The following is a 115343-nucleotide window of genomic DNA, read 5'->3' on the forward strand; positions in this document are numbered from 1 at the left end:
TTTCTTTTGTCTTTACTCTTTGTTCCTTGCTCCTTAATCCTTTTTCTAATCTCCGCAATCCCATCAATCAAATAAATCACAGTTCAGACAATTTAGTTGTCAGTTATCAGTTATCAGGCTGGCGACATCTGTTATCGGTGGCTGAGGTTCTCGAAGCCAAGCTCTCCAAGCCATTTATTAACCTCAAGGATAGAGTTATCAGCTTTTGTCCTTGCTCTTTGCTCCTTACTCTTTGTTCCTTATTCCTTTTCCAAAAAAAAGAGCAAGAAAAAAAGACGGATTTTCCATCAATTTTTCTTGCTCTTAAATTATTTAGCTTTGGGTGTTAGTTCCTTCTGCGTCTTTCGCCGCTTCCGCCTTCACGGCGACCGCCACTACCAGCATTAGCACTTCCGGCACGATCTTCACGGCGCTTTCCAGAAAAATCACGGAAACCGCCACCGCTACCACCTTCACGACCACCTTCACGACGTCCGCCACCGCTTCCGCCACGGTATCCACCGCCACCACCTTCACGGCGTCCACCACCACTTCCGCCACGGTAACCACCGCCGCCTCCACGATATGAACCTCCACGATCGCCACCACCGCCTTCACGGTCGCCAGCTAATTCAATTCTTACATCTCTACCCTGGAAATCAACAGATTTAAATCCTTCAATAACCTGATTTACAGCCGATTCTTCAACTTCAAAGAAAGTAAATACTCCCTTAAGGTCGATTTTACCTACACTCTTTCCGCTGATTTTAGTATTGTTGCAGATAAATCCTAACATATCTCCACGAGTGAAATCATCAACTGATCCTAGATTCATGAATAGGCGGGTATAACCCGGACTAGTACTTGATCTGAAAGCACGATCACCACGCTCTGGACGATCACCACGCTCAAATCCGCGGTCATCACCTGAGATGTTTAAATCTGGTGATTTTGAATAATATTCAAGGAAACGATTAAATTCTAATGAAGCAAATCTTTTGATGATTGTTTCCTTATCCATGTCCTTAAACTCATCCATGATGCGCGGAATGTATTGCTCAATCTGCTCCTCATTCACTTCAACATTATGAACCTTATGAATCATCGCAAATAATTGCTTCTCACAAACATCAAAACCACTTGGAATTTCAGCTTTTGTGAACTGCTTACCAATGGTGCGCTCAATATGACGAATCTTACCTAATTCTTTCGAATTAATAATGGCAATTGAAATACCTGTTTTTCCTGCACGACCTGTACGGCCACTTCGGTGAGTATAGTTTTCAATCTCATCCGGTAATGAATAGTTAATAACGTGAGTTACATCATTTACGTCGATACCTCTTGCAGCAACATCTGTTGCAATTAATAATTGAAGACTACGATCACGATAGCGTTTCATTACTTTGTCACGCTGCTGCTGCGATAAATCGCCATGCAATGCATCAGCATTATAGCCGTCTTTCATTAATGATTCTGCAATTTCTTGCGTCTCAATCTTAGTACGACAGAAAACAATACCAAAAATCTCTGGATTGAAATCTACAATTCGCTTAAAAGCGGCGTATTTGTCACGCGCTTTAACTATGTAATATTCATGTTCGATGTTAACATTTCCGGTATTTTTGGTACCCATGGTCAGCTCGAACGGATCTGTCATGTATTTTTTTGCAATTCTGCGGACTTCAGATGGCATAGTTGCCGAGAATAACCAAGTTTTTTTATCATCCGGTGTGGTTGATAAAATACTGTCGATGTCTTCTTGGAAGCCCATGTTTAACATCTCATCAGCTTCATCTAGAACAACGTATTGTACCTGACTGAAATCAATCGCTTTACGATTAATAATGTCAAGCATACGGCCTGGAGTGGCTACAACAATCTGCACACCACGTTTAATTTGGCGTAACTGATCTGAAATGTTTGCACCGCCATAAACAGCAACAACGTTAACGTTCTTCATGTTTTTGGCGTAATTTTTTATGTCGCTTGCGATCTGTAAACAGAGTTCGCGTGTGGGACAAAGAATTAACGCTTGTGGATAATTTTCTTCAAAATCCAATAATTCTAATAGGGGGAGGCCAAAGGATGCGGTTTTACCGGTTCCTGTTTGAGCTAATCCGACAAAATCGTTGCTGCCTGAAAGTAATACCGGGATAGCTTGTTCCTGGATTGGTGTGGGATTTTCGAATCCCAGTTCAGTGATGGCATTAACAATATCATGACGGATACCCAAGGTACTAAATGGGTTCATGATAATTTATAAGTGCATCCAGCCTTATTGCTGAAAGCGCCGCAAAGATACGGTTTTTTAATGATATTATCAATATGTTCCGGATTTATTGAATTTGCATCGCAAATGTTTTAAATGCGCGCCTAGCCTATCTCATTGTGTTAATCTTTTATTTTCCAAGTATTTAAAAATCTTTGGATTTCTTTTTCCGCCTGACTAATGCATCAATTATTGTTAAATTTCCCACCGAATTAATCGTATGTGTTCCAATAATATCTTTTCCCCATTCTGGTAAAATAGAATCCACTAATTTTTCCTCATAATTGCTTTCCGTCATTTCAATCACTTGGTTAATTGCTATGCCATACCCGTAACACTTTAAACCGTTCTGCGCCGGTCTGTAGATTTTATCTTTGTATTTAAATATTTTACCAGCTGGCCTCGATCTTTTAAAGTCGCTCACAATCGGATTTTCAGGATGTGCTATCCATTCATCACTCACTAATTTATCTGAATAAAAAAGATGTAGCTCATCTTGAGCAAATGGTTCCTCACTATTTGTAATGCTGCAAAAAAGCCAATATTTATTATCCTGAAATAAAATGCTTGAATCAACTGCTTTAATATTTTTCATTAAAATTTTCTCTAAGTCCCATTTTAATGGAAATTGAGTGCACCTGTATAATTCTATCGTATTGTTCTGCTTTGATTCTGGAATCATGTATAACTCATTGTTTTCTTCTATCAAAAATGGATAGGAGAGATGGTAGTTTTTCTCTAAAATTTTAACAGGGTCTGAATAATTACCATGCTCATCCATCTCAATTAAACAGATATAACCTTTGTTATCTCGATAAATTAATTCTTCAAAAAAAATATAATAGATATCTCCCCTTTTTAAAACATGGGGGTCGGCCCAAAAACGATCTCTTGGGGGAATGATTTTTTGAAATTTTGATAGGTCTGTCGAGATTTCCTCTGTCTTGCAAATTCTAAAAAGTAATATCCATTGATGAAAATTAAATGTTAAATCATACTTGTTTTTTATTTTGGATAACATCAATCGTGGAGCATCGAAAAGCATTTTTATATTGGATGGCACTGGCCATGTATTTCTAGATTTAAATATTGGTTGATCATTGATCTCCTTTATTTTTTCGAAAAATAATATTTCACCTAGTTTACTTAACTCTTCAATTTTCGATGAAATAATGGATGAAGCTTTCCAATAAAATATGTTTCTATTTCTACTGATGCTTAATAAATCACTTGAAAAGCTTGTTTTGTAGAATAAAATTGATTTTTTACAGCCTTCAAAAGTTGCATATAATGTAATTTCGGTCTCAGCGATTCCTTCAAATACTTCTCTAAACCCTGCTAAATATCTTTCATCTCCATTAGATTCTAATGGGTGCAATGACCAAATTCCAAATTGTGATACTTTTGATAGTTCGGCTTTGCAAGGCTTATTCGTTATTTTTATGAGGACATCAAGCTCAAATTTTTTTAATTCATTTAGAACATGCTTTTCAATTTTATCTCCTTCTAAATTAATATCAATGAAAGTTGAATTTACTGATAAAAGATCTTTTAAATTCTTCGTTTCAAAGGCATTAGGAGTGCTTTTATTGATTTTTTTATCTAATAAATTATAGGTATTAAAAAATAACTCTTTCCAGTTTTTAAGAAAATCTTGCTTTATTAATTTCTTCTTTGGTTTAACTCTCAAAGCTAAAATAAGTTCCGAACCCGCCTCGTTTTTTACCCTTTCAATCATTCTATACGACCAATGGGGTATCATTGAATCATCGACTAAAATTCCGATTCTGAGTTTTTTCTTTTCTTTTTCCATATAAATCGGATAGATTCTTTGACAGATTACTACTGTTTTATTGATTATTTGGTATATTTAGGTGGATATTATTGTGGGAAATAGTAAAAATCATACCTATTTAAGATGATTAACAAAATGTGAGTAAATCTGTTTTAGGAAGAAAAGTTAATCTAGATTTTATGGTCGATTGTTTGTGATTTGTTAAAACTGGCCAATTGTAAATTTTGATTGTTTACTTCCAGAGTTTTAATTATCCTATAAATATTACGTGTATTATTTGGAAAATTGATAAAAAGTCAAGATTATGCAGTATAATTTTACTGAGTGTCCATAAAAAAGAAAATTCGATAAAAAATGAAGATCTATTCAAAATTTTTACCTGAAACTAAATTACGTGCAAAATTGATTGCATTTTTAGGATTAGCCTTTTTAGTTACTATCAGTTTTATGAATTCTGGAGGTAAAAGTGGTTTGCCTCAGGGGGATTCTGATAATGGCGGACTAGCCTTGCCTGGTGATTTTGAGGCAGTAGTGGTGGTTGATTCTATCGGCCGTGCACGCCATTTGGCCGTAAATAGCAATGGTGATATTTACGTAAAATTAAGAGTGCCAGATGCTCAAAATAGAGGTAGCGTTGCTTTACGCGATAATAATAATGATGGTAAGGCCGATATTATTGAATATTTTGGGGATTATCCTGATACCGGAAATTATGGTACAGCAATGCGTATTCATAAAGGATATCTTTATTTCAGTACTGCTGGAGAGGTTTTAAGAACTAAACTTACTCCTGGGAAATTAGTCCCGGAAGGTAAAACAGAAACAATTGTAGTTGATAATTATAAAAGAGGCAAATACTCTCATATTGCTAAGCCAATCACATTCGACTTGAAAGGTAATTTGTATGTGCCTTTTGGATCTCCAAGTGATGTTTGTCAGGTAGCCGACAGACAACCAGGTTCTCCAGGTCAATTTCCTTGTCCCGAGTTGAAAGAATTTGGTGGAGTATGGAAGTTTAGTGCCACGAAGCAAAACCAGAAGCAGAGTGAGGGAACCCTATACGCTACAGGAATTCGTAGTATTGTGGGTATGGAGTGGAATAAATTAGATAATTCTCTTTATGCTATGCAACATGGTCGTGATGATTTAACCAGATCTTGGTCTCAATTTTTCTCTCCTTGGGATAGTGCCTTATTGCCTTCTGAAGAATTTTTAAAAGTTCCTGAAGGTTCTGATTCTGGATGGCCATATGCATACTATGATTTTATGAAGGGTAAAAAACTTTATAATCCTGAATATGGTGGCGAAGGCAAGAAAGAAGTTGAAAAAGGTAAGTTTAATATGCCAATCATCGGTTTCCCAGGTCATTTTGCGCCAAACGATTTATTGTTTTATACTGGCGACCAATTTCCAGAGCGTTATAAAAATGGTGCTTTCGTTGCATTCCATGGCTCTACTATTCGTGCTCCTTATCCGCAAGGTGGCTATTGCGTAGCATTCGTTCCTTTTGTTAACGGTAAGTTTTCATCCGAATGGGAATTGTTTGCTGATGGTTTTGGAGGTGTAGATACCATTGTAAATACTTCTGATGCTAAATATCGCCCTATGGGTATCGCTCAAGGTCCCGATGGTTCTCTATACTTAAATGATAGTGAAAAGGGTAAAATTTGGAGAGTGATGTACAAAGGTGATAAAAAGAATTTTGGTAGCAAGCAATTAGCAGGAATGGCCGCCCGTAAATTGACTTCTCCAAACGTTAAAAATCCAGATCCTGAAAAGGATAATTTAATGCGTGGCCAATTAGCTGCAGGCTCTAAACTTTATAATACCTATTGTGCTTCTTGTCACCAACAGAATGGAAAAGGTGACGGGACTCGTTTCCCACCAGTAGCTGAATCTGAATGGGTAAATGGAGATAAGAAAACCTTAATTGAGTTAGTGTTAAATGGTTTATCTGGTCCAATAACTGTAAAAGGTGTTGGCTATAATGAGGCTATGCCACCACATTCTTATCTTAAAGACTCTGAAATAGCACAAATATTAACTTACTTGAGATCAAGCTTTGGCAATAATGCAAGCATAATCAATGCTAATGAAGTCTCTAGATACCGCAAAAAATAAAAAAACATGAATTTCATTTCATACATCTTATTTATTTCTCTGCCTTTCTTTATGAATGGCAGAGAAGTTTTTACTTTGAATAAAAGTGCATCAGTTAATGTAAAAGTTGGTGACCTAAAGCCAAGCGATAAGGAATATTTAGTTGCCAAATTGAAAAAACCTTTAAAAATTGATGCTAACTGGGATAAAGCTCAATGGAAGAAAATTGAAACCATAAAAATTGAAAATTATATGGGGACAGTCTCTGCATTTAAACCCACGGTAGAAGCAAAAATGATGTATGATGCTGAAAATGTTTATTTGATTTTCAGAGTGCAAGATAAGTTTGTAAAAAGTACAGTAACTAATATTAATGGCTGTGTTTCATGCGATTCATGCGTAGAATTTTTCTTCTCGCCAGATAAGGATGAACCTTTAAAATATTTTAATATTGAGATAAACGCTGGCGGAACCCCTCTTTTACAGTATGCCACTCAACCAAGAAAAAAATACTTGGCACTTGAGAATGATGAAATAAAGCAGATTGAAATTGCTCACTCTTTACCCGCAGTAGTTGATCCAGAAATTGCTGAGCCTGTAACATGGACCATTGAATATAGACTTCCGCTCTCAGTTTTAAGAAAATATTCAAATGTGACTAATCCGGCACCTGGCGTGATTTGGAAGGCTAATTTTTATAAAACAGGTAGCAAAACATCCAATCCTAATTATATAACTTGGAATTTTGTGGATAATCCGAAGCCGGATTTTCATCTGCCTCAGTTTTTTGGAGTGATTAAGTTTCAATAAATTTTATTCCTTCATTGTTTTTTTTTGAATTAGTTTAATTTTATTAGCTATCATCGTTCAATTTTATATTTGGTTTTTCCTTTAAAAAACAAATACTTTTCAATATTAATCGTTAAAGATATTAAGGATATGACTTTATGCTTCCGCATAATATTTTCTATTTAAGTCTTTGTAATCATCATAATTTCTCTCAAATTGCGGCATAATTAATGAATATGGATACTGGGAAGCTTTTGGAAAGCATTTTGCCAAAAGAAAGAATTAAATGCCGCTTAATTGACCTTGTTGCTTATGCTTCTGATGCTGGTTTTTATTACCTGCGTCCAAAGGCTGTTGTACAGCCAATTAATGAGCATGAGATTATCTCCTTGCTTTCTTTTTCACATCAGCATAAAATTCCTATCACTTTCCGTACGGGCGGGACAAGCCTATCGGGTCAGTCCATTACCGATGGTATTCTCGTAGATTTAAGTCAATACTGGAATAAATTAGAAATTGAAGAGGATGGTGATTTAGTAAGGGTGCAACCGGGAATTACCGGATCCATGGTCAATAATTACCTTAAAAAACATCGAAAGAAAATAGGCCCCGATCCATCTAGTATTGATGCGGCAATGATGGGAGGGATACTCTCCAATAATTCAAGCGGTATGTGCTGTGGGGTTAGTTTAAACTCTTACCATACCACAAAACATATTCGTTTTATTCTTCCTTCGGGCAAGTCTTTCTCAACTGAAAAACAATCTGATTACGCTCGTTTTGAAGAGGAATGTTCAGATATTTATAAGTCGATTTTAAGTTTAAAGCATCAAATTGAGGCTAATTCAGGACTTTCTGAGCGTATTCGTACCAAGTACCTAACTAAAAACACGGTTGGATATTCTTTGAATGCATTCATCGATTATTCTCATCCTCTTGATATTTTTTCTCATTTACTCATTGGCGCCGAGGGGACTTTAGGTTTTATCGCGGAAGCGGTGATGGAAACAGTTTCTGATTATCCTTACAAATCAACTGCTTTCCTATATTTTGAAAATATTTATTCTGCTTGTCAGGCTATTGAACCACATAGGCTTACTGGTGCTGAGGCAGTTGAATTAATGGATAGGGCTTCTTTGCGATCCATTGATAGTGTTAAAGGTGTCCCAAGTATTTTAAAAACACTTCCTGATGGTGCTGCAGCACTTTTAGTGGAATATCAAGCAAATAGTCCGGAGGATTTACAGTCGAAAATTGATAGCCTAAGCCCTTATGCTTCAAAATTTCATTTGCTTGAATCTATCAGTTTTACCACTGATCCTGCAACTCAAGCTTTTTATTGGAAGTTACGTAAAGGGATGTTCCCAGCCGTTGGTGCTGTGCGCGCTAGTGGTACAACCGTAATTCTTGAAGATGTCGCCTTCCCTGTCGCTAAACTTGGGGATGCCATTCTTGATCTGCATGTGCTTTTTGAGAAATATAAGTATGATAATGCCATTATTTTTGGTCATGCTAAGGATGGAAATATTCATTTTGTTGTTACTCAGTCTTTTAACTCCTCAAGTGAAGTCGACCGCTACGACCGCTTTTTAAGAGAGGTTGTTGAATTGGTTGTGAAAAAATATGACGGGACTTTAAAAGCGGAGCATGGTACGGGTAGAAATATGGCTCCTTTTGTTGAAACAGAATGGGGTTCTGAAGCCTACCAGATCATGAAAAGCCTTAAAAAGGTGATTGATCCTGAAAATTTATTGAATCCTGGCGTTATTATCAACGAAAGTAAAAACGCTCACCTTCAAGATCTTAAATCATTGCCAAGTGTTGAACAAGAGGTTGATAAATGTATTGAATGTGGCTATTGCGAACATAAATGCCCAAGTAGAAATATAACACTTACCCCTCGTCAAAGAATTGTGGTGAGACGTGAGTTGGCTCTTTTAAAAACGGCTGGTAAACATGATCAATACGCTGAGCTTGTTCAACAATATCAGTACGATGGCTTGGATACTTGTGCCGTAGATGGTCTTTGTGCCACTAGTTGCCCCGTAGATATCAATACAGGCGATTTAGTGAAGCGCCTCCGTAGAGAAAGCCATTCTTCATTTTCAAATAAAGTTGCTCTTGCCGTTTCTAAGAATTTTAAGCTAGTTTTCGTTCTTGTAAATTTTGCCTTAGAAGTGGGTGCTTTCATGAACTCTCTTTTTGGGAAAAATACCATGAAAGGCATCACTAAGACAATTAAAAAAGTCATTCCGCAATTTCCTCTATGGAGTGATCAGCTCATTACAAGTGGTTCTATTTCAGGTAAATATGTAAAAAAAATCAATCAAAATACGCCTAATGGTCCGGCTGTAGTTTATTTCCCAACATGTATTTCACGTGTGATGGGAGGTGCAAATGATAAGAAAAATATACCAGATACCTTTTTAAGTGTTTCCGAAAAATCAGGTATTCAAGTGATTATTCCGGAGGGTATTGGGGCACTTTGCTGCGGACAATTATTCTCTTCAAAAGGTTATAATTTGGCTTATGCAGATAAGTGCAATCAAACCATTGAGCAATTATGGATTGCAACAAATGAAGGTATGTTGCCGATTATTTTGGATGTTACTTCTTGCTCACATACGCTTCAACAATGCCGACCAATTTTAAATGAAGCTAATAAACAAAAATTCGACCGCTTGACTATTTTAGATAGCATTGATTATTTACATGACTATGTGATGCCTGCTTGTGGGCCTGTAGAGAAGAAGGGAACGGTTGTGGTGCATCCTGTCTGCTCTCTGCAGAAAATGGGTCTGGAAAGAAAATTCGTCGCTGTTGCCTCTCATTTTAGTGAAAAAACAGATGTTCCAATTCATTCTGGTTGTTGCGGAATGGCAGGTGACCGTGGTTTTATATTTCCAGAACTAACTGCTTCAGCCACGAATCCTGAAGCTTCAGAAGTGCAAAAAAATAATTACGAAGGTTATTATTCCTCTGGGAAAACCTGTGAAATTGCCCTTTCTGATGCGGTTGGAAAGAATTATGAATCAGTGCTTTATTTGGCGGATGAGTGTATAAAACGGAAAGATTAATTTTATTAGTTACTGAAGGCAAAAAAGAGTTGTTGGTTATCTTTATCTGTTGTCTTTATCAGGCTAGCGACATCTGTAATCCGGTGGCTGAGGTACTCGAAGCCAGGTACTCGAAGCCCGATACTTTTTGTTTCCATTAATCCTCTCCGCAATCATATCAATCAAAAAAATCATAGTTCAGACAATTTAGTTGTCTTTATCAGAAAAACGACATTAGTTATCCGGTGGCTGAGGTTCTCGAAGCCATTTCTTGAAGACGCTAATGTGCAACGATGATGTCCGCCACCAACAAAATATAATATCCTGAATTACACTTTTCTAATCACTACCGGTTTGCAGCTACCCGAAGGTGGCGATTTCGAAGCACTTCACTGTCAACCAAGCACAAACTTTGATTGAAGCACAAAGCTTGATTTAATCACTGAAGCGCCAATTTCGGGTAGGTGCTGTTATTGGTTGGTTTTATTTTAGTCTTTTTTCTAACTCATACTCAGCATATTTGAGGGCATTATCAGCTGAATTAAATAACTTAGGTACATTAAACTCATCTTTAAATAATTCACCTATTATCATCGGAGTAGGTTCTGTAAGTTTGAAATAGCACAAAAACTCTTCGGGACTTTCAATTCTCAATCTATTATTAGAATAAAATCTCAGTTGGTCAATTGTAATCCAAACTGAAAAATTATTTATTGTTAAGTTTCTTATTATCATGTTGATAGTTTAATTTTCATTCAATAATTTATTTAGAAAGATGTATCTTGAGTTATCTTTTTTGTTTTCAGAATTTGCACCAATAAAACTAAGGTATTGAGATTCTTTGAAAACATCACTTTTATCATTGTTGCAAAAGTAACAGCACAATACACAATTGTCCACTGAATATTCGCCTTTAGGGTTTTTTCTATCAACTTCGAAAGACTTTCCTCTTGTTCCAAATTTTTCTACTCCTCTTTTACTTTTATAATCATATGTAAAAAATCGGTTTGAGTTGAGTTTACCACTTTTAATAAGTCGGATTTGAGTTTCAATTTCTAAACCACAATAGTAGCAACCTAAATCTAAGTTTGTAAAATACCATTTTAAAAACTCTTTTTTTGAAAATTGTCTATCACCTCTTTGTTTAAAACTATAATAAAGGTTTGTTAAACGTTTTAATTCATTAATTTCCATTCTTATCTAATACCCTTAGTATTCTTATTAATTTTATAAAGCTGATAAGCTTGAATTCCAGTCAATAAATTATTTGTATTTATTGATGATTCTACTTCTCTTAATTGATTTGTCACAGAAATATTTAAATCCTCAAAAGATGCTTGGGTAACATAACTTAAATGACTCAACTCACTCACAATATTTTGTTCCATATTGTAAATGGATTCCATTAAATCATCTAGTTTGTCTCCAATATTTGTTAGTTTTTCAGAAACCTCATTTTCCCAATTTGAATTAAACATTCCTAGTTTGTCAAAAGATTCATAAATCTCATAGAACGTGATTAGATCTTCTGAAATCAATGCACCAATCATATTTATTGAATGAAATACCAAAAGCTCGTATGAATGGATTTGGTTTTTCAAGAGATTTACCCTTTCTTCTAATTCTTCTTGCGTACTTGTATCGCGTATTGATTCGAAAATCTTTTGTGTATTTTCCTTTTTTGTTTTTATGAAATTTGAAACTTTCACAAACTGATGGATGTAGTTTTTATCGATATCCATAACTCGTTTCTGATTTTTTGAAAACAACTTATTAAAGTCATTTTCTATTATATCAACATTGCCATCACTGTTTTTATCAAGTGTTAATAAAATAGATAATTGATTTTGTTTAAGCTTTTCAATCCTGAGAGCCTCATTTTTCTTTTGAATTTCGATTTGCTCAAGTCTTAATAGTTCTTCTTCTTCTAATTTGTTTTCTCCTGATTTTTCTTTAATAATGTTTAACGCATTTTCATACTCATCAGAGTTAAATGTTTCAATTTCCTTGAATAATAATCTAAATTTAGTCTTTTCAATTTCTTGATTAATATTATACTTATGAAAGACTTCATCCTGACTTTCAGATAGTTTTCTAAATTCTTCATTGCCTGAGAACATTAATTGGAAAGCTGATATTTTAACTTTATCCTTTTCTGTTTGAAGCCTAAGTAGTTTTTGGAGATCTTCAAATGTAAATCGTTTCAATTCTAGAATTCTTATTATTTCATTCATATTTTATTATTTTTTTTAGATCAAATAAAACTTGCCAATACCTACTACCTACTACCTCAACCTATCAGCAGATTTAATCAGTTTTTCATCCTTTCTTATGCCTCTCAAAGCTAGAACTATAAAAAATACGCTCAATGAAGGAAGTATAACTCCTAAACCATAATTTTCTGATTGTAAAGTTATTGGACCTAAAACTTTCTTAGCAGTTTGAACTAACCAAAAGCTAAAGCCTAAAACGGCAGCAATGCTGAGATAGCATAATTTGATTTGTAGTTTCCTGTTTTTAAATAAAAAGATGGTGATTAGTGGAATTAATGCAACAATTACAGTAATAATTGTTAAGGCCAAGAAAGTTTCACTCTGCACAATTTGTCCGCCCACACTCTCCTGAACCCCAGTAATCTTAACTGCTCTAAATGAACCATCTGGATTATAAACTTGTAAATAGGGAAATAGAAATAAGCAAAAAATAGCAGCGGATGCAAGAAATAGCCAAATAGTTTGTACTCGTTGTAGCATAATCAATTATGTTTTGCGCAAATATATTAATTTAATATTTCTATGAATCTCTATTCATTAATCATAATATACTAAAAAAAATTAAAATTAGCAAATGCTCTCTGCTCTTTGCCTTTTCCGTATTACCTTTGCAGCTTGAATACTTTGCAAAGATATTTTATAGAAATTGCCTATAACGGAACGGCTTATCATGGCTGGCAGATACAGAAAAATGCTGTTTCTGTTCAGGAATTGATCAATAAGTCGCTTTCAACTTTATGCAGGCAGGAAATTGAAACGCTCGGATGCGGACGTACCGATACCGGTGTGCATGCCAAACAACTTTTTGCACATGTTGATATACCCGAAGAAATTGATGTTTTAAGTTCGCAATTTTTACAAAGATCTAATTCTCTGCTGCCTTATGATATTGTAATTAAGCGTTTTATCAAGGTTAAAGCCGATGCACACGCCCGTTTTGATGCTACCTTACGCTCTTATGAATATCATATTCATTTTTCTAAAGATCCCTTTCTACACAATTTATCTTGGCAATTACGTGATAAACCAAATGTTGAACTTATGAATCAGGCAGCTCAAATTCTTATGGAATACCGTGATTTTAGTTGTTTTAGTAAATCAAATACTAAAACTTTAACCAATAACTGCTTGATTAAAAGAGCAGAATGGCTTCCCACAGAAAATGGAATTGTATTTCATGTTTCTGCCGATCGGTTTTTAAGAAATATGGTCAGAGCTATTGTTGGGACGCTTATTCGAGTAGGTAAACACGAAATGGAAGTGGAAGATATTAGAGCAGTAATTGACAGTAAAAATAGATCAAATGCCGGTGAGTCTGTTCCTGCATGTGGATTATATCTAACAGAAGTAATTTATCCTGATTTATTCTAGAATTAAATAAAGAAATCAATGTCCAAAGTAAGTGGTAATGCGGTTGATGTCAGTCTCTTAAGGAGGGTCTTTCGCTATGCTTATCCTTACCGTAGGATGTTTATCTGGTCAATCATCCTGACCATTTTATTAGCCATTTTAGCACCTCTACGTCCTTGGTTAATTCAATATACTTTAGATAAATACATCCTTTTTGGAGATAGCAGCGGACTCCTAAAAATGAGTTTAGTGATGTTGGCTTTATTGCTCATCCAAACTGCTGTTCAATATTTCCATACTTTTTTTACCAATATTTTAGGTCAGTCGGTAATTAAAGACCTACGAGTGAGCGTTTTTAATCATATCAGCAGCCTAAAACTTAAATATTTTGATAGAACTCCTCTAGGTCAGTTAATTACTCGGACTGTTTCAGATTTGGAGACAATTGCTGATATATTTTCTGAGGGATTGATCGTCATAATCGGCGATGTGTTACAAGTTTTAGCCATCATCGCAGTCATGCTTTATACAGATTGGGAGCTAACAGTCATCATTTTAATTCCAATGCCATTTTTGATTGTTGCTTCTTATGTTTTTAAAGAAGCTATAAAATCGGCTTTTCAGGATGTTAGAACACAAATTTCTAACCTCAATACCTTTCTGCAAGAACATATTTCAGGAATTCGGATCATACAATATTTTGCTCGTGAAGACCAGGAGATGCGGAAATTTAAGGAAATCAATGCTAAGCATCGAGATGCACACATTCGCTCAAATTGGTATTATTCGATTTTCTTTCCTGTGGTGGAGATAATTTCTGCTATCTCCATTGGTTTATTGGTTTGGTACGGATCTAAATCAATTATTTCTAATGAGATTTCGCCTGGAGTGGTGGTTTCATTTATCATGTACATCAACATGCTATTCAGACCTATCCGTGAACTTGCCGATAAATTTAATACCCTCCAAATGGGAATGGTGGGCGCAGAGCGAATTTTCAATGTCTTGGATACCGATGAGCGCACCGAAAACAAGGGTACACTTAAGCCAGCACAGGTGGCGGGCGACATACAATTTAAGAATGTTTGGTTCGCTTATAATGATGAAAACTGGGTTTTGAAGGACATTTCATTTCATGTTAAACCTGGCGAAACCTTGGCATTGGTGGGAGCAACAGGAGCCGGAAAATCGTCGACTATCAATATTTTAAATCGTTTTTATGAGATAAATAAAGGCAGCATCTTGCTCGATGGGAAAAATATCCGCGATTATGAATTGAATTATTTGCGCTCAACTATAGCTACGGTTTTACAGGATGTATTTCTCTTTTCGGACTCTATCGCAAATAATATCAACCTTAATAACCAAGAGATAAGTCGTGAGGAAATCATAAAGGCCGCCAAAGATGTGGGCGCCCTCGACTTTATCAATAGACTTCCTGGTGGTTTTGACTATGATGTGATGGAAAGAGGTGCCACGCTCTCAGCTGGGCAGGCACAATTGATCTCTTTTATCCGTGCACTTGTTTACAATCCGCAAATTTTAGTTTTAGATGAAGCAACCGCCTCAGTAGATACTGAAACAGAGGAGCTTATTCAACATGCTATCAATAAACTGATGGAAGGTCGAACTTCGATTGTAATTGCCCATCGTTTATCAACTATCCAAAATGCAGATCGGATTATTGTTCTTGATCAAGGTGAAATCAAAGAAATTGGCTCCCATCAGGAGCTATTGAAGCTAAATGGTTTTTACAAGCAACTTTATGATTTGCAGTTTAATTCAGAAGGAATTGCTAAAAACTAAAATATCCCCAAAATAAATTACCTTAGAATCTTAATTTTTAATTCTTTTTATGAAGCGTGTTGTATCTCACCTAACATTTCAGGTGTTAGTTGCTATAGTTTTAGGAGTTTTGGTTGGGATTAATTTCCCAGGATTTGCACCTACAGCAAAGTTAATAAGTCAGACCTTCATCAATATGATTAGCATGTTGATTGCTCCAATCATATTTTTTACCATCGTTTTGGGAATTGCACAAATGGGAGATCTCAAAAAAGTGGGTCGGGTAGGAGGAAAGGCGCTTCTCTATTTTGAGATTATTACAACCATTGCTATCGTTATAGGATTACTCGTAGCCAATGTTTTTAAACCGGGTAAGGGGGTGGTTTTGGATGCGATAAATGCGGATACGTCAAAGGTACAAGCTTACCAAGACTCGGCATCTGAGATGAATTGGCTTGAATTTTTCTCTCATATTGTTCCCAAAAATATCTTTGAATCGTTTGCAAAGGGCGATATTCTCCAAATTTTATTCTTTGCGATTCTGTTTGGTTTTGCCCTAAGCCGTATGGGCTCTACAGGAACATCACTAATCAACACTTTTGAAAAGCTCTCCAAAGTAATCTTTAATATCATGAAAATGATTATGGTATTAGCACCTTTTGGGGCTTTTGGTGGGATGGCGTATACGATCGGGACTTACGGTTTGGAAACGCTTTATCCTTTGGGTAAATTGATGATTGCCGTTTATATGACCATGATTTTATTCATTTTCGGCGTTCTCAATGCCGTTTGTTACTTCTATAAAATAAGTCTTTGGCAATTGTTAAAGTACATCAGACAAGAAATTGTAATTGTTTTAGGTACCTCTTCTTCCGAATCGGTATTGCCAAGCATGATTTTGAAGATGGAAAAATTTGGTTGTTCTAAATCGGTTGTAGGTTTAGTGATTCCAACTGGCTATTCTTTCAATTTAGATGGCACCTCCATTTATTTATCGATGGCTGTTATTTTCTTATCTCAAGTTTTTAATGTAAATCTCACCATTGCTCAACAACTTACCATCATTGGTGTTTTAATGATCACTTCAAAAGGTGCTGCAGGGGTTACAGGAAGTGGTTTTATAGTCCTTGCCTCTACCTTAACAGCACTTAAAGTTGTTCCAATTGAGAGTATTGCTATTTTATTGGGTGTAGATCGTTTCATGTCGGAAGCCCGTGCAATAACCAATCTTATTGGAAATGCTGTAGCCTCTGTGGTGATTGCAAAAAGTGAAAAAGAGTTTGATCAAAAGGCTTATAAACGAGCAATTGATCCAAATGCTCCTGAAGAGGTGATCGTAATTTAAAAAATCTAACATTCATTCAATTCTTTTTATCATAACCTTTTGAGATTCTGCTTGATTCTGTTAGCTTTGCTGTACAAAAATATATTCAATGAGTGTACTGGTAAATAAAGATTCAAAAGTAATAGTTCAGGGTTTCACTGGCAATGAAGGCACTTATCATGCCTCACAGATGATTGAGTACGGAACGCAGGTTGTAGGTGGTGTAACGCCGGGTAAAGGCGGACAAAGTCATCTTGATCGTCCGGTGTTTAACACAGTAAAAGATGCTGTTGTTAAAACAGGAGCAGATGTTTCCATCATTTTTGTTCCGCCAGCTTTTGCTGCTGATGCAATTATGGAAGCTGCTGAAGCAGGAATTAAAGTTATAGTTTGTATCACTGAAGGTATCCCAACAAAGGATATGATCTTAGTGAAAGAATATATTGCAGATAAAGATTGCCGTTTAATCGGACCAAACTGCCCAGGTATTATTACTGCTGACGAAGCTAAAATTGGTATTATGCCAGGCTTTATCTTCAAAAAAGGTGGTGTAGGAATCGTTTCTAAATCAGGAACGCTTACTTATGAAGCTGTTGATCAGGTAGTTAAGGCTGGTTTAGGTATTACTACAGCAATCGGTATCGGTGGTGATCCTATTATTGGTACTCCAACTAAAGAAGCTGTAATGTTATTGATGAACGATCCTGAAACTAAAGGTATTGTGATGATCGGTGAGATTGGTGGTGGAATGGAAGCAGAAGCAGCTTACTGGATTAAAGAAAATGGTACGAAGCCTGTAGTTGGTTTTATTGCTGGACAGACAGCGCCTCCAGGACGTCGTATGGGACATGCAGGAGCAATTGTAGGTGGTGCTGATGATACAGCAGCCGCTAAAATGAAAATTATGAGAGAATGTGGTATTCGTGTAGTTGAATCGCCAGCAGAAATCGGTGCAGCAATGGCCGAAGAGCTTGCAAAATTATAATTTGACTCCTTAATTATCAAAATATAAAACCGGCTAAATGCCGGTTTTTTTATGCCTTTTTTATGCCAAATTAGGCTTACTTTTCCGTTTTTCGGGCTCTAAATTTCCTTTTTTGCTTTGGAATAGCGATATTTGTATTATTAATTAAAAATGAATCAGATGAAAACATTAATTAATACATTATTCTTCTGCTTTATTTTAGTAATCTCTGCTTCAGCTCAACAAGCAGATATTCCCAAAGATACTTTAGCCAAAGATACTTTAAATAGGGATTCTCTAACTCTAGATAGTTTAAAAGCAGATAGTTTACTAATTGATAGTCTTTTTTCAAAAGGTGTTCGTACGGTAAGGGGTAAAGCGACCTATTATGCGAGTAAATTTCATGGGCGTAGGACCAGTAATGGTGAGATTTTTAGTAATAATAAAATGACAGCCGCCCACCTCAGACTTCCATTCGGTACGATGGTAAAAGTTACAAATATTGCTAATGGGCGCACGGTAGTTGTTAAAGTAAATGATCGTGGCCCCCATAGCAAAGTATTTATCATAGATCTTTCGCAAGCGGCCGCTAAAAAGCTCGGATTTTTCACCAAGGGAGTCGCTAACGTAGAAATTACCTACAAAATTCCGGGTAGTTAGTCATTCCCTTTTGATTGTTTGTGGGATGTAAAATATGTTCCTAATCAGAAAAACTGCCTTTTTGCTAACTATCTTTGTATAAATGGCATACAATAAATTATCTCCCGAAGAAGAGTATATTATCCTGCACAAGGGTACCGAGCGACCGTTTACAGGCGAATATCTAGACAACAAACTAGCTGGAACTTATGTTTGCAGGCAATGTGATGCTCCTCTTTATCGCTCTGAAGATAAATTTGACTCGCATTGTGGATGGCCAAGCTTTGATGATGAAATTGAGGGTGCAATCAAGAAATTGACGGATAGAGATGGTCGCAGGACAGAAATTTTATGCGCAAATTGTGGCGGACACTTAGGCCATGTATTTGTAGGTGAGAAACTTACACAGAAAAATACACGTCATTGTGTAAACTCCATTTCAATGAAGTTTTTTCCCTCTGAATCTTAAATCTTAATTTTTTTTTGCCCAGCAAACAGCCCACATTAAGTATTTTGAGAGTAGGTCAACCTCTTTAAAGCCTGCATTTTTCAAATTATCGAGATGCCAGCCTACAGGGCTATGAAAATCATGCGCATCCTGATGTTCCATCCACATCTTCCAATTTTCTTCTGTAGAGCCGAGTTTGAAAGCTTCCTCCTTCCAGCAAGCAATATTTTTAAAATAAATATCATCTGTAATCCCACGAGTTTGATCTGCGAAAATGAAAATTCCACCCCCTTTCAGTGATTGATATACATTTTTGTACAATTCAAACTTGAATGGATCTTCCACATGGTGAATGGCAATGCTCGACATCACTAAATCATATTCAGCAGTCGGCAAATGCATCGTTTTGAAATCGGCTTGTAGGTAGTTTATATTTGATTTATGGGCAAAACGTTTCTTGCATTCTTCTAAAATATCTTCCGAAAGATCTAAGACATCAATCTGAGCATCAGGAAATTGTTCAATAATTTTTTGAGTCAGATTACCAGTCCCGCAACCTAAATCTAATATCCGTAAAGGCTTAAAATCACCCTTTAAGTATAAAAACATGTTGTTTAATAACTCATCATAGCGAGGTACACATTTCCTGATTAGGTCTGAATAGCTGCTACTTAATTGATCATAAAACTCTTCAACATTTTCCATAAATTGCTTTATGCGATAATTTGTATGATATTTTTAATAAAAACCCTAATTTCACAGTTTTAATATTCATTATGAAATTACTCGAAGGAAAAGTAGCATTAATAACTGGTGCATCAAAAGGTATCGGTAGAAAAATCGCTGAAAAATTTGCCGAACATGGTGCAGATGTGGCGTTTACCTATTTATCATCTGTTGAAAAAGGTGAGGCGCTTCAACAAGAATTGCAAAGTTTTGGTACTAAAGTGAAGGGTTATCGCTCAGATGCCTCTAATTTTGATGATGCCGAAAAGCTAATCAATGATATTGTTGCTGATTTCGGTACAATCGATATCGTGGTTAATAATGCAGGAATAACCAAAGATGGCTTATTGATGCGTATGACCGAAGAAAATTGGGATGATGTGCTAAACATCAATTTGAAATCTATTTTTAACGTGACTAAAGCTGCATCAAAAGTAATGATGAAAAACCGTAAGGGTGTTTTCATCAATATGAGCTCTGTAGTTGGTGTTCAGGGAAATGCTGGTCAGGCTAATTATGCTGCTTCTAAAGCAGGAATTATTGGATTTTCGAAATCAGTAGCTAAAGAATTAGGCTCCAGAAATATTCGTACCAATGTGGTGGCACCAGGTTTTATCCGTACAGAAATGACTGATGTACTTGATCCTAAGGTAGTTGAAGGTTGGGCACAAGCAATTCCTTTGAAACGTGCCGGCGAAACAGATGATGTTGCCAATTTATGTGTTTTCCTTGGCTCGGATATGAGTGGATATATCACCGGACAGGTTATTCCTGTTGATGGGGGCATGCTTTAGATAGATGTGAGATATGAGATTATAGATGTGAGACGATAATTTTTCTCACATCTCATATCTCCCATCTCATATCTCAAGTCTCATATCTCAAGTCTCATATCTCACGTCTCATATCTCACGTCTCATATCTCATATCTCAAGTCTCATATCTCAAGTCTCCCATCTAAATCATAACATGCCTTTTTTGTTACAAATACAATTTACAACGCATTCATTTTTTTGGCTCCTTGGGTGTTTAGGGCTGGGAATTGCTTATGCTTTTGTTTTGTATGGGAATCCGGTAAACTTTAAAAACTCACTTAAAGGGCTTCTTTTCGCTACTCGCGCTATCTTAATTACATTGATTGCTTTTTTGTTAGTGGCTCCAATGGTAAAAACTACTCAAGAGCGACTCGAAAAGCCTTTGATTATCTTGGCTTTAGATAATTCGTCTTCGATTTTAAATTCAAAAGCTTCAAATTTTGATCCGAAAAGCTATGTGAGTCAGATTAAAAATCTTGAAAAAGATCTTTCTGCTGACTATGACTTAAGGACTTTTTATTTTGATTCTGAAATAAAAGAAGGTCTGAAAACAACTTTTGATGGTAATCAGACAGATATTTCTAAGCTTTTTAAGCAAGTAAATGATCAATTCTCTAATCGGAATATTGGTGCCATTATTTTAGCGAGTGATGGTATTTACAATCGGGGAGGGAATCCTCAATATGAAAGTCAGAAAATCCCTGCACCAATTTATACCATCGCTCTTGGCGATACCATTGCCAAACGTGACTTATTGATTTCTAACATCAATTATAATGAAATAGCTTATCTAGGCAATGATTTTGAGATAGAAATCAATCTGGAGGCTTTTCAAGCTAAGGGTAGCACCTCAATTTTAACTGTTTCATCGCCCAGCGGCATTGTTTATTCTAAGTCCATTTCTATTAGTTCGAATGAATTTAGACAAAGTTTCAAAGCAATACTACCTGCTAGTCGTTTAGGTTTACAATCTTTTAAGATTCAAGTCTCAAAACTCAACAATGAATGGTCGCTTGAAAATAATTCCCAATCTATTTTTGTGGAGGTTATCAATGGCAAAAAGCAGGTTTTAATTCTTGCAAGTGCCCCACATCCTGACCTTACTGCCCTAAAACAATCTCTTGAGAACAATAAAAATTATGCAGTTAAAGTGCTTTTAGCAAGCGATTTTAAAATTTCTGATAGTCGCGATGCGGATTTAATAATTTTACATCAAATCCCCTCAAAGTCAAACAAGGCTTTGGATATTATACGTCAGACGAGTAATAAATCTCGTTTATTTATTTTGGGTGCCCAAAGTGATATCCCAGCTTTTAACTCCGCTCAATCAATTTTGGGAATTAGCAGTCCCGGAATGATGCAAGAAGCTTTAGCAAACATAAAAACTGATTTTTATGCTTTTACCTTGTCGGAAGCCAATAAACTTAAAATCCGCAATTTTAGTCCTCTGCTGACCCCTTTTGGCACTTATACCCTCAAAGGCCCTTCTACCGCTCTCATGACCCAGCAAATAGGTCAAACAGCAACTGACCGACCTTTATTAGTTTTTGCAGAAGAAAATGGCTTAAGAACAGGTATTTTAACTGGGGAGGGTTTTTGGAGATGGCGTTTAGAAGATTTCCAGGAGAATTCGAATCATGATGCTAGCAATGAATTGCTGCAGAAAACTGTTCAATATTTGGTGAGTAGTGATGATAAAAGAAAATTTAGGGTTTATACTTCAAAGAATACATTTGATGAAAATGAAGCGCTTATACTTAATGCGGAGCTTTATAATGATGCTTTTGACTTAGTAAATACATCAGATGTGAATATTAGTCTAAAAAATAATTCAGGTAAGACTTTTTCATATTTATTTTCTAAAACATCGAATGCTTACCAGCTTAAGGCAGGTATTTTACCTTCTGGGACATATACTTATCAGGCGAAAACTAGTCTTGGGAAGAATAATTATCAAGCTGAGGGACAATTTATCATCAATGCACACCAACTTGAGTTAAAGCAGAGTGTGGCCAATCATCAATTATTGTACCTGATGGCGAGTCAAAATGGCGGTAAAATGCTGTTTCCCAATGAAATAAGTTCCATTCCTGATTTAATAAAAGCTAATGAAACTGTTAAAACGATTTCCTTTGAGGATCGTACTTATGAGGAATTAATCAGTCTAAAAGCATTGTTCTTTTTAATCTTATCCCTTCTTACATTGGAGTGGTTTGTTAGGAAAAGAAATGCGGAGTTGAGATAGGGGAATAGGAAAGACTTGGCTGGTACAATGACCACACCGACCAGAGGAGTGATGTTTCCAGCTGATCCCAAACCCTGATTTAAAATATATTACAAATAGTATTTTTTAAGTTAATTTATTATCTTTAAACAAAGATTAGATGTTTTCAATAGAATATGAAAATCTTTTAAAGTGAAAGTGTCAATATAAAATCCAAATAAAAATGAATTCATTAAATTTTAAGGGAATCTTAACTAAGATTATGAATATAAAATTATTGTTTTTTGTAGGGAATATTTGCTTCATTAGCGGTTTAGTATTGAAAATTATGCATTTAAGCCCTATTCTTGCTGATTTTTTAATCGGATTCTCCCTATCGACAGTTATTTTATTAATCTACGTTGTTTTTAGAAAACTTGAATCTAAATGATGTTTCCCATACTGTCCATAGAGTTTTCATCGATTTCAAAAATTGATTTTTCATTATAATAGAAAGGCTGTTGTGCGGTTTTAGCGCGGCGCCTCTACGGATTATCAAATAAATGGAGTCACATTTGATAAAAATAATTTCTTTTTAATTAAATATATTTTATATTTATTAATAAATATAGATTATTGTTTAATAGCGTATTATGAAAAAGAAAACCTATTTAGTAGTTTTATTTATCATTGGGATTTTAATGGTGAGTGCTTGGGTTGTAAAAGAGGGAATAAAAGACGGAAGAAAAGTAAAAGTTAGTAGTCAAAACTAATTTTTGCTTTTATACTGTCTTCATTGTTATTTTTTATGTAGATAGTCAATTGGGGCCTATGCTCCAGACTGATTAATAGTAAATATTTAAATTTTGTTATTGATAATATGAAAAAGAAAATTAAAACCTATTTAATAGTTGTAATAATCATTGGGATTGTAATTGCCTCGAACTGGGAACCTATCAAAGCTGGTGCAATTGATGGTTGGAATGGTTCCTATAATAACATTTATTAATTTATAGGGGGTTAAAAGTCTTTATAAAAAAGTTCCCTCACTTCGTTCGGGATGACAGGTGCATGGCGTTTTAAAAACGATGTCATCCCGAAACCTGCCCTTCAGCAGGTGAGGGACCTTCGCTAAGTACAAAAAACGTGCATTTATAAAAAATTACTCTCATTATTTCCCTCAAACATTCGGGATGACAGGTGCATAGCGTTCAAAAAACGATGTCATACCGAAACCTGCCCTTCCGCAGGTGAGGGACCTTCGTTAAAGATTTTTCAATGTCGGGAGTCTCCAGACTCCTCTTCAAATAAACAATGAAATCTTTAGTGCTGTTTGAAACCTTGCTGGATTAACTTATTTCCCAAAAAAAGAACTTTCTTCTTCCTTCGGTGCTTCCTCAATGATTACAAAGACATCTTCATTCTCTTTTTTCATGAGGTATTTTTCACGAGCAAATTTTTCAAGCTTACCTTGGTTGGTAGTAAGTTCGTTTAGATCTTTGACCACTTTAGCAGTTTCTTGGGTGTAGAATTCTTTTTCTGCTTTTAACTTATTTACCTGAGTGCGGTATTCATATTGCGACATCAGATCATTACGATCAAAAAATAACATCCAAGCAAGAAATGCAACACTTGCAATCAGATACTTGTTTCGAATTATATTTAAAAGTCTGGTCATCAATACAAATATAAAACAAAAACATCCTAAGATTTATAATCTTAGGATGTTTTATTGATAAACATTCTTAAAAAAGAATATTTATTATTGAATATATTTAAAGCTCTTACCTAAAAAGCGTGCATTGCTGCCTAATTCTTCTTCGATACGGAGCAATTGATTGTATTTTGCTATCCTGTCTGAACGTGATGCAGAACCAGTCTTAATTTGTCCGCAATTTAATGCCACCGCAAGATCCGCAATGGTATAATCTTCAGTCTCGCCAGAACGGTGACTCATTACCGAGGTATAGCCATTATTTTGAGCTAAAGAAACCGCGTTGATGGTTTCGGTAAGGGTACCAATCTGATTTACTTTAACCAAAATTGAATTAGCTGTCTCGTTATCGATACCCTGTTGTAATCTTTTTACATTGGTAACGAACAAATCATCACCTACTAATTGAACTTTAGATCCAATTTTTTCAGTTAATAATTTCCAACCTGCCCAATCATCCTCAGCCATACCATCTTCAATTGAAATGATAGGATATTTAGCCGCTAATTGAGCTAAGTATTCAGCTTGTTCAGCGCTAGTTCTGATTGCACCTTTCTCACCTTCAAATTTTGTATAATCGTATTTTCCATCTTTGTAAAACTCAGATGCAGCACAGTCGAAGGCCAAGAAAATATCTTTTCCAGCTTTATAACCCGCTTTTTCAATTGCTTGAAGGATAGTTTCCACACCATCTTCAGTGCCTTCAAATTTAGGAGCAAAACCACCTTCATCACCAACAGCAGTTGATAATCCACGATCATGTAAAATCTTTTTCAAAGTATGGAAAACCTCTGTTCCCCAGCGTAATGCTTCAGAGAATGAAGAAGCGCCAGCAGGCATAATCATAAATTCTTGGAATGCGATAGGGGCATCAGAGTGCGATCCACCATTCACGATATTCATCATTGGAATAGGTAGGGTATTAGCATTTACACCACCAATGTAGCGGTATAATGGCTGGCGACTCTCCTGAGCGGCAGCTTTTGCTACAGCTAATGAAACACCAAGAATTGCGTTGGCACCTAAATTTCCTTTGTTTTCTGTCCCGTCAATCTCAAGAAGCAATTTATCAATACTATTTTGTTCAAATACATCAATTCCTACTAATTCCTGAGCGATTTTTTCATTTACATTGGCAACAGCTTTTAAAACACCTTTACCCAGGTAAACAGATTTATCATTATCACGAAGCTCAACAGCCTCATGAATACCAGTTGAAGCACCTGAAGGTACCGCTGCACGGCCAATTATGCCATTTTCGGTGGTTACATCTACTTCGATAGTTGGATTTCCGCGTGAATCCAGAATTTGTCTTGCGTGTACGTCGAGGATTATACTCATCTTATTTTTTCTTTATTGATACTATTTTTTTACTAAGTGTACAATGTACACTAATTAATTGAGCATTGCTACAAAATCGTCAAAAAGATATCTTGAATCATGTGGGCCCGGTGAAGATTCTGGGTGATATTGTACAGAAAAGGCTTTTTTACCCTTCACACGGATACCTTCAATAGATTGATCATTTAGATTGATATGGGTAATTTCTACCTTATCTGATTGCCTAACATCATCAGGAATCACTCCGAAACCATGATTTTGAGAGGTTACTTCGCAATGATTGATAATTACATTTTTTACCGGATGATTTAATCCCCTATGGCCATTAAACATCTTCATGGTGCGAATATCATTAGCAAGAGCTAAAAGCTGATGTCCTAAACAAATTCCAAACAATGGTTTCTCTGCTGCTAAAATTGCTTTTACTGTCTCAATAGCGTAGGGCATCGCTGATGGGTCGCCAGGGCCGTTGGAAATGAAGTATCCATCTGGATTCCATTTTTCCATTTCCGCAAATGTTGTTTTTGCTGGAAATACTTTTGATAAAACCCCTCTGCTATCGAAGTTTCTAAGGATATTTTTCTTTACACCTAAGTCAAGAACTGCTACACGCTTGGCTGCGTTTTTATCGCCGTACTCATAGGATTCTTTTGTGGATACTTGGGAAGATAATTCCAATCCATCCATCGAAGGTACAGCAGCTAATTTCTTCTTCAACTCCTCGATATCCAGAATTTCTGAAGAAATAATAGCATTCATAGCTCCCTTAGCACGAATATGACGTACTAATGAGCGGGTATCCACGTCCGAAATACCTACGATATGCTCGTCCTGAAAATAATCTTGAATAGAAGTATCAGCTTGTTTTCTACTGTAAGTGATATTAAAGTTCTTACAAACTAGTCCGGCAATTTTAATATTGTCTGACTCAACTTCGTCTTTATGAATTCCGTAATTCCCAATATGTGAATTGGTTGTTACCATGATCTGTCCGAAATAAGAAGGATCTGTAAAGATCTCCTGATAACCGGTCATCCCTGTGTTGAAACAAATTTCACCTGTGGTAGTACCAATTTTTCCTGCTGCTTTTCCATGGTATATTGTTCCATCTTCCAGGAGCAAAATTGCCGGCAATTTGATGTAAGTATTCATTGAATAAAATTTGAAAAGAGATTTAAAATCGATTGAAAAGCAATGATTTCGGAAGATTTTCCGCAGTGTAGAGGGAAGTATTTTACTTCATATTTCACGTTTACAAATTTAGGTAATTATTACGAAATCTGAAAGTGTTTGATGAAGGAATTGTAAATTTGTTTTAAATGCATGATTTTGAAAGATTTTGACTGTGTATTCTTTCTATTAATCCTAACTTTGATTTTTATTAAAAACCCTGCTACATGTCTGTACATAAAGAGGTAAAGCGGATCACCACGAATACGATCCTTGAAATGAAGCAAAAGGGCGAGAAAATCGCCATGCTGACTTCTTACGATTATTCTATGGCTACCATCGTTGATGAAGGTGGAATTGATGTGATTTTGGTTGGCGACTCGGCGTCAAACGTGATGGCGGGTCATGAAACTACTTTACCGATCACACTCGATCAGATGATTTATCATGCTGCATCGGTAGTTAGGGCTGTTAAGCGGGCTTTGGTGGTTGTCGACCTGCCCTTTGGTTCTTACCAGGGTAATTCAAAGGAAGCTCTTAATTCTGCTATTAGAATAATGAAAGAATCGGGTGCTCATGCTGTGAAGTTGGAAGGCGGACTTGAAATTAAGGAGTCGGTTGAGCGCATCATTAATGCAGGAATACCAGTTATGGGTCACTTGGGTTTAACACCTCAATCGATTTACAAATTTGGAACCTATACCGTTCGCGCAAAAGAAGAGGCTGAGGCAGCAAAATTGAAGAGTGATATTTTAGTCCTTCAAGAAGCAGGCTGTTTTTCGGTTGTGCTCGAGAAAATTCCTGCTCAATTGGCATTGGAGGTTACAAAATCGGTTAAAATTCCTACTATTGGCATTGGTGCTGGTTCTAATTGTGACGGACAAGTATTGGTAATTAATGACATGATAGGCCTTACAAAAGGTTTTAAGCCCCGTTTTTTAAGACAATACTTGAATCTTTTTGAGGAGATAAACGGTGCTGTTCAATCTTATGTGAAAGATGTTAAGGCGGGTGATTTTCCTAACGAAAAGGAACAATATTAAGATTAAGGTTGAATGGCTGTTCCTGAAAATAAAAAATCTAAATTTCCTGTACTTTCGCCAGATATCACTGATAAAGATATCTTGTTTGAGGATAATCATTTAATTGCTGTCAACAAGCGTGCTGGCGATATTGTGCAGGTTGATGATACTGGTGATGAATCGCTAGATGAAAAAGTTAAGCGATACATTGCTCAAAAATATAATAAACCTAATGGCGCATTTTTAGGTGTAGTACACCGCCTCGACCGCCCAGTTAGCGGGGTGATTTTATTTGCGAAAACTAGCAAAGCCCTTGATCGTATCAATAAAATGTTCAAAAACAGGGACATGCACAAGACTTATTGGGCGGTAGTTCGCAACAGACCAGCTATGGAGTCGGGAACGCTCATTCATTGGCTTGTAAAAAATCCTCAAAAAAATGTAACCAAAGCTTATGAAAAAGAAGTCCCTGGGAGTCAGCGTGCCGAACTTCATTATAAATTAATCGGTGAGCTGGGTGGTTATTATTTAATTGAAGTTGACCCAATTACTGGTCGCCCACATCAAATTAGAGTTCAATTATCAACCCTCGATTGCCCAATTGTGGGAGATAATAAATATGGTTATCCTCGCGGAAGTTTGAAGAAAAGTATTTGCCTACACGCTCGAAAACTGCAATTTTTACATCCTGTGAAGCAGGAGCCTGTCAATATTTTTGCCACTCTGCCTAAAGATGGTTTTTGGGAGCGTTTTGAAGATTTTTAAGCTAAATTTTTCTATTAATTTAATGGAAATCCAAAAATTGAATAAAATCCATTAAAAAAAGATAAAAAAATAGCCGCCATATTAAAATAGGGCGGCTATTTGCTTTTAAAGCTATTTAGAATTAAGCCAATTTCGCTTTTAAGTTCTGATCAATTGCATCAAGGAACTCCTCAGTATATAGGTAGTGGTCTCCGTGACTTACTTTATTACCGTGAATACAAACGGCAAGATCTTTAGTCATTTTTCCGCTTTCAACAGTCTCAATACAAACTTGCTCTAAAGCATGGCAGAAATTAATCAACTCTTGGTTATTATCTAATTTACCACGGAATTCTAAGCCTCTAGTCCATGCAAAAATAGATGCAATTGGATTGGTTGAAGTTGGCTTTCCAGCCTGATGATCACGGTAGTGACGTGTAACGGTACCGTGTGCTGCTTCTGCTTCCATTGTTCCTCCATCTGGAGTAATTAAAACTGAAGTCATCAACCCTAAAGAACCAAATCCTTGCGCTACTGTATCCGATTGAACATCACCATCATAATTCTTACAAGCCCAAACGAAATTACCATTCCATTTTAGAGCAGAAGCAACCATGTCATCAATTAAACGGTGCTCGTAAGTAATTCCTGCTGCATCAAATTTGGTCTTAAATTCATTTTGATAAACCTCTTCAAAAATATCTTTAAAGCGACCATCGTACTTTTTAAGAATTGTATTTTTTGTAGAAAGATAAAGTGGCCATTTTTTTGATAATGCCTGATTAAAACATGCACGAGCAAAGCCAAAAATACTTTCATCTGTATTGTACATAGCAAGAGCTACACCATCACCTTTGAAATTATACACTTCAAAAGATTGAGTTTCGCCACCATCCTCTGGAGTGAAGGTGATTGTTAATTTCCCTTTTCCTTTAGTTACAAAATCAGTAGCACGGTATTGATCACCAAAAGCATGACGACCGATACAAATTGGAGCAGTCCAGTTTGGAACCAAACGCGGAACATTATTCATTACGATAGGCTCACGGAAAACAGTACCATCAAGAATATTTCTGATTGTACCATTTGGCGACTTCCACATTTGCTTAAGCTTGAATTCTTGAACACGAGCTTCATCAGGAGTGATAGTGGCACATTTAATTCCCACACCATATTGTTTGATTGCATTTGCTGCATCAATGGTCACCTGATCATTCGTTTCATCACGATATTCCATTCCAAGATCGTAATATTTGATATCCAATTCAAGATAAGGAGTGATAAGTTTATCCTTAATAAACTTCCAGATAATTCTGGTCATTTCATCACCATCCAATTCAACTACCGGATTTGCAACTTTAATTTTCTGTACTGACATATAATAATAATGAGGTTTTTGCAATTTGTCCAAAGATAGGAATTTTGAATACACCTGAAAATTTGAAGGCTATGAAATTTGTTAATTTTTAATTCTTTTTTAAAAACTTATACAAATCCGACTTGTTTAATTATCAAAGATATAGAAGCAAAGAGATGGAAATTAAACGTAAAAAGGTGAAGGGGATTAAGCCAGATCGGACTGATAGAGATGAGGCCTTGAAGGAAGATTTACACATGGAAATTAATGTAGATGATTTAGCCTTCGATCAGGATAAAAATAGTTATGAGATGGATGTAATTGCAGACGATCCCGATTATATTCATCATAATCCTTATGATACTGCGGTTGAAAATGGGAGCGATGCACTCTCTGATTTTGATGAAGCTAATCCTACAGCAATAAAGGAATATGATAAAAATGCCAGTCTGGAGACAGATTTGGATGTTTTGGCGATGCATGTTCAGTCGGAAGAGGATAGCCTTGCAGATGAAGAAAGCTTTTCAGAAACTCCAGAAGATAATCGTGATGACCTTGATGCTGAAGGTTACCCTAAAAATGATCGTAAAATTAAATGATATTTGAGATAAGAATTAATAATCTAAATCCAGATTAAATTTTCGCTTAAATTCATCCAAATGCGGGTTCTTTTGAAGCATGTGCTCATACTTTTCAGATGAAGTATAAAGGCGTTTTTTTTGCGTTTGCTCTATCTGCTTGGTTTGCAGGTCGATACTGAAGTTTTTCAGTTGCACACGTAAAAAGTTCAATAAATCAACTTTTTCTGAGCTTAGCAAATCTTCTTGAATCTTATTTTCGATGGGTAGCTCAATGATGTAATTTTCAAGTAAAACAGGTGTGTAGGCTGTCATGATGGTGAAAATATTGATTTTTCCATCTTTTTTAATCTTCTCAGCATAACTATTCCAGAAATTGAGCATCATGTCGGAGTTAAACTCAATTTTACTGTCGCCGCTCAAATACTCTGGCTCAAGCTCCTCTTTTTTTGAGTAATTTGCCCCTAAATCATTTAAATTCGGTATCAAGCTACTATTTAATCCAACAGAAAGCTTGGGTATAACATTTGATTTTGGAATTTCTATTTTCGGAACTTCCTGTATGGGTGTAATTGCCTTATTTTCAACTACTTGTGTTGGTTTTTCGGGTTCTGGCGCACTTGCAACAAGGGGAGGAGCAGGGCTTGCAGTAGCCTTAATTGGCATTGCAGACTCAGAAACTACAGTTTCATCTACTGATTTAAGTTTTTTTTTTATTTGACCGTCCTGAATGGCCGGAATTCCTGCTGCTGAAAGATTTACGGCAGCGGGTATGTGGCAGAGTTTGATGAGAGTGAGCTCAACTTGTAACCTTTGATTTTTACTCGTTTTATAATTTAAATCGCATTGATTGCTGATGTTCAGTGCAGAAATTAAGAAGGAGAGAGATGAGGCTTGCGACTGACTATTATATTTTTGTCGAATACCTTCACTCACTTCAAGTAATTTTAAGGTTGAAGCATCTTTACAAACCAATAAATTCCTGAAATGGGAGGCTAATCCGGTGATGAAATGATTCCCATCGAAGCCATTTCCTAAAATTTCATCGAAAATCAGAAGTGAATTTGCTACATCTTCAGAAAGGATGGCATCAGTTAATTTAAAATAGTAATCATAATCTAGGATGTTAAGATTATCGATTACCGACTTATAATTGACGTTTTTACTTGAAAAACTGACAATTTGATCGAACATCGACAAGGCATCTCGGAGTCCGCCGTCTGCTTTTTGCGCAATTAAATGAAGTCCATCTTCATCATAAGCAATGCCTTCTTTTTGTGCAATTTCTGCCAAATGAAGGGCAATATCTTCTACCCTGATGCGATTAAAATCAAATATCTGACATCTAGATAATATGGTAGGCAATATTTTATGCTTTTCTGTAGTGGCCAGAATGAAAATAGCATAATTAGGAGGTTCCTCTAATGTTTTCAGAAAGGCATTAAAAGCCTGTTGTGAAAGCATGTGGACCTCATCAATGATATAAATCTTGTATTTCCCTGATTGAGGTGGGATACGAACTTGCTCAATTAAGCTTCTAATATCTTCAACAGAGTTGTTTGAGGCAGCATCTAGTTCATGAATACTAAAAGAGTTCCCATTTTGGAATGAGATACAGGAGTGGCATGTTCCGCAGGCTTCGGCATCGGGACTTAAATTCTCGCAGTTAATGGTTTTAGCGAGTATCCTTGCGCAGGTAGTTTTACCCACACCTCGCGGTCCGCAGAAAAGAAATGCCTGAGCAAGCTGATTATTTTTAATGGCATTTTTTAAGGTACCAGTTATATGTAGCTGACCTACAACGGTTTGGAACGTTGCTGGTCTGTACTTTCTCGCTGAAACTATAAAATTATCCATTGCTGCTAAATTAGAAAGAGGAATGGGTTAAACCAAACTAAATGGATTTTTTTTATCTACATTTTTATAATGGTATGATTAAGCATTTTATTCTTCTGAAATTTGATAAGATAAACGATTAACAGAGGCATTTTAGCTAGCTTTTTTCATATTGACGAACGATGTATGTTATGAAATTTGTGAGTTTAAAATGATTGAGAGAACAAAATCTGCCCAATTTGTGAGGAAATAATAGAGAAACATCTTGTGGATAAGGTGATTGATATCAATCTTTCCGAAAAACCCTTGATAAATAGAAAATTATATCTATTTTTGCATCCCGCTTTGTAGCCTGTTTAGGAGCATGGTGGATAAATAATTTATAAAAAAACAAAAAGCAACAATGCAACAGTACGAAACAGTGATCATTCTGACCCCGTTGTTATCTGAAGAAGCTGCGAAAGAGGTATTAACCAAATTCAACAAGCTTATGACTGATAACGGAGCCGAAATTGTCCATGAAGACAATTGGGGTTTGAAAAAACTAGCGTATCCGATTCAAAAGAAGACAACAGGATACTATCACCTAACTACATTCAAAGCTCCGGGTGAGTTTATTAACAAACTTGAAGTTGAATACAAACGCGATGAACGTGTTATGCGTTTTCTAACTGTATCATTGGATAAGCATGCACTTGCATTCAGTGAGAAGAAGCGTAGCGGAGCCTTCAACAAGAACAAGGAAACTAAAACTGAGGAGGTAGCAAAATAATGGCAAAAGATCAAATCCAATACGTAACTGCTCCGAAAGTAGACGAGAGCCGTAAAAAGTATTGCCGTTTTAGAAAAAACGGTATTAAATACATCGATTACAAAGACGCTAACTTTTTATTAAAGTTTATTAACGATCAAGGTAAAGTTTTACCACGTCGTTTAACAGGAACTTCATTAAAGTTTCAGCGTAAAGTGGCACAAGCTGTTAAGCGTGCTCGCCATATCGGTTTATTACCTTATGTTACAGATTCATTAAAATAAGAGGGAGATAAGCGAAATGGAACTAATTTTAAAACAAGACATCAAGAATCTCGGAGAGAAAGATGATGTAGTAAATGTGAAACCAGGTTATGGTCGTAACTTCCTTATTCCTAAGGGTTATGCTACACTTGCGACTGAATCTGCAAAGAAAGTTTTAGCTGAAAATTTAAAGCAAGCTGCTTTCAAGCAAGATAAAATCAAGAAAGACGCTGATGCTATTGCAGCTAGATTAGAAGGTGTTAAACTTTCTATCGGTGCTAAAGCTGGTGAAACTGGAAAGATTTTCGGTTCAGTAAACACTATTCAAATTGCTGACGCATTAAAGAAAGAAGGATTTGACGTTGATCGTCGCCGTATTACTTTTGATGTAGAGCCTAAATTTGTTGGTGAATACATTGCAAACCTAAACCTACACAAAGAAGTAAAAGTTAAAGTTACTTTTGAAGTAGTAGCAGAATAATTTCCATTTTCCGATTTTTTCGGTGTATAATTTGGAAATAAATTATAATTTTAATGCCTTCTACATTTGTAGAAGGCATTTTTTGTTTTAAAAATCATCAAACCTAATTCTAAGCATTTGAAAAAGCTCTGGAATATAATTCGTAAAGTAGCCTTATGGTTTTTTGCCATCACTTTTATTTGGGTGCTATTGCTCCGTTTTATTAATCCCCCGATTACCTATTTGATGCTACAGCGTGGTTTTGAGCGTAAAGCCGATGGCAAGGAGTGGAAAATTGAAAAGGATTGGCTTGACATTGAAGACCTCTCAAATAATTTAAAACGAGCTGCTCTTGCCGGTGAAGATGCTAATTTTTTAAATCATTGGGGTTTTGATTTTAAGGCAATGAGCAAGGCACTTGAGAAGAATCAAAAAGGTAAAAAGATACGTGGGGGAAGCACAATTAGTCAGCAGACAGCCAAAAACGTCTTTCTATGGCCTGGTAGATCCTATATCCGTAAGGCCTTTGAAGCCTATTTTACAGTTTTGATCGAATTGTTATGGGGTAAGGAACGTATTCTCGAGGTTTATTTAAATGTGATTGAAATGGGTGATGGAATTTATGGCGCCGAAGCTGCAACTCAAAAGTATTTTGGGAAATCAGCGCATAGCATGAGTAAATCGCAAGCTGCATTAATTATTGCGGTTTTGCCAAACCCGCTACGTTGGAACCCTTCAAGACCAACACGTTATATTTATTATAAACAAGGACTGATACTCCGAAATATGAGAAATCTGGAAAAGTTGCCTTTTTAATCGAAGGCTTAAATGCTAAAAACTCGAGCATGCCAGCTATCCTTTAAGGGGATTTCCCAGCTAGATTTTAATTCTTTTCTGGTCTGAATCAGATTATTGAATACTAGCGTATTCTCATTTACCTGACCACTTTTAATTAGTTCTTCAAAATCTTCTCTACCACAGCTCTTTAGCTCATCATTAAGTTTAAATGCGACTCTAAATCTATCGAATAGATCTATGTTAAACTTCTGTTCGATATCCTTCATTAAAGCCACTGATTTATCGATGCTGCATCCTGTTGCTCCTGCCACCTGTTCATCCACAGAAAGTACAATAAATTGATGGTGAATCACTTCTCCAAGTGCTGCTAAATCATGCCCATGTGCTTGCCAATTACTAGTGAAATTGTTTAGTATTTGTAGAATTGCCGACTCTTCTTCTTGATTAAGAATGCGGTTGGACTGGTAGATCCAGATTCTTGAATGTTCAGAAATTTGCATGTTCAAAAATACAGTATTTCTCTCGATTTTTGATTTCCGTTTATTATTTAAATTGCTTTTTTCTTAAATATTCTATAATCTAATAGATTTGAATTTTTATTGAGATATTCGTAATTTTAATGCTATTGGCTTTATAATTAGAATAAAAACCATTTTAAATTTTGCTTTAAATCAATTTTTTATATTTATTTTTTAATTTAAAATTAAATATTTTACTTTGTATGATTATTAATTTATAGAATGAAAAAAACTGGACTAACCTTTATTTTCCTACTGTTTGTGGGATTTTGTTTTGCTCAAGATATTGAACAGAACAATGAAAAACCAATTTCTAAAGACGGTAAAAATCTATTAAAGATTAACCTTTTGTCTCTTCCTTTAAAAAATTATTCTTTAGGATTTGAGCATAAACTTGGCAAAAAAATCACTGCCGGTATAGGTTATAGATTTATGCCTAATGGTCAGATGCCATTTTTGTCGAAGATTAAAACTTTTGTAGATGATCCCGATGTGGCAAAACAACTCAATGAGCTTTACGTTAGTAATACTGCTATTTCCCCTGAAATTAGATTTTATCTAGGTAAACAAGCTATGCGTGGATTTTACCTGGCACCATTTTCACGTATCAGTAATTATAAAATTGCTGTTCCTATTGAGTATGAAGAAAATAATATAAAAGAGAGTATTCCAATGAGTGGTGAATTGAAAACATTCACTGCTGGCTTGCAAATAGGTGCTCAGTGGAAATTGGGAGGTAGAGTTTACCTTGATTGGTGGATATTGGGTCCACAATACGGTAAAGCTAATGGTAGCTTGTCTGGTAAAAAAGCTTTAACTGCAAATGAACAAGCAGAAATTAGAAAAGAGCTTGAGGGACTTGATATTCCTTTCGTTACAACTACTACCACTGTTAATTCAAGTGGTGCTCGCTTGGATATTAAAGGTCCATGGGCAAGTATTAGAGCAGGTTTGAATCTTGGGTTTAGATTTTAATTTTCTTTAAGTTTTATGTTTATAAAGAGGGGCTTTTTTAAGGCCCCTTTTTTCTTTTGTAAGAATAAATTTTATTGATTGGGATATAGATAAAATTTATAAGCCGTTAGCCTTAACGGTAATCTCTGCAATATCCAAAACACTAACTTCTTTCTCCTGGTTAAAGTTTTTAACTCCGTCGCTGAGCATAGTCATGCAGAATGGGCACGAAGAAGCAACAATATTTGGTTTAAGGGCTAGCGCTTCGTCAATGCGTTCAATGTTGATATCCTTATTACCTTTTTCGGGTTCCTTAAACATTTGGGCACCACCAGCACCGCAGCAGAGTCCATTCGACTTACAGCGTTTCATTTCAACTAATTCTGCATCAAGTATTTCTAATGCCTTGCGAGGCGCTTCATAAACGCCATTGGCACGACCTAAATAACATGGATCATGGAAGGTGATTTTCTTTCCTTTGAAAGATTCGCCACCTTCAGCTTTAAGTTTGCCCTCATCAATTAATTGCTGTATTAATTGAGAATGGTGAATAACTTCATAATTACCACCTAATCCTGGGTATTCATTTTTTATGGTGTTAAAGCAATGTGGGCATCCTGTAACTATTTTTTTGATGTCATATCCATCCAATACTTGAATATTGGTCATGGCTTGCATTTGAAAGAGGAATTCATTTCCTGCACGCTTTGCGGGATCTCCTGTACAACTTTCTTCAGTGCCTAGAATAGCAAAATTCATCCCCACATGGTTTAGAATCTTACAGATATCGCGGGTAATTTTCTGAGCACGTTCATCAAAACTACCTGCGCAGCCTACCCAAAATAAGATATCTGGACTTTCACCTTTTGCCGCCATTTCGGCCATAGTAGGGATCTTGATAGTTTGTTCCATATTCGTTGTTTTGTCTTTTTGGTTTTCGTTTGTCTGGGGTTTTATTATGATATCTGAGGTCTGATGTCGGTTAGTTATCTGTTATCTGCTAACTGACAACTGCTAACTGACAACTGCTAACTGACAACTGTTAACTGCTAACTGATAACTGACAACATCACATCTTAGTCCAATTTGCTCGATCGGCGGGCGAATATTTCCAAGGGGCACCATTATTCTCAATATTTGAGAACATATTATTAAGGCTTGTTGGAGCTTGAGCTTCCTCCATAACCGAAAAACGTCTGAGTTCAACAATGATGGCTAGGGGATCGATATTTACCGGACAAGCATCGGTGCAGGCATTGCAGGAGGTGCAGGCCCAAATTTCTTCGCGACTGATATAATCATCAAGTAAAGATTTTCCATCTTGATGATCCTTGCCATGTTTATCTATATTATTTCCCACCTCAACTAAACGATCGCGGGTATCCATCATAATTTTACGAGGAGAGAGCAATTTGCCAGTCATGTTTGCCGGACAAACAGAGGTGCATCTACCACATTCTGTACAGGTATAGGCATCCATTAAATTTTTCCATGTTAAATCGCTAACATCCTTTGCTCCAAAACGAGTCCCTTCTGCTACGGGTTCTGGGACGAAACTCGGATCAAGCATGGCTTTAACCTCATTGCTAACGGATGCCATGTTTGACAGTTCGCCTTTAGGCTCCAAATTTGAATAATAAGTATTGGGGAATGCTAAAACAATGTGGAAGTGCTTAGAATAAGGCAAGTAGTTTAAAAATGCAAATATCCCTATAATGTGAAACCACCAGCAGAAGCGCTCAATGGCGATAAGTGCTGATTGCGAATCTGGTAGGATAGGTAAAAGGTAGCTACTTATAGGAAAAGTTCCCGCCTGAATATAATTGGATGCACCTGCTAATTGAAGTTTATAGTCGGCGGCATTCATAAGTAAGAAAGCCGACATTAAAAAGACCTCAACAATTAAAATGATATTAGCATCCGTCTTTGGCCAATTAGTCATTTCTACGCCTTTAAAACGCTTTAGATTGATAATATTTCTTCTTGCATAAAATACCACTACGGCAAGAAGAACTAAAGCTGCGAGTATCTCAAATGAAGCAATGAGCACATTGTATAATCCACCAAGAGGCGCTGCAAAAATTCGGTGTGTGCCTAAAAGTCCGTCGAGGATAATTTCAAGTACCTCCAAATTAATAATTACAAATCCTAAATATACAAAGAGATGCAAGATGGCGGCAATGGGTCTTTTCCCCATTTTAGACTGTCCGAAGGCTACCTTGAGCATGGTAATTAAGCGATCGAGTGGACGATCAGAACGATCTATATCTCTACCGAGATTGATATTTCGGATAATTTTGCGTATATTCTTTGTGAATAATGCTATTGAAGCCGCAGCAATAATTAGAAAAATGACTTGCAGAACCATATTGGTGTAGGTTTATGCTGTAAAAATATGGATTATCTCGGAAATCCAATTACTATGCATGCATAATATTTAAAATATTTTTTTTTAGATCTTCAAGAAAAAAATACAATAATTTTCAAATAATATTTTCATAAACGAAAAAAGACATTACATTTGCAGTCCCGAACAAAACGGGTATGGTCTGGTACCATAGCTCAGTTGGTAGAGCAAAGGACTGAAAATCCTTGTGTCGCTGGTTCGATTCCAGCTGGTACCACGAAAAAAGCCTCAGAGAAATCTGAGGCTTTTTTGATTTTAGGAATTTTATAAAATCGTTCTACTAAATCCTCAAACCATAATCCTCATTTGAAAGAATCAAAAATTTATAAGTGTTTATTGTGGCAGATGAATAATTAGTTTTATCTGTGATTGTAGTTACCTTAATTGTGTTTTTCTTACCTTGGTAAACTTTAATAATATCCCCGTTTTCTAATTCAGCTTTAATTAATCTATAACCTAAAGAAATTATTTTGGTTACATATTTAGAATAGGTTTCTTTTTGGCTAATGTGAATTGAAATTCTATTGGTTTTAGTGTCATTGCTTGATAAATACTCAATGGTAGATTTGGATGCTTTATTAGATAATCTAAAATAATCAGATGATTGTCCGTTAGCATCCAATCTAGCCTCGTTTGAATTTATCCATCCTTTGGGATTTAAATATTCTATAAACTTGGTCAAGTTTTTCTTTCTTAAATCAACAAGTTCATCTAAGCTTAGGCTTTGCCCAAATCCAGTATTTGTAAGAAGTATTAATAATAGGAATGTGATAAATTTGATAAAATATTTCATGCTTTTATTTTGTTAAATTATTGTTTTAGAAAACCATTTGGAATCGTCTATCTTATATTATCCTGAAATTCCTTTCATCAAAACTTAGTAATAGCTTTTCCAATCTTTGAATTTGCTTTATTCAATTCTATTTTAATTCTTACATTTTATATAAGTATTTTGCCTTGTTCGTGTGAAATGCCATAAATTAAATTATTCTTCATTATTTTGATTATATTTATAAATTATTAAATATTATTTAATAATAAAGCGTCTATGGATAAATAATATTTACCATAAATTTAATTTATTAAATTAATTTAATAAAAAAATTATTAAATTAATTACCTTCTGAATCATTTATTTTCTACTAAGCTATTATTAATCAACTACTTGATTGATTCTAATCAATATTATTTATTTCAAATTGTCTAAATTTAAATTTAAATAATCTTAACAAAATGACTCTTCTAATCATTCTTGAGGCCCTTTATGATAAGGATGATGCCAGTTTAGTAGAAATGATTAATAATTCCGTTCCAGTTAAAACCTACTCTTTTAAGAATAAACTTTTTGTAATTCATTCTGGCTTTAGGTTTACGATAAATACTGGTAAGGCATTTGATTTGTTAATTGATCTATCAGATTTAAATGATCCTCAATTAATCCTAAGTCCAGTTTCAGAATTAACCTCATTCCCACTAATTCTTGGATTAGTAGTCTTTAAGAAAAATAAATATATCGATGCTTTCTCAAAGGTGATGATTGCTGGAATTTCTGAGGATAATGTTAAAATTTATCCCATAGAGTCTAAAGTTGAGGATATTGAGATTATGAACTTAAATCATTCTGAGTTTTATATTTTCCGAGCTGAAGACAATTCCATAATTAGACGTTTTCCCTTGTCGAGATTATATAATAAATCCCTTTTATTACGAGATGGAAAGTTTTATGAATATTGAAAATATGCTTATTGTTTGAATTCTAAATTCTTTATACCTGTATATTTTGATCTAAAAATCAAATCCTATTCTTGAAAAATTAGAAAGCTTAATTAATTTTATTTATACTTATGAAATAAAATTTGCTGTTGAGCTCTTATTAAATTTATTAGATATGATGAAGAGGATTGTCCCTAACCTAAATAATTTCTTCTGTTTATTTTTCATAATCATTTCATCTAGCTTATCTGCTCAGGACAAGAAAGCGTTGACATATCAGCCTATTACAGGCACAAAACCACGAAATATTATATTTATTCTCTCAGATGATCACCGTTATGATTTTATGGGATTTACTGGAGCTGTACCGGGTTTAAAAACGCCTAATTTAGATCGAATTGCCAATGAGGGGGCTCATTTTCAGAATGCTTTTGTGAGCACTGCACTTTGTTCACCAAGTAGAGCTTCTATTTTAACTGGTCAATATGCTCATACGCATACGGTGGTTGATAATCAGGCACCAGCACCAAAATCCTTGATTTATTTTCCTGAATATCTTCAAAAAGCGGGTTACCAAACATCGTTTTTTGGAAAATGGCACATGGGTGGGGGGAGTAGTGACCCGAGACCAGGTTTTGATCGTTGGGTGAGCTTTGCGGGGCAAGGTGTCTATTATAATCCACAATTAAATATTGATGGGAAGATGCTTGCTTATCGCGACAGCGCTTATATTACTGATGTATTAACCGATTTAACCTTAGAATGGTTAGAACAGCGAGATAAGAAAAAGCCATTTTTTGTTTATTTATCCCATAAGGCAGTACATGCCGAATTTAATCCCGCAAAAAGAGATAATGGAATTTATAGAGATATAAAAATTCAATATCCTGTATCTATGTTTTCTACTGCAAGGGCTAATAGTAAGAAATTCACCAAGGGTCATCAGGTAGATTCAAGTAGTTATAAAATTAATTATAAAGACATACCGTCCTGGGTGCGCGCCCAACGGGATAGCTGGCATGGAGTTGATTATATGTATGATGGTCAGACTGATTTTGATAGTTTTTATGTGGATTATCTAGAGACTTTAATGGGGATTGATTATAGTGTAGGGAGGGTGTTAAAATATCTTAAGGATAATAATCTAGACAAGGAAACTTTGGTGATTTACATGGGAGATAATGGTTTTTCATTTGGTGAACATGGCTTGATTGATAAGCGCCATGCTTATGAAGAGTCGATGCGAGTGCCGTTAATAGCCCGCTCACCTGATTTAATTAAAGCTGGGACAAAGGTGAAAGAAATGGTTTTAAACATTGATATCGCACCTACAATTCTGGAATTAGCTGGAGTGAAAAAGCCAGTCCAGGTGGAAGGAAATTCATTCGTTTCACTCATGAAAGGAATGCCTGAAGCTAACTGGAGGAAGGAAATATTTTATGAATATTATTGGGAAAACCCATTTCCGCAGACGCCCACACAATTTGCAATTCGCACGGATCAGTTTAAATTTATTCGTAGTCACGGGGTATGGGATATTAATCAGCTTTATGATTTAAAGAATGATCCTTATGAGCTAAATAACCTCATTAGGGATCCGAAATTTCAAACTATAGCGAAAGACTTAAATACGAAATTGTGGGATTGGTTGGATAAAACTGGCGGATTGTATATTCCTCTAAAAACAATAAATGAGCGCAAAAACGACCATATATTTAGATCTACTTGGTAAGAATATACGCATTTTTTTTCACATTATCAAATTTTTTATGTTGAAACGATTTAATTATCTCTTTTTAATTTTAATGCTTGGTCAAACTTTTAGCGCAGTTTCTATTGCGCAAACCAGGCCTAATATTGTAATTATTTACACGGATGATTTAGGTTTCGGAGATATTAGTGCTAATGGGGCCAAGAAAATAAAAACTCCTAATATTGACCGCATTGCTAAGGAGGGTTTAAGATTTACAAATGCTTATGCCACTTCAGCAACATGTACTCCATCTCGATTTTCATTACTTACAGGAAAATATGCCTGGCGAAAATCTGGGACTAATGTTGCTCCAGGAGATGCGGCTTTAATTATTCCTACAGATGTAGAAACGATGCCGGCAATGCTTCAAAAGGCAGGTTATAAGACCGCCGTAGTGGGGAAATGGCATTTGGGATTAGGTCCCGCAGGTGGACCCAACTGGAACGCCGACATTAAACCCGGACCTTTAGAAATAGGTTTTAACTATTCTTTTATCATGCCAGCTACTGGCGACCGTGTGCCTTGTGTTTATTTGGAAAACCATAGAATTGTAGATCTTGATCCTTCAGATCCGATTCGTGTTTCTTATAAAGAAAAAATAGGGAATGAGCCTACAGGAAAAGAAAATCCTGAACTTTTAAAAATGAATTATTCTCATGGGCATGATGCTACTATTATCAATGGTGTGAGCAGAATAGGATGGATGACTGGTGGGAAAAAGGCGCGTTGGATAGACGAAGAAATGGCCGATGTATTCACTAATAGGGCCATAAATTTTCTAGACGAAAATGCAAAAAATCCATTTTTCCTGTATTTCGCTACGCATGATATTCATGTGCCAAGGCTTCCACATTCTCGATTTGTAGGCAAAAGTGGCATGGGAGCACGTGGTGATGCTATTTTACAATTAGACTGGTCGGTGGGAGAGATTCTGAAAACTCTCGACCGCCTAAAAATTGCTGATGAGACCTTAATTATTTTTACTAGTGATAATGGGGCAGTGGTAGATGATGGATATGTGGATGAGGCGGTAGAAAAATTGAATGGACATACTCCATCAGGAATATTAAGAGGCGGAAAATACAGCGCTTTTGAGGGTGGAACTAAAGTCCCTATGTTGCTAAGATGGCCCTCAAAAATTAAGTCAGGAAGCGTGTCAAACGCCTTGTTTAGTCAGATAGATTTTTATGCTTCATTGGCTGCATTGACCGGAAGAAGCATAAACGCACCTGATAGTTTTAATAGTTTAAATACTTTGTTGGGTGCTAAAGAGAATCGCGAATTTATTATTCAGCAGGCCGTAAATAGTAGGTTGGGAATAATTCAAGGCGATTGGAAATATATTCCAGCTGGTCCGGGGGCAGCAATAAATAAGCAGGTAAATATTGAGCTTGGGAATGATTTAAAGCCTCAATTATATAATCTTAAGAAGGACGCAGGTGAGAAGAATAATTTGGCAGATCAACATCCTGAGATAGTAGAAAAATTAATGCAGAAGCTCAAAGAGCTCAAGGGAGAATAATATTAAATATTTTGATTTGGGTAAAAACATAGAATTACCCAAATCAAAATAATAATTGAATTTATTTTACTTTGCCTGCAAGGCGTTTATTTGCGCCTTCAATTTTCTGTAAATCATCACCTAGATCTGCTCTTGCCTCTTCTGCTAATGCTTTTAACTCTTTTACAATTTCCGGGAAGTATGATTTAACATCGTACTGTTCGCCTGGATCTCTACGAAGGTCATAAAGAGCTTCTGCCATCATGATATTTTCAGGCGCAGCTCCTGGAAATCCATCAACACCAGGTGCTTGATTTAAATAGGAGCGCGATGGGTGTTCGAATACAAGCTTCCAATTATCTCTTCTAACGGCTTCTAGTGCGTTTTTTCGGTAATAGTATAAAAAGTTTTTTCGAGGGGATAATTGCATATTACCTTTTAAGATTTCTCCCAAATCAATACCATCGATTTTTTTATTGGGAAGAGCTGTTCCCGTTAATTTGGCAATGGTTGGCAAAATATCGATAGTGGAGGCTAATTGATTTGCGACTAATCCGCCAGGTATTTTACCTTTCCATCTGATGATACAAGGAACCCGCTGACCACCCTCAAAGGAGCTTCCTTTTCCTTCTCTTAGTCCGCCAGTATTTCCTGCATGGTTACCAAAATTTAACCAAGGACCATTATCACTGGTAAAAATAATCATGGTATTATTTTCAAGACCTTCTTTTTTAAGAACTTCCATTATCTTACCCACATTATAATCGATTTCTTGAATCATATCGCCATATAAACCTTGCTTGCTTTTACCTCTAAATGCTGCTGATGCATTGATCGGTACATGTGGCATTGGATGCGGTATGTATGCGAAAAATGGCTTCTTTTTATTGCGACGAATGAAACTGATAGCTTCGTCGGTAAACTTGCTAGTAAGCATTGCCTGATCTTCTAAAGTGCTGATGGTGTCGATTGGGGCATGGTTTCTGATCAATGGAAGAGGTGGGAAACGATGTTTGTTTGTCCCAGCTAAGGCTGGTGCACCATCATAATTTACAGGCCACATATCATTTGAATAGGGTATTCCTAGGTATTCATCAAAGCCATGATTGAGAGGTAAAAACTCTGGAGCATCTCCAAGATGCCATTTCCCGAATATTCCTGTGGCATAATTTTTCTGTTTTAGGAGCTCGGCAATAGTAGTTTCCTCTTTGTTCAAACCTATTGGGGAAGCAGGAAAAAGAGCGCCTGTGATGCCAATTCGGTTAGAATAACAGCCTGTTAAAATTGCCGCACGTGAAGCACTACAAACTGCTTGAGCAGATAAAAAATTAGTAAAACGAATACCTTCTGAAGCTAATCGGTCGATATTTGGGGTGTTAATATCGAGTGCGCCATAAGATGATAAATCGCCATAGCCCATATCATCCATGAAAATTAAGATAATATTGGGACTATCAGATGCTGTGTTTTTAACTGGAGTGTTTGATTGATGAAGGGTAAGCAGTACTAGTGCTAAAACCAAAATCTTTATTTTTTTGAACATGAGATAACGATATTTATTATGCTCAAGATAAAATTTATATGGGATAAATAAAAAGATTAGATTTTTTGCCAGTCAATTTTTCAAATAATATTTTAATTCCGTTTTTTATCCCAATCTTTGTATGGATAAAATGAAAAAGCTTGTAATCACCATATTAGCAATTTTTTACCTAGGTGTTTCATCTGGCGCAAGCCTGCATGTTCACCATTGTATGGGTGAGCTTGTTGAATGGGGATTTTCTGATAATAGTGTAGATGATGAGGGCAAATGCACCAATTGTGGCATGAAGCAAGGCAATTCTGAGCTTTGTTGTAAAACTCAGAAACAAGAATTTAAGCTAAAAGATAGCTATAAAGCTCCCTTAAATGTCATTCATTTTCAGTCTTTTGCTTTATTAGCACAAACTTATCCTGAACATAAAATTTTAGCAAAAACTAAGGCTCCTGCTGATGATTTTGTGCAAATATCTGTCCCGCCCTCGGATAAAACCCCAACATTTATTCGGAATTGTAATTTCCGTATTTGATTTTTCTGTTTTGGACAATCCTCTGTCCTAAATTTTCTTTTTAAGTATTTAATGAAAATATTGATCAGTTTAATTGATCTAATTTTTTCATTTTCAAATACTTATATCAAAATTTAATTTCTCGTTTACTAGATTAATCAATAAAACATGAAAAATTTATTCAATATCTGCGCAATTTTGCTTGTATTTTCTTGGGCATCTTGTACAAGTTCAGAAAAGCCTGTTGAGGCAAGTACTGATACAGTCACACATCACCAATCACATGCAGTGTATACTTGTCCGATGCACCCAGAAGTCATAAGCGACAAACCAGGAATTTGCCCTGAATGTAAAATGGACCTAGTTGCAAAAGTCGATGGGCCATCAACAAGCGATTCTACTGTTAAAGCACATCACGATAAACACCAACACTAAGCACGATGGTTGAGAAAATCATTTCATTTTCACTGCGTAACCGCTTCATTGTACTGCTTTTTGCAGCTGCTATTTTTACTTGGGGAATATTCTCTATGAAATCTAGCAAGATTGATGCGATACCGGATTTGTCTGAAAATCAGGTTATTGTATTTACAGAATGGATGGGTAGGAGTCCTCAAATTATTGAAGACCAGATTACTTACCCTTTAGTTACAAATCTTCAGGGCTTACCTAAGGTTAAATATGTTCGAGCAAATTCCATGTTTGGAATGAGCTTCATTTACATCATTTTTGAGGATGATGTGGATGTATATTGGGCTCGTGCTAGAGTGCTTGAGCGGCTCAATACTGTGACTAATAGCCTTCCAGATGGTGTTAGTCCGACAATTGGCCCCGATGGCACTGGAGTAGGTCATGTACTGTGGTACACCCTTGATGCCCCTGGGATGGATTTAGGGGAGCAGCGTGCCGTGCAAGACTGGTACATCAAATTTGCTTTACAAAATGTACAGGGTGTAAGTGAAATTGCTTCCTTTGGCGGATTTCAAAAGCAGTATCAAATTAGTATTGATCCAGATAAGTTAAGTTATTATAAATTAACTATTCAGGATGTGATGCGGGCCGTAAAAAGTAATAATAATGAAGCTGGTGGTCGGAAATTTGAGATGAGTGGGATTGCTTACATCATCAAAACAACGGGTTATTTAAAGTCGCTTGATGAAATCGGTAATCTGCCAATAAGAACACAAAACTCCATCCCCATTAAGGTTAGTGATATTGGTACCGTTCAAATGGCTGGCGAAAGTCGCTTAGGTATTTTCGACTATAATGGTGAGGGTGAAGCAGTTGGTGGCATTGTGGTTTTACGTTATGGTGAAAATGCCAATGAAGTTATTAAGCGAGTAAAAACAAAGATGGATGAGGTGAGCAAGGGACTTCCTGAAGGAATGAAATTTACCATTGTTTACGATAGAGGAGAACTGATAGAAGAGTCGATTTCATCTATTAAAACAACATTAATTGAAGAAATGATAGTTGTTTCACTCATTGTTATGCTTTTTCTTTTACACTGGCGAAGTGCAATTAGCATTATTATTCAGATTCCTATTACGATTGCGGCAAGTTTCATTGTGCTAAATGCCTTTGATATTTCATCCAATATCATGTCCCTAACGGGGATAGCGCTTGCCATAGGGGTAATTGTTGATAATGGAATTATTATGGCCGAAAATTCATACAAAAACCTGGCTACAAGGCAAGCCGAACTTAATGAACAAAGAAAAGGAGGGAACTCACATGTGGTTTAAGAAGAAAAATTCTTTTTCTGGCAAGGACGATGATTATGTAAAGCTATCTAGTGAAGAGCGCTTGAGTATCATAGAGAAAGCCTGTAAACAGGTCTCAAGAGGTGTATTTTACTCCACCATCATAATTATTGCTTCATTTTTGCCGGTTTTTTTATTAACTGGTCAGGAAGGGAAATTGTTCCATCCTTTGGCTTATACCAAGACATTTATTTTGGTAATTGATGCCATTTTGGTACTCACTTTAGCCCCTGTAATTATTTCCTTTTTTATGAAGGGACGTTTCCGTCAGGAGCATGAAAACCCCATTAATAGGGGAATGGAGCGTGTTTATTTGCCAATTATCCGTACTTGTATCCGAAATAGAAAAACCACACTAGGCATCAATATCCTTGCTTTGATTGTTAGTGTGCCGATGTTAATGAGTTTGGGTCGTGAGTTTATGCCTCCTCTTGATGAGCAGTCGGTGCTTTTTATGCCGGTAACCTTACCCGATGTTTCCAATGGTGAGATTAAGCGTATTCTTCAAGTTCAAGATAAGCTTATAAAATCTGTCCCAGAGGTAGATCATGTACTTGGTAAGGCGGGGAGGGCAAGTACAGCCACAGATAATTCGCCAATTAGCATGATTGAAACGATTATCGCTTTAAAGCCTAAGAGTGAATGGCGGCCAGGCATCACCAAGAAGGATATTATCAATGAATTGGATGCTAAACTTCAAATTCCAGGTGTGGTTAATGGTTGGACGCAACCCATCATAAATCGTATAAATATGCTTTCTACCGGAATTAGAACGGATGTGGGATTGAAGGTTTACGGTCAAGATTTGAATCAGATCAATACTATTTCGCATGAGGTTCAACATATTTTGCAGGGTATTGATGGTGTAAAAGATCTCTATGTGGAGCCAGTTACGGGTGGCAAATACCTTGAAATTGATATCAAGCGCGATCAGCTAGAGCGTTACGGGTTAACTGTTGACGATGTGAATGCTACCGTTGAAACTGCTATCGGGGGTAGCCCTTTTGCTTCAACTATTGAAGGCAGAAAGCGTTTTAATGTCCAATTGCGCCTTGGTGAAGATTTTCGTAATAGCCTAGATAAACTGAAAAGGATTCCACTTGTTTCGCCAGATGCTGGAACTATTCCACTTTCTGCTGTTAGCGATATTCGATTTGTGGATGGTCCGCCTATGATAACCTCAGAAAATGCGATTTTACGAGGAGCAGTAATGTTTAATGTGCGTGATCGTGATCTTGGCAATACCGTGCAAGAGGCCATAGATAAGCTGAACAAAGATTTAAAGTTGCCAGGTGGCTATTTTGTGGAGTGGAGTGGTCAGTATGAGAATTTATTGCGTGGACAAAAAACTTTACTTTACATACTTCCAATAGTGTTATTTATCATTTTTCTTGCCCTTTATCTCGCATTTAAATCAATCAGAGAAGCATTCTTAAGCTTGGTGACTATACCCTTTGCCTTGATTGGGGGAGTGTTTTTAGTTTATTTCTGGGGAGTAAATCTTTCTGTTGCTGTGGCGGTAGGATTTATTGCACTCTTTGGTATCGCAGTTGAAACAGGGGTAGTGATGGTTATTTACTTGAATGATGCTATGAATCAGTTAATTGCATTGAAAGGAAACTCAAGTGAAACCATCAGCAAAGAAGACTTACGCGAGTATGTAATTATGGGTGCAGCTAAGAGGCTAAGGCCTAAAATTATGACTGTTTGTGTGGCTTTATTCGGTTTAATACCTGTGTTATGGTCGGGAGGAGTGGGTAGCGATGTGATGCAGCCCATTGTTTTACCTATGATTGGAGGGGTTTTAACCTCATCTACTCATATTTTATTGGTTACTCCACTCATATTTTTAATGACTAAGGAGTATGAATTAAGAAAATTTGGAAAATTGGAGGTTCATGATGTTAAACATTAAAAAAATAGGGTTAATTGTGCTTTTTATGAGCTCTCGACTTGCTATTGGGCAGGATAAAATGAGCTTGGAGCAGATATTTGAGGAGATAAAATCTAAAAACATCGGACTAAAATCTTATGCTAGTCGTATTCAAAGTAAGGATGCAAAAGTAGAAGGTGCAAGTGCTTGGATGGCACCTATGGTAGGAGCTGGTACATTTATGACACCTTACCCTTTTCAGGGGATGGCTGGAGAAAATGATCGTGGTGCTTTGATGCTTACCGCTGAACAAGAAATTCCAAATCCCGCGAAGGTAAAAGCTAAGAGGGAATACCTTCAAATTCAATCTAAGGGAGATATTTATGCTCAATCTGAGCTTTTTAACCAATTTAAAGCAAGAGCAAGGCAGCTTTATTTCGGTTTATTGATTGATTATAAAAGGATTTATTATCAAGAAGAGAATAAACGCATCATGGAAACCATGATGAAGCTTGCGGAGATCCGTTATCCTTTTAATCAGGGCGGGTTAAACCAGGTTTTTAAGGCTGAAGGACGTGCTTTTGAGTCGGAGAATATGATTTTAATGACTAAATCTAGTATTCGCTCTAAAAAAATCACACTCAATACCTTGATGAATCGGTCGGCCGAAATGGATCTACAAATAGATACTTCATTTCAAGTTAATTTTATTCCTAAGGCGGATTTAGATACTGCCTATTTTGCTAGTTCCAGAAGTGATATTTTAAATATGCAGCATGAAATTAATGTCATGAAAAAAAATATCAACCTGATGAAACAAGAAGCTAAGCCTGATTTTAGGTTACGCTTTGATCACATGTCGAACTATTCGGCAATGATGCCAAGGCAATTTACTGTGATGGGAATGCTCTCTATTCCGATTGTTCCTTGGTCTTCAAAAATGTATAAATCGGAAATAAAATCAATGAATTTTGAGCAGGAAGCGATGCGTCAGCAGAAGGCAGCAATGTTGACCGATATGTTAGGTATGACCCGCAGCATGGAAAGTGAACTTACATTGATGCAGAAGCAATTAGCTAATTATGAGCAAAGGATTGTGCCTTCTCTACAGAAATATTTGAAGGTTTCAATTTTGTCTTACCAAGAAAATAAATCGGATTTAAATACGGTAATTGATGCTTGGGAGGCTCTAAATATGGCACAAATGAATTATCTGAATCAATTAGAGAAATTTTATCAAATGATTGTTGATTATGAGAAAAATATTGAAAGGTAGTATCGGCTTTTTTCTTGTCTTGGGATTTATGCTTTCGGCTTGTAATCAAAACAAGGAAGCTACATCAACCATTATCTACACATGCCCAATGCATCCTGAAATTTTAAATGAAGGACCAGGCATTTGCCCAATTTGTAAAATGGATTTGGTACCAAGAGATGCTGGTGGATCACATGGTTCAGCTGATAAATCTCTAAATAGTTTAGTAAAGCCTAGTAATGAGTTAGTTATCTCAGGAATCAAGACTGTGAAAGCACAAAGTGGATTGCGGAATGTAGATTTAATCTTGAAAGGAGTAATAAATTACAATTCTAATCAGTGGAAAACCGTTTCTGCTCGAGTTAGTGGTCGCATAGAACGTTTATATGTAAAATATGGCTATGAACAGGTAAAAAAAGGACAGAAAATAATGGATATTTATAGTCCCGATTTGCTAAATGCTCAACAAGAACTACTTTTTCTTAAAAATAATTCAGAACCTGAATTATTAGAATCCGCCAAGAAAAAATTACTGTTTTTAGGCTTATCGCAACAGCAAATAAATCAAGTTTTGCGTAGCGGAATTATAAATCCTACCGTCTCCGTTTATAGTCCCTATTCTGGATATGTCGCCGAATTGGAACTAAATAATATGCCTGATTCTAGTCCCGCAGCTCAAACCGGAGGTACCAGAATAAGTACAAATAATGCTTCTGGAATGAATGGGATGGGTTCTGGGACTAACTCTGAAGCGATTCCGACGGTAAAATCAATTAGTACAGGACAAGCACTTCAGATTAGAGAGGGCCAATATGTGAATGCGGGACAGAAATTATTTAGTTTGATAAATACAGATCAAGTTTGGGTTGAATTTTTTGCAGATGCCAAGCAATTGCAGTCCTTTAAAAGTGGGACTAATATTAAAATTAATGCAATTGATGTTGCTGATCAGGAAATAGAAATTAAGGTTAGCCTTGTGCAGCCTTATTATCGTGAGGGTGTAAATTATTCATTAATTAAAGCCAATTTACCCAATGGGAGTCGTTTGTGGAAGGTTGGTCAACTCATTTCTGTTCATAAAGAAACTGAGTTAAATGGGAATTGGGTTCCAAAAACAGCTGTTTTGCAAATGGGAAAAAAACATATTGTCTTCTTGAATCGGGACTCTGCATTTGTTCCTGTTTATGTAGATGTAAAAGCAATGGCAAACGATTGGATTGATGTTGGAGATAGTTTAAAAGCAGATCAAAAAATAGCCATCAATGCATGGTTTTTAGTCGATACCGAAAGTTTTATTAAAGCAGAACGTTTATAATGAAAAGAAATATATTAATTGGTTTTTTCCTGCTTTTTGTAGGTTTTTTGCTATATTCATGCAAAGATACGAAAAAAGATAAACATGCTCATGCCGGCACTTATACCTGCCCCATGCATCCTCAAATCATTAATAATGCACCCGGTTCTTGTCCGATTTGCGGAATGGACCTTGTACCAGTAAATGCGGCTGGAAGTAAGAATGAATTGATGTTAAGCGACAGTCAGGTTCAGTTAGCTAATATTCGAACCATGTCAATTGCGACTTCCTCATTTAGTACTTCCAAGGTTTTAAATGGTCGATTAATCACTAATCCAGAACGTACTGCCACTGTATCTAGCCGTTACTCCGGATGGATTGAACGATTGTTTATAAAGGAAACTGGAATTAAGATTAGTAAAGGACAAGCTCTTTTTCAAATCTATAGTGAGCAAATACAAACCTTACAACAAGATTATTTACTTCAAATTAAGCAAGCCGCTGCATTTCCTAATGAAAAGATTTACAGCACGATGCGGAATGCGGCAAAAAACAAATTGCGCTTATTTGGAATGAGTGATTCGCAAATAAAATCTTTAGAAAATGGGACTAAAACATCCCCATTACTCACCGTTTTTTCAAGTGAATCTGGTACGGTTACAGAACTGAATATTTCTGAGGGGCAGTATGTTTCTGAGGGGACTCAAGTATTAAAATTAGAGAATTTTGATCAGTTGTGGCTAGAGATGGATGTCTATCCTTCTGAAATTTCTGACATTAAAATTGGGACTAAAGTTAAGGCATTAGTAAGTGGTTTAGGAAATGAAGAACAATCTCTTGTAATTGATTTTATATCTCCACAGATAGATCCATCAACTCAAATTTTGAAGGTACGTGCTCCAATTAAAAATTCAGGGAATTTACAGGCAGGAATGCAGGCGAGCGTCTTTTTGCCAGTTTCAGAGATTAGGGATGCGATGAGTTTACCGATGGATGCGCTTGTCCGCGATGAGCGAGGCTCACATGTTTGGGTTAAAGTCGGGAAAAACACCTTTTCTCCTCGAATTGTTAAAACTGGAGCAGAAAATGAGGATCAAATAATAATTCTTTCAGGATTGGAAGGTGTAAAAGAGGTTGTTATCAGTGGGGCATATTTATTATCGAGTGAGTTTTTATTAAAAAAGGGGATGGATCCAATGCTTAAAAAATAGAATTATTATCCTCTGACATGTTGTATTGAATTTTTCCGCTAATTTTTGATGAAAATCAAATAGCTTCTTGATTGGTATCGTTTTCATTGGCTCATGGATTCTGCAATTTTAAATGAGAAAAATGCTGAAGTATTGGCCAAATTAAAATTGATTATTTACCATTTAACAAAGAAATCATGAAACATTTAAAGTTAATTCTAATCCTAATTGTATTCACTACAGGCTTTGCCCTAAAGTCTGAGGCTCAAATTGTGCTTCCAGAGGTTAAAATAGAAGCAATAAATTATAAATATCTCAACTCTGTAGAAGCAGGTGCAGTAGCTCTTCCTGTGAAGCGCCTACAGCGCGAGGTTGCTGCATTTGATTTGAAAACCTCAGAATTTTATGAAGATGAGTATGACAGCTATTTTATTTCTTTTTACATCCCTGAAGGAGAAATTTTGGCGGCCTATGATAAAGATGGCAATTTATTGCGCACGGCAGAAAAGTATAAGAATGTGAAGTTGCCCACCGAAGTAGCCTCCACAGTTGCTCAAAAATACCCAGGATGGACTATTGCCAAGGATGTCTATTTAGTAAGTTATTATGAATCAAAGGGCATAACCAAAGTGTATAAATTGGTTCTTGAAAATGGGACTAAACGTATGCGTATCAAAACAAATGAATTTGGAGATATTATTTAGGTCCAATTTTATCAATCATATAAAAGCAGTCTCAATAGACTGCTTTTTTATTTATTACAAATTTAGCTCTTCAAATTCTTTTTTTTAAATAGCCTTTTTGGTTCTTTTTACCCATGATTCTAAATTTAATTTAGAAAATGAATCATTTTATTTTTACACTCTCAATAAAAATGTATAACTTAAACTTTAATAATAAATAGCTCATATATAGCTAGTTAAATTCGTTTTAGGAGTTTGCTTATGTGTTTCTCCTTGATATTTTAATTTTATTAAATCTTTGATATTAATGCAAGCAACAGAGTCTCTAAAGGATGATTTACCAGTTAATGGAAACATTGTTAACCCTACCTTACCTCCCAATAGAATTGCTTCTGTAGATGTTTATCGTGGTTTTGTGATGCTCCTCATGATGGCAGAGGTTCTTTCTCTTTCAGATGTTTCTAAAGCTTTGCCAGGAAATAAATTCTGGGAATTTTTGTCTTTCCAACAAAGTCATGTTCCATGGATATGGTTGAGTTTGCATGATATGATTCAGCCCTCATTTACTTTTTTGGTTGGTGTTGTTCTTCCTTATTCTATTGCAAGCCGGAAAAATAAAGGTGCTAGCGTACAAAATATACTCATACATACCATTAAACGTTCCTTTATTTTAATATTTCTAGGAATATTTTTGCGTTCCATGTACTCGAGCCAAACAAATTTTACATTTGAAGATACACTCACGCAAATAGGACTGGGTTATACCTTCCTGGTTTTAATCTCTTTTTATTCACAGCGAGTTCAGATTATTTCTCTGATTGTGATCCTGTTTTCTTATACCTTGGCGTTTGCACTTTATCCGCTGCCTGGGGCCTCCTTCGATTATGCCTCTGCAGGTGTAAGTGCCAATTGGGAGCATAATTTAACTGGCTTTGCTGCACATTGGAATAAGAATACCAATTTAGCCTGGGCTTTTGATCAGTGGTTTTTGAATTTATTTCCTAGAGAAAGTCCTTTTCTTTTTAATTCAGGAGGTTATTCTACGCTCAGTTTTATTCCTACTTTGGGAACAATGATTTTGGGGCTTCTAGCAGGAAATTACCTGAATTCATCTCAAAACGCCCGCAAAAAACTTAATTTCTTCCTTTTTTCGGGCTTAGCTCTCCTTGTTTTTGGTATTCTGCTTCATGTAAGTGGTTTAAATCCTATTGTAAAGCGCATCTGGACTCCTGCATGGACAATCTTTAGTGGAGGCATCTGTTTCTTGTTTTTAGCCTTATTTTATGGATTAATTGATATGAAAGGCAAGCATAAAGGTTCTTTCTTTTTGATGGTTATTGGTGTAAACTCAATTGCAGCTTATGTTATTGCAGATGGTGGGATGAAAAATCTTATCAACGACTCTCTATTTATTCATTTGGGCGAAAACTTTAATCAGGTATTTGGAACTGCTTATGCTACTTTAATTAGTGGCGGACTAGTCCTATTGTTTGAATGGTTGATTTTATATTGGATGTTTAAGAAAAAAATATTTATTAAGATTTAAGCTCATTAAAAAAACATTTTTATGAAAACGAAATTTCTTTATTTATGTATGATTGGCTCACTATTTTGTGGTGATGCTCAGTCTCAAATGAAACCCTCAAAAGCAAATAAATCTTCCACAAAGTTTTATACTTTGCAAGATTTTAAGTCGGTTGAGAAATATGATACCCACGTTCATATCAATACCTACGATACTGCTTTCATAAATTTAGCCAAAGCGGATAACTTTAAATTATTAACGGTAAATGTTAATCCTTCTACTTACCCTTCTGTTGATAATCAAGAAAATGTGTCATTAGAATTGATAAAAAGTTTCCCTGAGCAAGTGGCTTATGCTACCACTTTTACTGTAAAAGATTGGGGGACAGATCTTTGGCTTCCTCAAACTCTGGCTTATCTAAAAAATTCATTTAGCAAAGGTGCAATTGGGGTTAAAATCTGGAAGAATATAGGAATGGAACTTCGTGACAAAGATGGGAAGTTTGTGATGGTTAATGATGCTAGACTGGACCCGGTTTTTGATTTTATTGAAAAAAACAATGTTACTCTTATTGGGCATTTAGGTGAACCTAAAAATGCATGGCTCCCAGTTGATCAAATGACTGTCTCAGGGGATAAATCTTATTTTTCCAAGAACCCTAAATATCACATGTACCTTCACCCTGAATACCCCTCTTACCAAGATCAAATTGATGCACGTGATAAAATGCTTGAAAAGCATCCAACAATTCGTTTTGTTGGTGTTCACTTGGGTAGCCTTGAATGGGATGTAGATGAATTGGCAAAAAGACTCGATAAGTTCCCAAATATGGCAGTCGATATGGCCGAACGTATTTGTCACCTTCAATATCAAACTATAAATAACAGGCAAAAAGTATATGATTTCATGGTTAAATATCAAGATCGACTTATTTATGCTACCGATAATTCAGTGGGTAAAAGTTCAAATCCTATAGAATATAAGAAAAGGATTCATGAAAGAAGAATGAGCGATTGGAGATATTTTGTAAGCGATGATGAGATGAATGTGACTGATTTTCAGGAGAAAATCCAAGGTCTTAAATTGCCGAAAGAAGTAATTGATAAAATTTATAGAACAAATGCTGAGAAGTGGTTTCCAGGAATCTAAAACAATTAATTCCACCTTAAAACAAATAAATCATGAAAAATAACCGTAGAGATTTTTTGAAAAAAAGTAGCCTTGCCGGATTAGGTCTTGCGGGTGCAACAGTATTAAACGGATTCGCATCCGAAGAGAAGAAGGGTCCATGGATTGCAAAATCAAGCATCCAAACATTTAACATGAGTGGCTATGCTGCCCCAAAGCTCGAAACTGTTCGGGTTGGTTTTATTGGTTTAGGTCAACGTGGTCCTTCTCACCTTAACGCGATTTCTAAAATCGAGGGCACCGAAATTAAAGCTTTATGTGATTTACGCCCTGAAAGTGTAAATAAGGCTAAAAAAAGGCTAGAAGCTACGAGTCATAATCCTAAGCTTTATTCTGGGACTGAGGATGAATGGAAAAAACTTTGCGAACAAAAAGATATTGACCTGATTTATATTTGTACACCTTGGCATTTACATACACCTATGGCTTTGTACGCAATGGAGCAAGGTAAACACGTAGCGATTGAGGTTCCTGCAACTGTTTCATTAGAAGAATGCTGGAAGTTAGTAGAGACATCCGAGCGCACACGCAAACATTGCATGATGCTCGAAAATTGCTGCTACGATTTCTTTGAATTATTGACACTAAACATGGCAAGACAGGGCTATTTTGGTGAGATTATTCATACAGAAGGTGCTTATATTCATAACCTCATCGACCTTAATTTTAGTGATAAGGGTTATCAAAATATGTGGCGATTGAGAGAAAATGCGACAAGAGAGGGTAGTATTTATCCCACTCATGGATTAGGCCCAGTTTGTCAAGTATTAAATGTTAATCGTGGAGATAAAATGGATTATTTAGTTTCTATGTCATCCAATGATTTCCATATGGGTGAACGTGCTAAAGAAGAGGCAGCAAAGAATGATCTTTACAAAGAATTTGTTGGTAAGGATTTTAAAGGAAATATCAATACTACCACAATTCGTACAACTAAAGGTAAAACTATCATGATTCAACATGATGTAACTTCACCGCGTCCTTACTCTCGTATTCATTTAGTGAGTGGTACCAAAGGTACTGCGTTAAAATATCCAACACCACGGATTTCAAATGGCCATTCAGGTTGGTTAAAAGAAGATGATTTTAAAGCTCTTGAGGCTCAATTTACGCCTAATATTGTGAAGAAAGTAGGAGAGCTTGCTAAAAAAGTTGGTGGCCATGGTGGAATGGATTTCTTAATGAACTGGCGTTTAATTGATTGTCTTCGTAATGGCTTACCTCTTGATCAAGATGTTTATGATGCAGCAGCATGGAGCTCAATTTGGCCATTAAGCGAATGGTCTGTAAATAATCGTTCCAACTCAGTTGATGTTCCTGATTTTACTCGTGGAGCATGGAAAAAGAATCAGCCACATGATATTAACCTTGAAAAAGGTGGAGATACTAAGGTGAAAATCTAAATCTGATTTTTTAATATTTTTTAAGGGGCTTCAGGATTAATTAAAACATTGAGTTTTTCTTTATGTTTTAATTCTGAAGCCCTTTGTAATTCATAGTGATTCTTAATAATATTAGCCATAATTTTAAACATTAGTTGAGCAGTCATTTACATTTGCCTTCCGAGGCATTTTTTGTTCTTGAAATGATCCAATTGTTAATCTTAAAATTTAAATGGAAAATAAAAAATATAATAAAGCTACCGAAGCCGTTTGGGCGGGAGAGGATAATCCTTACTTTAAAGAAGCAGTTACCACACCAATTGTGAACAGTGTTGCTTTTGCCTACCATGATTTGGATAAATGGTATGATATATCTGTGGGTAAGCAAGATGGATTTATTTACAGTCGTAATACTAATCCAACGGTAGCTGCACTTGAAGAAAAAATTAGAGTGCTTGAAGGTGCTGAATCGGCAACAGCCTTTGCAACCGGGATGGCAGCCATTAGCAATACCTTGTTCACTTTTCTTAAGCCAGGAAAGCGTGTGGTGTCGATGAAGGATACTTATGGCGGGACAAGTAAATTATTTTTAGATTTTTTTCCTGAATACAAGGTTGATGTTAAACTCTGTGAAACGGGGAATCATGAAGAGATGGAATTGGAAATTGCTAAAGGTTGCGATTTAGTTTACCTTGAAACTCCTACCAATCCTACCCTTAAAATTGTTGACATCAAAAGAATGGCTCTTGCAGCTAAAAAGGTGGGTGCAATTGTAGTGGTAGATAATACCTTCGCTACGCCAATCAACCAAAATCCTTTGTCGCTTGGCGCTGACTTAGTCCTGCATAGCGCTACAAAATACCTTTGTGGTCATTCTGATGCCATGGGCGGATTATTGGCTGGCAACAAAGATCTAGTACAGAAGGTTTTCCACTTTAGGGAAATTAATGGTGCAAGCTTGCAGGCAGATCCTGCTTACATGATTGCTAGGGGAATGAAAACTCTTGAATTAAGGGTTTCAAGGCAAAATGAATCTGCACTTACCATCGCTAAATATTTAAAAGCTCATCCAAAAGTGAGTGATGTCTTTTATCCTGGCTTAGAAACTCATAAAGGTCATGAAATTGCAAAATCACAAATGCGTGGCTTTGGCGGAATGTTGAGTTTTGCTCTGAACGGTGGTTACGATTTAGTTGAAAAATTCCTTCCATCTTTAAAATTAGTCCATTTAGCAGCCAGCCTAGGCTCTGTGAGCACATTAGCCGGTCCGCCGCGCACCACAAGCCATGTTGAGCTTACCGAGGCACAGCGTGCCCATTTAGGCATTCCTGAGAGTTTAATTCGCTATTCTGTAGGAATCGAGTCGGTAGAGGATCTACTACAGGATCTTGAAGATGGATTAAAGAAAATTTAGTGTATTTGTATTTAAAGCCGGATAAATGACCTAATGTTCATCTATCCGGTTTTTTTATACAATTCTATTTTAGCTTGCATGAGTTTCATATCATGAGCTAAATCATGCTTTTCTTTGTTTTTGGTCATTTTATTTCAAGCCTTTTATTGATATCGTTGTATTATGAAAGAGATAAACATAAAACACGTTAGCAATTTGCATAGTGATGCACTCAGGGGACTAGAATTTTATGAGCAAGAATTAGCCATTTTACAAAAGCGACTTGAAGAAATTGCTGGGGATAATACTGGGCACGAGGTGTCGGTAAGTATCGAACATTTTCAGAATCAGTTTTTGATTCAGAACAACAATATTGATGAGCTAAAGCATAAAATAAAAGAAAATTTAAAGGCTATTGAGAGTCAGGTAATGAGTTCGGCTGGTTTTGTTGATCAAGATTCTATGAGCCTAAATGCGGATCTTTATGACCAGTATTTAACTCAAGAAAAGATTGTTAACGATATAAGACAAGAATTTAATCGATTTGCTTCTAAATGGATGTAGTTTAAAGCATCCATTTTTCTTATGCAAATGGATAGATGACAATAGATATAAAATCCATAGTTTAGCATGATTTTTTAATGTTGAAAATGGGTTATTTAAAGTTTTTGTTCATCCTTGTTTTGCTATTCCCTATTGTTTCGAGGGCGCAATCTTGTGCGGGCAACTTTGGCGACCCAGTAGTTAATATTACTTTCGGAAGTGGCTCAAGTCCAGGACCAATAGCTTCTACTAACTATAATTATACCACAGCAAGCTGTCCAATAGATGGTAGTTATACCATTGTAAATCGTACAAATGGCTGTTTTGGGAATAATTGGCATACTCTTTCAGAGGATCATACTCCCGGAGATAGTGATGGTTTTATGATGCTGGTAAATGCATCAAATGCTCCCGGCGAATTTTATAAAGAAACAATAACTAGTTTGTGCCCAGGTACAACTTACGAGTTTTCGGCCTATGTGGTGAATGTTTTAAAGTCTACTTCATCAGGAATAAAACCCAATTTAACTTTTTTTATTGAGTCTGTTTCAGGTTCAGTTTTAGGCAGCTATTCTACTGGAAGTATTCCAGAATCTTTGAATCCCGAATGGAAAAAATATGCTTTAGTTTTTACAACTCCTGTTGGGATAAGTTCTGTAGTTCTCAAAATAGTTAATACCGCCCCCGGAGGTAATGGAAATGACCTTGCTCTTGATGACATTACCTTTAGGGCTTGCGGGCCAACCATTAAGCCTAAGCTCAATGGTAGCTTGAGCCCCTTTAATGTTTGCGAAGGGCTTAGTCAGACGGTTACGCTCGATGCGGATTTAGGTCCCGGTTATACCAATCCCGCTTTTATTTGGCAAAAAAATATTGGGAATTCTGGATGGATTGATATTCCTGGTGCAAATACTAAAGAAAGCTCTATTGTCATTAATCCAAGCTCTTCAATATCTCAACAATATCGTCTTGCTAGTGCCGAATCTTATAATATCAGTTCCCCTGGCTGCCGGATAATATCTGATATAATCACTCTTAGCTATTTTGATAAACCTATCGCTGATGCTGGACCAGATAAAATAACCATTCAAGATAAGCCGGTTGCACTAACAGCTTCCGGAACAGGCCATATGCTCAGTTATAAATGGTCGCCAGCCACCTTTCTAAATGACCCATATATTTTAAATCCAATTTCAACTCCAGATCAAGACATTACCTATACTTTGGAGATTACAGATGCTTGTAATAGTGTTTCAACTGATCAAGTTTTTATTAAAGTGCTTAAAAATATTACCATACCTAATGCTTTTTCGCCTAATGGGGATGGCATAAACGATCTTTGGAATGTTGCTGGCTTAGATTCTTATCCCGACGCGGATGTTCTAATTTTCAATAGGAATGGGGCTATTATTTTTCAAAGTAAGGGCTATCAAGAACCATGGGATGGTAAATATCGTGCGACTGCTATTCCTAGAGGGACTTATTATTACTCTATTGATTTGAATAATGGTACAAAGCTTTATTCAGGAACAGTCTTTTTGATGGATTAGAATCGCATAAAGCGATTTATTCATTTTAACTTTGAATTCTGCTATTTTTTTTGTATCTTATGTATTTGTCTAACTCAACAGCCATAAATACAATACTTGATACAGCCAATGTGAGTGCCAATTCCTTCAGACTTAGTGCTTGTGTTTTGAATATTTTATTTAAAGCAGGCATGTAAATAATCATCATTTGTAGCAAAATAGTTAGTGAAATTGCAAACAGCATTCTTTTATTACTAAATAAGCAAATTTTGAAAAGAGATATTTTATTAGACCTTATGGCTAATACATGTCCAAGCTGACTGAAACATAAAACGGTAAAGGCCATGGTTAGTTCATTGCCGTTTCCGTATTTAATTGCCCAGGCTTGAATTGATAATGTCACTAAGCCTATCAAAAGACCTACCCAGAGGATATGCCATCCCATGTTTCCAGCAAAAATAGAATCAGAAGGTTTTCGCGGTTGATGCTTCATAATATTAGGTTCGGCTGCCTCAGAAGCAAGGGCAAGTCCTGGGAGCCCGTCTGTCACTAAATTAATCCATAAAATATGAATGGGAAGTAGTGGAATCGGGAGGCCTAAAAAAGGTGCTAATACGATGCACCAAATTTCTCCTGAATTACCGGTCATAATGTATTTTATGAATTTTAAGATATTATCAAAAATTTGGCGGCCATGTTGAATGGCTTTGACAATGCTCGAAAAATTATCATCAAGAAGAATCATATGCGCTGCTTCTTTAGATACTTCCGTTCCATTAATTCCCATAGCTATGCCAATATCTGCGTTTTTAAGTGCTGGAGCATCATTTACCCCATCGCCAGTCATGGCCACAAAATGTCCCTTGCTTTGCAGTGCATTCACAATTTTTAGTTTTTGTTCCGGATCAACACGGGCATATACTTTTACTTTTTCAACTAATTCATCGAATTGTTTATCATCTAATTCAGCAAGCTCAGCACCGCTAATTACCAAATCATCCTTATTATTGATGATACCTAAGGCCTTCGCAATAGCTGTGGCTGTTAGTTTATGATCGCCAGTAATCATTACTGGTGTAATTCCAGCGTCCTTGCATTGTGAAATTGCTTCCTTAACATCTTCTCGTGGAGGATCAATCATTGCGGCGAAACCTAGCATAGTTAGGGATGATTCTACATACTCTGGCGTTATTTCTTGTGGTAGTTCTTTCAATAGTTTATAGGCAAAACCTAAAACTCGATGTCCCGCCTCCGATAAATTATTCACCTGCTTTTCTAAATTGTCAATTTCTGAGCTATTTCTCAAATGGGATGTTTTTATCAGCATTTCTACTGCCCCTTTGCTAATTACTAAAATGCCTTCTTCTGTTTGATGTAAAGTACTCATACACTTTCTATTGGTATCAAAAGGTATTTCTGCAATTCTAGGGAATGACTTCTCTAAATCATGTTTGTTGTGATTATTTGCTAAGGCAAAATTTAGCAGTGAAAGTTCGGTAGATTCTCCAATCCAATCGCCTTTTTCATTTTTACTTACATCATTGCTCAAAGCCATAGCCATTAGCATTAAATTATTTGAAATACCAGGAAGTATTTTTGAATTTTCAATTTCAAAAACCTTTTCAACAGTCATTTTATTGATGGTAAGAGTCCCAGTCTTATCAGTACAAATAAAATTTACTGATCCTAGGGTCTCTACGGCATGGAGTTTTCGGACTAATACATGTTGATTAACTAGTTTTTTTGCTCCCATTGCTAAGGAGATGGTTACTAGAGCTGGTAGGGCCTCGGGTATGGCAGCAACAGCTAAAGAAATTGATAAAAGGAGCATGTCCATAAGGCTTTCACCTCGCAGCCATCCCGAAAGGAAAATAAAAACACAAATCGCTAAAATGATTATGGATAGGGTTTTACCAAAGCTATTTAGCCTTTTTTGCAATGGGGTAATCTGTTCGTTTTTTTGGATTAATTTAGCAATATGACCCAATTCTGTATTCATGCCCGTTTCCACTACATAGGCAGTGGCACGCCCACTGGTAACAAAGGTTCCTTTGTAAGACATATTTGTGCGATCGCCAATTGCTAAATTGGATTCCTTGAGCTCTGTGCTATTCTTCTCGATATTTTGAGATTCGCCAGTCAAGGCCGATTCATCAACCTTGAGGCTATAAGTGCTTATAAATCGAATGTCAGCTGGAATTATATCGCCAGAATTTAAGGTTACTACATCACCTGGGACTAATTCGCTAGAATCAATTTTTACTAATTGTTTGTTTCGGAAAACGTGCGCGCGACTCCTAGCCATATTTTTTAAGGACTCTAGGGCTTTTTCTGCTCTATATTCCTGAATAAACCCGACTAAAGCATTGATGAAAATTATGGAAAGGATAATGATGGTGTCGGTCAAATCAGACGCAAAACCTGAAATTATAGCAGCAATGATTAAAATAATAATCATGAAATCACTGAACTGATTCCACAAAATTCTCCAAATTTTATATTTGCTTCTATTGTCTATCAGTTCATTATTTCCGAATTTAACCAAGCGCACTTGTGCTTCTTCACTCGTTAGTCCCTCTGTATTGCTTTTTAATGCCTCTGCAACTTCTGAAGATGATAGCTTATGCCAATTCATGAAATATTTGGTGATTTTTTAACCTATTTCAGCTTTTTTATTTTTGAGAGAGTGCCTTTTAGGAGTTTTAAAACGCTTTTTTTCAGCGTGATTCATATTTTCTATCCCTTCAACAAGTGCATCTGGATTAAATGAAATACTGTCTATGCCTTCTTCAATTAGAAATTCGGCAAATTCAGGAATGTCGCTTGGCGCTTGCCCACAAAGCCCAACTTTAATTCCATTTTTCTTGGCAGCTTTTATCGTTCTCCGTATTAACTCTTTTACAGCAGGGTTTTCTTCATTAAACAAGTGATTTACCAAACTTGAGTCGCGATCAATACCCAAAGTGAGCTGAGTTAGGTCATTTGATCCAATAGAGAATCCATCAAAAAGCCTTGCAAATTCGTCGGCCAAAAGCACATTGCTTGGTATTTCAATCATTACATAGACTTTAAGTCCATTTACTCCTTTTTTCAAGCCATTTTTTGCCATTTCTTCCAATACTTTTTCACCCTCTTCAAGGGTTCTGCAGAAAGGAATCATAAGTTTGACGTTTTTTAGGCCCATTTCATCTCTCACTTTTTTCATGGCTCGGCATTCAAGTGCGAAAGCATCTCTGTAAAATTTGCTATAGTATCTTGATGCACCACGTAAGCCTATCATAGGATTTTCTTCACTTGGTTCAAAATAGGATCCTCCTAATAAATTGACATATTCATTGCTTTTAAAATCGCTAAATCTTACAATAACTTCTTTGGGATAAAAGGCCGCTGCAACCATCGAAACAGCCTCTGCAAGTTGGTCAACGAAGTATTCTTTGCCATCTTTATAGTTTCCAATAATTTCTTTGATTTTACCCCTAATCTCCTCGTCAATTGCTTTTTCAGGCTCGCAAAATACTAAAGGATGTATTTTTATACTCTTTGAAATGGTAAATTCAAGTCGCATAAGGCCAACCCCATGATTAGGATATTTGCTAAGTTCAAATGCTCTTTCTGGATCAGATAATATCAATAGGGCAGGGGTTTTGGGTAGTTTAACTTTACTAAAATCCTGCTCTTCAACTGTCCATTTTAATAATCCTTCATAAATATTTCCTGATTTGCCATCTGCGCAGGAAACGGTTATTTCATCTCCAGTTTCAATTACCTTGGTGGCATTCCCCGAACCTACAACAGCTAAAGTTCCCAGCTCGCGTGCTACTATGGCTGCGTGACTTGTTCTTCCGCCTTTATTGGTGATAATTGCCGCCGCTTTTTTTAAGATAGGATCCCAATCTGGATTAGTAATGTCGGTTACTAAAATTTCTCCTTCTTTTAATTGTTTACCCTCTTGCGGATTGTTAAGTATTCGAGCTTTTCCAGATCTAATTTTATCGCCTAAAGCGATTCCTGTAGCCAATAATTTTGATTTTTCGGCAAGCCAATAAATCTCATGAACTTGTTTTTTAGGTTTTGCATGTACAGTTTCTGGCCTAGCCTGAACAATGTATAGTTTATTGTTAATGCCATCTTTAGCCCACTCAATATCCATAGCTTTCCCATAATGCTTTTCAATAATAAGGCACCATTTTGCTAATTGTACAACTTCAGCATTGTTAAGGCAGAATTCTTTTTGTTTATCTATGCTTGTTTCTAAATTCAAAATGGTACTCTCACTGGTTTGCAAGTCAGATTTTTCGGCATAAACCATGGTGTATTCCTTTTTACCACAAACTTTTTTTATGATAGGTTTATACTGATCTTGATTGAGCGTTGGTTTAAAAACTATCCATTCATCTGGTATGGCCCTACCTTGGACAATATTTTCACCTAACCCCCAAATGCCATTTATAATTATTGTGTTCTTAAAACCGGTGTCGGGATCAATGGTAAATACTACCCCAGACGATGCTTTATCACTTCTAACCATTTGTTGAACCCCTACCGAAATGGCAATATCCTTTTCCATAAAGCCCATGTCATGGCGGTACTTAATAGCCCTATCCGTAAATAAGGATACATAACATTGCTTAATAGCATCCAATAATTGCTCTTCACCACTGATGTTTAAAAAGGATTCCATTCTGCCGGCAAAACTAGCAGTGGGCAAATCTTCGGCAGTAGCGCTACTGCGAACAGCCACATCTAGCACTTCTATACCTAGATTGTTGCAAAGTGAACTATAGGCTGTTTTTACTTGTTGTTCTATCTCCTCAGGAATTTTTGAATTAAGGATTAGGTTTCTTGCTTGCTCTCCAATAGTACTTAAATTGCTAAAACCCTGCTTATCGAGGGTAAGCAGTAGGTCTTTAAGCTCCTGCTCAATTTTATTCTCCTTTCTGAATAATCGATATGCTTCGGCAGTCAAGGCGAAGCCATCCGGAATATTTATGCCCTTACTATTCAATTGGTTGAACATTTCTCCTAATGATGAGTTTTTCCCACCCACGCGGGCAATGTCATCAATGTGAATCTCGCTGAAAGGGATCGTATATGATAATGCTTGCATTTATTAAGAATTTAATTAACCTATTATCGACTATGTTTTTAGAAGTATTTAAATGGTTGGGTTGGAAATTTTGGATAAATCTTTATTTTTTTAAATAAGTTTCATCCTTGAAAAAGCTAATATTGAAACAATGTATTAATGGTATTGTTTCAAATTCTTTGCGCTAGATTTTGATTTTTTCAGGTAAAATCATTTTTTATTTGGCTTCAAATCAGATTTAAATCATGGTTATTAGCTCAAATTTTGGATTGATAACAAAATCAGATTTTCTTTATTGCTAAAAAAAACGCTTTTAATGACTATTTAGAGCATTTTTTAACTAAAAGTTAATTAATAATAAAAAAATTATTCAAAAGCGCTTGTCAATACATCTAAATAAATTAGATTTGTTGAACCTTAAAAAAAAACAACAATGGATAAATTTTCAAAAATGAAAGAATTGTTTGCTTCAGTTGAAGTAGACGCTAACAAATTTTACAATTCAGGTAACAGTGCTGCAGGAACAAGAGTTCGTAAAGGCATGCAAGATTTGAAAAATTTAGCTCAGGAAATCAGAAATGAAGTGACTGAGAAGAAAAACAGTGCAAAATAATTTTAGCACTTTTTCAAATAATTAAAAAGGCTGGTTTATCCAGCCTTTTTAATTATTTCACTTCCTTTCTCATTAATTATTTCCTTGTTTTTCCCCAAAAGAAGTCCTAACAATTATTTCTCTCTTTTACTGTGATTTGTAAATCAATAATTCGGTCAATTATTTTAGATTTGTACCATAATTATGAAAGATTTCAAAAACTATTATCTCATACAGGCTAGTCCCGAAGAGGTTTACCTCGCCTTAACAAATCCACTTACTATTTCACTTTGGACAGGTGCAGAGGCTATTATGAGTACTGAACCAGGCTCAGAATTTTCTTTGTGGGATGACAGTATTGTGGGTAAGAACATCGAATTTGTTGAGAATAAAAAGATTGTTCAACAGTGGTATTTTGGTGATCAGCCTGAAGAATCAATAGTAACTTTTATTTTACATCCAGATAAAAACGGGACATCACTAGAGCTCCGCCATACTAATATTCCTGATTCTGATATTCAGGATATGATTGATGGCTGGAATTTGAATTACTTTGGTGCACTACAAGATTTTTATGATGAATAGTTTCATCGAAAAATTCTAAATTTTTATCTCGTCTTTAGAAAAGGAATACACTTAGCTTCTTTTGGACTAAAATCTAGGAGATTGTATCCTAATTGCTGTAAATATCCATCCCAAATAAATCGATAAAATTCATCAGATAGTGCTTGGATATAGAAAATTAAGCAAAATCTGATAAATACCTAGCTAGTTTAATTGCATTAAAATTAAGCCGACTAATATTCTTTTTTTTGAAATACTCAATAAAAATTATTGATTAAGAACTAATTAAATCACAAAATTAGACCTTTCTGTTAAAATATAGCCCACAAGGGATTTGAAAACCATTAATTACCAGGTTTATTTAGGCATTAATAAAATTTAGCTTATTTTGTAAAATATGCAAAAGCGCACATTTACAGATCAAATGGGGAGGCTTATTTCCTTTAATTTTCCGCCCAAGCGGATTATTTCTCTGGTGCCTTCCCAAACGGAGCTTCTTTTCGATTTAGGTTTGGATGAGGAGCTTATTGGGATTACCAAGTTTTGCATCCATCCTCATGATAAATTTAAGACTAAAACGAAGATTGGTGGCACCAAAAAACTCGATTTAGATAAAATTAGGGCATTAAATCCGGATCTTATCATTGGGAATAAGGAGGAAAATGATCAGGCACAAATTAAAGAATTGATGCTTGAATTCCCTGTTTGGATGAGTGATATCACTCTTTTTGAAGATGCGATAGAGATGATTGGGCAAATTGCTGAGCTCACAGGAAAAAAGGAAAATGGACTTCAAATCACTTCAAGCATCGAAATGAGCTTTGCAGAAATTCCCCAAAATCAAGCTTGCCGAAAAAGTGTGGCTTATTTTATTTGGAAAGATCCTTATATGTTGGCAGGAAAAGATACTTTTATTGATACTATTCTGGAAAAGGCTGGTTTTGATAATGTAATAGCTATGAGTCGATACCCCGCAATGTCACTTTCAGATATAAGAGAACTTAATCCTGAGCATATTTTTTTATCATCCGAACCCTATCCATTTAAGAATGAGCATGTTGTAGAGATGGGGGCTATTTTTCCTGATTCTACGGTACGGATAGTGGATGGCGAGTTGTTTTCTTGGTATGGGAGTAGGTTGCGGTTTACGTCGGATTACCTATTACAGCTTTTGCAAAAAATTAATTGTCATTCTTAAATAATAAGAAGAATAGATTTTGTAATTATCTAGAAATTCCTTATTTTTGCAGACCGAAATGCTTAAGGTTATGCTTTATTTAAAAAAGCTTTAAAAATCTCAGGTTTTTCTAAAATAATCCTAATGATGCGGATGTGGCGTAATTGGTAGCCGCACCAGACTTAGGATCTGGCGCTTCACGGCGTGGGGGTTCGAGTCCCTTCATCCGCACATATTAATTCCTCGGCTACAAACCGGGGAATTTTTGTATAAACTAAAACGACATAAAACTCAGAAAATGAACATTACACAGGACAAAATAGACAATCTGAATTCTGTACTTACTGTAAAGATTAATCCTGAAGATTACAAAGAGCGTGTAGAAAAGGCAGTTAAAGCTCAAGCTAAAAAGGCAAAATTACCAGGATTCCGTCCCGGAATGGTGCCTGCAGCCCACATTAAAAAGATGTATGGCAAAAGTATTCTAGTTGATGAGGTTAATAACATCTTAAACGATACTTTAAGCAACTATATTAGCGAGAATAAATTAGAAGTTTTGGGTCAGCCGCTACCTAAAATCGATGATTCTAAAGACTATAACTGGGATTACAATGATAATTTCGAGTTTGTATATGAATTAGGTCTTGCACCTGAGTTTAATTTAGAATTTAGTTCTAAAGATAAACTGACTTATTATCAAGTAAAAGTAGATCCTGAAACTTTAGCTTCTCGTATTACTAATTTGAGAAAAAGCTATGGCAAAATGTCAAATCCTGACGTATCGGCAGATGATGATGTATTGTATTCTGATTTGAAGCAATTAGCTGCAGATGGTTCTATTTTTGAAGGTGGAATTACTGCAACTTCTGCTATTCGCTTAGATCAAGTTACTGATTCTAAAATCAAGAAGTCGCTAATTGGTTTAAAGAAGGAAGATGTATTAGAAATAGATATTCAGAAGGCTTTTGATTCTAATGTAACAATCATTTCTAAAGTATTAAATATCGAGGAAGAAGATGCTCAAGACTTGAAATCTAAATTCCAATTAACGGTAAAAAATATCAACCGTTTAGAAGAAGGTGATTTAAATCAAGAGTTCTTCGATAAACTTTTCGGTGCAGATGTTGTTAAATCTGAAGAAGAGTTTAAAGAAAAAATTAGAGAAGAGCTTGAAAGCATGATGGTTCAAAATGCAGACCAAAAGCTTCAGGGTGATATGCTTCAATTTGGTTTAGATAAGACGAAATTAAGTTTACCAGATGATTTCTTAAAGCGTTGGTTAAAAGCCACTAATGAGAAATTAAGTGATGAGGAATTGGAAAAAGGTTATGATGATTTTGCTCGTAACTTACGCTGGACTCTAATTGAAAATAAGATTATCAAGGATAATAAACTAGAGATCAAATACGAAGAAGTTTTTGCAGCTGCTAAAAATCGCTTAGATTCTCAGTTTAGAATGTATAGTCCGCAGCCACTCTCTGAAGAGCAACTCGGACAATATACGGCGCAGTTTTTGCAGAATAAAGAAAATGCGAACCGAATTTTTGAGGAAGTAAAAGGGCAGCATGTATTTGAATATCTAAAAGGTGTTGTTACCTTAGATAAAAAAGATATTCAGTACAATAAATTCTTGGAATTGAAATAAGCGAATTGTTTTTGGTCTTATTCATTCCATTTATTTTGATCTTTTGTTTTCTACATTAAAATAAATGTTAACCTAATAATTAGAATATATCAAAATGAACATTGATAAGAACGAATTCAGAAAATATGCGGTTAAACATCATCGCATTGGAAGTCAGCATGTAGACAGCTTTATTGGCAGAGTTCAAAATGCTTCTATACCTACTTCTATGACTCCTTATATCATTGAAGAGCGTCAGTTGAACGTTGCACAGATGGATGTTTTCTCTCGCTTGATGATGGATAGAATCATCTTCTTAGGAGATGCTGTTCATGAAGGTATTGCAAATATCATTCAGGCTCAGTTATTATTTCTTCAATCAACAGATGCGAAGAGAGATATTCAAATCTATATCAATTCTCCTGGTGGATCCGTTTATGCTGGTTTAGGTATTTATGATACCATGCAATACATCACTCCAGATGTGGCAACAATTTGTACAGGTATGGCTGCTTCTATGGCTGCTGTATTACTTTGTGCAGGTACTAAAGGAAAAAGAGCAGCATTGCCTCACTCAAGAGTAATGATTCATCAGCCTTCTGGCGGTGCTCAGGGAGTTGCTTCTGATATGGAAATCAATCTTCGTGAGATGTTGAAGCTTAAAAAAGAGCTATACGATATCATTGCTAAACACTCCGGTCAAACTTATGAGTGGGTTGAGCGTGCATCTGATCGCGATTACTGGATGATAGCTGGTGAAGCTAAGGATCATGGCATGATTGATGAAGTTTTAATTGGAACTCGAGATAAATAATAATGAGTAAGGGAAATAAAGATGTTAAATGTTCATTCTGCGGCTCCGGCAAGCAGGATACTCTCATGCTGATTGCTGGTCTAGATGCTCACATTTGTGATAAATGTGTTACTCAGGCTAATCAAATCCTTGCGGAAGAACTTAATGTCCGTAAAACTAAGTCTAGCCAGACTATCGAAACCCTACTCAAACCCATAGAGATAAAAACTCACCTTGATCAATATGTTATCGGTCAGGATCAAGCAAAGAAAATACTTTCAGTAGCTGTTTACAACCACTATAAGCGTCTAAACCAAAAAGTTGGTAAAGATGAGGTGGAGATTGAAAAGTCGAACATTATTATGGTTGGCGAAACAGGTACTGGTAAAACTTTACTTGCTAAAACTATTGCCAAAGTATTAAATGTTCCTTTTTGCATCTGTGACGCTACTGTATTAACGGAAGCTGGATATGTGGGAGAAGATGTGGAGAGTATTTTAACACGCTTACTTCAGGCAGCTGATTACGATGTGAATTCTGCAGAACGTGGCATCGTCTACATCGATGAGGTGGATAAAATTGCCCGTAAGAGTGATAATCCATCTATTACTCGTGATGTTTCAGGTGAAGGTGTTCAGCAGGCTTTGTTGAAAATCTTAGAAGGTACCATTGTTAATGTTCCACCACAAGGTGGAAGAAAGCATCCCGACCAAAAAATGATACCCGTGAATACTAATAATATATTATTCATATGTGGTGGTGCTTTTGATGGGATTGAAAAGAAAATCGCTAACAGACTTCGCACTCAAACAGTTGGTTATAAAGTAGAAAAGGATGATTTTGAAATCGACCTCAAAAATCTTTATAAATATATTACCCCACAGGATTTAAAATCATTCGGATTAATTCCTGAATTGATTGGTAGATTACCAGTGATTACACATCTTAATCCTTTGGATAGGGAAACTTTATTAAATATCCTTACAGAACCAAGAAATTCATTGATTAAGCAGTATAAAAAACTGTTCGAATATGAAAATGTAAATCTTGAATTTGAAAAAGATGTGATGGAATTTATTGTGGATAAAGCCATGGAGTTTAAGTTGGGGGCTAGGGGACTCAGGTCTATCTGTGAAGCTATCATGATTGATGCGATGTATGAAACACCCTCCGGAAAAACGGCCAAAGATTTATTAATCACCTTGGATTATGCCAAGGATAAATTTGAAAAATCTGATCTTAAAAAATTAAAAGTTGCATAAAAATGGCCCCGATTCGATCGGGGTTTTTTGTACAATAAAAAATAAAATATGAGAAAAAAACAAGAACCTATAGTTGAAGCCCCTATTGTGGCAAAAAAGACGAATGATGTTGAAACTCCTGTAAAATCGGGATTGAAAAATAAGACCGAGATTGTAAATAATTGGCTGCCACGTTATACCGGTCGACCATTAGCAGAATTTAGCCGTTTTATTTTATTAACTAACTTCTCAAAATACTTACATCTTTTTTCGGAGTGGAATGATAATGCACCAATCGTTGGACTAGATAAGCCGATGCAAAGTGTTTCAGCGAATGGAATTACATTGATAAATTTTGGAATGGGAAGTCCCATGGCAGCAACCATGATGGATTTGCTAACCGCTATACAACCACAAGCGGTGTTGTTTCTGGGTAAGTGTGGCGGACTAAAAAAGAAGAATAAAATTGGAGATTTGATTTTGCCTATTGCCGCCATTCGTGGTGAGGGTACCTCAAACGATTATCTTCCTGCTGAAGTCCCGGCACTACCAGCCTTCGCTTTGCAGAAAGCAATTTCAACCACCATTCGTGATCATTCACGTGATTATTGGACGGGTACAGTTTATACCACTAATCGCCGTGTTTGGGAGCATGACAAAGGGTTTAAAAAGTATTTAAAAACCTTACGTGCCATGGCTGTAGATATGGAAACGGCAACAATTTTTACTACAGGTTTCGCTAATAAAATCCCTACAGGAGCTTTATTATTAGTTTCTGATCAGCCTATGATTCCGGAAGGTGTTAAAACTGCTGAAAGCGATTCAAATGTAACCGAACAATATGTGGAAACCCATTTAAGAGTTGGAATTGATTCACTTAAGCAATTGATTAACAATGGTTTAACTGTAAAACATTTGAAATTTTAATATTAAATAGATGTAATCATGTAGAGACGCACGGCCGTGCGTCTAATCACGTATATACCCACAACCGTTTGTTTAATCATGTAGAGACGCACGGCCGTGCGTCTAATCACATGTATACGCACGGTCGTGCGTCTAATCATATAGATACCACAACCGTGTGTTTAATTATTTAGAGACGCACGGCCGTGCGTCTCTACAAAAATTCGTATTTTTGCATTATGTGGTATAATAATATTCTTGAAACCATAGGAAACACTCCCTTGGTAAAATTGAACAATATAACAAAGGGTGTTAAAGCTACGGTTTTAGCAAAAATCGAAACTACCAATCCAGGTAATTCTATTAAAGATAGGATGGCTGTGAAGATGATTGAAGATGCGGAGCGTAGTGGTATTTTGAAGCCTGGAGGAACAATCATTGAAGGTACATCTGGTAATACGGGAATGGGTTTGGCAATGGCTGCAATTATCAAGGGTTATAAATGTATTTTTACTACTACCGATAAACAATCGAAAGAAAAGGTAGATGCTCTGCGTGCTTTTGGTGCCGAGGTAATTGTTTGCCCTACCAACGTAGAACCGGAAGATCCAAGATCATATTATTCTGTTTCTTCGCGACTAGAGCGTGAAGTTCCCAATTCATGGAAGCCTAATCAATATGATAATTTATCGAATTCTTTAGCACATTATGAGCAAACGGGACCAGAAATTTGGGCACAAACAGAGGGTAAAATTACCCATCTAGTTGTTGGCGTAGGTACTGGAGGTACGATTTCTGGTACAGGAAGATATTTAAAGGAGAAGAATCCTAATATTAAAATTTGGGGTATTGATACCTATGGGTCTGTCTTTAAAAAATATAAAGAAACAGGCATTTTTGATAAAAATGAGATTTACCCATACATTACAGAAGGTATTGGTGAAGATTTCTTACCACAAAACGTGGATTTTAACGTAATTGACCGATTTGAGAAAGTAACAGACAAGGATGCTGCTTTAATGACTCGTGATATCGCAAGGAAAGAAGGAATTTTTGCTGGGAACTCTGCAGGTTCGGCACTTGCGGGACTCATGCAAATGAAGGATGAGCTTAAAGAAAGTGATGTTGTAGTCATTATTTTCCATGACCATGGATCTCGATACATGGCTAAAATGTATAATGAAGATTGGTTAAGAGAGCGTGGATTCTTAGAAGATGAAAAATTGACTGCAAAGTCGATTTTGACAAAACGTGGCCGACAAGAAATTGTGACTATTGATTGTGAGCAATCTGTTTTACAGGCAATTAATACAATTAAATCTTTAAATATTTCTCAAATTCCGGTAACTCAAAAAGGAATGGTTGTTGGTAAAATTACTGAAAGTGATATTTTAAGTGCTGTTTTAGAAAATCCTGCCCTTCGTTCAGGTAGTGTTAAGGATATCATGACTGCCTCATTTCCTTTTGTTGATTTGAATACCTCCATAGATAAAATCACTTCCATAATTAATAAAGAAAATATGGCTGTTTTAGTGGAGGATGGGAATGGTAATATCGAAATTATTACTCAGTATGACATTATTAATGCTATTTCAGGATAATAAATCTTTTGATTTTCTATTGGTGTGTGGTGCTTATTATTAATCCTCCACCAGTTACCATAGTTGAATAAATTTTTTAGTGTTTCGATCATTTCCTACAATTCTTGATTTTACAAAGCCTTTGAAATGCCTGTAAATTTTTGCCTTGTGAAGGCATTTATTAGGAATGTAGCCCTATAAAAATGAGCTTATCGTAATTTGAGATGCTGGTTTTTTTGAAAGTAATGGACTGATTTTGAGTATCTATGCTAATAAATTCCTCCTTAATAAACTCGATTCAGATTTTCTCTGGAATCAATCTTTATAAGGTTTTATTTTCTCAAATTTCTTATATACATCTATGCTCAAGAGAAATGAAATAATCTCTTACTATAGATGAAATCCAATAAATACTTTCTTTCTAGTGCCCTTTAGCGGTCGCATCAATTCTTCTAATATCTGCTCCTAAAGCTCTTAATCGCTCATCAATATCTTGATAGCCACGTTCAATTTGTTCGATATTATAAATAATTGAGGTGCCTTGAGCAGAAAGGGCGGCAATTAATAAAGAAACTCCTGCTCTGATATCTGGGGAAGTCATTTCTATACCACGAAGTCTCACTTTTTTATCAAGACCGATAACTGTTGCACGATGTGGATCGCATAAAATAATTTGTGCACCCATGTCGATTAGTTTATCGACAAAGAAAAGGCGACTTTCGAACATTTTTTGGTGAATTAAGACATTCCCTTTGGCTTGAGTAGCAACAACGAGCATGATACTCAATAAATCTGGGGTAAATCCAGGCCAAGGAGCATCTGCAATAGTCATGATTGAGCCATCGATGAAGGTTTCAACTTCATATGATTTCTGAGCTGGGATGAAAATATCATCACCTCGTAATTCAAGCTTTATTCCAAGCTTTTTGAATACCTCAGGAATCATCCCAAGTTCTTGAAATTGAACATTTTTAATAGTGATTTCAGACTCAGTCATGGCTGCTAGTCCGATGAACGATCCAATTTCAATCATATCAGGCAATAGACGGTGTTCAGTCCCGCCCAGCTTTGTCACTCCTTCAATTTTTAAAAGGTTTGAGCCTACGCCTGTAATTTTGGCCCCCATACGATTGAGCATTTTGCACAATTGTTGAAGGTATGGTTCGCATGCAGCATTGTAAATGGTTGTTGTTCCTTTGGCTAAAACTGCAGCCATAACTACGTTTGCAGTACCTGTTACAGAAGCTTCATCTAAAAGGATATAAGCACCTTGAAGATTACTTGCGTCTACATTAAAGAAATCTGTTTTCTTATCGTAAATAAATTTGGCTCCTAATTTTTCGAAACCTAAAAAGTGTGTATCTAGCCTTCTGCGGCCAATTTTATCGCCTCCAGGTTTAGGTATTGCGGCTTTTCCGAAACGGGCTAGGAGCGGACCAACAATCATAATTGATCCTCTTAGACTACCACCTTTTGATCTAAAGGTCTCAGATTTAAAAAATTCAAGATTTATATTTTTTGCTTCAAAGGTATAGGTGTCTTTGCTTAAACGCTCTACTTTAACCCCTAAATCGCCTATGAGTTCGATTAATTTATTCACATCCTTGATGTCCGGAATATTACTAATCGTGATTTTTTCTTCAGTAAGAAGTACTGCTGAAATAATTTGTAATGCTTCGTTTTTTGCTCCCTGAGGAATAATTTCGCCTTTTAGGGGCTTACCACCAACAATTTCAAATGCGTTCATCTGTACTGATATGTTTTAAATAATAGATTTTATAATTGGAAAGTGCTAATTTACAAAAACTAGTTTTTGTTCCTTAAATAAATTAGAATTGTCTTGTAATATATTGATAATCAATAGGTGTAAAATTTACAATTTTAGTATCTTTTACTACCTTGATTATTTGTTCTTTGTCGGTTAGAGCCAGGATTATTACGATTTGTATTTTGTCGTCCTTTATTTTGGTTAGAATTTCTTTGTCTGCTAGGTGATGCCACTTGACGTACATCTACACGTTGAAGATTTACATTTTCTTCAAGCTGCAAGGCACCATTCGACATTTCACGTAAATCTTTGATGATGGTTTCATCGGCAACACTATCCTTATTCCAAGTTACGTAAGCCATTTTCATGAAATTAGCAATCGACTGAACCATAGCTTGTTTTTTTTCTGGTTCCTCAATAGCCTTGGCTTTGCTGATCATTAATTCTACAGTTTTCCCATAATGCTTGTATTTTATCCGCTGTTGTGGGTAGGATAAAGGAGCAGGTTTAAATCTGATAGCATCCTCAGAAGGTTTTGGATAGGGCGAATCAACATCGATTTTAAAATCAGAAATAATGTGAAGATGATCCCATAATTTATGCTTGAAGTCGGCCACATCACGCAAATGAGGGTTTAAAAAACCCATTAAATCGATCACTACCTGAGCATAACGATTTCTCTCATCTTTGGTAGGTAAATCCACAATATATTTAACCATATTTTGAACATTACGTCCATATTCGGCCAATATTAATTTTTTCCTGGTGGTATTATAATCGAATGTCATTGTTATTTTTTTATTTCGCAGAACAAATATGCGGTTTAAATGCGTTAAAACGCGATTTTGATTTTATTTTATAATTCTCAATTTAGCAAATTTTAACAATAATTGCTTCTGTCCTAAATCTTTAAAGAAAATTGTTGCTTTTAAGTCGGGTTTGTTGCCTTCCAAATTGATTACTTTGCCAAATCCGAAGCGTTCATGTTCAACTTCCATGCCGACTTGGAGTCCCGAGGTATCAGATGGACTAAAGCCTTCACTTGGCACATGTGCCTTGGGTAAAATGGAGCTTGTTCTTGGGATAGATGCTGGTTTAGGCTTGCTAAAGGTCTCTTTTTGCTGCCATGCCGAACGCTCCTCATCAAAAAATGGGTTGTCTGATTTCTTTTGCTGTGGCTTAAAATCAAGCTCCAGAAAGCGTGCATCAATTTCTTCAATAAAACGACTTGGTTCACAGCTGGTTAATGTTCCCCAGCGATAACGCGATGTGGCATAAGAAAGATTCAGTTTTTTCCCTGCACGGGTAATCGCTACATAAAATAATCTACGCTCTTCCTCCAAATCGGTTCTTGAGCTTAATGACATTTGTGAAGGGAATAAGTTTTCTTCAAGTCCCACAACAAAAACATTATCAAATTCTAATCCCTTTGCCGAATGGATTGTCATTAATGAAACGGTATCTGCATCGGGGTTTTTATCATTATCATCGTTGGTAAGAAGTGCAATATCCTGCATGAAAATATCGAGACTTCGCTCCTCAATGTCCTCACGCTCACTAAATTCTTTGATACCATTCAATAATTCCTGAATATTTTCATACCTGCTTAATCCTTCAACTGATTTATCGGAATAAAGTTCCTTTAAAATGGTTGAATGTTGTGCAATATGAAGTGCTGTATCGTAGGCCGAATGAGTTTTGGTCATTACCTGAAAGCTCTGTATCAACACCGCAAAATTGGCAACAGAAGTACAACTACGCGAATCTAGGTAGCTGTGGGCATTGCAAATTACATCCCAAATGCTTATATTATGTTGATCAGCGGCAATCATGATGCGCTCTATTGTCGTATCTCCAATTCCCCGACGAGGATAATTGATAATTCGTTTTATCGCTTCCTCGTCATTCGGGTTAAATGTTACGCGGAAATAAGCAATAAGGTCTTTAATCTCCTTTCTCTGGTAAAATGATAGTCCCCCGTAAATTTTATAAGGTACATTCAACTTTCTAAGTGCCTCTTCCATCGCTCTTGATTGTGCATTAGTGCGATATAAAATGGCAAAATCATGGTATTTTGAGCCTTTAAGAGCTTGTTCTTGGGCAATTCCTTCCGCAACTATTTTTCCCTCTTCGTTATCGCTAAAAGCGCGACTAACCTTTATTTTATCGCCTTCTTCATTATCCGAGAAAACAGATTTCTTAAGCTGATTTTTGTTGTTAGCGATAATGCTGTTTGCTACCTTAACAATGTTTTGTGTAGAGCGATAGTTTTGCTCCAATTTATAGACTTTTAAGTCCGGATAATCTTTCTCGAAATTCAGAATGTTCTGAATATTAGCCCCACGAAAGGCATAAATACTCTGTGCATCATCCCCAACAACACATATATTTTCATTGTTTGCAGCAAGCTTTTTTACAATTAAATATTGAGAATAATTGGTATCCTGATACTCATCTACCATCAAATACTTGAACTTATTCTGGTATTTATATAAAACTTCTGGATGTTCTTTTAAAAGCACATTGGTCTTGTAAAGTAAATCATCAAAGTCCATTGCACCCGCTTTAAAGCACCTCTGAGCATAAATTTGATAGATTTCGCCAATGCTGCCACGTCCCGTTGAAAAATCTTCAGCCTGAATTTGAGCATTTTGTAAATAGGCCGCAGGGGATACTAAATTATTTTTGGAAGATGAAATACGGTTGTAAACGAAATTTACATTGTAGAGTTTTTCGTCTAACTGCTTTTCTTTAACAATTGTACGTAGCAGACTCTTGCTATCGTCGGTATCGTAAATGGTGAAATTACTTGGGTAGCCAATCTTCTCTGATTCTACTCTTAAAAGCTTAGCAAAAACAGAGTGGAAGGTTCCCATCCATATATTTTTGGCTTCGGTTCCCACAACTTTCATGATACGCTCACGCATCTCCTTAGCCGCTTTATTGGTGAAAGTTAGAACAAGAATATTGAATGGATCAACCTCCTTTTTGATCAAGTGAGCAACACGATAAGTTATTACACGTGTCTTCCCTGACCCTGCTCCCGCAACTATCATCACCGGTCCTTCGGTTTGCTCTACTGCCGCTCGCTGCGAAGGATTTAATCCATCTAAATAATCCAAAATCTACTCCTGTTTTTAATCTGCTAAATTAATAAAGAGATTTGAGATTTAGGGATTTGATGATCAAGAATTTATCCACGATGACTAGCTATTTTTATGCCTCTAATAGGCTTGAGAATTCCTTAAATGCAGAATAATTAGCTAAAATCTTTAAATAATATCTTTTAAATTAATATTTTATCTTTAAACTAAAAGCTTATTTTGCCTTTGATTTGGCTTTCGATTAAACGGAGGCTTTTGGGATTTTTATCTTTATAAAAATTGATAATGTTTTGCTGACCTGGAAAATTTTTAAACAAGATACTGTTTTTAATTTCTGCAGTTTTAGGTGCGGGAACATTTACTGCTTCAATATAAATCCAGGCTACATCTTCCTCAATTTCATATCCTAGGTAATTTAATGCTATTTTTTTTCCGTTGATATAAATATCGGTATGTTCTAAAATATACCTCCCAACTAATTTATTAAGTTCTTCTTTATTGCTAGGTTTTAAAAAATTGACTTTAGTTTTTGAATAATCGTTAAGCTCCACTTCTAAATCATCCCAAAATATTTTTTCAGATATTTCAAGCGATTTTTGAGCAGCATTAAATTTTATTTCTGTCATGCTGATATGGAAGGGATGAAGGATTGCATTGATTCCTTTTAGCTTGAGAGGCGTGCCTGCATCGAGCTGATTTATTGCCAAGACCATTAAAAAGACAAGCAAAAAATACTTTTTTAACATATTCTATTTATTTTGATGCAAAATAACCAATTTTATCGATGTATATTTTTTCAATTTTTAAATAAAAATATGGAATGAATCAGTTTGAATTATATTTTGGCCTAGGGGTATCGCATATACTTGATATTGAGGGATATGATCATATTCTTTTTGTGATATCCTTATGCACCATTTATACCTTTGTAGATTGGCGAAAAATCTTGGTTTTAGTTACTGCTTTTACCATTGGTCATTCATTGACTCTTGCATTGGCAACATTGAAATTTATTTCTGTCAATGCCTCATTTATTGAGTTTTTAATTCCCGTAACTATTGCCATTACATCCGCATCAAATTTGCTTAATACTCAGCCCAAAAATGAAAAGGCTATTTCTTTAAACTATTTTTTCGCCTTGTTTTTTGGATTAATTCACGGTTTAGGCTTTTCAAATTTTTTAAAATCTTTACTAGGGAAGGAGAGTTCCATTTTAGAACCTTTGCTTGCTTTTAATTTAGGATTGGAACTTGGTCAAATAGTAATTGTAATCGCATTTTTAGCCCTGACCTTTGTTTTGATTAATGTGTTGAAAGTGAGACAAAAGCTTTGGATTCAAATTGTATCGATTATTGTTTTTCTAGTATCTATTTATTTAATTTATGAAGCTAAATTTTGGTAAAAATCTAGTGATAATCATCTTTATGTAAAAAATCAATTTTGATTAAAATTTAAATAATGTACATTTAGCTTTCAATTAAAATTAAAAATTTATTAGCCAATTTTATTCCAAGAATTCATTTTCAAGCTTCCGTGGGATTAAATTTAATTTATCAAAAATGACTAGAAAATTATTTCTTCTTTGTGTCGGGTTTTTAAGTTCTGTATCGGTTTTTGCTCAGTGGTCTGAACAAAATCATGCTGAAAGATTCGAGCAATTGGGTCCGATGTTACGCTCCCCAAATGTGTATCGTACTGCATCTGGAGCACCAGGGCATATGTATTGGCAGCAAAAAGCTGACCATGAAATTTCTGTCGAGCTTAATGATGATAATCAGTCTATAAAGGGCTGGCAGAAAGTTACTTACTACAATAACTCACCTGATCCTCTAAATTATTTATGGATTCAGCTTGATCAAAATGAGCGTGCTAAGGATTCAAATACTCCTAAAATCGCTGAAAATAGAATTAGCCCTAGAATGTCGATGGGACAATTGCAGTCTATTTTATACCATGATCTTGATTTAGGCTATAAAATTATCTATGTGAAAGATATGGCTGGTAAAGATATTCCAGTGACTATCAATCAAACGATGATGCGCATGGATTTGGCTACCCCTTTAAAGCCAGGTCAGAAAATGGAGTTTACTATGGAGTGGACTTTCAATATTCATGATCGTGTGAGTTTCTTAGGTGGAAGACCAGGTTACGAATATTTCGAAAAAGATGGTAATTACCTTTATACAATGGCTGAGTGGTTCCCACGTATGGCTGTTTACTCTGATTTTCAGGGATGGCAACACAAACAATTTGTGGGTAGAGGCGAGTTTGCTTTAACTTTTGGAGATTATAAGGTTAAAATTACTGTGCCAGCTGATCACATGGTTGGTTCAACAGGTGTACTTCAAAATGCGAAACAGGTTTTAAGCGCTACTGAATTTGAGCGCTGGGAAAAAGCAAAAAGAACATATGATAAGCCTGTAGTTATTCGTACGCAATCAGAAGCTGAGAAATTGGAAAAAGTTAGAGCTAAGGACAAGAAAACTTGGATTTATCATGCTCAAAATGTGAGAGATTTTGCTTGGACTTCATCTCGTAAATTTATTTGGGATGCCATGGCGGTTAAACAAACTGGTAGCGATGTGATGGCTATGTCTTACTATGGTAAAGAAGGGAATCCACTTTGGGAGCAGTATTCAACTCGTGTTGTTGCTCATACGATCAAATCTTATGGTTCACGTACTTTTGATTATCCATATCCTGTAGCAATTTCTGTTGAAGCTTCAAATGGTATGGAATACCCAATGATCTGCTTTAACTATGGTCGCCCGGATGCTGATGGCACTTATTCTGATGCTATTAAATATGGTATGATTTCAGTAATTATTCATGAGGTGGGTCATAATTTCTTCCCAATGATTGTAAATTCTGATGAACGTCAGTGGAGCTGGATGGATGAGGGCTTGAATACCTTTATGCAATATATGGCTGAGCAAGAGTGGGATAGAAATTATCCTTCAAGTAGAGGTCCAGCACATAAAATTGTTCCATACATGAGAAGTGAAAAGCATTTGCTTGAGCCAATCATGACCAATTCAGAGAATATTATTCAATTCGGTCCTAATGCTTATGCTAAACCTGCAACTGCATTAAATATCTTACGTGAAACCGTAATGGGACGTGAATTATTTGATTATGCATTTAAGCAATATGCTCAACGCTGGATGTTTAAACACCCTACACCAGATGATTTATTCCGCACTTTGGAAGATGCTTCTTCAGTAGATTTAGATTGGTTCTGGAGAGGATGGTTTATGGGTACAGAGCCTGTTGATATTTCTGTAGAAAGTGCAAAATGGTATAAGCTTGATAATCGTACTCCTAAAGAAAAGAAGGCTGATGATAAAAAAGCATTTGATCGTGAAGCTAGTTCAATTAGTACCATCAATAACCAAAAGGATATCCCTCAAACAGTTTTAGAGGCTGATCCTGCAACCCGCGATTTCTATAATTCATATAATCCATTTACAGTTACTCCGGATGATGAGAAAGCTTATGCTGATTTTATGAGTCGCCTTTCTCCAAAAGAAAAGGAAATGATTAATAGCGGATTGAATTTCTATGAACTTAAATTCAGAAATGTAGGTGGATTAGTGATGCCATTAATCATTCAATTTAATTTTGTGGATGGTACTTCAGAAATCAAACGTATTCCTGCTGAAATCTGGAGATTAAATGAATGGGAAGTTTCAAAGGTTTTTGCTTTCAATAAGGAAGTTAAAGGCATTGTACTTGACCCAATTCGTGAAACAGCTGATATCAACGAAGAAAATAACTATTGGCCACGTCAATTTACGCCAAGCCGTTTTGAATTATTTAAAGGAACAGGTGGCCCTAGAGGAAGCTCTAGCGGTGCTATGAGTCCGATGAAAAAAGCAAAAGCTGGGAATAAATAGTCTTTTTATATTAAAAACCCAAAGCCTGAATGAACAAAATCATTCAGGCTTTTTTATGCTTTAGATTTTAATTGAAAAAGACTTAATATAAATCTTTAATATCTTAACATTAAAAGAAATATTTTTTCTTTTGAATTAATATTGTGAGCTTTTAGCTTCTATGTTTATTAAAATTCGGTCAAATTTATATTCCTTGTTTAAGGCTAGACTTAGATTTATATCTTTGTAACAAAACCAATTGTATGCAAGAAATTAGAAAATACGTGAATGAAAATAAGCAACGCTTTTTAGACGAGCTTTTCGAACTACTTCGTTTTCCATCGATTAGTGCAGATCAGAAATATAAGGATTCTATGCTTAAAACGGCAGAGTTCGTTGCCGATAAGTTAAAGCTTGCGGGAGCCGATTCTGTGGAGATTTGTCCGACAGCTGGCTACCCAATTGTGTACGGTGAAAAAATTATCGATTCTTCACTTCCAACCGTTCTTGTGTACGGTCATTATGATGTACAACCACCAGATCCATTGGAGTTGTGGGAGACTCCACCATTTGAGCCTACTATCCGTGACGAAAAGATTTATGCTCGTGGTGCTTGTGATGATAAGGGACAATTTTACATGCATGTGAAAGCTTTTGAGCTAATGATGAGCACTAAGACTTTGCCTTGTAATATCAAGTTCATGATTGAGGGTGAGGAAGAGGTTGGTTCAAGTAATCTTGGAATTTTTGTCAATGCAAATAAAGAACGTTTAAAGGCTGATGTGGTCCTAATTTCAGATACTTCGATGATTAGCTTGGAGCACCCATCATTAGAAACGGGTCTTCGTGGTTTATCTTATGTAGAAGTAGAAGTTACTGGTCCTAATCGCGATTTACACTCTGGTGTTTATGGTGGAGCAGTTGCCAATCCCGCAACTATTCTAGCTAAACTTATCGCATCCATGCATGATGAAAATAATCACATCACCATTCCTGGTTTCTATGATGATGTTTTAGAGTTAAGCCCTGAAGAGCGCGAGATGCTTAATAAAGCGCCATACAATGAAAATGAATATAAAATCGACCTGAAAGTGGATGAATTATGGGGTGAAAAGGGTTATACAACTATTGAGCGTACTGGTACTCGTCCAACATTAGAAGTAAACGGTATTTGGGGCGGTTACATTGGTGAAGGTGCTAAAACTGTATTGCCTTCAAAGGCTTATGCTAAAATTTCGATGCGTTTGGTGCCTAATCAGCAATCAGATAAAATAACTAAATTGTTTAAAGATCATTTTGAAAGCATTGCTCCTAAAAGTGTAAAAGTGAAGGTTTGTCCGCATCATGGTGGTGAACCCGTAGTTACTCCAACAGATAGCATCGCCTACAAAGCGGCACAGAAAGCTATTTTAGAATCCTTTGGTAAAGAGCCTATTCCAACTCGTGGTGGTGGAAGTATTCCAATTGTGGCTTTATTTGAGAAAGAATTAGGAATAAAGACTGTTTTAATGGGATTTGGTTTGGATAGTGATAATCTACACTCACCAAATGAGAAATATGATATCGCTAATTTCTACAAGGGAATTGAAACCATTCCTCTCTTCCACAAATATTTTGCTGAATTAAGCAAGTAATATTAATGGTAGATTAATCCAGGTAAAATTTACCTGGATTAATTTTTTATACCTGCCACATCTCGCAGGTCTTCAGAAAATTATCATCTACATCGGCTCCAATACCTGGTGTATCTGGAATATCCAAGAAATAACCTTCATAAGTCACGCCACCAATTACAGGATCTACTAAATGTCCTAATAAACAGGTATCAAGGTCGAAATATTTGATATTTTGACAAGCATAAGCAAAATGTAGGTTAGCGCTTAGTGCGATTCTACTTTCGAGCATACTTCCTATCATGCAGGCCATTCCGGCATTGCTGGCTGTTTCATGAATTTTAAGTCCCTCGTTTATTCCGCCCGATTTAGCAAACTTTATATTGATGAGCTCACAAGCGCCGGCATTGATTAATTTGCGGGCGTCATGATGATTATAACAACTTTCATCAGCCATAATCTTTATTCCTGTATTTTTTCTTAATTCAGGAAGCAAATCATCATACCAAGTCCGCATGGGTTGCTCACAAAACTCAATATTTAAGGGTTCCATTTCCTTTAAACAAAATAGAGCATCATCATAATTCCACCCTTGATTGGCATCAATTCTGATAAGCATGTCATTCCCAACAGCATTTCTAATCGCTCTGATTCGCTCTAAATCGGCATCTGCTTTTTTCCCTAATTTAATCTTCAAAATGCTTGCACCTTGTTTTTGGTAGGTGAGTGCAGATTGAACCATTTCTTCGGGAGTACCAATTCCGATGGTCATGTCGGTTTCAATAGTCCTTTTTTTGCCACCTAAATATTTATAAAGCGGTAAATTTTGGTTTTTAGCAGCAAGATCATAAAGGGCCATATCAAAAGCACTTTTTATGGTCGAATTATGAGCTGTATAATTATGTAGATCCTGAATTCTTGCAGGAATATCGAGCGCATCTTTACCTTTCCAAATTTGGGCAAAATCTTTGGCCATTGCTAAGCATGTCTCCTGCGTTTCGCCAACAATCATTGGGAAGGCAGAGCATTCGCCAACGCCATAATTTTGTGAGTCGGTATGTACACGAATGAATACATTTTGTGCATAATCCATGGTGCCAGTAGCAATCACAAAAGGTTCCATCGGAATGCTAAATCTATAGATATCGATATGAGTAATTTTCATGTCGAAATTTAAGTCTTTATTCTTATTCAAAAAACAATTTTATCAATAAATAAGCCGAATAATTATTGCTTTGATATTATCAGATGCTCCATCCGAAATCATTATTTTTGTGTTTTAATAGAATAAAATGTCAAACAGACTCATCCACCAAACATCGCCCTATCTCTTGCAACATGCCAATAATCCCGTTGATTGGTATCCATGGGGAGAAGAAGCATTAGCGAAAGCAAAAAAGGAAAATAAGCTTATTTTAGTCAGTATTGGCTATTCAGCTTGCCATTGGTGCCATGTTATGGAGCATGAAAGCTTTGAAGATCAGGCTGTTGCTGATATTATGAATGAGCACTTCGTATGCATTAAGATTGATCGTGAGGTGCGACCTGATATCGACCAAATTTACATGGATGCGGTACAATTAATGACTGGAAGTGGTGGCTGGCCATTAAATTGCTTTTGTTTACCCGATCAACGTCCAATTTATGGTGGGACTTATTTCAAAAGGGAAGATTGGAAAAGTATTTTAAAAAACTTGGCCGATTATTGGCAACAAAAGCCGGAAGATGCTATTGGATATGCTGTTAGACTAACCAATGGTATCAATAGAGGGGAGCAGCTTGTTAAAATTGATCAGGAGCATGAATATAGTAAAAAGGATGTATCCGATATTTTTGAAATTTGGAAACGTACATTTGATTTCGTAGATGGGGGTTATAATCGTGTTCCTAAGTTTCCACTCCCTAATAATTGGCAATTTATGTTGCGCTACGCCCATCTCATGAAAGATGATGCTGCACATACTGCAAGTCGCATTACTCTTCAAAAAATGGCCTTTGGTGGCATTTACGATCAAATAGGGGGTGGTTTTGCTCGCTATTCAGTAGATGGAAGATGGCATATCCCTCATTTCGAGAAAATGCTGTATGATAATGCACAGCTTGTTTCTTTGTACTCAGAGGCTTTTCAATATACGCCCGATCCGATTTATAAAGATGTGGTTTATGAATGCTTAGAATTTATTGAAAGAGAAATGACATCCCCACAAGGGGCATTTTACTCGGCCATTGATGCGGATAGCGAGGGGGTAGAAGGTAAATTTTATTCTTTTACAAAAGAAGAGATTAAATCCATTTTAGGTGAAGATGAAGACTTGTTTAATATTTATTATCAAGTTACAGAGGAAGGAAACTGGGTTGAAGAGGCGACCAATGTTTTTATCAGAAAGTTTGAAAATTCCGAAATAGCGACCAAATTGGGTATTAGTGTGGAAGTTTTGGTAAATAAAATCAAAGACGCAAAGGCGAAGGTTTTGGAGGCTCGTTCATTACGTATCCGACCGGGATTAGATGATAAAATTCTCGCTTCTTGGAATGGGATGATGTTAAAAGCTTATGCGGATGCCTATCGCGTATTTGCGGAGCCTAAATTTCTTGAGAAAGCTCGGAGGAATGCTCAATTTATCCTTGACCAATTGATTGTGGATCAAAAATTGGTTCGGGTTTATCAAAAAAATCCGGATCAAAAGGAGCCTAATGCAGCATTCCTTGACGATTATGCTTTGGTTATTGAAGGTTTTATCTCACTCTATGAATCATGTTTTGATGAAAAATACCTAGAATTTGCCAAAAAATTAACAGATGAAGCTATTTCTGAGTTCTTTGATCAAGAGACTGCCATGTTTTTTTATACGGCTAAGTCGGGAGAACAGCTTATTGCTCGTAAACAAGAGATTTTAGATAATGTTATTCCAGCTTCCAATTCGGTAATGGCTCATAATCTCTTTAAATTGGGACATTTTTATGATCAAAGTGCTTATTTAAATATTTCAGAGCAAATGCTTAGAAATGTGCATGCCCGAATAAAGAGCTATGGTTCAGGCTACTCAAACTGGGCTTCACTACTGTTATTGCATGTTTTTGGGCTATTTGAAATTGCCATTACTGGTGCTTCAGCTGATGAAAAGAGGCGTGAAATAGAAAAATATTACATTCCTAACAAAATACTTTTGGGAGGTTCTTCAGGAACATTACCTTTGTTAAAAGATAAATGGGATACAGATACAAAAATATATGTGTGCCAAAACAAAACTTGTTTATTACCAGTAGTTGAGGTAATTGACGCAATTAAACAAATCGATAAACCATTACAAGCTTAGGAATTCAAGAAGATTTTCCTAACCTGTCAATTACTTAATTCTATTAAAATGACAATTCAATTAAACAGCGTAGTAGCGCTAACCTATGATCTTTACACAAAAGAAAACGATCAAGAAGTATTTGTAGAAAAAGCTGATGAGCAAAATCCTCTAGTTTTTTTATTTGGAGTAGGAATGATGCTTCCAAAGTTTGAAGAAAATTTAGCTGGCTTAAATATTGGTGATAGCTATGACTTCCATTTGGCTGCCGAAGATGCCTATGGAGTAAAAGATGATAGTCGCGTAACTGATCTACCAAAGGAGATGTTTGGCGATATGGAAATTCCAGCTGTAGGTTCAATTTTGCCTTTACAGGATGATCAAGGTCACCAGTTTAGTGCAAGAGTAAAAGAAATCACTGAGGCTGCAGTAATTGTTGATTTAAATCATCCTATGGCTGGTCAGGATTTACACTTTATTGGTAAAATCATTTCTGTACGTGCTGCAACTGATGAGGAATTAGCTCATGGGCATGCACACGGTGCTGATGGTCATGCATCGCACTAAATTTTAATTCTTTTTTAGAAAGGGCATTGAATTTTCAATGCCCTTTTTTATTTCTCAAAAAAAATAAAAAATCATCTATTCTTCATCTTGGCAAAATAATTTTACAGAAAAAACAATGATCATGAAGAAACAAACACAATTAAAAAGCGCTCTACTTGTATTAAGTATTGCCTTAATGAGCCTTGGTGCATGTAAAAAAGATTCTTTACCCTTAGATAATGAACTTGAATTTGCAAGGCTGGAAGCCATAACCATTAGTAGTACTTCTGCTTTAGGGTCAAGTTTTGGATCATCCGATAGTTTGTATGCTATGGAAGCCTGCAAAAAGGGAAATAAGAAAAGTCCAATCGAATTAGCTGCTCTTTCTTCAACTATTACAAACTATTTAAATGCTAATTATTCCGGTTTTACTTTTCAAAAGGCATATCAAATCTCGAATCAAATTACAGCAGCTGTAGATAGCTATGTTGTTGTTATTCAGTTTAATTCAAAGCCTGTTGCTTTAAAATTTGATGCTACAGGTGCTTTTGTTAAGGTATTGGAGCTTAGAGAAGGTCGCAATATGAAAGGTCGCGGTGGCTGGCATGCCGGTGGTCTATTTGATCACAGAGATGGGAAACAACGCGATACTTTAGCAATTAGTGCCATACCTGCTTCAATAAAGACCTATATATCAAATACTTATGTGGCTGACACTATCGTTCATGCCTTTGTTAATAAAGATCAAAGCATTATTGTGATTAGCAAAAATGTCAATTATTTTGCCACTGCTTTTAGTGCAACAAATACTTTTTTAAAGCGTCATCAATTGCCTGCTTTCCCTGGTAAGGGTATGTCGATTGCAGCTAGTGCTTTACCTGCTGTTTCAACTACGTACTTAACTACAACTTTCCCTAATTATGTATTCAAAAAAGCATTTGAAATTAAAGCAAATGGGGTAGTAAAGGCCTATTTAGTGTTGATTGATGCCAATTTAACCAAATATGCTGTACATTTTGATGCTACAGGTGCTTTCGTGAAGGCTTCAGCCATCAGATAGTATAATTTCTTTATATCTTCAAGCAGCTTCCTTCCTGGGGGCTGCTTTTTTTATGTCTAATTCTAACAATGTTTTTCATGTTAGAATTATTCCTGAAGGTGATTCTTTATTCGAATTTGAATATTTTAGCTATTTTTAATCATTCCCAAACAAGCCTAGAAATTCAAATGAAAAAAATCTCTTATTTTTTATTTTTCCTCCTGCTTTCTTGCAGTGTATTTGCTCAATCAAATATCCCAAGGATAGCCATTATTCCACAACCTGTTTATTTAAAACAAGGTTCTGGTTATTTTAAACTGCCAGAAAATATAACAGTCCATGCCCCAAATTCGAATGAGATTCAGTCGGTAATTTCCATTCTAAGTCAGAGAATTAGTCCGGCAACAGCTTATCATGTTAGTACCACTAAAAATTCAGATCAAGCAAGCATAAACCTAATTATAAACGATGCTTATGATTCTAAATTAGGAAATGAGGGATATCATTTATCAGTAAGGGATTCTGGTGTAAAAATCAGTGCAAATATGCCTGCGGGACTGTTTTATGGGGTGCAAACGTTGATTCAATTACTTCCTAAAGAGATTGAAAGTAAGCAATTGCAAGGAAATATAATTTGGCAAATTCCTTTGCTTGAAATCACTGATTACCCTAAATTGGCTTGGCGTGGATTGATGTTTGATGTGGCAAGGCATTTCTTTACTAAGGAGGAAGTCAAGAAATACATTGATGCCATGGCTAAATACAAATACAATGTTTTACATTTACACTTAACTGACGATGAGGGTTGGAGAATTGAAATTAAGGGTTTCCCAAAACTGACTGAAGTTGGTGCTTGGAATGTGAAGCGTATTGGTGAATTCGGCGATTTTATTCCCCAAAAACCTGATGAAGCCCGTAATTATGGAGGCTTTTATACCCAAGAAGATATAAAGGAACTAGTTTCTTATGCAAAAGATCGATTTATAAACATTCTTCCTGAGGTTGATGTTCCAGGTCATAGTCTTGCTGCAATTGCTTCCTATCCCGAATTGTCATGTACTCCTGAAGCTATAAATTATAAGGTTAGATCGGGCGAAAAAATCATGGATTGGTCGGGTGGCGCACCTCCTAAAGCTTTGTTAGACAATACATTATGTCCTGCTAATGAGCTCGCTTACAGCTTTATGGATACCGTAATAACTCAGTTAGCACAGCTTTTCCCATTTGAATATATTCATGTTGGAGGTGATGAAGCGCCGATTAATTTTTGGCAGAAAAACCCGCAAATTAAAGAGCTTATGCTACGCGAAGGCATTCAAGATATTACCAAAGTTCAAGGCTATTTTACTCGTAGGATAGAAAAAATTGTGGAATCTAAGGGTAAAAAAATGATGGCTTGGGATGAGGTGTTAGAAGGTGGTGTGAGTCCTACAACCGCTGTAATGAGCTGGCGCGGAATGAAATATGGTATTGAAGCGGCCCATAATCAACATGAAGTGGTAATGAGCCCAACAACCTATGCATACCTCGATTATATGCAATCAGATGCAATTTCTGAGCCTAGAGTCTATGCATCGCTAAGATTGAATAAAACCTATGAGTTTGAGCCTGTACCGGAGGGCGTAGATCCTAAATATATTAAAGGTGGGCAAGCTAATTTATGGACTGAGCAGGTTTATAATATTCGTCAAGCGGAATACATGACTTGGCCACGTGGCCTTGCCATTGCAGAATCTGTTTGGTCGGAAAAGGATAAGAAAAATTGGCCAGACTTCATGTCAAGGGTGGAGGAACATTTTAAACGCTTTGATATTGCTGAAACAAAATATTCGCCAAGTGTGTACGATCCAATATTTAAAGCAGGAAAAACTGCGGATAGGAAATTGACGGTTGATTTGAGTTTAGAAATTGAGGGACTAGACATTTACTACAGTTTTGATAATTCTTTCCCAGATCGCTTTTATCCTAAATATATGGGTACACTCACTGTTCCAATTGATGCCAAGCAATTAAAACTGATTACTTATAGAGGCAATAAGCCCGTAGGAAGAATGCTGACAATGCCTATTGAGGAGTTGAAAAAGCGTGCAAAACTATAGTTTTGGTCAATAAAAAAGCCGGTAATTTGTGTTACCGGCTTTTTTATCTTTTTCTTATTTCTTTTTAGCGTATAATTCTTCGCGCTGCTGTTTTACAGCATCACTAGTGATATATTCATCATAAGTCATAAGCTTATCAATAATTCCTCCCGGAGTTAACTCAATGATGCGGTTTGCCACAGTTTCAGTTAATTCATGATCTCGCGATGTGAATAAGATGATGCCCTTAAAATCTTTCATTCCGTTGTTTAGGGCGGTGATAGATTCCAGATCTAAGTGATTGGTAGGTTCATCAAACATCAATAAATTAGCTTGTTGAAGCATCATTCTTGAGAACATACATCTCATTTTCTCGCCTCCTGAAAGCACAGACGACTGCTTTAGAACTTCCTCACCAGAGAATAACATACGTCCTAAGAAACCTCTGATAAATTGTTCGTCTTTTTCTCCCTCCGAATATTCACGTAACCAATCCACTAAATTCGTGTCTTTAGCCTTGAAGTATTCAGAATTATCATTTGGGATATCTGCAATATTGATAGTTACACCCCACTTATATTCACCTTGATAATCGCTATCGCGACCAGTTAAAATATCGTAAAATGCAGTTGTGGCTAAGCTGTTTTCAGAAAGGATGGCAATTTTATCACCTTTATTAACCATGAAGTTAATATCAGAGAATAATAGTTCTCCATTTAATTCCTTCTTTAGCTTTTCTACCTGAAGTATCTGATCGCCAGCTTCTCTACCCTGATGATTAAAGATAATTCCTGGGTATTTACGGTTTGAAGGCTGAATTTCATCAATATTTATTTTATCTAAGGCCTTTTTACGACTTGTTGCTTGCTTTGACTTAGATGCATTTGCACTAAATCGGCGAATAAATTCTTGAAGTTCCTTAACTCTTTCTTCCGTTTTCTTATTTTGATCTGAACGCTGCTTCAAAGCTAACTGGCTCGACTCATACCAGAATGAATAATTTCCAGTATAGATATTCATTTTACTGAAATCAATATCCACTACATGGGTACAAACAGTATCTAAAAAGTGCCTGTCGTGAGATACAACAAGAATAATCCCTTCATAGGAAGCAAGAAAATCTTCTAGCCAGGCAATAGTTTGAATGTCCAAATCGTTGGTAGGCTCATCTAAAAGCAGAATGTCTGGTTTCCCAAATAATGCCTGCGCCAACAAGATTCTAACCTTTTGATTTCCATCTAAATCTTTCAATAAGCTATAGTGAAACTCCTCTTTAATGCCCAAATTGCTAAGCATGGTTGCTGCATTGTTTTCTGCATTCCATCCGTCCATTTCAGCAAAAAGGTTTTCAAGCTCGCCAGCACGTTCACCATCTTTATCATCAAAATCTTCTTTTGCATAAAGAGCATCTTTTTCTTTCATGATGCTATAAAGCTCTTTATGGCCCATTAATACGGCTTCAATTACTGGGAATTCATCAAAGGCATAGTGGTTTTGTGTTAAAACCGCCATTCTTTCACCTGGAGTGAATGATACTGATCCGCTTGTAGGATCAATCTCCTTAGATAGGATTTTTAAAAATGTAGATTTCCCAGCTCCATTTGCACCGATAATACCGTAGCAATTACCCGCTGTGAATTTTAAATTTACTTCCTCAAAAAGAGTCCGTTTGCCGTAACGTAATGATAGATTTGATACTGTAATCATGAATTTTTATTAAAATGCAAAGGTACGGATTCAATTTTGTTAAACCTGAATATTAAAAAATTATGCTTCTTTGTAAAAATGAATAAGATTAAGGAAGAGTTATTTAATCAATGTATGCAATATGTAGTGGATTGCATTAATACCGCTGAGTTAGCTATTCAAGATGCTAGTGAGTCGGCAAACGATGATACCAAAAGCAGTGCGGGCGATAAATTTGAAACCGGACGCGAAATGATGCAGCAAGAAATTGACAGAAATAGGAAGCAATTAGAAGAGGCTAAGAAAATGAAAATCGCTCTTGAACAAATTGAGAACTATCAAGCCTCTCAAATTGTTCATTCTGGAAGCCTTGTAATTACGAATATTGGTAAATTTTATATGAGTATCAGTAGGGGACAGATACAGGTTGATGGGGATAGTTATTTCGCTATTTCGGGTATTTCACCTATCGGACTCAAACTAATGCGCCAAAAAGTTGGTTATACCTTTGATTTTAATGGAAAAACATTCAAAATTGAAGCTATTTTTTAATTTTTAAATCAGGTTTTTTCTCTTTCTCAATAGGTGTTGAAATAATTTCTTTGTTCATCCACTTAACAATTTCCTTGGTTAATGCTACCCTTCTATTTGAAAATGCATGATCAGTATTCCAAATTTTATATTCAAAAGTTTTGCTTTTATTATAATTGGTGAAGGTGGGATTGTTCATATGCTCATCAATTACCATAATTGGTTTCTTGGAACTAGCTATCATTTTTTCAATGTCATATTGCTGGATATCTTTCAATATATCATTTAAAAACTCATTTGGATCGCAATTAAGCATCCCTAAAGTCAGAAGATATTCTTTAAGCCCTATTAAATTTCCTTCCGCATCTTTACCTTGAAGAAGTGTGTATGGATTAAAGACCGAAACTGCAAAAACACCTTTAACCCTCGGATCTTTTAAGCCTGAAATTAGAGCTAAACCAGCACCCATACTATGACCTACAAGGGCAATTTTTCCGGTGTCGACCTTTAGTTGGAACCTATTCAGGCTGTCTGTAAGGTAATCGAGTACTGCTCCAGCATCTTCAACAGAGTTTTTAAACCTAAAAACACCTTGACTGCCCCATGCACCTCGATAATTAAAGTAAATTACATTATTGCCCGCCCTGCGTAAATTCTGTGCCAAATCTAAATTTCTTTCATTTCCGGGTAAACCATGAAGAAGTACAATTGTTGGATGAGGGCCCTTTCCGTCTGCTGTATAAGCAAATCCATAGATAGTTGAACCAGATGATTTTATTTGTAATTCAACCTGTGCCGCAGGATAAAACTCATCCGGCTTAAAGTCGTTATAAATATATTCTATATTTTCTTTTTCAGATTTCGAAGTTTCCGATTGGCAGGAGGAAAGAATCGTTGTTAGGCTAGCAAGTAATAGAAAAGCAGAAAAAACATTATTCATAGACATTATAGACGGGGCGAAGACATAAAAAAAGGGTTTAATTTTATTTAAACCCTTTAATATACAAAATTTTTATTGAATTTCAAAACTTATCTGAGTATCAGCCCAAATTAGGTGTACTTGGCCATTTTTGGTAATTTCAAAGCTCATCGTTTCAGTAAATTCCTTTGATTTACCTGGTTTAACTTGAATGCGTAAGGCATCATCACTTTCCTTATAAACTGTACCCCAATTTTTCCATGCTTTATTGAAAATGATGGTCCACTCTTTCTCCCCAGGAATGGTATACAAGCCGTATTTTCCAGCTGCTAATAATTGGCCTTCAATTTTTAAATCTTGGCTAGTCTCAAAAATAGTAGTCTCATTAGCACCTGTACGCCATACTTTTCCTGCCGGAGCTAGTTCGTTTAAGGATCTACCCTTTAAAGATGGGCGACTATAATCTATTGATACTGATGCGCCAGATGTTAGGCTTTGTGAAACTAAGGCTGGCGGACTAGCTCTTTTGCTTTTATCTTGTTGAGCAAGGGTAGTTAAGTTGAATAAACCACCAAACATTAGTGTTAATAAGATTAATTTTTTCATAATTTTTTATCTTGAAATTTAAATATAAGTGTTTAGTATTGAATAATATCTGTTTTTGAATTAAAAACTTTTAACAATGCTATTATGTAAAGTTTTGGTATCCCAATATCCACTTGCAATGATCCTTCTTATGGTAAACAGGGGATCATTTTCATCTCTTTTTTCTGCTAAAATAAATGCTGAACTGAAGCCTCTTTTCTTTAATTCTGGGATAGCTTCTTTATTCCATAATCCAAATGGGTAGGCAAAATATTTCACTTCTTTACCCGTAATTTCTTGCAATGTTTTTGTTGGCTTTTCTATCTGTGTTGCCCAATCCTCACCCTGGTATTTTTTCACATTTTGATGATCGTAAGTATGCGAACCAATAACATGACCAGCATCAGATAATTCTTTTATTTGTGCCTTGCTCATATAATTTGGTTTGCCAATTGAGACCGTCATGATAAAAAATACGCCCTTAAAACCATATTTATTCATTTCTGGAATGGCAGCGGTGTATTGATCTAGTTTAGTATCGTCAAAGGTTAACATGATAGGCTTTTTAGGCAGTTTCTTTCCATAAACTAAATAATCGTAGAGTTGGTCTGGTAAAATAGTTTGATAGCCACTGTCGGCAAGCATTTTCATTTGCGATTTAAACTCTGCCATCGGAACGATATAATCTTTACCCATTTTTCCATCTGTAGCTGTCCAATTTCTAATTTGATGATAACATAAAATAGGTACTTGCGGTTTGGCAAGAATTTCGGCAGCGCTTGCCGCTTTTTGATTTTCTAAAGCTTCCTGATTTCCGCTTTCTTCCTGATTTATCTTATTGTTATCATTGTTTTTTGCTGCCTTGGGTGCTGAATTTTGCTGACATGAACTCAGAGCAAGCATAAAAATTATTAAAGGAACTAAGATGGATTTTGTTTTCATGGCTTATTTAAATATCGGCTTTTAATTTGTTTGCGAAAATAGTCAAAATTGACTCATTGTGAACGCCAAAGCGTGTAAAAATAGTATTGAAATGCAAGGAATAAATCGTTTGATAATAATTGCATTACCTTTGCATTTTAAATGGCAAAATGATAGAGAAGGTATTAAAGAATTTAAAGATTGCATCCCTCAACGATATGCAGCGTGTGGCGATTGATTCGGCTAGTGCAAAAGACACGGTAATTTTATCGCCGACAGGCTCTGGGAAGACAATTGCGTTTTTAATACCCGTTTTAATGCGATTAGATCCTTCAAAATCTGGAATTCAAGCATTAATATTGGTGCCTTCAAGGGAATTAGCGCTCCAAATTGAACAGGTTTTTAAAGCAATGGCCACTGGTTTTAAGGTGAATTGTTTTTATGGAGGACATCCTGTCAGGACCGAAAAAAACAATTTGGTTCAGGCGCCTGCTATTGTTATTGGCACTCCCGGAAGAATGGCTTATCATATTCGCCATGAAAATTTTAATCCCGATACCATACATAGCATTGTGTTGGATGAGTTTGACAAAGCTCTTGAGTTTGGCTTTGAGGATGATATGGCCTTTATAATCAGTCGTTTAAAGAATGTAGGTCGTAGAATTTTAACCTCCGCGACTAAAATGACGGAGATTCCAGATTTTACAGGATTGAAAAAAGCTGCCGAAGTTAATTTCCTCAGCGACTCGAATAGTCGCCCTGATTTGAGCGTTAAATCCATCATTTCTGAGGCAGCTGATAAGTTGGAGACCTTATTTTCATTGATTTGTAAAATCGGAAATCGCTCCACATTGGTTTTTTGTAACCACCGTGAAGCTGTAGATAGGATTAGCGGATTATTATGGGATATGGGATTAGATCATGGAGTTTTTCATGGTGGGATGGAGCAAGAAGATCGTGAAAAAGCTTTATTGAAGTTCAGAAATGGAAGTTATAGCTTTTTAATTACCACAGATTTGGCTTCCCGCGGATTAGATATTCCTGAAATTGAAAATGTAATTCACTATCAATTACCACATAATGAGGAGGCTTTTGTGCATCGAAATGGGAGGACAGCAAGAATGAATGCCAGTGGAACAGCCTATGTTATTTTGACTGAAGATGAAAAACCTGCATTTTTGAAGGATAATATTGAGATTGAAACTTTAGCAGAAAAAAATATTGTTCCCGAAAATACTGCTTGGGCAACATTATATTTAGGGGCAGGAAGGAAAGATAAAATCAATAAAATTGATATTGTCGGACTTTTAATGAAGAAGGGGAAACTTGAAAAGGATGAATTGGGTTTAATTGAAGTACAAGATTTTGCTTCCTATGCAGGCGTTAGTCGCAAGAAGATTGAAAACTTAGTCAGACTCTTTAAAAACGAGAAAATAAAGAATAAAAAAATAAAAATTGAGGTCTCAAGATAATAGAAATGAGCAATAACGATATCATGAAAAAGCTTCGCGTAGCGCTAAAGCTTAACGATCAGGAAATCATTGAAATCCTTAAATTAGTCGATTTTTCGATTACCAGAACCGAATTGGGTGCGATATTTAGAAATAAGGAGCATGAAAATTTTAAGCCTTGTGGTGATCAGATTTTGAGAAATTTTTTAAATGGGCTGATAATTTATAAACGGGGACCGAAGCCTGTTGTGGAGCAAGGAATAAGGAGCAAGGAATAAAGAGCAAGGAATAAAGAGCAAGGATTAAGGAGCAAATTGATCCACTAGCTATAGTTGATTAAATTTTGAACGCGGAATGCGGTTTTAACGAAGGTCCCTCACCTGCGGAAGGGCAGGTTTCGGGATGACATGGTTTTTTAAACGCCATGCACCTGTCATCCCGAACGATTGAGGCAAATTTTGTGCTAAATTTAGGCGTTACGCATGTCCCCCTTAAGAGGGGGTAGGGGGAGGAAACGCGTTATAAGCATTTGTATCGTCCTTAAAATTTAATTTTTAATTTAATCCTGTAATGCATTTACAATTAATTTATTGTCCTGCAATGCATTTACAATTTTATGAGTTTGGAGACTCCAATTATTTGCTAATTCTTAGCGATCGCTGCGCTAAAATTACAACAGCCTTTCTGTTGTAACAGGAAATCAATTTTTGTAATCGATGGAAACTCTTCAGACAGTGAGATTTTAAAGTAAAACACACCAATTAGGGGCCTTTAAGCTTAATTATTTTCTTTTTGATTGGAAGTTTCCATTTCTAATTTAACTTTTAATAAATCCTCATAAATAATTGTTGGAGTTATTCGCCAAAAATTACTTTCTTCTAATAAGGGTAATATTTCTGGCTTCATGCTTACCAATTTAGTTGTCATAAGCTCTTTTTCAATTTTTTCCAATTGGTTTAGCGTCAATATGGAATTTTGTTCTGTAAAAAAACTTACCTCTAATGTATTTCCGTTGATATCGGTTTTAATATCTATCATCAAACCTGCGTATTTTATACCTGCTGCAAGGGTTTCAATTTGTTGTTTGCTTATGTGATTGGCACATATCCTGCTAAGTTTGACCACATCAATAACAATGTCTGGTTTGGTCAATATTTGGCCGTGTAGTCTAGGAGAGTTCTGCTTTATATTGGTAAACCTATTATTGATGTTTTCAATATCAATGTATTTGGTAGTTTTTTTAATTTGATAGTTAAGATTAAGGGCTTTATTTATGGATCCATCTTTTAGTTCAGCTATTGGTGTTTGAGCAAAGCATGAACTATACAGTAATGCAAATAAACCATTAACCCAAATAGTTTTTGTAATTGATAAATACGTTTGCATAACCTTTTAACTTAATGATGTTAAACGCCCCAGATAGGGGCGTTTAATTTTAATTAGTTTCTCATGGTTTAGAGGCTTCCATTTCAACTTTAACTTTTAATAAATCCTCATAATAAAATTTAGGTCTTATTTGCCAAAAATTACTTCCTTCTAATAAGGGTAATATTTCTGGCTTCATGCTTATCAATTTAGTTGTCATAAGCTCGTTTTCAATTTTTTCTAATTGGTTTAGAGTCAATATAGAGTTTTGCTCTGTAAAAAATCCTATTTCTAATGTATTGCCGTAAATATCGGTTCTGATAATAATTCTTAAACCAGTATATTTAGTACCTACTGTAAGTATCTCTAATTGTTTAGTGCTAATATGTTTGGCGCAAATTTTACTAATTTTTTCCATATCAATAACAATATCTGGTTTAGTCAGTACTTGGCCGTATAGCCCAGGAGAGTTTGGCTTTATATTGGTAAATTTATTATTGATATTATCAATTTCTATATATTTAATAGTTTTTTTAATTTGATAACTATAATTAAGTGCTTTATTAATCGAACCATCTTTTAGGTCAGTTAATTTGGTTTGCGCAAAGCCTAAAAGCTGCATTAAAACTAAAGTAGCGGTTATTAGTAAACACTTGGTGTTTGAATTAATCTTTTTCATACGAATTATTATTTTAATGTTCGAAATTACAGTTTGAATTTGTGAATATTGAAAAGAGTGCATCTGGTCTAAGGTTATAATTGATTGCTCCTCTACGATTATAAGGTCCATTTTGGTAAAATTGCTCTAAGAAATAATTATACTTACCCTTAAGATCCGAAAATTGTAGAGGTTTAATAGTGAAGTTATTTGTTATACTCTTAATCCATGTTTCATACTCATCTTGTAATTGAGTGGAAACACCATTTCCCATTGCTGATGTAGGAAAGCCTCCATTTATAATATCCTTAAACAGCGCCTGCTCAAACTCTAAATTTGGGTTGCCTGTGTAAGAGTATTGACTAGTACCACCTGGGTAATGAGCATCTTGGTAAACATGAAAAAATTCATGTCCAAATAAAGAGGAGCTACTTAAAGTAAATTCATTTGGTAATAATATATTCTTTTGGCTAGGTCTATATGCGCCATTATCCGTTATTGTGGGGTCTAAGCAAACTCCTATTTTTATTCCTGATGATTCAATCTTTTTGTATATGAAATTTCGTAAACATTTCCAGTATTCATTATTCCCTTCGTAAAGATATTGATTAAAGGTATTGTTTAACATAGTATTTTGAGGATCTGTCAAGCAATCATTCTTCGGTTTCATTATTTTTTTTAGACTATCAGTAGGGCATTTATCAATTCCGGTTTTACCTCCAATACATTGTTGGCATTCGGTGCTAAATATCGCTGTGCCTCCTGGAAAACCTGCGCAATCTATTTTGTCACTATATTCGTAAGGACCTATGCCATTGTAACCACTAACTGCCCCGAAATTATATTCGAAATCCTCATAATTGGGTTCGTTATAATCATCTATCGTTATGCAATTGGTTCTAGTATAGCCTATAACTTCAACATCATATAGTCCATTTTCATCCCGTCTAATATCAACATAAGTATAATCAACTTTATAGCAGAGGACTGAATTTCTCATACTTGCTTTCCGAAAAAAAACATTCGTTTCCTGCATAAGTGCTATATTTCCGTTTTGGTTAAAAGCAAAAGCATGTTTTGGTTTCCCGTTCCATTCATGCACAGAAATGATACCCACAAATTTATCATTCTTTTTTTCTCCCATTGGTGCCAAGCTGACCCATTCTGCCTGCATATTTTTATTCTTGTCTTTGTAAATAAGCAGGTAGCTTGATTTTTGGAGATCACGAAAAGTTTTCTCGCCCTCTGCCTTTATACCTTGTGGTTTCTCGTATTTTATGGGTACCACCAAGGCATCGCCTAGACTTATCTTTACCATCTTGGCTTGATCCCAAAGTGGTGTTTTATTACCCTCTGGGCCAGGCTGGCTTGGCATTGTGCTCAATACCTCATCTTCAAAAAAGCTTCGCGCTTCAATCATAAAGGCAGGTTGACTTTGAACGGTGTTTTCTGCTTTATCCTTCCGACAACTGTATAGAAAGAGGAAAACAGTAAAGATTCCAGTGAAGATTAATCCTAGATTAATCTTTTTAATTGGGGGGGGGTATATTTCATAACCATGAATTTATTTATTCTCTAATTTATAAATAAATATCAAAATAAGAAATATGTTTAATTTGAAAAATAATATATAATTACTCAATACTAATTTTGGGCAAAGAATATGGAGCAAGGACAAAACTTTAGCTAGTACACCAGTATCTCAGATGTCGTTAGCCTAACCACCTAACCACCTAACCATCTAACCACCTAACCAACTAACCACCTAATTATTTCCACATTCTCATTCCTTTTATTACCTTCAATTAATTTTTTTTCAATGAGGGTTTTTTAATGAGTTTTTTTAAGTCCAATTCTAATGGAGAAACCTCATTTCGAGTAGGTTTATACGCTGCAATTACTGTTTTTCTGACCTATACTATGGTTTTTGGTTTCCGAAAATCATTCACAGTTGCAACTTTCGATGGTATTACCATTGCTGGATACAGCTATAAAACAATTCTGGTAATTAGTCAGATGTTGGGTTATATGCTAGCCAAATTCTATGGCATCAAATTTATTTCTGAGCTAAAAAGACATGGTAGAGGTAAGATTATCATCTTGCTTACTCTTATTTCATGGCTCAGCTGGTTGTTTTTTGCACTTGTTCCAGCTCCTTACAATATTGCTTTTCTTTTCATTAATGGATTCCCATTAGGGATGCTTTGGGGCGTAGTTTTTTCCTATGTTGAGGGAAGACGAAGTACCGATTTTATTGGCGCTACCCTTGCAGTAAGCTTTATTTTTGCCTCCGGTTTCGTGAAAACAGTGGGAGGATGGTTGATGTTGAATTTTGGAATTACAGAGTTTTGGGTGCCATTTTATACGGGACTCGTTTTTGTGGGTCCCTTGTTGTTTTTTGTCTTTTTGATAGAGAAAATTCCGCCTCCAAGTGAAGAAGATATCGCTAGCCGAATGGATAGGGTGCCCATGTTAGCTGAAGACCGTAAGAAGTTTACAAGGCTTTTCCTTCCGGGATTAGTAGCATGTATTCTCATTTATGCTTTTGCCACTATTTTTAGGGATATGCGAGATAATTTTAGTGCCGAAATGTGGAAAGAAATGGGCTTTTTTGATAAACCCGAACTTTTTGCCAAAACAGAAACACCAATAACGCTCATAATTCTCGTACTTATAGGAAGTATGGTTCTCATAAAAAATAGTTTTAAAGCGCTCATGCTTTCACATTTTTTTATTGGATTGGGATTTATTATTGCGGGACTTTCGTCTTACTTTTACATCAGTAATAGTTTATCACCTATTTGGTGGATGACTTTGGTAGGTTTAGGATTATATATGGTTTATATCCCTTTTAATTCGGTCTTTTTTGAACGTTTAATTGCGGCCTTTAAACATACAGGAAATGTAGGTTTCTTAATTTACCTTGCAGATTCGTTTGGTTATGTGGGTAGCGTAGGAGTGATGCTAAGCAAGGAAATATTTAAAGTGCAGCTTAATTGGGTCACTTTTTTCTCGAATAGCGTAATTTGGCTGTCGCTAGTCGGACTAGCACTAACACTTTTTTCTGCGATATATTTTTATACTAAATATGAGGCTTTAGTAAAAAATGCAGATTCTAGATTATAATTATTGATTTGCCTTGAATGAAAATGGAAATACAAAATAAGGAAGCGGTTTTAAATGAATATGGATTAAAGCCCGATACAGTGATTTTAAAACCCTTCGGTACTGGGCATATTAACTCAACGTTTTTGGTGTCGATTAAAAGTGCCAGCCAACAATTTATTTTACAAAGCATCAATATTAATGTTTTTAAGAAGCCTGATATCATCGCTCAAAACGTTAAGCTTGTAGGAGATTATTTAGCAGAACATTATCCAGATTATTTATTCATTAGTTCGATCCCAACGCTTTCAGGTCAGGAAATGGCACTTGTGGATGGAGTTTATTGGCGATTAACACAATTCGTAGCCAATTCAATTTCATTTGATACGTTAAGCGATCCAAATCAGGCTTATGAAGCGGCTATGCAATTCGGTAGATTAAATAAATTGCTTTCTGATTTTGACGTTTCACAATTGAAAGAGACTATACCGGGTTTTCACGACCTCGGATTACGTTATGAGCAGTTTAGCGATGCATTAGCTTCTGCACCAGAGAATCTTAAAAAGAATGCAGGTAGGGAAATAGATCAGGCATTACATTATCGTTTTATCCTCGATTATTTTAACTCCTTTAAAGATTCAGCCGAATTTCCTGATCGGGCTATGCATCACGATACCAAAATTAGTAATATGCTCTTCGATAAGGATAGTATGAAAGGTATATGTGTAATTGATTTAGATACTTTAATGGCAGGTAAATTTATTTCTGATTTAGGAGATATGATGCGAACCTACCTTTGTGCCTTTTCTGAAAATGAACCAGATACCAGCAAAATCACCATCCGCATAGAATATTTTGAGGCCATTGTTAAAGGTTATTTACATGAAATGGGATCCATGTTAAGTCCCGTAGAAAAAGAACTCATACTTTTCTCAGGTAAGTATTTGATCTATATGCAAGCCATAAGATTTTTAAGCGATTACCTCAATGGAAGTATCTATTACCCGATATCTTACCCGGAGCAAAATCTTGATCGGACTAAAAATCAATTCAAATTATTGTCCGAATTATTCGATAATGAAAAAATACTGGTCGATATTGTGAACAAATGTTTGAATGAGCATGATTTAGATGCCTAGCGACTAATTATTTGATAATCTGTTAATTAGCTTTCTCTTCCTAAGGTCATTTTTTTAATTTTATTGTTGTAACATATTGTTTTTCTCGATTTATTTCGCTATATTGCTTTAAACATAAAAATTAAAAAAACTAAAAACTAATCAATGGAAACCGGTACAGTAAAATTTTTCAATGAATCCAAAGGATTCGGATTTATTACCCAAGAGGATGGCAAAGAAATTTTTGTTCATGTAAGTGGATTAAAGCAGGATATAAGACAAAATGATAAAGTTGAGTTTGAGGTTGAGGAAGGTAAAAAAGGTCTTAGTGCAGTAAATGTAAGACTTGCATAATTTTGTATTAAATTAAATCCTAAAGAGAAGCCGTGTTGAAATAATCAACACGGCTTCTTTGTTTTAAAGGGCAATCATTTTTATTTTTCTAGGTTTAGGAAAACAAATTGATTATCGAATACATCCAGTTTAATTTTGCTGTCTTTATCAATTTTTCCTGCAAGGATTTCCTTTGATAACTCATTAAGAATTCGTTTTTGAATGACTCTTTTCAATGGGCGCGCACCAAACTGTGGGTCATAGCCTAATTGCGATAACCAATCTAATGCTTCATCGCTTGCATCGATCTCTATTCCCATCTCAGAAAGCGTATCTTGAACTCCTTTAAACTGTAGTGAAACAATATCCCTTAGTTCTGCACGATTTAATGGTGTGAACATAATCAGCTCATCAATTCTGTTTAAAAACTCAGGACGTATAGTTTGCTTTAAAAGCTCAAATAACTCTGTTTTAGTTTTGGCAATCACCTGATCTCTATTTATTTCAGTTAGATCCTTGAAATTGTCTTGTATTAAATGGGATCCAATATTAGAGGTCATGATGATAATGGTATTTTTAAAATCCACCAATCTGCCTTTATTATCAGTTAAGCGACCGTCATCTAACACTTGTAATAAAATATTAAATACATCGGGATGTGCTTTTTCAATTTCATCAAGTAAAATAACTGAATAAGGTTTTCTACGCACGGCCTCTGTTAATTGTCCGCCTTCATCATATCCCACATATCCTGGAGGCGCTCCAATGAGTCGCGAAACAGCATGACGCTCTTGATATTCGCTCATATCAATTCGAATCATGGCATGCTCATCATTAAATAGATATTCGGCTAGTGCCTTTGCAAGTTCCGTTTTACCCACTCCTGTTGTGCCTAGAAAGATGAATGAGCCAATGGGCTTACGTTTATCTTGTAGGCCAGCCCTAGAGCGTCTGATGGCATCAGAAATAGCTTCAATGGCTTCCTCTTGTCCAGCAACTCGTTTATGCAGTTCGGCCTCCATGTGTAAAAGCTTCTCACGTTCACTTTGAATCATTTTAGTAACCGGTACACCAGTCCAGCGCGATACAATCCCAGCAATATCCTCAGCAGTAACCTCTTCTTTCAACATTCGGTTGCCGAGTTGGGTCTCAGCTAATTGTTTTTTGAGAAGTTCTACTTGATCTTGTGCTTGTTTAATTTTCCCATATCTCAATTCAGCTACTTTACCATAATCTCCGGCGCGCTCTGCTTGATCAGCCTCTAATTTAAAGTTTTCAATTTGCTCACCTTCATTGTTTATGGCATCCACAAGGTCTTTTTCTGCCTTCCAGCTTGCTTTTAAAGAATCGCGTTCGTTTGAAAGATTGGCAATTTCTTCAGAGAGTTCCTTGACTTTTTTCTCGTCATTCTCTCTTTTAATGGCCTCGCGTTCAATCTCGAGCTGCATAATTTTGCGGTTAAGCTCATCCACTACTTCTGGTACAGAATCCATTTCTAAACGTAGCTTAGATGCAGCCTCATCCATTAAGTCGATAGCCTTATCGGGAAGGAAACGATCTGAAATATACCTTTGCGATAATTCTACCGCTGCAATAATCGCCTCATCCTTAATCCTAACTTTATGATGTGTTTCGTAGCGTTCTTTTAATCCCCTAAGGATAGAGATTGCATCTTGCGTATTCGGCTCATCCACCATCACTTTCTGGAATCGACGTTCCAAAGCCTTATCTTTTTCGAAGTATTTTTGATACTCATTAAGAGTGGTTGCCCCAATAGCTCTTAACTCTCCACGGGCAAGAGCAGGTTTTAGAATGTTTGCGGCATCCATAGCTCCCTCACCACCGCCAGCACCAACAAGGGTGTGTATTTCATCAATAAATAGGATTATTTCTCCATCGCTTTGGGTTACTTCCTTGATCACGGCTTTCAGGCGTTCTTCAAATTCGCCCTTGTACTTTGCCCCAGCAATCAATGAACCCATGTCTAAAGAGAAAACGGTTTTCGATTTTAGGTTTTCGGGAACATCGCCCTGTATCACGCGGAAGGCAATACCTTCGGCGATGGCAGTCTTACCCACACCAGGTTCTCCAATTAAAATCGGATTGTTTTTGGTTCGGCGTGAGAGTATTTGAATTACCCGTCTAATTTCTTCATCACGACCAATTACTGGGTCGAGCTTGCCCGATTCGGCATATTCATTCAGGTTACGTGCATATTTGTTTAATGCATTATAAGTGGCTTCCGCATTCTGATCGGTCACACGGCTATTGCCTCTAAGCTCTTGGATAGCTTTTTTAAGATCCGACTCGTTCATGCCGGCATCCTTTAAAATTGAACTGACTTTATCGCCAGTAGCTAATAATCCCAATAGGATATGCTCTACCGACATAAACTCATCCTTGAATTCCTTAAGATAGCTCATCCCTTTTTGTAAGGCTGAGTTTGCCCCTGATGAAAGATAAATTTCACTTCCGCTAACTTTCGGAAAGCTTTGAATTTGTGCATCAACTACTTCTGTAATTCGATTAATATTGATGTTAAGCTTCTTAAAAAGATAGCTAATTACATTTTCATCAACATTTAACAATCCTTTAAGCAGGTGTGCAGTCTCAATAGCTTGTTGCTGATTGCCACTCGCTATTTCTGAAGCCTTTTGTACGGCTTCTTGTGCCTTGATGGTGAAGTTATTTAAATTCATAGTGATTAAAATCAAGCAAATTAGCTGCCATTTGTGTTTAAGTCCGTAGAACTGCAATTTCGTCAGGCAAAATATTTTTTACATGACTAATTGTCTGATTTTCAAATTTTTATCCTGAATATTTGTCCCATTTTATTGACAAACAAAGCTTCATAATGTTTGTTAATTGGCTAAAAAACAAAAAACTCCTGAGTTTTAGTTCAGGAGTTTTTTACTGGAAATATTTTTTGCTTAAACCGAAAGGATATCCTTTAGGGTATTTGTTTGATGGTCGACAAGTTTTTGTAGCGGACCAGCAACAATCATTTTCATCATCATGTTTAAATCCGCTGAAATGGCGTGTGTTGCTTCGGTCTGACCATCCCCAGCGTCATTAAGTGTCCATTTTAGCTCTAAGGTAAAGGGCACTTCTTCAGTTGGGGTGGCAATAATCTCTTTATTTTCTATAATTGAAGAGATTTTAATGGCAAGTTTAGCCATATTTTGAATGGTAAATCTAGCTTCATCTTTTGTTGACGACCAATTATAAATATTTTCGGGCATCAGTTGTTGATGATTATTTAGGTCGGATAGAAATTCAAAAACCTCATGTACAGGTTTGTTGATTAAGACCTTACTTTCTATGATTGTCATAAAATTAATTTAGGATTTATTTTCCCCAAGCTTCTGGGTTTTCACGCCATTTTCTTAGGATATTTAAGTCTTCGGCAGATACAAAATTATGTTCGGCAGCATACTCAATTAGGGCAGTATAATTAGATAAAGTTAAAAATCTGCATTTCGCATTTTTAAAATTCTCATCCGCTGCATCAAAGCCATAATTAAAGATACCTACTAGTCCCGCAACCTCACAACCAGCCTCTCTTAAGGCCTGCACGGCTTGTAAGCTGCTTTTACCTGTCGAAATAAGGTCTTCTATTACCACAACACGTTGCCCTGGAGTAAATTCACCTTCAATTAAGTTACCAGTACCATGTTCTTTCGCTTTTGCTCTAACATAGATAAATGGTAAACCTAATTCTTGTGCAACTAATGCGCCCTGAGGGATTCCCGCTGTAGCTACTCCTGCAATTACTGAAACAGATCCAAACTCCTCTTGAATTAAGGTAGAAAGTTGCTGTCTAATATAGGTTCGGATAGATGGATGTGATAAAGTGATGCGGTTATCGCAGTATATTGGAGATTTCCAGCCCGAAGCCCATGTAAATGGCTTAGTAGGTTGTAATTTAATTGCTTTAATTTGTAGCAGAAATTCGGCTACTTTTTGTTCAACTTCACTCTTATTAATCATGGCACAAATTTATAAAATTTATATCAACCAAGCAGTTTTAATCATTACAGAATCTGTACCAAAAAATATCACTGATTATCAAGTACTTAGCCTCAATGATTTTAATTTTCCTGAATTTTACGACCATGCCAAGCTTCTAGAAAGTCCCAAAATATTTTTTCTTTTATCTCCACAGTTCAAGCCCATCTTTAAAAGTATCAAGCGTTCTATGATTACTATAAAAGCTGCGGGTGGGATTGTGAAAAATGAATTAAATCAATGTTTATTTATTTTCAGAATAGGTAAATGGGATCTTCCAAAGGGTAAAATTGAAAAGGATGAAAATTCAAGAGTCGCGGCTATACGCGAGGTTGAAGAAGAATGTGGAATCAAGATCGAGTCAAGCGGTGAAAAAATTTGCAATACCTACCATATTTATGAGATGAATGGAGCTAGGGTGATTAAAAAAACGGCTTGGTATTGGATGAAATCGAATAAGCAGGAAAAATTAATTCCCCAATTAGAGGAAGGAATTACGGATGTTCGTTGGATATCGAAAGCTGATTTATCTTTAGTTCAAGAAAACACCTATCCTTTAATTAAAGATTTATTGCAGGTAATTGACTAACTATTAAAGTAAATCGACAGCCTCTTTAGGGATAAATTGGCTTACATCACCATTATTACGCATAATATCACGCACAATTGTTGAGCTTATGGAGGAGTAACCGGGCTTACTCACAATAAAAATGCTTTCGATATCAGGTGCGAGCGCATGATTCATTTGGGCAATTGCTTTTTCATATTCAAAATCTGAAACGGTACGTATGCCTCTAATCATGTACTTAGCGTCTATTTTTTTACAAAATTCGACAGTCAGTCCCTCATAAGTCTTCACCTCAACCTTAGGCTCATCTGCAAAAACGGCTCTTAATATTTCTTTACGTTTCTCTAGATTTAAATAGGCTGGTTTGGTACTGTTTAAGCCAATTCCAATCACAACCTTATCAAATAGTGGTAATGAGCGTTTTAATATATCAACATGTGCTTTAGTAACTGGATCAAATGATCCTGGAAAAAGTGCGATTTTCATGGCTTTGATTTAAAAAATATTATTTTGATCTGATAGATTGCAAGGCATAGCGCCATATTGTCAATCTCCATTAAAATTTTACAAAATTAAAATTAATTGATGATATCTAGATAATTTACTGAGTCTCCCCGAAAAAGCTAAATGAGGAAGAGCCATATTTCCGCTGCTCAATAAATAGAGGATGATTATCTATCTTTTTCATGCTTGGATGCTCAATTATTAAATAGCCATTTTCTTTTAACAGGTTTTTCTCAAGTACTTTAGTAGCAATGAGGTTCATTTGTGGAAGATCGTAGGGAGGATCAGCAAAAATTATGTCAAATTGCTCTGTTTCTAATTCTAAATATTTGAAAACATCCGATTTAAATGGCTTAATATTAGTTAGTTCGTATTGTTTGATTAGCGATTTTAAATAGTTGATACATCCAAAATCTCTGTCTACCGAATAAATTTCCGGAACGCCACGCGAAGCAAATTCCATCGTGATATTTCCTGTCCCACTAAACAGATCTAAAACTTTTAAATTATCGAAATCAAACTGATTATTGAGAATATTAAATAGGGCTTCCTTCGCTTGGTCTGTTGTTGGTCTAACAGGAAGATTAGCTGGAGGATTTAAGCGTTGACCTTTTAATTTCCCACCTATTATTCGCATTGGTCGAGTGAAATTAGCGGGAAAAAGTGATGTCTTAATACCTCATTAAATTTTTCAGGATGTCTTACAATTAGTTCAGCATCAGCAAATTGAATATCTCCAAAATATTTTTCTATGCGTTGATAAGACTCATCTCCTTTTACTACTTTTCCTGAAAGCATCATTGAACAATCTTGAACATTTATTTTGAGTGTCTCAATACAATTTAGAAGGAAATAGTTCAATTCATCGGCATTCATACAATCGAAAATATTGTAGAAGGCTAATTTAGAATGTTCTAAATGAGCTATTTGGATATGTTTTTGGTGGATATCAATAATTAAAGCCGATTTTTCACCTTTTTGGTAGTTTTTTATTATTCCCTGAATAAATGCATTTGCCTGATTTAAAATGATGGCTTCCCCGAAAATGTTTTTCAGCTTTAGATGTAAATCAGAGTTTATTTTAAATACATTTTGAATGTTTGCCGCCGCAATTGGTTTAGCTAAAACATCATTAGCATGCGTACTTTCAATGTATTTAGCATATTCGTATAAGTCTGCCACTACAAATAATTCTTGTGGAATAAAAGTAAATAGGTAGCTATCAAATGAAATTTTAACCTTGTTGAAAGGATATTTGAATTCTTTATTACACTCTGGCAGACTTTCAATGGCTTCGATAAGAGATTTTGGGCTCGATGTGCCATCTAGTTCATATTCAACGAGTGCTTTGAGTTCATCTCTAACTTTATCAATAATTGCATATTGAATAGATTCAAAGCCTAAATGTATCAATAGATCGCATTTAGCGGCATTTTGAGATTGAAACTCATCGTCAATTAAGTGCAGTAATTTATTCATCGATAACAAAAGTATAGTTTCTCTGAGATATTTTTCTAATTCTTTCAATTTGCAAATTATTTATTTGAATACATGCATTTCTTTAAAGAATTTTAAGCTAAGAATTTGCAATTTGCAGCAATGAATTTCCACAAGCTACTTGAACAAAATTTCGGAAATATTCCTACTTCCCAACAGAGTGAGGTGTTTTCTTTATTGGAAAAGTTTGTGCTTTCAAGCAATGTGGACTCTTGTTTTGTGCTTAAAGGTTATGCAGGTACAGGAAAGACAACACTCATTAGCGCTCTTGTAAAAGTCTTACCTCAAGTTAAGCTAAAATCGGTTTTACTGGCCCCTACTGGGCGAGCCGCCAAGGTTATCAGCAATTATTCTGGTCGCAAGGCATTTACCATCCACAAAAAAATATATCGTAAAAAAGTAGCTGCTAGTCCGGAAATGAATTTTGTCCTCGGTGAAAATCTCATGGAAAATACTCTTTTCATCGTTGATGAGGCCTCCATGATCTCCGATCAAGTTCATGATTATAGCCGACATAGCCTTTTACAAGATCTTATAAGCTATGTTTACAATAGCAAAAATTGCAAACTAATGCTTGTAGGAGATACGGCACAGCTTCCTCCTGTAGGCTCTGCGACTAGTCCCGCACTAGAAAAAAATCTACTTAATTCTCAGTTTGGTTTAGAAGTATTTAGCTATGAATTGACTGATGTTGTCCGTCAGGAGAAGCAATCGGGTATTTTATTCAATGCGACTGCAATTAGGGAGTTGATTCGTAAAGAAAAGGAGGTTTTTCCTAAATTTAAGACTAGAGGCTACAAAGATATTTTCAGAATGACTGGAGAACGATTGGTGGAGGGCCTAAACTATGCTTATGACAAATATGGGATGGAAAATTCCATTGTAATTTGTCGCTCCAATAAGAATGCCAATGCTTATAATCAAAATATTCGGAACCGTATTTTGTATCGAGAGGAGGAAATAACGGGAGGAGATCACATCATGATTGTCCGAAATAACTATTTCTGGCTCAAACCCGAAGATGGGAGCGGTGATTTTATTGCCAATGGTGATATTGCTCGGATACGAAAGGTGAGAAGGGTAGAGGAGCAATATGGTTTCCGTTTTGCTGAAGTTGTTATCGAATTACTTGATTATCCCGATCAAGAACCTTTGAGCTGCAAAGTTTTAATGGATACTCTATATTGTGAAACCCCAAGTCTGTCGAGTACCGATTCTAAACGCTTGTATGAGGCTGTATTAGAGGATTATATGCATATTGAGAATAAGAAAATGCGTATGGATGAAATGAAGAAAGATCCCTATTATAATGCACTCCAAATAAAATTTGCCTTTGCTGTAACTTGTCATAAGGCTCAGGGAGGGCAATGGCCTGCTGTTTTTATCGATCAGGGTTATCTTACGGATGAGATGCTTAATACAGAATTTTTAAGATGGCTTTATACTGGCGTAACCCGATCTTCATCTGAATTGTTTTTGGTCAATTTTAGCGATCAATTTTTTGCTGATAACACTAAATAATATACTAAAAAAAATGCTTAATTCCAAATCTTTTATAAAATGGAATTAAGCATCTGATAATGAGATTATTGCTTATTTTCTTGAAATTTTCGGATCAATAAACTCCCAATCTAAAATATGTGGATGAACATGCTCTCTTTTAACGATGGCATTCATTTCAGCGATAATTTGCGGGTGTAATGAAGCGATATCAGTGCTTTCATTACGATCTTTCTCTAAATCAAATAATTGCCATTTAGCATCTGGTTTATTTCTCACATTTAGTTTAACACCCTTCCAATTTCCAATACGAACAGCTAGCTGACCGCCATTTTCAGGGTATTCAAAATAAAGAAAACCATGTTTTTGTTGATCTTTTGATTTGCCTAAAAGTTCGGGCAAAAGTGATATCCCATCGGTATTTGTGATTTTATTTCCAGTGATTTCAGCAAAGGTAGCCATGATATCAAACTGACCTGAAACATGGTCGCTAACTGTATTTGCTTTAATTTTATTTGGCCAACGAGCCAAGAAAGGAACCCGAATTCCACCTTCATAAAGATCCATTTTTAAGCCTCGTAATCCCGAAACACTATTAAAAAACTTAGAATCAACACCTGCCGAAAAAGTGGCTCCATTATCGCTTGAAAACATGATAATAGTGTTATTATCTAATCCTAATTCTTTTACTTTTCGCATCACCGCGCCAACTTGATCATCTAAATAGGTAATCATTGCTGCGTAGGTAGAAAGCGGGTATTTGCTAGGAGCATAGCCATTTTCTCCATAATAAGGCTTCTCATCAAACATGCCTATATACTTTTTTACATACTCTTCTGGGGCTTGTAAAGCTAAATGAGGCAATGGAAATGGTAGGTACAGGTAAAATGGGTTATTCTTGTTTTTATCTAAAAAGCCCAAGGCTTTTTGAGTCATTTTTGCTGGTGCATAATCCTTCCCAATAAATTTATTAAAATCTGCATCGGTAGCAGTTTTGGGGTCAATTTTACCATGAACCATGAATGAATGATTGTTTAAAGCATCCCATTTATCATTTTCCCATAAATGTGTAGGGTAGAAATTATGTGCTTGTTTTTGATCGAGGTATCCATAATAGTAATCGAAACCATGTTTCAGTGGACTCCCAGTGGTATTGGTAACACCCATACCCCATTTACCTATTAGTCCGGTGCTATAACCTCTTTCTTTCAGCATTTTAGCCACAGTATAAGCACCTTCATGTAAAGGCATTTGTCCGCCTTCCAAGCTATCCGCAAAGCCTCCCAATTCATAATTACCCCTGATATAAGAGTGTCCCGAATGCTTGCCGGTCATTAAAATACTTCTTGATGGGGCACAAACAGGAGCGCCACTATAATGCTGGGTAAAGCGCATGCCCTCTTTTGCTAATTGATCTAAATTTGGTGTTTTTATCTTTGTTTGTCCGTAGCTTCCTAATTCGCCATAACCTAAATCATCGGCATAGATATAAATGATATTGGGCTTTGAATTTGATTTTTGTGCGATGGAGTTAAATGGGATGATGAATAGAAGGAGGATTTTTCCACTCATGAACATCCATTTTTTTAGAGTAAAGCTATTTGATGTCAACATTTTTTAATTTTTATTAAAAATTCAACTGCAATATAAATAAATCGCTTAAAATATCATCATAGGCATTGAATAATCGTTTAAAATTATATTTATTTTAATTTTTTTCTTATTTTCACTAATTAGTTAAATGCATTTAATTTATGAGAAAAATTGGTTTTGTTTTAGTTTTTGGACTTGTCTTATTCGGATTTGGCCCGACTTTTTCGCAGGAAAACAAGAAAAATATCATTGTTTTTTTAGTGGATGATATGGGTTGGCAAGATACATCCGTTCCATTTTGGGATAAAAGAACAGCATTTAATGATCTCTACCGTACTCCCAATATGGAGCGATTGGCAAAAAGAGGAATGAAATTTAGTAATGCTTATGCTAATCCAGTTTGTACTCCAACTAGGGTGAGTTTAGCTACTGGAATGAATGAAGCAAGGCATAGAATTACCAATTGGACTAATGTTAAAAAAGATACCCCAACTGATTATCCAGATAGTCTCTTAAGTCCACCAAACTGGAATCACAATGGTTTGAGTACTGTGCCAGGAATTGCAAATTCAGTTGTAGCTACGCCATTGCCAATGCTGTTGAAGCAAGCAGGATATTTCAATATTCATTGTGGGAAGGCACATTTTTCTCCTTACGGAACTCCAGCTTCCAATCCAATTAACATTGGTTTTGACGTAAATATTGCGGGTTCGGCAGCTGGGCATCCAGGAAGCTTTTTAGCTAAAGATTCTTACCGAAGCAATCCAAATGATACCTTGTGGGCAGTCCGCGGATTAGATAAATACATTGCACAAGGATTAAACCTCACTGAAGCCTTAACCAGAGAGGCAATTGCCACTTTGGAGGCTAATAAAAATAATGGAAAGCCCTTTTTTCTGCACATGTCTCATTATGCAGTCCACATTCCTTTGAGTAAGGATGATCGTTTTTACCAATATTATATTGATAAAGGTGTTTCCGATACGGAAGCTCGCTATGCAGCCCTAGTTGAGGGTATGGATAAAAGCTTGGGCGATTTAATGGATTACCTTGAC

Annotated in this window: 99 protein-coding genes and 2 tRNA genes (1 of these 101 running past the window's edge); 63 read left to right on the forward strand and 38 right to left on the reverse strand. The window is 35.9% G+C overall.

Features of this window, described 5'->3' with window-relative positions; translation table 11 throughout:
- The coding region (locus tag QZ136_RS05775; protein ID WP_291401352.1) for a hypothetical protein at positions 1–329 on the forward strand (329 nt) is incomplete at its 5' end.
- Here the strand turns inward: QZ136_RS05775 and QZ136_RS05780 are convergent.
- Both QZ136_RS05780 and QZ136_RS05785 read right to left on the reverse strand, forming a co-directional pair.
- Positions 326–2233: a DEAD/DEAH box helicase gene (locus tag QZ136_RS05780; RefSeq protein ID WP_291401354.1), complete on the reverse strand. Its 1908-nt coding sequence runs from the start codon at positions 2231–2233 to the stop codon at positions 326–328. The genes QZ136_RS05775 and QZ136_RS05780 overlap by 4 nt on opposite strands.
- Before the next feature lie 163 nt (positions 2234–2396).
- Positions 2397–4064, reverse strand: a complete 1668-nt coding sequence (locus QZ136_RS05785) for a hypothetical protein (protein ID WP_291401356.1) — start codon at positions 4062–4064, stop codon at positions 2397–2399.
- A gap of 336 nt (positions 4065–4400) precedes the next feature.
- On the opposite strand from QZ136_RS05785, the gene QZ136_RS05790 reads away from it, so the two are divergent.
- The 3 genes from QZ136_RS05790 to QZ136_RS05800 all read left to right on the forward strand — a co-directional run bounded on the left by QZ136_RS05790 (position 4401) and on the right by QZ136_RS05800 (position 10012).
- Entirely contained in the window at positions 4401–6167 is a 1767-nt protein-coding gene (locus tag QZ136_RS05790) for a c-type cytochrome (RefSeq protein WP_291401358.1), read from the forward strand.
- 6 nt (positions 6168–6173) lie between these two features.
- The gene (locus QZ136_RS05795; protein WP_291401360.1) at positions 6174–6956 is read left to right on the forward strand and encodes a carbohydrate-binding family 9-like protein; all 783 of its coding nucleotides are present in this window, start codon (positions 6174–6176) and stop codon (positions 6954–6956) included.
- 209 nt (positions 6957–7165) lie between these two features.
- Positions 7166–10012 carry an FAD-binding and (Fe-S)-binding domain-containing protein gene (locus tag QZ136_RS05800; protein WP_291401362.1) on the forward strand — a complete coding sequence of 949 codons (2847 nt, stop codon included), beginning with the start codon at positions 7166–7168 and terminating at the stop codon, positions 10010–10012.
- 462 nt (positions 10013–10474) lie between these two features.
- Here QZ136_RS05800 and QZ136_RS05805 read toward each other — a convergent pair whose 3' ends face one another.
- The 4 genes from QZ136_RS05805 to QZ136_RS05820 are packed head-to-tail and all read right to left on the reverse strand — an operon-like array spanning position 10475 to position 12744.
- Positions 10475–10726: a hypothetical protein gene (locus QZ136_RS05805; protein ID WP_291401364.1), complete on the reverse strand. Its 252-nt coding sequence runs from the start codon at positions 10724–10726 to the stop codon at positions 10475–10477.
- A 9-nt stretch (positions 10727–10735) separates the two neighbouring features.
- On the reverse strand, positions 10736–11185 hold the full coding sequence (locus QZ136_RS05810; RefSeq protein WP_291401366.1) for a hypothetical protein: 450 nt from the start codon (positions 11183–11185) through the stop codon (positions 10736–10738).
- Between the two features lie 2 nt (positions 11186–11187).
- Entirely contained in the window at positions 11188–12225 is a 1038-nt protein-coding gene (locus QZ136_RS05815; protein WP_291401368.1) for a hypothetical protein, read from the reverse strand.
- Positions 12226–12276: 51 nt separating this feature from the next.
- Entirely contained in the window at positions 12277–12744 is a 468-nt protein-coding gene (locus QZ136_RS05820) for a DUF4293 domain-containing protein (protein ID WP_291401370.1), read from the reverse strand.
- A 135-nt stretch (positions 12745–12879) separates the two neighbouring features.
- On the opposite strand from QZ136_RS05820, the gene truA reads away from it, so the two are divergent.
- The 6 genes from truA (at position 12880) to QZ136_RS05850 (ending at position 18795) form a co-directional block, all read left to right on the forward strand.
- Entirely contained in the window at positions 12880–13635 is a 756-nt protein-coding gene (truA, locus tag QZ136_RS05825; protein WP_291401372.1) for a tRNA pseudouridine(38-40) synthase TruA, read from the forward strand.
- 18 nt (positions 13636–13653) lie between these two features.
- On the forward strand, positions 13654–15420 hold the full coding sequence (locus QZ136_RS05830) for an ABC transporter ATP-binding protein (protein WP_291401374.1): 1767 nt from the start codon (positions 13654–13656) through the stop codon (positions 15418–15420).
- A 49-nt stretch (positions 15421–15469) separates the two neighbouring features.
- Positions 15470–16744, forward strand: a complete 1275-nt coding sequence (gene dctA / locus QZ136_RS05835) for a C4-dicarboxylate transporter DctA (protein WP_291401376.1) — start codon at positions 15470–15472, stop codon at positions 16742–16744.
- An 88-nt stretch (positions 16745–16832) separates the two neighbouring features.
- Positions 16833–17708: a succinate--CoA ligase subunit alpha gene (gene sucD / locus QZ136_RS05840; RefSeq protein ID WP_291401378.1), complete on the forward strand. Its 876-nt coding sequence runs from the start codon at positions 16833–16835 to the stop codon at positions 17706–17708.
- Positions 17709–17867: 159 nt separating this feature from the next.
- The gene (locus tag QZ136_RS05845; RefSeq protein WP_291401381.1) at positions 17868–18347 is read left to right on the forward strand and encodes a septal ring lytic transglycosylase RlpA family protein; all 480 of its coding nucleotides are present in this window, start codon (positions 17868–17870) and stop codon (positions 18345–18347) included.
- A gap of 82 nt (positions 18348–18429) precedes the next feature.
- Positions 18430–18795, forward strand: a complete 366-nt coding sequence (locus QZ136_RS05850) for a methionine-R-sulfoxide reductase (RefSeq protein ID WP_291401383.1) — start codon at positions 18430–18432, stop codon at positions 18793–18795.
- A gap of 3 nt (positions 18796–18798) precedes the next feature.
- Here the strand turns inward: QZ136_RS05850 and QZ136_RS05855 are convergent, their stop codons facing one another.
- Positions 18799–19479: a class I SAM-dependent methyltransferase gene (locus QZ136_RS05855; RefSeq protein WP_291401386.1), complete on the reverse strand. Its 681-nt coding sequence runs from the start codon at positions 19477–19479 to the stop codon at positions 18799–18801.
- Positions 19480–19550: 71 nt separating this feature from the next.
- On the opposite strand from QZ136_RS05855, the gene fabG reads away from it, so the two are divergent.
- Both fabG and QZ136_RS05865 read left to right on the forward strand, forming a co-directional pair.
- Complete coding sequence (fabG, locus tag QZ136_RS05860) at positions 19551–20294, forward strand: 3-oxoacyl-[acyl-carrier-protein] reductase (RefSeq protein ID WP_291401387.1); 744 nt, start codon at positions 19551–19553, stop codon at positions 20292–20294.
- Between the two features lie 175 nt (positions 20295–20469).
- Positions 20470–22560, forward strand: a complete 2091-nt coding sequence (locus QZ136_RS05865; RefSeq protein WP_291401388.1) for a hypothetical protein — start codon at positions 20470–20472, stop codon at positions 22558–22560.
- A 1312-nt stretch (positions 22561–23872) separates the two neighbouring features.
- Here QZ136_RS05865 and QZ136_RS05870 read toward each other — a convergent pair.
- From QZ136_RS05870 to carA, 3 genes are all read right to left on the reverse strand, one after another.
- Complete coding sequence (locus QZ136_RS05870) at positions 23873–24196, reverse strand: septum formation initiator family protein (protein ID WP_291401389.1); 324 nt, start codon at positions 24194–24196, stop codon at positions 23873–23875.
- An 84-nt stretch (positions 24197–24280) separates the two neighbouring features.
- Complete coding sequence (eno, locus tag QZ136_RS05875) at positions 24281–25573, reverse strand: phosphopyruvate hydratase (protein WP_291401391.1); 1293 nt, start codon at positions 25571–25573, stop codon at positions 24281–24283.
- Positions 25574–25627: 54 nt separating this feature from the next.
- On the reverse strand, positions 25628–26725 hold the full coding sequence (gene carA / locus QZ136_RS05880; RefSeq protein ID WP_291401393.1) for a glutamine-hydrolyzing carbamoyl-phosphate synthase small subunit: 1098 nt from the start codon (positions 26723–26725) through the stop codon (positions 25628–25630).
- 245 nt (positions 26726–26970) lie between these two features.
- Here carA and panB point away from each other — a divergent pair, with 245 nt between their 5' ends.
- Both panB and QZ136_RS05890 read left to right on the forward strand, forming a co-directional pair.
- Positions 26971–27786 carry a 3-methyl-2-oxobutanoate hydroxymethyltransferase gene (gene panB / locus QZ136_RS05885; protein WP_291401395.1) on the forward strand — a complete coding sequence of 272 codons (816 nt, stop codon included), beginning with the start codon at positions 26971–26973 and terminating at the stop codon, positions 27784–27786.
- Between the two features lie 12 nt (positions 27787–27798).
- Positions 27799–28530: an RluA family pseudouridine synthase gene (locus QZ136_RS05890; protein ID WP_291401397.1), complete on the forward strand. Its 732-nt coding sequence runs from the start codon at positions 27799–27801 to the stop codon at positions 28528–28530.
- A 121-nt stretch (positions 28531–28651) separates the two neighbouring features.
- Here QZ136_RS05890 and QZ136_RS05895 read toward each other — a convergent pair whose 3' ends face one another.
- Positions 28652–29887 (reverse strand): isocitrate dehydrogenase (NADP(+)), encoded by a 1236-nt coding sequence (locus QZ136_RS05895; RefSeq protein ID WP_291401399.1) that lies wholly within the window; start codon positions 29885–29887, stop codon positions 28652–28654.
- Between the two features lie 155 nt (positions 29888–30042).
- On the opposite strand from QZ136_RS05895, the gene QZ136_RS05900 reads away from it, so the two are divergent.
- The gene (locus QZ136_RS05900; RefSeq protein WP_291401401.1) at positions 30043–30465 is read left to right on the forward strand and encodes a hypothetical protein; all 423 of its coding nucleotides are present in this window, start codon (positions 30043–30045) and stop codon (positions 30463–30465) included.
- A gap of 15 nt (positions 30466–30480) precedes the next feature.
- Here the strand turns inward: QZ136_RS05900 and QZ136_RS05905 are convergent, their stop codons facing one another.
- Entirely contained in the window at positions 30481–32301 is a 1821-nt protein-coding gene (locus QZ136_RS05905; protein ID WP_291401403.1) for a DNA polymerase III subunit gamma/tau, read from the reverse strand.
- A 382-nt stretch (positions 32302–32683) separates the two neighbouring features.
- Between QZ136_RS05905 and rpsF the strand changes: the two genes are divergently transcribed.
- The 4 genes from rpsF (at position 32684) to mtgA (ending at position 34570) form a co-directional block, all read left to right on the forward strand.
- Positions 32684–33052 (forward strand): 30S ribosomal protein S6, encoded by a 369-nt coding sequence (gene rpsF / locus QZ136_RS05910; protein WP_291401405.1) that lies wholly within the window; start codon positions 32684–32686, stop codon positions 33050–33052.
- On the forward strand, positions 33052–33315 hold the full coding sequence (gene rpsR / locus QZ136_RS05915; RefSeq protein WP_276358931.1) for a 30S ribosomal protein S18: 264 nt from the start codon (positions 33052–33054) through the stop codon (positions 33313–33315). The genes rpsF and rpsR overlap by 1 nt, the downstream gene beginning before the upstream one ends.
- Before the next feature lie 16 nt (positions 33316–33331).
- Complete coding sequence (rplI, locus tag QZ136_RS05920) at positions 33332–33775, forward strand: 50S ribosomal protein L9 (RefSeq protein ID WP_291401409.1); 444 nt, start codon at positions 33332–33334, stop codon at positions 33773–33775.
- 117 nt (positions 33776–33892) lie between these two features.
- On the forward strand, positions 33893–34570 hold the full coding sequence (gene mtgA, locus QZ136_RS05925; RefSeq protein ID WP_291401411.1) for a monofunctional biosynthetic peptidoglycan transglycosylase: 678 nt from the start codon (positions 33893–33895) through the stop codon (positions 34568–34570).
- A gap of 8 nt (positions 34571–34578) precedes the next feature.
- Here the strand turns inward: mtgA and QZ136_RS05930 are convergent, their stop codons facing one another.
- Positions 34579–35052, reverse strand: coding sequence for an ABC transporter ATPase (locus QZ136_RS05930; protein ID WP_291401413.1), 474 nt, complete (start codon positions 35050–35052; stop codon positions 34579–34581).
- A 240-nt stretch (positions 35053–35292) separates the two neighbouring features.
- On the opposite strand from QZ136_RS05930, the gene QZ136_RS05935 reads away from it, so the two are divergent.
- The gene (locus QZ136_RS05935) at positions 35293–36045 is read left to right on the forward strand and encodes a DUF3575 domain-containing protein (RefSeq protein WP_291401415.1); all 753 of its coding nucleotides are present in this window, start codon (positions 35293–35295) and stop codon (positions 36043–36045) included.
- A 96-nt stretch (positions 36046–36141) separates the two neighbouring features.
- On the opposite strand, the gene QZ136_RS05940 is transcribed toward QZ136_RS05935, so the two are convergent.
- Both QZ136_RS05940 and QZ136_RS05945 read right to left on the reverse strand, forming a co-directional pair.
- Positions 36142–36936 carry a (Fe-S)-binding protein gene (locus QZ136_RS05940; protein ID WP_291401417.1) on the reverse strand — a complete coding sequence of 265 codons (795 nt, stop codon included), beginning with the start codon at positions 36934–36936 and terminating at the stop codon, positions 36142–36144.
- Between the two features lie 157 nt (positions 36937–37093).
- The gene (locus QZ136_RS05945; protein WP_291401419.1) at positions 37094–38392 is read right to left on the reverse strand and encodes a (Fe-S)-binding protein; all 1299 of its coding nucleotides are present in this window, start codon (positions 38390–38392) and stop codon (positions 37094–37096) included.
- A 183-nt stretch (positions 38393–38575) separates the two neighbouring features.
- Between QZ136_RS05945 and QZ136_RS05950 the strand changes: the two genes are divergently transcribed.
- Positions 38576–38648: transfer RNA gene (locus QZ136_RS05950), tRNA-Phe, on the forward strand.
- Between the two features lie 63 nt (positions 38649–38711).
- Here QZ136_RS05950 and QZ136_RS05955 read toward each other — a convergent pair.
- A complete protein-coding gene (locus tag QZ136_RS05955; protein ID WP_291401421.1) occupies positions 38712–39224 on the reverse strand; it encodes a hypothetical protein in 513 nt (170 codons plus the stop codon).
- Between the two features lie 440 nt (positions 39225–39664).
- Between QZ136_RS05955 and QZ136_RS05960 the strand changes: the two genes are divergently transcribed.
- From QZ136_RS05960 to QZ136_RS05970, 3 genes are all read left to right on the forward strand, one after another.
- Positions 39665–40165: a hypothetical protein gene (locus QZ136_RS05960; RefSeq protein ID WP_291401423.1), complete on the forward strand. Its 501-nt coding sequence runs from the start codon at positions 39665–39667 to the stop codon at positions 40163–40165.
- Between the two features lie 154 nt (positions 40166–40319).
- Complete coding sequence (locus QZ136_RS05965; RefSeq protein WP_291401426.1) at positions 40320–41876, forward strand: sulfatase; 1557 nt, start codon at positions 40320–40322, stop codon at positions 41874–41876.
- A gap of 73 nt (positions 41877–41949) precedes the next feature.
- Positions 41950–43419 carry a sulfatase-like hydrolase/transferase gene (locus QZ136_RS05970; protein ID WP_291401428.1) on the forward strand — a complete coding sequence of 490 codons (1470 nt, stop codon included), beginning with the start codon at positions 41950–41952 and terminating at the stop codon, positions 43417–43419.
- Between the two features lie 61 nt (positions 43420–43480).
- Here QZ136_RS05970 and QZ136_RS05975 read toward each other — a convergent pair whose 3' ends face one another.
- The gene (locus QZ136_RS05975) at positions 43481–44941 is read right to left on the reverse strand and encodes a sulfatase (RefSeq protein WP_291401430.1); all 1461 of its coding nucleotides are present in this window, start codon (positions 44939–44941) and stop codon (positions 43481–43483) included.
- A 130-nt stretch (positions 44942–45071) separates the two neighbouring features.
- Between QZ136_RS05975 and QZ136_RS05980 the strand changes: the two genes are divergently transcribed.
- The 14 genes from QZ136_RS05980 to QZ136_RS06045 all read left to right on the forward strand — a co-directional run bounded on the left by QZ136_RS05980 (position 45072) and on the right by QZ136_RS06045 (position 61085).
- Positions 45072–45467 carry a hypothetical protein gene (locus QZ136_RS05980; protein ID WP_291401431.1) on the forward strand — a complete coding sequence of 132 codons (396 nt, stop codon included), beginning with the start codon at positions 45072–45074 and terminating at the stop codon, positions 45465–45467.
- Positions 45468–45614: 147 nt separating this feature from the next.
- Complete coding sequence (locus tag QZ136_RS05985) at positions 45615–45881, forward strand: heavy metal-binding domain-containing protein (RefSeq protein WP_291401433.1); 267 nt, start codon at positions 45615–45617, stop codon at positions 45879–45881.
- A gap of 5 nt (positions 45882–45886) precedes the next feature.
- Positions 45887–47191, forward strand: coding sequence for an efflux RND transporter permease subunit (locus QZ136_RS05990; RefSeq protein WP_291401435.1), 1305 nt, complete (start codon positions 45887–45889; stop codon positions 47189–47191).
- Positions 47181–49124 (forward strand): efflux RND transporter permease subunit, encoded by a 1944-nt coding sequence (locus tag QZ136_RS05995; protein ID WP_291401555.1) that lies wholly within the window; start codon positions 47181–47183, stop codon positions 49122–49124. The genes QZ136_RS05990 and QZ136_RS05995 overlap by 11 nt, the downstream gene beginning before the upstream one ends.
- 25 nt (positions 49125–49149) lie before the next feature.
- On the forward strand, positions 49150–50358 hold the full coding sequence (locus QZ136_RS06000) for a TolC family protein (RefSeq protein ID WP_291401437.1): 1209 nt from the start codon (positions 49150–49152) through the stop codon (positions 50356–50358).
- Positions 50336–51652, forward strand: a complete 1317-nt coding sequence (locus tag QZ136_RS06005; RefSeq protein ID WP_291401438.1) for an efflux RND transporter periplasmic adaptor subunit — start codon at positions 50336–50338, stop codon at positions 51650–51652. Before QZ136_RS06000 ends, QZ136_RS06005 begins: the two co-directional genes overlap by 23 nt.
- Positions 51652–52842, forward strand: coding sequence for an efflux RND transporter periplasmic adaptor subunit (locus QZ136_RS06010; RefSeq protein ID WP_291401441.1), 1191 nt, complete (start codon positions 51652–51654; stop codon positions 52840–52842). The genes QZ136_RS06005 and QZ136_RS06010 overlap by 1 nt, the downstream gene beginning before the upstream one ends.
- A gap of 176 nt (positions 52843–53018) precedes the next feature.
- Positions 53019–53525 carry a hypothetical protein gene (locus QZ136_RS06015; protein WP_291401443.1) on the forward strand — a complete coding sequence of 169 codons (507 nt, stop codon included), beginning with the start codon at positions 53019–53021 and terminating at the stop codon, positions 53523–53525.
- Positions 53526–53811: 286 nt separating this feature from the next.
- Positions 53812–55050, forward strand: a complete 1239-nt coding sequence (locus QZ136_RS06020) for a DUF5009 domain-containing protein (protein WP_291401445.1) — start codon at positions 53812–53814, stop codon at positions 55048–55050.
- A 21-nt stretch (positions 55051–55071) separates the two neighbouring features.
- The gene (locus QZ136_RS06025) at positions 55072–56178 is read left to right on the forward strand and encodes an amidohydrolase family protein (protein ID WP_291401447.1); all 1107 of its coding nucleotides are present in this window, start codon (positions 55072–55074) and stop codon (positions 56176–56178) included.
- A gap of 32 nt (positions 56179–56210) precedes the next feature.
- The gene (locus QZ136_RS06030) at positions 56211–57620 is read left to right on the forward strand and encodes a Gfo/Idh/MocA family oxidoreductase (protein ID WP_291401449.1); all 1410 of its coding nucleotides are present in this window, start codon (positions 56211–56213) and stop codon (positions 57618–57620) included.
- A 211-nt stretch (positions 57621–57831) separates the two neighbouring features.
- The gene (locus tag QZ136_RS06035) at positions 57832–59013 is read left to right on the forward strand and encodes a cystathionine gamma-synthase family protein (RefSeq protein WP_291401451.1); all 1182 of its coding nucleotides are present in this window, start codon (positions 57832–57834) and stop codon (positions 59011–59013) included.
- 162 nt (positions 59014–59175) lie between these two features.
- Positions 59176–59556, forward strand: a complete 381-nt coding sequence (locus QZ136_RS06040; protein ID WP_291401453.1) for a hypothetical protein — start codon at positions 59176–59178, stop codon at positions 59554–59556.
- Between the two features lie 86 nt (positions 59557–59642).
- On the forward strand, positions 59643–61085 hold the full coding sequence (locus QZ136_RS06045) for a gliding motility-associated C-terminal domain-containing protein (protein WP_291401455.1): 1443 nt from the start codon (positions 59643–59645) through the stop codon (positions 61083–61085).
- Positions 61086–61110: 25 nt separating this feature from the next.
- On the opposite strand, the gene QZ136_RS06050 is transcribed toward QZ136_RS06045, so the two are convergent.
- A complete protein-coding gene (locus QZ136_RS06050) occupies positions 61111–63699 on the reverse strand; it encodes a cation-translocating P-type ATPase (protein WP_291401457.1) in 2589 nt (862 codons plus the stop codon).
- A gap of 18 nt (positions 63700–63717) precedes the next feature.
- Positions 63718–66171, reverse strand: coding sequence for a phosphoenolpyruvate synthase (ppsA, locus tag QZ136_RS06055; protein WP_291401459.1), 2454 nt, complete (start codon positions 66169–66171; stop codon positions 63718–63720).
- A 412-nt stretch (positions 66172–66583) separates the two neighbouring features.
- Between ppsA and QZ136_RS06060 the strand changes: the two genes are divergently transcribed.
- The 9 genes from QZ136_RS06060 to QZ136_RS06100 all read left to right on the forward strand — a co-directional run bounded on the left by QZ136_RS06060 (position 66584) and on the right by QZ136_RS06100 (position 74648).
- Positions 66584–66763, forward strand: a complete 180-nt coding sequence (locus QZ136_RS06060) for a histone H1 (protein ID WP_291401461.1) — start codon at positions 66584–66586, stop codon at positions 66761–66763.
- Positions 66764–66946: 183 nt separating this feature from the next.
- On the forward strand, positions 66947–67327 hold the full coding sequence (locus tag QZ136_RS06065) for an SRPBCC family protein (RefSeq protein WP_291401463.1): 381 nt from the start codon (positions 66947–66949) through the stop codon (positions 67325–67327).
- Positions 67328–67703: 376 nt separating this feature from the next.
- Complete coding sequence (locus tag QZ136_RS06070) at positions 67704–68504, forward strand: helical backbone metal receptor (protein WP_291401465.1); 801 nt, start codon at positions 67704–67706, stop codon at positions 68502–68504.
- Positions 68505–68632: 128 nt separating this feature from the next.
- Positions 68633–68714: transfer RNA gene (locus QZ136_RS06075), tRNA-Leu, on the forward strand.
- 67 nt (positions 68715–68781) lie between these two features.
- Complete coding sequence (tig, locus tag QZ136_RS06080; RefSeq protein WP_291401467.1) at positions 68782–70128, forward strand: trigger factor; 1347 nt, start codon at positions 68782–68784, stop codon at positions 70126–70128.
- A 94-nt stretch (positions 70129–70222) separates the two neighbouring features.
- Positions 70223–70921: an ATP-dependent Clp protease proteolytic subunit gene (locus QZ136_RS06085; RefSeq protein WP_291401469.1), complete on the forward strand. Its 699-nt coding sequence runs from the start codon at positions 70223–70225 to the stop codon at positions 70919–70921.
- Between the two features lie 2 nt (positions 70922–70923).
- A complete protein-coding gene (gene clpX, locus QZ136_RS06090; protein WP_291401471.1) occupies positions 70924–72162 on the forward strand; it encodes an ATP-dependent Clp protease ATP-binding subunit ClpX in 1239 nt (412 codons plus the stop codon).
- Positions 72163–72210: 48 nt separating this feature from the next.
- Positions 72211–73068: an AMP nucleosidase gene (locus QZ136_RS06095; RefSeq protein WP_291401473.1), complete on the forward strand. Its 858-nt coding sequence runs from the start codon at positions 72211–72213 to the stop codon at positions 73066–73068.
- A 218-nt stretch (positions 73069–73286) separates the two neighbouring features.
- Positions 73287–74648 (forward strand): pyridoxal-phosphate dependent enzyme, encoded by a 1362-nt coding sequence (locus tag QZ136_RS06100; protein ID WP_291401475.1) that lies wholly within the window; start codon positions 73287–73289, stop codon positions 74646–74648.
- Between the two features lie 400 nt (positions 74649–75048).
- On the opposite strand, the gene murA is transcribed toward QZ136_RS06100, so the two are convergent.
- The 4 genes from murA to QZ136_RS06120 all read right to left on the reverse strand — a co-directional run bounded on the left by murA (position 75049) and on the right by QZ136_RS06120 (position 80245).
- On the reverse strand, positions 75049–76374 hold the full coding sequence (gene murA / locus QZ136_RS06105) for a UDP-N-acetylglucosamine 1-carboxyvinyltransferase (RefSeq protein WP_291401477.1): 1326 nt from the start codon (positions 76372–76374) through the stop codon (positions 75049–75051).
- Between the two features lie 134 nt (positions 76375–76508).
- Positions 76509–77183 carry a DUF4290 domain-containing protein gene (locus tag QZ136_RS06110; RefSeq protein ID WP_291401479.1) on the reverse strand — a complete coding sequence of 225 codons (675 nt, stop codon included), beginning with the start codon at positions 77181–77183 and terminating at the stop codon, positions 76509–76511.
- A gap of 63 nt (positions 77184–77246) precedes the next feature.
- On the reverse strand, positions 77247–79517 hold the full coding sequence (locus QZ136_RS06115) for a UvrD-helicase domain-containing protein (protein WP_291401481.1): 2271 nt from the start codon (positions 79515–79517) through the stop codon (positions 77247–77249).
- Between the two features lie 188 nt (positions 79518–79705).
- Positions 79706–80245: a DUF6702 family protein gene (locus tag QZ136_RS06120; RefSeq protein ID WP_291401483.1), complete on the reverse strand. Its 540-nt coding sequence runs from the start codon at positions 80243–80245 to the stop codon at positions 79706–79708.
- Positions 80246–80319: 74 nt separating this feature from the next.
- Between QZ136_RS06120 and QZ136_RS06125 the strand changes: the two genes are divergently transcribed.
- The 3 genes from QZ136_RS06125 to QZ136_RS06135 all read left to right on the forward strand — a co-directional run bounded on the left by QZ136_RS06125 (position 80320) and on the right by QZ136_RS06135 (position 85008).
- On the forward strand, positions 80320–80901 hold the full coding sequence (locus tag QZ136_RS06125; protein ID WP_291401485.1) for a HupE/UreJ family protein: 582 nt from the start codon (positions 80320–80322) through the stop codon (positions 80899–80901).
- Between the two features lie 157 nt (positions 80902–81058).
- A complete protein-coding gene (locus tag QZ136_RS06130) occupies positions 81059–83395 on the forward strand; it encodes a M1 family metallopeptidase (RefSeq protein ID WP_291401487.1) in 2337 nt (778 codons plus the stop codon).
- A 242-nt stretch (positions 83396–83637) separates the two neighbouring features.
- A complete protein-coding gene (locus QZ136_RS06135; protein ID WP_291401489.1) occupies positions 83638–85008 on the forward strand; it encodes a dipeptidase in 1371 nt (456 codons plus the stop codon).
- A gap of 46 nt (positions 85009–85054) precedes the next feature.
- On the opposite strand, the gene QZ136_RS06140 is transcribed toward QZ136_RS06135, so the two are convergent.
- Positions 85055–86152 carry a dipeptide epimerase gene (locus tag QZ136_RS06140; protein WP_291401557.1) on the reverse strand — a complete coding sequence of 366 codons (1098 nt, stop codon included), beginning with the start codon at positions 86150–86152 and terminating at the stop codon, positions 85055–85057.
- Between the two features lie 127 nt (positions 86153–86279).
- On the opposite strand from QZ136_RS06140, the gene QZ136_RS06145 reads away from it, so the two are divergent.
- The 4 genes from QZ136_RS06145 to QZ136_RS06160 all read left to right on the forward strand — a co-directional run bounded on the left by QZ136_RS06145 (position 86280) and on the right by QZ136_RS06160 (position 91967).
- Positions 86280–88304 (forward strand): thioredoxin domain-containing protein, encoded by a 2025-nt coding sequence (locus QZ136_RS06145; protein ID WP_291401491.1) that lies wholly within the window; start codon positions 86280–86282, stop codon positions 88302–88304.
- 48 nt (positions 88305–88352) lie between these two features.
- Complete coding sequence (locus QZ136_RS06150) at positions 88353–88850, forward strand: peptidylprolyl isomerase (protein ID WP_291401493.1); 498 nt, start codon at positions 88353–88355, stop codon at positions 88848–88850.
- Positions 88851–88971: 121 nt separating this feature from the next.
- Positions 88972–89889, forward strand: a complete 918-nt coding sequence (locus tag QZ136_RS06155; RefSeq protein ID WP_291401494.1) for a PepSY-like domain-containing protein — start codon at positions 88972–88974, stop codon at positions 89887–89889.
- Between the two features lie 167 nt (positions 89890–90056).
- Positions 90057–91967: a family 20 glycosylhydrolase gene (locus QZ136_RS06160; RefSeq protein ID WP_291401496.1), complete on the forward strand. Its 1911-nt coding sequence runs from the start codon at positions 90057–90059 to the stop codon at positions 91965–91967.
- A gap of 54 nt (positions 91968–92021) precedes the next feature.
- Here QZ136_RS06160 and QZ136_RS06165 read toward each other — a convergent pair whose 3' ends face one another.
- Positions 92022–93653, reverse strand: coding sequence for an ATP-binding cassette domain-containing protein (locus tag QZ136_RS06165; protein ID WP_291401499.1), 1632 nt, complete (start codon positions 93651–93653; stop codon positions 92022–92024).
- A gap of 78 nt (positions 93654–93731) precedes the next feature.
- On the opposite strand from QZ136_RS06165, the gene QZ136_RS06170 reads away from it, so the two are divergent.
- Positions 93732–94184, forward strand: a complete 453-nt coding sequence (locus QZ136_RS06170) for a 3-oxoacyl-ACP synthase (protein ID WP_291401501.1) — start codon at positions 93732–93734, stop codon at positions 94182–94184.
- Here the strand turns inward: QZ136_RS06170 and QZ136_RS06175 are convergent.
- From QZ136_RS06175 to QZ136_RS06185, 3 genes are all read right to left on the reverse strand, one after another.
- Positions 94174–95103 carry an alpha/beta fold hydrolase gene (locus QZ136_RS06175; RefSeq protein WP_291401503.1) on the reverse strand — a complete coding sequence of 310 codons (930 nt, stop codon included), beginning with the start codon at positions 95101–95103 and terminating at the stop codon, positions 94174–94176. The genes QZ136_RS06170 and QZ136_RS06175 overlap by 11 nt on opposite strands.
- Positions 95104–95175: 72 nt before the next feature.
- Positions 95176–95688 (reverse strand): DUF2911 domain-containing protein, encoded by a 513-nt coding sequence (locus QZ136_RS06180; RefSeq protein ID WP_291401505.1) that lies wholly within the window; start codon positions 95686–95688, stop codon positions 95176–95178.
- 60 nt (positions 95689–95748) lie between these two features.
- Positions 95749–96609, reverse strand: a complete 861-nt coding sequence (locus QZ136_RS06185) for a polysaccharide deacetylase family protein (RefSeq protein WP_291401507.1) — start codon at positions 96607–96609, stop codon at positions 95749–95751.
- Positions 96610–96758: 149 nt separating this feature from the next.
- Between QZ136_RS06185 and QZ136_RS06190 the strand changes: the two genes are divergently transcribed.
- Positions 96759–98060 carry a DEAD/DEAH box helicase gene (locus QZ136_RS06190; protein ID WP_291401509.1) on the forward strand — a complete coding sequence of 434 codons (1302 nt, stop codon included), beginning with the start codon at positions 96759–96761 and terminating at the stop codon, positions 98058–98060.
- 5 nt (positions 98061–98065) lie between these two features.
- Positions 98066–98317 (forward strand): DUF1456 family protein, encoded by a 252-nt coding sequence (locus tag QZ136_RS06195; RefSeq protein ID WP_291401510.1) that lies wholly within the window; start codon positions 98066–98068, stop codon positions 98315–98317.
- Between the two features lie 499 nt (positions 98318–98816).
- On the opposite strand, the gene QZ136_RS06200 is transcribed toward QZ136_RS06195, so the two are convergent.
- The 3 genes from QZ136_RS06200 to QZ136_RS06210 form a co-directional block, all read right to left on the reverse strand.
- Positions 98817–99425, reverse strand: coding sequence for a hypothetical protein (locus QZ136_RS06200; RefSeq protein WP_291401512.1), 609 nt, complete (start codon positions 99423–99425; stop codon positions 98817–98819).
- A 61-nt stretch (positions 99426–99486) separates the two neighbouring features.
- Positions 99487–100083: a hypothetical protein gene (locus QZ136_RS06205; RefSeq protein ID WP_291401514.1), complete on the reverse strand. Its 597-nt coding sequence runs from the start codon at positions 100081–100083 to the stop codon at positions 99487–99489.
- A gap of 13 nt (positions 100084–100096) precedes the next feature.
- Entirely contained in the window at positions 100097–101482 is a 1386-nt protein-coding gene (locus QZ136_RS06210) for a hypothetical protein (RefSeq protein WP_291401516.1), read from the reverse strand.
- 413 nt (positions 101483–101895) lie between these two features.
- Here QZ136_RS06210 and QZ136_RS06215 point away from each other — a divergent pair, with 413 nt between their 5' ends.
- The 3 genes from QZ136_RS06215 (at position 101896) to QZ136_RS06225 (ending at position 104639) form a co-directional block, all read left to right on the forward strand.
- Positions 101896–103188, forward strand: a complete 1293-nt coding sequence (locus QZ136_RS06215; RefSeq protein ID WP_291401518.1) for a DUF5690 family protein — start codon at positions 101896–101898, stop codon at positions 103186–103188.
- Between the two features lie 17 nt (positions 103189–103205).
- Positions 103206–104306, forward strand: coding sequence for a phosphotransferase (locus QZ136_RS06220; RefSeq protein ID WP_291401520.1), 1101 nt, complete (start codon positions 103206–103208; stop codon positions 104304–104306).
- Positions 104307–104450: 144 nt separating this feature from the next.
- Positions 104451–104639: a cold-shock protein gene (locus QZ136_RS06225; RefSeq protein WP_079703939.1), complete on the forward strand. Its 189-nt coding sequence runs from the start codon at positions 104451–104453 to the stop codon at positions 104637–104639.
- A gap of 80 nt (positions 104640–104719) precedes the next feature.
- On the opposite strand, the gene clpB is transcribed toward QZ136_RS06225, so the two are convergent.
- The 3 genes from clpB to pyrE form a co-directional block, all read right to left on the reverse strand.
- Positions 104720–107317, reverse strand: coding sequence for an ATP-dependent chaperone ClpB (gene clpB, locus QZ136_RS06230; protein ID WP_291401525.1), 2598 nt, complete (start codon positions 107315–107317; stop codon positions 104720–104722).
- A gap of 231 nt (positions 107318–107548) precedes the next feature.
- Positions 107549–107950 (reverse strand): SRPBCC family protein, encoded by a 402-nt coding sequence (locus QZ136_RS06235; RefSeq protein WP_291401528.1) that lies wholly within the window; start codon positions 107948–107950, stop codon positions 107549–107551.
- Positions 107951–107966: 16 nt separating this feature from the next.
- Positions 107967–108608: an orotate phosphoribosyltransferase gene (pyrE, locus tag QZ136_RS06240; protein ID WP_291401531.1), complete on the reverse strand. Its 642-nt coding sequence runs from the start codon at positions 108606–108608 to the stop codon at positions 107967–107969.
- Between pyrE and QZ136_RS06245 the strand changes: the two genes are divergently transcribed.
- Entirely contained in the window at positions 108607–109215 is a 609-nt protein-coding gene (locus tag QZ136_RS06245; RefSeq protein ID WP_291401533.1) for an NUDIX domain-containing protein, read from the forward strand. The two genes, pyrE and QZ136_RS06245, sit on opposite strands and share 2 nt — an antisense overlap.
- A gap of 3 nt (positions 109216–109218) precedes the next feature.
- Here the strand turns inward: QZ136_RS06245 and coaD are convergent, their stop codons facing one another.
- The 3 genes from coaD to QZ136_RS06260 form a co-directional block, all read right to left on the reverse strand.
- Positions 109219–109680 carry a pantetheine-phosphate adenylyltransferase gene (gene coaD, locus QZ136_RS06250; RefSeq protein WP_291401535.1) on the reverse strand — a complete coding sequence of 154 codons (462 nt, stop codon included), beginning with the start codon at positions 109678–109680 and terminating at the stop codon, positions 109219–109221.
- Positions 109681–109795: 115 nt separating this feature from the next.
- Positions 109796–110335: an RsmD family RNA methyltransferase gene (locus tag QZ136_RS06255; protein WP_291401537.1), complete on the reverse strand. Its 540-nt coding sequence runs from the start codon at positions 110333–110335 to the stop codon at positions 109796–109798.
- On the reverse strand, positions 110326–111225 hold the full coding sequence (locus tag QZ136_RS06260; RefSeq protein ID WP_291401539.1) for a DUF3822 family protein: 900 nt from the start codon (positions 111223–111225) through the stop codon (positions 110326–110328). Before QZ136_RS06260 ends, QZ136_RS06255 begins: the two co-directional genes overlap by 10 nt.
- Before the next feature lie 72 nt (positions 111226–111297).
- Between QZ136_RS06260 and QZ136_RS06265 the strand changes: the two genes are divergently transcribed.
- A complete protein-coding gene (locus QZ136_RS06265) occupies positions 111298–112716 on the forward strand; it encodes an AAA family ATPase (protein WP_291401541.1) in 1419 nt (472 codons plus the stop codon).
- A gap of 72 nt (positions 112717–112788) precedes the next feature.
- Here QZ136_RS06265 and QZ136_RS06270 read toward each other — a convergent pair whose 3' ends face one another.
- Positions 112789–114309, reverse strand: coding sequence for an arylsulfatase (locus QZ136_RS06270; RefSeq protein WP_291401543.1), 1521 nt, complete (start codon positions 114307–114309; stop codon positions 112789–112791).
- Between the two features lie 140 nt (positions 114310–114449).
- Between QZ136_RS06270 and QZ136_RS06275 the strand changes: the two genes are divergently transcribed.
- On the forward strand, positions 114450–115343 hold the 5' portion of the coding sequence (locus tag QZ136_RS06275) for a sulfatase (protein WP_291401545.1). Its footprint extends 660 nt past the window's final position; 894 of the gene's 1554 nt are visible here — the first part of the coding sequence; its start codon is at positions 114450–114452; the stop codon falls past the right edge of the window.

Origin of the sequence: Daejeonella sp., assembly GCF_017495225.1 — a bacterium.
Taxonomy (GTDB): domain Bacteria; phylum Bacteroidota; class Bacteroidia; order Sphingobacteriales; family Sphingobacteriaceae; genus Daejeonella.

Excerpts from the sequence above, each read along its gene's own strand:
- carA (WP_291401393.1), bottom strand. The coding sequence starts at position 26,725 with ATGAATACTTACATCAAATTGCCGGCAATTTTGCTCCTGGAAGATGGA.
- QZ136_RS05785 (WP_291401356.1), bottom strand. The coding sequence starts at position 4,064 with ATGGAAAAAGAAAAGAAAAAACTCAGAATCGGAATTTTAGTCGATGAT.
- QZ136_RS06170 (WP_291401501.1), top strand. The coding sequence starts at position 93,732 with ATGAATAAGATTAAGGAAGAGTTATTTAATCAATGTATGCAATATGTA.
- QZ136_RS06065 (WP_291401463.1), top strand. The coding sequence starts at position 66,947 with ATGAAAGATTTCAAAAACTATTATCTCATACAGGCTAGTCCCGAAGAG.
- QZ136_RS05890 (WP_291401397.1), top strand. The coding sequence starts at position 27,799 with ATGGCTGTTCCTGAAAATAAAAAATCTAAATTTCCTGTACTTTCGCCA.
- QZ136_RS06085 (WP_291401469.1), top strand. The coding sequence starts at position 70,223 with ATGAACATTGATAAGAACGAATTCAGAAAATATGCGGTTAAACATCAT.
- QZ136_RS06245 (WP_291401533.1), top strand. The coding sequence starts at position 108,607 with ATGGCACAAATTTATAAAATTTATATCAACCAAGCAGTTTTAATCATT.
- QZ136_RS05975 (WP_291401430.1), bottom strand. The coding sequence starts at position 44,941 with ATGTTCAAAAAAATAAAGATTTTGGTTTTAGCACTAGTACTGCTTACC.
- eno (WP_291401391.1), bottom strand. The coding sequence starts at position 25,573 with ATGAGTATAATCCTCGACGTACACGCAAGACAAATTCTGGATTCACGC.
- QZ136_RS06040 (WP_291401453.1), top strand. The coding sequence starts at position 59,176 with ATGAAAGAGATAAACATAAAACACGTTAGCAATTTGCATAGTGATGCA.
- QZ136_RS05970 (WP_291401428.1), top strand. The coding sequence starts at position 41,950 with ATGCTTGGTCAAACTTTTAGCGCAGTTTCTATTGCGCAAACCAGGCCT.
- QZ136_RS05985 (WP_291401433.1), top strand. The coding sequence starts at position 45,615 with ATGAAAAATTTATTCAATATCTGCGCAATTTTGCTTGTATTTTCTTGG.
- QZ136_RS05815 (WP_291401368.1), bottom strand. The coding sequence starts at position 12,225 with ATGAATGAAATAATAAGAATTCTAGAATTGAAACGATTTACATTTGAA.
- clpB (WP_291401525.1), bottom strand. The coding sequence starts at position 107,317 with ATGAATTTAAATAACTTCACCATCAAGGCACAAGAAGCCGTACAAAAG.
- QZ136_RS06180 (WP_291401505.1), bottom strand. The coding sequence starts at position 95,688 with ATGAAAAAATTAATCTTATTAACACTAATGTTTGGTGGTTTATTCAAC.
- QZ136_RS06220 (WP_291401520.1), top strand. The coding sequence starts at position 103,206 with ATGAAAATGGAAATACAAAATAAGGAAGCGGTTTTAAATGAATATGGA.
- rpsF (WP_291401405.1), top strand. The coding sequence starts at position 32,684 with ATGCAACAGTACGAAACAGTGATCATTCTGACCCCGTTGTTATCTGAA.
- QZ136_RS05905 (WP_291401403.1), bottom strand. The coding sequence starts at position 32,301 with ATGGATAATTTTATAGTTTCAGCGAGAAAGTACAGACCAGCAACGTTC.
- QZ136_RS06195 (WP_291401510.1), top strand. The coding sequence starts at position 98,066 with ATGAGCAATAACGATATCATGAAAAAGCTTCGCGTAGCGCTAAAGCTT.
- QZ136_RS06225 (WP_079703939.1), top strand. The coding sequence starts at position 104,451 with ATGGAAACCGGTACAGTAAAATTTTTCAATGAATCCAAAGGATTCGGA.
- QZ136_RS06110 (WP_291401479.1), bottom strand. The coding sequence starts at position 77,183 with ATGACATTCGATTATAATACCACCAGGAAAAAATTAATATTGGCCGAA.
- QZ136_RS06145 (WP_291401491.1), top strand. The coding sequence starts at position 86,280 with ATGTCAAACAGACTCATCCACCAAACATCGCCCTATCTCTTGCAACAT.
- dctA (WP_291401376.1), top strand. The coding sequence starts at position 15,470 with ATGAAGCGTGTTGTATCTCACCTAACATTTCAGGTGTTAGTTGCTATA.
- QZ136_RS05995 (WP_291401555.1), top strand. The coding sequence starts at position 47,181 with ATGTGGTTTAAGAAGAAAAATTCTTTTTCTGGCAAGGACGATGATTAT.
- QZ136_RS06255 (WP_291401537.1), bottom strand. The coding sequence starts at position 110,335 with ATGCGAATAATAGGTGGGAAATTAAAAGGTCAACGCTTAAATCCTCCA.
- QZ136_RS05795 (WP_291401360.1), top strand. The coding sequence starts at position 6,174 with ATGAATTTCATTTCATACATCTTATTTATTTCTCTGCCTTTCTTTATG.
- QZ136_RS05850 (WP_291401383.1), top strand. The coding sequence starts at position 18,430 with ATGGCATACAATAAATTATCTCCCGAAGAAGAGTATATTATCCTGCAC.
- sucD (WP_291401378.1), top strand. The coding sequence starts at position 16,833 with ATGAGTGTACTGGTAAATAAAGATTCAAAAGTAATAGTTCAGGGTTTC.
- QZ136_RS05780 (WP_291401354.1), bottom strand. The coding sequence starts at position 2,233 with ATGAACCCATTTAGTACCTTGGGTATCCGTCATGATATTGTTAATGCC.
- fabG (WP_291401387.1), top strand. The coding sequence starts at position 19,551 with ATGAAATTACTCGAAGGAAAAGTAGCATTAATAACTGGTGCATCAAAA.
- QZ136_RS05800 (WP_291401362.1), top strand. The coding sequence starts at position 7,166 with ATGAATATGGATACTGGGAAGCTTTTGGAAAGCATTTTGCCAAAAGAA.
- QZ136_RS06135 (WP_291401489.1), top strand. The coding sequence starts at position 83,638 with ATGCAAGAAATTAGAAAATACGTGAATGAAAATAAGCAACGCTTTTTA.
- QZ136_RS06050 (WP_291401457.1), bottom strand. The coding sequence starts at position 63,699 with ATGAATTGGCATAAGCTATCATCTTCAGAAGTTGCAGAGGCATTAAAA.
- QZ136_RS06015 (WP_291401443.1), top strand. The coding sequence starts at position 53,019 with ATGAAACATTTAAAGTTAATTCTAATCCTAATTGTATTCACTACAGGC.
- QZ136_RS06010 (WP_291401441.1), top strand. The coding sequence starts at position 51,652 with ATGAAAAGAAATATATTAATTGGTTTTTTCCTGCTTTTTGTAGGTTTT.
- coaD (WP_291401535.1), bottom strand. The coding sequence starts at position 109,680 with ATGAAAATCGCACTTTTTCCAGGATCATTTGATCCAGTTACTAAAGCA.
- QZ136_RS06000 (WP_291401437.1), top strand. The coding sequence starts at position 49,150 with ATGAGCTCTCGACTTGCTATTGGGCAGGATAAAATGAGCTTGGAGCAG.
- pyrE (WP_291401531.1), bottom strand. The coding sequence starts at position 108,608 with ATGATTAATAAGAGTGAAGTTGAACAAAAAGTAGCCGAATTTCTGCTA.
- murA (WP_291401477.1), bottom strand. The coding sequence starts at position 76,374 with ATGAACGCATTTGAAATTGTTGGTGGTAAGCCCCTAAAAGGCGAAATT.
- QZ136_RS05870 (WP_291401389.1), bottom strand. The coding sequence starts at position 24,196 with ATGACCAGACTTTTAAATATAATTCGAAACAAGTATCTGATTGCAAGT.
- QZ136_RS05830 (WP_291401374.1), top strand. The coding sequence starts at position 13,654 with ATGTCCAAAGTAAGTGGTAATGCGGTTGATGTCAGTCTCTTAAGGAGG.
- rplI (WP_291401409.1), top strand. The coding sequence starts at position 33,332 with ATGGAACTAATTTTAAAACAAGACATCAAGAATCTCGGAGAGAAAGAT.
- QZ136_RS06150 (WP_291401493.1), top strand. The coding sequence starts at position 88,353 with ATGACAATTCAATTAAACAGCGTAGTAGCGCTAACCTATGATCTTTAC.
- QZ136_RS06030 (WP_291401449.1), top strand. The coding sequence starts at position 56,211 with ATGAAAAATAACCGTAGAGATTTTTTGAAAAAAAGTAGCCTTGCCGGA.
- QZ136_RS06190 (WP_291401509.1), top strand. The coding sequence starts at position 96,759 with ATGATAGAGAAGGTATTAAAGAATTTAAAGATTGCATCCCTCAACGAT.
- QZ136_RS05845 (WP_291401381.1), top strand. The coding sequence starts at position 17,868 with ATGAAAACATTAATTAATACATTATTCTTCTGCTTTATTTTAGTAATC.
- QZ136_RS06175 (WP_291401503.1), bottom strand. The coding sequence starts at position 95,103 with ATGAATAATGTTTTTTCTGCTTTTCTATTACTTGCTAGCCTAACAACG.
- QZ136_RS06235 (WP_291401528.1), bottom strand. The coding sequence starts at position 107,950 with ATGACAATCATAGAAAGTAAGGTCTTAATCAACAAACCTGTACATGAG.
- QZ136_RS06140 (WP_291401557.1), bottom strand. The coding sequence starts at position 86,152 with ATGAAAATTACTCATATCGATATCTATAGATTTAGCATTCCGATGGAA.
- QZ136_RS06160 (WP_291401496.1), top strand. The coding sequence starts at position 90,057 with ATGAAAAAAATCTCTTATTTTTTATTTTTCCTCCTGCTTTCTTGCAGT.
- QZ136_RS05990 (WP_291401435.1), top strand. The coding sequence starts at position 45,887 with ATGGTTGAGAAAATCATTTCATTTTCACTGCGTAACCGCTTCATTGTA.
- QZ136_RS06185 (WP_291401507.1), bottom strand. The coding sequence starts at position 96,609 with ATGAAAACAAAATCCATCTTAGTTCCTTTAATAATTTTTATGCTTGCT.
- QZ136_RS06215 (WP_291401518.1), top strand. The coding sequence starts at position 101,896 with ATGAGTTTTTTTAAGTCCAATTCTAATGGAGAAACCTCATTTCGAGTA.
- QZ136_RS05820 (WP_291401370.1), bottom strand. The coding sequence starts at position 12,744 with ATGCTACAACGAGTACAAACTATTTGGCTATTTCTTGCATCCGCTGCT.
- ppsA (WP_291401459.1), bottom strand. The coding sequence starts at position 66,171 with ATGCAAGCATTATCATATACGATCCCTTTCAGCGAGATTCACATTGAT.
- QZ136_RS05810 (WP_291401366.1), bottom strand. The coding sequence starts at position 11,185 with ATGGAAATTAATGAATTAAAACGTTTAACAAACCTTTATTATAGTTTT.
- QZ136_RS06100 (WP_291401475.1), top strand. The coding sequence starts at position 73,287 with ATGTGGTATAATAATATTCTTGAAACCATAGGAAACACTCCCTTGGTA.
- QZ136_RS06125 (WP_291401485.1), top strand. The coding sequence starts at position 80,320 with ATGAATCAGTTTGAATTATATTTTGGCCTAGGGGTATCGCATATACTT.
- rpsR (WP_276358931.1), top strand. The coding sequence starts at position 33,052 with ATGGCAAAAGATCAAATCCAATACGTAACTGCTCCGAAAGTAGACGAG.
- QZ136_RS05930 (WP_291401413.1), bottom strand. The coding sequence starts at position 35,052 with ATGCAAATTTCTGAACATTCAAGAATCTGGATCTACCAGTCCAACCGC.
- QZ136_RS06210 (WP_291401516.1), bottom strand. The coding sequence starts at position 101,482 with ATGATTGAAGCGCGAAGCTTTTTTGAAGATGAGGTATTGAGCACAATG.
- QZ136_RS06205 (WP_291401514.1), bottom strand. The coding sequence starts at position 100,083 with ATGAAAAAGATTAATTCAAACACCAAGTGTTTACTAATAACCGCTACT.
- QZ136_RS05980 (WP_291401431.1), top strand. The coding sequence starts at position 45,072 with ATGAAAAAGCTTGTAATCACCATATTAGCAATTTTTTACCTAGGTGTT.
- QZ136_RS06070 (WP_291401465.1), top strand. The coding sequence starts at position 67,704 with ATGCAAAAGCGCACATTTACAGATCAAATGGGGAGGCTTATTTCCTTT.
- QZ136_RS05945 (WP_291401419.1), bottom strand. The coding sequence starts at position 38,392 with ATGGTTCTGCAAGTCATTTTTCTAATTATTGCTGCGGCTTCAATAGCA.
- QZ136_RS05855 (WP_291401386.1), bottom strand. The coding sequence starts at position 19,479 with ATGGAAAATGTTGAAGAGTTTTATGATCAATTAAGTAGCAGCTATTCA.
- QZ136_RS06270 (WP_291401543.1), bottom strand. The coding sequence starts at position 114,309 with ATGTTGACATCAAATAGCTTTACTCTAAAAAAATGGATGTTCATGAGT.
- QZ136_RS06130 (WP_291401487.1), top strand. The coding sequence starts at position 81,059 with ATGACTAGAAAATTATTTCTTCTTTGTGTCGGGTTTTTAAGTTCTGTA.
- clpX (WP_291401471.1), top strand. The coding sequence starts at position 70,924 with ATGAGTAAGGGAAATAAAGATGTTAAATGTTCATTCTGCGGCTCCGGC.
- QZ136_RS05790 (WP_291401358.1), top strand. The coding sequence starts at position 4,401 with ATGAAGATCTATTCAAAATTTTTACCTGAAACTAAATTACGTGCAAAA.
- QZ136_RS05865 (WP_291401388.1), top strand. The coding sequence starts at position 20,470 with ATGCCTTTTTTGTTACAAATACAATTTACAACGCATTCATTTTTTTGG.
- QZ136_RS06165 (WP_291401499.1), bottom strand. The coding sequence starts at position 93,653 with ATGATTACAGTATCAAATCTATCATTACGTTACGGCAAACGGACTCTT.
- QZ136_RS05955 (WP_291401421.1), bottom strand. The coding sequence starts at position 39,224 with ATGAAATATTTTATCAAATTTATCACATTCCTATTATTAATACTTCTT.
- QZ136_RS06060 (WP_291401461.1), top strand. The coding sequence starts at position 66,584 with ATGGATAAATTTTCAAAAATGAAAGAATTGTTTGCTTCAGTTGAAGTA.
- QZ136_RS06095 (WP_291401473.1), top strand. The coding sequence starts at position 72,211 with ATGAGAAAAAAACAAGAACCTATAGTTGAAGCCCCTATTGTGGCAAAA.
- panB (WP_291401395.1), top strand. The coding sequence starts at position 26,971 with ATGTCTGTACATAAAGAGGTAAAGCGGATCACCACGAATACGATCCTT.
- QZ136_RS06045 (WP_291401455.1), top strand. The coding sequence starts at position 59,643 with ATGGGTTATTTAAAGTTTTTGTTCATCCTTGTTTTGCTATTCCCTATT.
- QZ136_RS05805 (WP_291401364.1), bottom strand. The coding sequence starts at position 10,726 with ATGATAATAAGAAACTTAACAATAAATAATTTTTCAGTTTGGATTACA.
- QZ136_RS06265 (WP_291401541.1), top strand. The coding sequence starts at position 111,298 with ATGAATTTCCACAAGCTACTTGAACAAAATTTCGGAAATATTCCTACT.
- QZ136_RS06005 (WP_291401438.1), top strand. The coding sequence starts at position 50,336 with ATGAGAAAAATATTGAAAGGTAGTATCGGCTTTTTTCTTGTCTTGGGA.
- QZ136_RS06120 (WP_291401483.1), bottom strand. The coding sequence starts at position 80,245 with ATGTTAAAAAAGTATTTTTTGCTTGTCTTTTTAATGGTCTTGGCAATA.
- QZ136_RS06200 (WP_291401512.1), bottom strand. The coding sequence starts at position 99,425 with ATGCAAACGTATTTATCAATTACAAAAACTATTTGGGTTAATGGTTTA.
- QZ136_RS06155 (WP_291401494.1), top strand. The coding sequence starts at position 88,972 with ATGAAGAAACAAACACAATTAAAAAGCGCTCTACTTGTATTAAGTATT.
- QZ136_RS05935 (WP_291401415.1), top strand. The coding sequence starts at position 35,293 with ATGAAAAAAACTGGACTAACCTTTATTTTCCTACTGTTTGTGGGATTT.
- QZ136_RS05965 (WP_291401426.1), top strand. The coding sequence starts at position 40,320 with ATGATGAAGAGGATTGTCCCTAACCTAAATAATTTCTTCTGTTTATTT.
- QZ136_RS06035 (WP_291401451.1), top strand. The coding sequence starts at position 57,832 with ATGGAAAATAAAAAATATAATAAAGCTACCGAAGCCGTTTGGGCGGGA.
- QZ136_RS06020 (WP_291401445.1), top strand. The coding sequence starts at position 53,812 with ATGCAAGCAACAGAGTCTCTAAAGGATGATTTACCAGTTAATGGAAAC.
- QZ136_RS05940 (WP_291401417.1), bottom strand. The coding sequence starts at position 36,936 with ATGGAACAAACTATCAAGATCCCTACTATGGCCGAAATGGCGGCAAAA.
- QZ136_RS05900 (WP_291401401.1), top strand. The coding sequence starts at position 30,043 with ATGGAAATTAAACGTAAAAAGGTGAAGGGGATTAAGCCAGATCGGACT.
- QZ136_RS05960 (WP_291401423.1), top strand. The coding sequence starts at position 39,665 with ATGACTCTTCTAATCATTCTTGAGGCCCTTTATGATAAGGATGATGCC.
- tig (WP_291401467.1), top strand. The coding sequence starts at position 68,782 with ATGAACATTACACAGGACAAAATAGACAATCTGAATTCTGTACTTACT.
- QZ136_RS05895 (WP_291401399.1), bottom strand. The coding sequence starts at position 29,887 with ATGTCAGTACAGAAAATTAAAGTTGCAAATCCGGTAGTTGAATTGGAT.
- QZ136_RS06025 (WP_291401447.1), top strand. The coding sequence starts at position 55,072 with ATGAAAACGAAATTTCTTTATTTATGTATGATTGGCTCACTATTTTGT.